Source organism: Thermostichus sp. MS-CIW-37 (assembly GCF_054060065.1).
The window spans coordinates 1-101,085 of the sequence record NZ_JBSSCV010000010.1 but is presented as its reverse complement, the minus strand read 5'-3'; the positions used below and the strand labels follow the sequence as shown (position 1 = coordinate 101,085).

Here is a 101,085-nt window from a genome sequence, read left to right as displayed (position 1 = left end):
TGGCTTGCCAACTGCAGGGCTACCGTTCGCGCCAGCGGGCCGGAGGCCTTAAGCCCGCCCTGTACTGCGAAGCAGTCAGGGTCGGGTAGTTTACACCTTTCCCATGACCCCAGAACAAGAGGAGTGGCTGATTCGCAACCTTCAGCAACAACAAGAACAAATCCAAGAAATGCGGGCCGAGCAGCAGCGGTCGGCTGAGCGCTTTGAGGCTCAGATGGTTGAGATGCGGCAGGGCTTTGCAGCCCAAATCTCCGAGATCCGGGCTGAGCAGCAGCGGTCTGCCGAGCGCTTTGAGGCCCAGATGGCCGAAATGCGAGCCGAGCAGCAGCGGTCGGCTGAGCGCTTTGAGGCTCAGATGGTTGAGATGCGGCAGGGCTTTGCAGCCCAAATCTCCGAGATCCGGGCTGAACAGCAACGATCTGCCGAGCGCTTTGAGGCTCAGATGGCTGAAATGCGGGCCGAGCAGCAGCGGTCGGCTGAGCGCTTTGAGGCCCAGATGGCCGAAATGCGGGCCGAGCGGCAGGCTATGGAAGCCCAACTCCAGACCGAAATCCAGGAGATCAGGGCGTTGATCCAACAGAACCAGGAGCGGATTCGACAGAACGAAGAGCGGGGAGACGAGCTGGAGGTGGCCATACAGGAGTGCCGCCGAGATATGCAGGCTGGGTTTGCCGAACTGAGGGAAGTGCAAGCCATGATGATGGAGCAATTTCGGGAGCGCGATGGCCGCCTGATCGAGGCTCAACTCAGCTTTATTCGGGAGATGCGGGAAATGCAACGGGAAGTGGCGGAGCTGCGACTGGATTTTCTCAATCACATGCGCCAATACCACCCACCTGTCGAACGTTAAATGGCTACGGCAGCACCTGGGCGGTCACCTCAGCTTGCGGTCGTAGGGGTAGCGGGGGATGGCTCTGTGGCTTCCTGGGGGATCCCCCCCCTTTCCCAAGCCAGGGTTTTGGCAGGAGCCCCTCATCTGCTCCGGCACTTTGCCGATCATCCGGCCCGCAAGATCCCGCTCACCGGGCCGGTGGAAAGTTGGATCCCGCTTTTGCAGCAGGAGATGGCTCAGGGATCCCTAGTTTTGTTGGCCAGCGGGGATCCGCTTTTTTTCGGGATCGGGCGGCTGTTGACGGAGTATTTCCCAGCGGAGCGGTTGGCCTTCTATCCGCAGGTGAGCTCGGTGCAGCTGGCCCTGAACCGCCTGCAGATCCCCTGGCAGGAGGCGACCATCCTCAGCCTGCACGGGCGGGGAGTGGAGCGGTTGGAAGCCGTTCTCAAGCAGGGATCCCCTGTGATCGTGGTGCTCACCGATCCGGAGCATACACCGACCGTCTTGGCCCAGTTCATTGCCGACCTGCGGCTGCCGGTGCGTTACCAAGCCTGGGTCTGTAGTCAACTGGGATCCCCTCAAGAGCAGATCGTGCCCCTCCAGGAAGGTCAGAATTCATCCTTCTCCAACCCCAACGTGGTGGTGCTGCGACGGGTAGAACCGGAGCCAGATCCCCATCGCTGGCCTTTGGTCGGGATCCCGGACGACCAGTTCTACACCTTTCCCGACCAGCCCGGCTTGATCACCAAGCAGCCCATCCGCCTGCTCACCTTAGGATCCCTGCAGCTCCCCCAAGAGGGCGTGGTGTGGGATATCGGTGCCGGCACCGGCTCGGTGGCCATCGAAATAGCCCGCCTCTCTTCTCGGCTCCAGGTCTATGCTGTCGAGCGCAACGCCATGGGCATCTGTCTGATTCGGCGCAACCGGCAACGCTTTGGCCCAGAGAACCTGCAGGTGATCCCGGGGGCAGCCCCCCAAGTGTTGGCCAACTTGCCCGACCCAGATCGGGTGGTGCTGGGCGGCGGCGGCAAAGGGATCCGCGACCTGCTGCCGGTGGTGGAAGCCCGCCTGCGGCCTGGAGGGATCTTAGTGGCCAACTTCGCTACCCTAGAAACCTGCAGTGAAGCCCTGCAATGGCTGCGTTCTCGGGGCTGGCAAGTTCGAGTAGATCACGTTCAGATCTCCCGCTCTGCCGTCCTGGCCGAGGGCACCCGCTTTGCCCCCCTGAACCCGGTTTACCTGCTGCAAGGGATCCCTTCAAATTGGAAAGCCCAGTAAGCCCCCCGTTGCTCTGCTTTCCCTTCTCCCTGTGGGGGAGGGAAAGTTATCCCTCGTCCTCCTCATCGGCGGTGAACCCTGGTCGGTACAGGTAGGCGGAGGAGGGACGGTTGGTCTTCTTGATTTGGTCTTTGATGGATTCCAGGTCGATGTAGCGATCCGCCAAGTTGATCAGTTGATCGCTGGTCATGGAACGCAGGCTAACCACCTCCACTCGCGCCCCTTGGTAGCTGACGGCATTGACCGCGTAGGCCAAGTCCCCATCACCGCTCACCAGCACAGCCGTCTCATACCAGCGCACCAGCGACAGCATATCCACGGCAATTTCCACATCCAGGTTGGCTCTCTTGGATCCATCGGGCAACTGGGTTAGCTCTTTGGTAACCACGCGGTAGCCATTGCGGCGCATCCAGAGCAAAAACCCCTGCTGCTTTTCGTTGTTGCGATCGACGCCGGTGTAGAAAAAAGAGCGCAAAAGGGGCGACCGACCACTCAGCGTCTTCAGCAGGCGGGTGTAGTCGATCTCAATGCCCAGTTGCAGAGCGGCATAGAACAGATTGGATCCGTCGATGAATATGGCCACACGCCCACGGTTGTCCTGCAAGGGATCCGCAGGCTGAAAGCCGGGATCAGGATCAAGACGCAGCATTCGGGTTTTCTTCTCCAAGTTTTGACAAAAGGGCAGAAAAAAGAGGTGTTAAATGGGTTTAATCGCCAATACAGCTCTTTCCGGCAGCACTGACTACAGCTAATGCAGACGCCTCTCTTGTGCGATAGGGATCTTACTGCTTCCCAGAGTGATCTGCAGAATTCCCATGAAGTCGGAAAAAGCCGTAAAAGGCTGCCCCAAGCCTTGGGACACATGATTCACCCTAGCGCAGGAGAGACGATCCCCGGAGAAGATTTCCAAAATCCTAAAGAAAAAATACCTACGATAAGGAGAGGCTTTGCGGATGGAGTGCAGGGATGGGCCGGTGCCTTACCGCTTTTCGAGCCCCTTGCACAGAGGGGTGCTGCGCAGCCGCTACAAGCGGTTTTTGGCCGATGTGGAGCTGGAAAACGGGCAACAGATCATCGCCCATTGCCCCAACACAGGGCCGATGAGTGGGGTCTGTCAGGTGGGGGCACCTGTGTACCTCTCCCATCACCCAGAGCCGAAACGGAAACTGGCCTACACCTGGGAGATGATCCAGGTGGATGGAGTATGGGTGGGGATCAACACCAGCTTGCCCAATCGCCTGGTGGAATGGGGGCTGGAGCGAGGGTGGTTTCCCCAGTTGGCAGGATTTTCCCGCCGGCAACGGGAGGTGACCTGCGGCAAGAGCAAAATCGACTTTCTGCTGACAGGAGACGCTGGCTCGGCCTATCTGGAGGTGAAGAACACCACCTGGGCCAAGGGATCCCGTGCGCTGTTTCCCGATACGGTGACCACTCGCGGCCAAAAACACCTGGAAGATTTGATCGCGGTGCGCCAACAGGGGCAGCGGGCTCTGCTGATGTACTGGATCAATCGCGCCGATTGCACCGAGTTTGCCCCCGGCGAAGAACGGGATCCCCGCTATGCCCGTCTGTTTCGTGAGGCCCTGCAGGTCGGGGTAGAGATGTTGCCCTATCGGGTCGAGGTTTCGCCGGCAGGGATCCGCCCCTTGGGTTTGGCCAAAATCGTTGTCTAGGCACCCCAAAAGAAGGGGCAAGCTCTCTGGAAACGGCTGGGGATCGCCTATAATTCTGCTTTCTCCAGATTCTTCCATTTTCCAGGCATTTGAGGACCATGAGCGAACCTTCCTCCCGTCCTCATCACATTGTTCTCACCTCCCATCCCTCCCCTCATGGGACGCAAGCCCAGCCGATCCGCTGGGGAGCCTTGGATCCACTGCAGCGGGGGCCGGTGGTGGGTAGCCTGACCAATCTTGCCCATCGCAATGTCATCGGCACCCATGCGGGAGCCTACGCTGTCTATCGGGCATTGGCTGTGGCCAGTGGCTCTTTGCAGGCGGATCACCGCGCCGATTTAACCCATACTGCCCCGGTGGTGTCGATTGGCCCTCACCCAAGCTGGGGAGATCCAGACCGGATTGTGTCTTTGGATCCCTGGGGAGCAGTTGTGGGAGAAGTCTTTGCCCCCCTCTATGCCCAGGGCTACGACATTCGTCCCACCATTGCCATTACCCAGGCCCACATCCACATGCCCGAACTGCAGGAGGCGGTCAACAAAGGGCGGTTGCGGGTGGATGGCCGGATCCTCAAAGACAATGGCAGCCTGGTGGTCACCAAAGCCGCAATCGAGCCGGTCTGGTACCTGCCGGGGATCGCCAAACGATTGCAGGTGAGCGAAAGCCTGCTGCGCCGCACCCTCTTCGAGCAGACGGGAGGCATGTTTCCAGAATTGGTGACTCGCCCAGACCTATCGGTGTTTTTGCCGCCCATCGGTGGCCAGACGGTGTACATCATCGGGCAAGTGGCCGCCATCACCGACCCGGCTTTGCCCCTGGCGGTGCGGGTTCACGACGAATGCAATGGTTCCGATGTGTTTGGCTCGGATATTTGCACCTGCCGCCCCTACCTGGTGCATGGCATTGAGGAATGCGTTAAGACGGCCCAGGCCGGTGGAGCTGGGGTGATTGTGTACCTGCGCAAAGAAGGCCGCGCCTTGGGGGAGGTGACCAAATTTTTGGTCTACAACGCCCGCAAGCGCCAGGAAGGAGGGGATCGGGCTGATGCCTACTTCACCCGTACCGAGTGTGTGGCAGGGGTGCAAGACATCCGGTTTCAGGAGTTGATGCCGGATGTGCTCCATTGGCTGGGCATAACCCGAATCGATCGCCTGATTTCCATGAGCGACCTCAAGTATCGAGCCATCACCAACTCCGGCATTGAGGTTCTGCAGCGGGTGCCCATCCCAGAAGAGCTGATCCCGGCGGATGCCCGTGTGGAGATCGAGGCCAAAAAAGCTGCCGGCTACTACACCGAGGGGAAGGTGCTGGATGCGGAGCGGCTGGCCCAAATCCGAGGAAGAGCCTTGGTGGAGTGAGCGGGATCCCTCATGCAAGTGGCCACCTGGAATGTCAACTCCATTCGCACCCGGCTGCCTCAGGTTTTGGCTTGGCTGGACAGCCAGGGATCCCTGGATGTGCTCTGCCTGCAGGAGACTAAGGTGGTGGATGAAGACTTTCCCCGGGCGGCCTTTCAGGAGCGGGGCTTTCATGTGGAGGTCTACGGGCAAAAGTCCTACAACGGTGTGGCTCTGATCAGCCGGGATCCCCCGGAAAAAGTGGAACGGGGGTTTGGTGCGCTGTTGCCTGCGGCGGCAGATTTGGACGAGCAAAAGCGGCTGATGAGCGCCATCTACCGCGGGATCCGTATTCTCAACCTTTATGTGCCCAACGGTGCTGAGGTGGGATCGGAAAAATATGCCTACAAATTGCGCTGGCTAGCCACGCTGAAGGATTACCTCGCCGTTGCCCTGAGCCAAGGGGATCCCATCCTGCTCTGCGGGGACTTTAACATTGCCCTGGAAGATCGGGATATTTATGATCCCCGAAAAGTGGGAGAAATCATGGCTTCCGAACCGGAGCGACAAGCCCTGCGGGAGATCCTGGCTTTAGGGTTTGAAGATGCGTTTCGCAGGTTCACCCCCGATCCCGGCCATTTTAGCTGGTGGGACTATCGCTCGGGGGGGTTTCAAAGGAATCGCGGCTGGCGCATTGATCATCATTATCTGTCTCGTGAGCTACAGGAGAAAGCCACCGCTTGCTGGATCGATGTTGAGCCACGGCGGGCCGAAAAACCTAGCGATCATGCCCCTGTCATTGTTGCCCTGGATATTTAAGCGCCTTGTTATAGTCATTTCAAGCTAGGTTGAGACACTCCCCAAACGCTCCCTGCCACTGCCTTCACCCCTTCTCTCAGAGGAAGAGGGGAGCCAGGCGGAAATGTTTCATTCCTGTTTAAATGACCATAACAGCTCATACCAACCAGCCATCCAATTAAAATGGAGCGGCCTCTTCGAGAATTTTCAGCAGGTGTTGCCGCTGTTCTGAGCTGAGGACCTGTCGCATTTCCAGAACTGCCTCAAAACGTTTGGCATTTACTTCTTGGCTTAGCTGTTGTACCCGCTGAAATTGAGCTGCCACTTCTGAAGTAGGTGTTGACGGATGGTGGCACGGGCGTGAAACAGCCGGGACTTCACCGTTCCCACCGGGATCCCTAAAATCTCAGCGATTTCTTTCTGGGGCAGATCTTCTAGGTCGTGCAGAATCAGAACCATTCTGTGTTCAGAGCTAAGCTGAGCCATGCTTTGCTGTAGAGCCTGTTGGTAGTGCAAGTGCATCAGGTCGGGGCCAGGGTGAGCGATATCCGATCTAAGAGCCGGGTTTTGGATTTGGGAGTGTTGCCGGGCGCAGCGCCGTCGCTGATCTGAGGCCACATTCCAACAGATGCGATACAGCCAAGTGGAAAACTGGGCCGAGCCGCGAAACCGAGGCAACCCTTTCCAGGCACGAATAAACACTTCCTGTACCAGGTCATCCAAAAGATCGGCTCCACACAAGGGATAGAGGATATTCCGTACCGACTGCTGGTATTTGCGGTAGAGTTGGCGAAAGCTCTGGCTGTCGCCGTTGAGGCAGCGCTGGATCAGCTCCCAATCGGATGTATCCTTTGCCGCCTGCACGAGAGGACGCTCCCTTGTTCTCAACCTTGCTTTGTCTGACTCCCAATGCCCCCAAAAGGTTCAAAGGATCCCTGTCTACGATGGCCCTCCACTTCCCGCCAAGATACCGGCATCTTCTGATTGCCGTTTTCCCTCAAAGGATACCCGCCGGCAGGTGTAGACAAGCCAATCCCTCTTGCCTGTTCGCACTTTCTCAATCCCAATTCTGTTGAATTCTATTGGCTCGTCGACCTACAATTCCAATAACACCAAAAAGAGGGAATGAAAAGCTGATCTTCATGCCTGCCTGGCCATGACCAAAACAACTCAGATAACCGATAAACCCGATCTGTTTGGATTCCTCTATCGTCACCCGACGCTCACCCTTGCCATTCTGTTGGGGCCACCTCTCATTTGGTTGCTGGTCTTTTACTTGGGGCCGCTGCTGGCGCTGCTGCTGCAAAGTTTTTATCATCTGGATCCCTTTACCGGCCTGATCCTGAGAAAGTTGACTTTGGCCACCTATCGAGAGCTGCTCACTCCGGCCAATGTGGATATCTTTGTCCGCAGCTTGACTATGGCTTTGGCAGTCACTTTGGCTGCCATTGTGTTGGCTTTTCCTCTGGCTTATACCATGGTCAGACTGGCCTCTCCTCGCTGGAAGGGCTTTTTGTATTTGTTGGTGCTCCTACCGCTTTGGTCTAGTTATTTGATTCGGGTTTATGCCTGGAAGTTGATCTTGGCTAAAGAAGGGATCCTCACCTACCTACTCGCCCATGTGGGCCTACAGGGATGGGTGGAAAAGATTTTGCAGTTGCCCGGGATCGGTGGGCCATCGCTGGCCGTATCCAACTTGGGTATTTTCTTGGTGTTTCTCTATGTTTGGCTGCCCTACATGATTCTGCCGATTCAGGCGGCTTTGGAGCGAGTGCCCGATAGCTTAATTGAGGCTTCTGCAGATTTGGGGGCTCAGGGTTGGCAAACATTCCGCCATGTTATTCTCCCCCTCGCGTTGCCAGGGATCCTGGCCGGGTCGGTCTTCACCTTTTCCTTAACGCTAGGAGATTTTGTGGTGCCTTATTCTCTGGGCAATTCCAGCTATTTCATCGGGCAGGCAGTTCTCGCCTTTCAGGGCACCTCTGGCAACATTCCCTTGGCGGCAGCCTTCACGGTTGTGCCGATGGGGATCATGACCGTCTATCTGCTAGTGGCCAAGCGGCTGGGGGCTTTTGAATCGGTGAGCTGACCCAATGTGAGGATTTTTCCGGGACATGAGGAGCCAACTGAGCTAGGCTGGTAACTGTTAACGAATGTATCGGGCTGTCCCTATGGTGCTCTTTGGCTTTGGCAAACTTGGCAAGAAACTGTCCCTGCCCAAACCGGAAGAAGCCTTGCCGGGCCGGGCCGAGCCGATGGTGATCGTGAATCGGCATTTTGTCAACGGCAATCCGCTGCAGCCGCCTTTTCCCGAGGGCATGGAGCTGGCCATGTTCGGCATGGGCTGCTTCTGGGGGGCAGAGCGCAAGTTTTGGCAGGTGCCAGGGGTGTTCAGCACAGCGGTGGGCTATGCCGGCGGGTTTACCCCCAACCCCACCTACGAAGAGGTCTGTACTGGCCTGACCGGCCACAACGAAGTGGTGCGGGTGGTTTACGACCCGGCTCAGGTCAGCTATGCCCAACTGCTGAAGGTGTTTTGGGAAAATCACGACCCTACCCAGGGGATGCGCCAGGGCAATGACGTGGGCACCCAATACCGCTCCGGCATCTATGTGTATTCTCCGGCGCAGCGGGAGCTGGCGGAAAAAACCCGCGATCTCTATCAGCAGGCCCTGACCGCCCACGGCTACGGCCAGATCACCACCGAGATCTTAGACGCGCCTGAGTTTTACTACGCCGAAGACTACCACCAGCAATATCTGGCCAAGAATCCGCGCGGCTACTGCGGCCTGGGGGGCACTAAGGTTTGTCTGCCGGAGATCCTCACCGAGCCTGCCTAGCCCCAACCCAACCGTCAAAAGACTCGGCGGGAATGGGATCCCCGCTCAAGGAACTCCCTAGCCACTAGGGTTACCACCGCCAGCAAGGAGAGCACCACCGCCGCCGCATAGGCTGAGGCAGTGGCGTAACTGCGATAGGCATCTTCCACGAACAGGGGCAGGGTTTGGGTGCGCCCGATGATGTTGCCGGAGACCACGGCCACAGCGCCGAACTCCCCCATGGCGCGGGCATTGGTCAAGATGACGCCGTACAAAAGGCCCCAGCGGATGTTGGGCAGGGTGATTCTCCAAAAGATCTGCCAGGGGGTTGCCCCCAGCGTTTTGGCGGCTTCTTCCTGGTCGGTGCCTGCCTCCTCCAACACCGGCAACACTTCCCGCGCCACAAAAGGAAGGGTGATGAAAGCCGTTGCCAACACAATGCCCGGAAATGCAAAGATAACCCTCCAGGATCCCAGCCAACCCTGACGCCCGAAGATGAGCACCAGCATTAGGCCAGCCACCACCGGGGAAATGGAAAAGGGCAGATCGATCAGGCTCAGCAGCAGCGCCCGCCCCGGAAAACGCCGATGAGCAATGGCCAAGGCGGCACAGAGGCCGAAAAAGGTATTGAGGGGCACAACGACCAGCGCCGTCAGCACCGTCAACCGCAGGGCACTGAGCAACTCCCGCTCCGTCAGGCGATGGAGAAAGGCTGGGATCCCTTCTCGAAACGCCTGATAGAAGATGTTCACCACCGGGATCCCGAGCAGCAGCGCGATGTAGAGCCCGACGATCCCGATCAACAGGCCCGACAGCCATGTTGAGGGCTTCGGTTTGACACCTGCTACCTCGTCAGGTTTCATGGCGGCTTCCCCAGGCTTGCAGAAGATTAATTACCACCAGCGACAGGAAAGAGATCCCCAACATCACCGTTCCGATCACCGTTGCCCCGGCATAGTCGTGTTGTTCCAGCCGCTGAATCACCAGCACCGCCGCGATCAAATCCCGAAAGGGAATGCTGGAAGCAATGATCACCACAGAGCCGTATTCCCCAACGGCGCGGGAAAACCCCAGGGCCACCCCGGTGAGCACTGCCGGCAGAATCTGGGGCAGCACCACCCGTCGGAAGGTCTGAAAGCGGGAAGCCCCCAAACTCCAGGCTGCCTCTTCTACATCTTTCTCCAGCTCCTGCAACACCGGCTGCACCGTCCGCACCACAAAAGGAAAAGAAATAAACAGCATCGCCACACCCACCCCCAAGCGGGTAAAGGAGATGCGGATCCCAAAGGGGGCCAAAAGGGATCCCACCCAGCCGTTGCTGCTGTAAACCGTCGCCAAGGTGAGGCCGGCTACCGCAGTCGGCAGAGCAAAGGGCAGATCGATCAACCCCTCTAGGAGCTTTTTGCCGGGGAAGGCGTAGCGCACCAACACCCAAGCGGTCAAAGTGCCCATCACGCCGTTGATCAGAGCCGCCAGCAACGCGGTTACAAAAGTAACTTCATAGGCGGAGAGAGCCACGGGATCCGTCGCGATCCGCCAAAACTCTGCCCAGCCCACAGTGCTGGACTTGGCGATCAAGGCAGCCAGCGGCAGAACCAACATCAAGAAGAGATAGCCCAGGGTCAGCCGCCACGGCCAAGACAGTTGAGACAAAACCTGCAGCAACGCTTCTCAAGCTCCCACCGGCATTGCGGTCATTTCGGTTTTTTTGTCGTTTTTTTTGACGGGAAAGGCTTTCACCACCTTGGGGCGCACATAGACCTGCTGCCCCACCTGCAGGGGTTGGTTGGCATATTGCTCGCGGCTGAGATGGGCCCACAGGGATCCGCCGTCGCTCAGAACCAGCTCTGCCTGAATCTCCCGCCCCAGGTGAATGATCTCTTTCACCCAAGCAGAGACGCCGCTGCTACTGGGGTTAACTTCAATCTGCACATCGTGGGGGCGCAAAAAAAGCTGATGCGGGCCGGTCTGCACCTCGGGAAGCTGGCAGGAGAGTTGGGAACGGGGAGAAAGCTCGTTGACTGGGCCGACAAAGCTCATCACGAAGGGTGTAGCTGGATGGTCATAGATTTCTGCCGGGGATCCCACCTGTTCGATCCGCCCCTGGTTCATCACCACGATCTGATCCGCCACCTCCATGGCTTCCTCTTGATCATGGGTTACAAATACCGTTGTCACATGCACCTCATCGTGCAGGCGCCGCAACCACTTGCGCAGCTCTTTGCGGACTTTGGCATCCAGGGCCCCAAAGGGCTCATCCAACAGCAACACCTGCGGCTCCACCGCCAAAGCGCGGGCTAGGGCCACCCGCTGCCGCTGCCCCCCAGAGAGTTGAGAGGGGTAGCGATCCCCGAACCCCGATAGCTGCACCAGCTCCAACAGCTCATCCACTCGCGCCCGGATCTCGGCCCGTGAAGCCTTGCGGATCTCCAAGCCAAAGGCGATGTTCTGCCGCACCGTCATGTGCTTGAACAGGGCATAGTGCTGAAAGACAAAACCAATGTTGCGCTCTTGAACGCTGGCATGGGTAGCATCCCGCCCGGTGAGGAAAATCCGCCCCGTATCCGGCTTTTCTAGGCCGGCAATGAGACGCAGCAGGGTGGATTTGCCAGAACCCGACGGCCCCAACAAGGCCACCAGGGATCCCGTAGGAATGGTGAGATCGGTGGGGTGAAGGGCCTGAAACTCGCCAAAACGCTTCGATACCCCTTCGATGGTGATACCCATAGGTTCTGCCTAGCTAGTGGTTTGCCTGAGAAGTTGCTGGATCGGTTGCCGGCTGAGTCTTCTTGAGAGGGTGAGGGCAGTTAAACTCGCGGCTAATCTACGGTAAACCTGTCAACAAACCGTTGATACAGCTCCCAGGATAACTTGAACGGGGATCCAAAACAAGGGAGACTCCCTACCCAAATCCGTTGGAGTGCTTCGCGTGTAGCAGGGGTGGTGCGTCAATCGGCAGAGCCAGGGATCCCTGCCCATTCCGGCTGAACGGGCCGCTGCCAGCGTTCCCACCACGCCGAGGAAGATTCTGCCGGGCTGCTGTCATGGCTACTGTTGGCAGGGCTTTCTGGGGATAGGGGTTGGGCCTGCTGCGTTAGCCAACTGAGGGGGGCAGGGATCAGGCAACTGGGGTGGAGAGGGCGCAGATCGCGGTAGTGGCTGCTGCGAATGGCCAGGATCTCCTGCTGAATGATGTCTGGGGGTTCTCCCAATTCCAGCAACACATGGCTGCACAGACCCAAGCTGGCCTCGAATTCGGGATGGACAACTTCTCTGGCCCCCAACTGATAGAGCTGTTCGATGTCTTCCTTGTCGGTAGCTCGCACCACCACATCCAATCGCGGCGCCAACTCCAGAGCTCGTTTTAGGCAGAGGCGGATGCTCATGCGATCCGGCAGGGCAATGACCAGAGCGCGGGCCTGGGGCAGGCAAGCTTTCTCCAGCACCAAGGCGCTGGCGGCATTCCCATACAAGTAAGGGATCCCACGGGAACGCAGGTGTTGGATCACCCGTTCTGACTGATCGATAACCAAGAGGGGGTGACGACGGGCTTCCAGAATGCGCACAATATCTTGCCCCACCTGCCCATAGCCGCACACCACCACATGCCCCTGTTGAGGAGCCTCAGGGGCCAGAGCACGAGGCCGCTCGCCCAATTCCAACCAACGGGCCAAGAAGGGGATCCCGTGTAGCCCGGAAAACAGTCGAGGAGCGCCCCTCAGCAGAAAGGGGGTGAGCAGAAGGGTAACGGCTGTAGTGCTGACAATCAACAAATAGATCTGTCGCGACACCAACCCCAACGCCTGCCCCTCGCTGGCCAGCACAAAGGAAAATTCGCCGATTTGCGATAAGCCCAGCCCCACCACCACCGCTGCCGGCAGAGCGTAGCCAAACAGCCGCGCCAAAGGAGCCACGATGCAAAACTTGCCCACCATCACCAGCCCCACCAGCCCCAGGATCAGCAACAGATGGCCGAGGATAAAGCTGGGATCGATGAGCATGCCGATGGCCGCAAAAAAGAGAGCGGCAAACACATCCCGCAAAGGCTCCACATAGTCCAGGGTTTGGTCGGCGTATTCCACCTCCGAGATCATCAGCCCGGCAATGAAGGCCCCAATCTCGCTGGAAATGCCCAGCCGCTCCGTCAACAGGGCAATCCCCACGCAGAGGCTGATCACCCCCAGCAGAAACACCTCTTTGCTCTCCTGCTGAGCCAGCAGACGCAGGAAACCGGGAACCAGCCAAATCCCGCCTACCACCGCCCCCAGCCCCACCAAGCCGATTTCTGCCAAGGCCCTGGCCAGGGATCCCGCCAGCTCCGGCAAGGGACAATCCAAAGCCGGCAACACCGCCAGCATCAGCCCCACTGCCAAGTCCTGCACAATCAGGATCCCCAACATGGCTTGGGCTTGGGGAGTGTCCATCTGGTTGGTCTCGGTGAGGCTTTTGAGCACCACCGCCGTGGAAGACAAGGAGAGTACGGCCCCTAAAAAGATCCCTTGCACCGGCGTCAACCAGCCGCTGACCACTGCCAGCACCGCCGTGATCAAAATCGTCAGGCTGATTTGCAAAATGCCGCCGCCAACGGCGATCCCCCGCACTTTGCGCAATTCTTTCAGGGAAAACTCCACCCCCAAGGTGAACAGCAAAAAGGTCACCCCAAATTGAGCCAGGGTTTCCACCTGAACCAACTCTTTGATCCACCCCAGCCCGGTGGGCCCCACTAAGATCCCGGCTAATAAGTAGCCCAGCAACACCGGCTGCCTCAGCAGTGAGGCCAAAAATCCACCCGCTGCCGCTGCCGCCAATACCGTCACAATGTCCAAAATCAGACGAAAGTCTTCCTGCACAGGGCACTCACCGAGGAATGTGAACTTTTGTAGCCAATCCTGAGGATTCTTCCACGATAATGCTTCCTCTGGCATCTCGGACAGAGCGAAGAACTCGGCTTCAAGCTCTGCACCCTGCTGCCCCCGAGGATCCCGGCTGGCCCAGCCCGGATTCAGATCCAGCCTGGATTCAGAGGAAGCTGGACGGAAACTCAGTGGAAATTTTTGTTAAAAGTTGCTGACAACACCCCAAAACCGTAGCTTATAATACAGAATGTAGATAGAAATCGTTCATCCTCTCGCGTGCTGGGCGGCTCATCATGGGTAGAGCGACATCGCAGCCAGAGGACGGAAGTAGGGAGAGATCCCGAAGGAACGCGCCTCAACTCTTCTGGTAACCGTGGGGCTTCTCTTGGGAGAAGGCGAACGGATGAAAACTCAACTCATTGGAGGCGAAGATCATGGCACTCTTTTACCGTGGCGTCGATTACACCCCCTCTTCTGCAACAGCGGCGGTTTCTCCCGGCAAAGTGGGGGGTCGTTACCGGGGGCTGGACTGGCGGTTCCGCCATCTGACCAAGCCGGTGGTTTTGCCCACCAACCTTGACCTGCTCTATCGAGGTGTGGCTTATCATCCCAAGGCGGTCGAAGGATCGGCTCAACCCGTTCAGACGGCAGAGGCATCTGCCCCGGTGGCTGCTGCTGGCCGTTCTCACCTCTTGGACGACCTGTCTCGCCGCTTGATGATGAGCCATCAACGTTTGATTCGGATTCGTCAGCAATCCATGCTGATCCGCGGTACAGAGCAGATTGGCCTGCATGTCAACGTGCGCAACTTCTGGAACCGCATCCAAGGAAAAGTGCATCCCACCTTCCGGCTCAACTACGACCGTAGCCGTGTCAGCATGAGCTGATCTGCCCGTAACTGTTGATGCTCTGGCATGAGCTCAGCGAGAAGGGATCCCTGCTGGGGATCCCCTTTTGGTTTCTGGGTTGAGCTTCCTCAGGTCGATGGACGGCACAAGACGCTTCAACGCTGGCACGAGGTGCTGTTGACCAAAAGTAGCTAAGTTGCCCAAGGGATCCACAATTGAGGGGTGCTATTTCCTCGGAAAAAAACGGGATCCCTGATGGGATCCCAAAAGGGCGAGTCGATGCCGCCAAAGTAAAACAGGGTAAAGCGCACCCCAAAGCGCTTTAGCTCATCGGCCATGCACTTGGTAAAGCCGACCACGCCAAATTTGGCAGCACAGTAAGCCGAGGCCATGGCCATGGGGTGGCGACCCAGAATGCCGGGGAAGTTGAGGATGTGGCCGGATTTTTGCTCCCGCATGGCGTTGGCCGCCAGTTGGCTGGTGTAGAAGCTGCCCTTGAGGTTGACCGCCAGCATCCGCTCCAGCTCAACAGGGGTAATGTGCTGGGCAGGCTTGAGGATCCCGGCTCCGGCCAAGTTGATCACCACGTCGATCCGCCCGTGCCTTTGGAGGGTCTGGTTGACCAGGGCCTCCGCCTGAGCGTAATCCGTCACATCGGCAGGGATCCCCAGCCCGGAGGCAGCCCCCAGGGACATCGCTTTCTCCGCCAGCGTGCGCAAGGGATCCTCTCGCCGCGCCGCCAGCACTAGATGGGCTCCGGCCTGGGCCAAGAGAGGCACAAGGGCACTGCCAATTCCCCCTGTGGCCCCTGTCACGAGAACAACTGCCTGGGACAACGGAGACACTTCACGTTTCTTAAACTCTTTCCCCCATCATACCTGGGGATCAGCCTTGCTTGAGTGCCGAAGACGAGGGAGCCTAAACCCGACGCAACCGCAGTCGCTGCACCCATTCTTCCCCAAAGCGCAGCCAGTCTGCCATTTTTTCTGGAGTCACCGGTGGTGGGTAATCCCGCCAAATGACAAGCTGCGGCCCGAATCCCTCCGCATAACAAGGAGGATGCTGCTCCAAGAAGTTGAGGAAACTGGGGTGGAAGCGCAGGCGAATCTTAGCCTCATCTTCTCCGCGCAAAAGGTAGCGGCGAGAAAAGTCGGGATGGTTCTCGAAATTGATATCCTGCATGCCAAAAGCTTTAGCAACGTCGTGGAACAAGGGAACTTCTGGGTGCAGCCGAAAATGAGGTAGCCGTAGGTCTTCGCAATAGGCCCAGAAAACAGAAAAGTAATACCCTCTCTCTCTTCTTCTTCTTCTGGAAGCCTTCCAGCTGTAGTCAAAGATGGCGATTTCGGTTCCATCGTTCAGTCGTTTGAACATCGAGTTGTAGAAACGAGCGCCGCTTCGTTGGAATAGCTCAAAGCCAGCCTGAAGCAAGCGGGAGCGGATCCCTTCGGGTAGCTCTGCTGAAAACGACATGCCCAGGCTCCTGGCCACCTGCTCCAAAGCTTCCCGACGCTTCTTCTCTAGATAGTCACCTAGATAGACGACAAGCGCCAGAAGGCCTAAGAGAATAAGGACCCAAATAATAAGCGATCCCATCCAAACCCCCCCTGAGTTTGTAAACTCAGCACCCCCATCCAGAGTACCATAGCAGGCACAAAAAAGGGATCCCTCCAGCAAGAAGGGATCCCGTTTAAAAGCCTTGGTCGAGAACTAATGCTTTAGATGAAAACCTCGATTAGGCGTCGAAATAGAGGGCGAACTCGTAGGGGTGAGGCCGCAGATTCATGGGGTTGATCTCGTTGTCGATCTTGTACTCGATGTAGGTCTGGATCAGATCTTCGGTGAAGACGCCTCCCTCCAGCAAGAAGGCATGATCCTTCTGCAGGTTTTCCAGGGCATCCAGCAGGGATCCAGGCGTGGAAGGGATCTTGGCCAGCTCTTCCGGCTCCAGATCGTAGATATCTTTGTCCAAGGGCTCGCCGGGGTGGATCTTATTCTTGATCCCGTCCAGACCTGCCATCAACATGGCCGAGAAGGCGATGTAGGGATTGCAGGTGGCATCCGGGCAGCGGAACTCCAGACGCTTGGCTTTGGGATTGTTGCCGGTCACGGGAATGCGAATGGCGGCGGAACGGTTGCCCTGGGAGTAAGCCAGGTTCACCGGCGCCTCGAAGCCGGGCACCAAGCGCTTGTAGGAGTTGGTGGTGGGGTTGGTGAAGGCCAGGATCGCCGGGGCATGCTTGAGCAGACCACCGATGTAGTAGAGAGCCGTCTCGCTCAGGTTGGCATAGGTGCCTTCGCTATAGAACAAAGGCTGGCCATCCTTCCAGAGGGACTGGTGGGTGTGCATGCCGGTGCCGTTGTCGTTAAACAGGGGCTTGGGCATGAAGGTGACGGTTTTGCCGTGCTTGCGGGCCACATTCCGGATCACGTATTTGTAAACCATCATGTAGTCGGCAGCCGTGATCAGATCGGCGAAGCGATAGCCCAGCTCCCCTTGCCCGCCGGTAGCCACCTCGTGGTGATGCTTCTCGATAGGCACCCCCAGCTTGCCCATGGTCAGCAGCATCTCGGTACGGATGTTTTGATGGGCATCGGTGGGCGGGGCCGGGAAATAGCCCTCTTTGTAGCGAGGCTTGTAGCCCAGGTTGCCGCCTTTCTCCTCGCGGCCCGAGTTCCAGCGACCTTCGATGGAATCCACGAAGTAGTAGGCCGAGTTTTGGGTTTGGTCGAAACGAACATCCTCAAAGATGAAAAACTCTGCCTCCGGCCCGAAGTAGGCGGTATCGGCAATGCCCGTCGATTGCAGATAGGCAACGGCACGGGCGGCAAGGCTGCGGGGACAACGGCTATAAGGCTGGCCGGTGCGCGGCTCAACAATGCTGCAAGTTATGCTGAGGGTGGGCACCTCCAGAAAGGGATCGATCCAAGCCGTCTTGGGATCCGGCACCATGTACATGTCCGACTCGTTGATCGCTTTCCAGCCCCGGATACTGGATCCGTCAAAGGGAAGCCCCTCGGTGAAGGTTTCTTCCTTGATCATCGAGGTGTGGAAGGAAACATGCTGCCAGGTGCCAAAGATATCCACAAACTTGAGATCCACTATCTGGACGTTGTTGTCCTGGATCATCTGAAGCACTTCTTGGGGCGTGGATGCCATTACTCTCTCCTGATTGGGTTGCGGTTAAGACTGGGGGAACTGTGGCTGAAACAAATGGGATCCCAGCAGGTGATCCCCACGCTTCGACCCAGACAGGCCAAAAACGCTCACTCATCCTAGAAAGGCCAACACGGGCATTTTGTAGTTTCTGATACAAAATTGCTTTGAGCCTGGCCTTCTGACCCACTTGCTGGCTATCTCGGACACCGCTTTTTCGCTCATCGGAGTCGCTCCCCTTTCCCTGTTGGTTTTGGTCAATCCAGATGGGGTGTTGGGGATCCAGAACTTGAGCAATGGCCGCCACCCTGCCAACCTCTGGGCAGAAATAACCGGATGGGGCGGGCAAAACCCTGCCCCGGTTGCCTGAGGCGAGCGAAAATTAGGATCAGCAGGCCCCCAGCTCGCCCGGTTTGCCAAAGGGTGTTAAGCTAAAGCGTAGTCGTTATGAGTTTGGCTTTTAGTCCTGTTGCAGAAGGAGAGACATCGGATGGCAGAGCAAAATCGGGTTGAGAATGTGGTGATCATCGGCTCCGGCCCTGCTGGGTTTACAGCAGCCATTTACGCTGGGCGTGCCAACCTGAAGCCGGTCGTGTTCGAGGGGTTCCAGGCGGGCGGGATCCCTGGCGGGCAACTGATGACCACCACCGAGGTGGAGAACTTTCCGGGCTTTCCCGAGGGCATCACCGGCCCCCAACTGATGAAGAACATGCGGGCTCAAGCGCAGCGGTGGGGGGCAGAACTTTACACCGAAGATGTCACCTTTGTGGATTTAAGCCAGCGGCCCTTTGTCGTCCGTTCTGACGAGCGGGAATTGCGCACCCACAGCCTGATCATCGCCACCGGGGCCACAGCCAAGCGCCTACACCTGCCGGGGGAGGAGACCTACTGGAACCGGGGCATGTCAGCTTGTGCTGTCTGCGATGGGGCTATGCCCATGTTCAGAGGGGTGGAATTGGTGGTGATCGGCGGCGGCGATACTGCCTGTGAGGAGGCCACCTACCTGACCAAGTTTGGATCCCATGTGCATATGCTGGTGCGCAGCGACAAAATGCGGGCCAGCAAGGCCATGCAGGATCGTGTTCTCAACAATCCCAAGATTACCGTGCACTGGCACAGCGAAGCGGTGGAAGTGGTGGGGGATGGTCTGCGTCTGACCGGGGTGAAAGTGCGCCACAACCAAACCGGCGAAATACGCGAGATGTCAGTGGGTGGCCTATTTTATGCCATTGGCCACAAGCCCAACACCGACTTGTTCAAAGGACAACTGGAACTGGATGAAGTCGGCTACATCGTCACCCGCCCGGGATCCGTGGCCACCAGTGTGGAGGGGGTGTTTGCCGCCGGCGACGTGCAGGATCACGAGTTTCGTCAGGCCATCACCGCCGCCGGTACCGGCTGTATGGCAGCGATGTTGGCGGAGCGTTGGCTCTCCGAACACGGCTTGGCCCAAGAGTACCATGTCCTTGCCCAGAGTCCTCCTGAACCCAGCCCTGCCGCTGCTTCTGAGGCAGAGTCTGCTGGGGATCCTGCTGTTGAGGAGGCCAGCTTTGAGGAGAATGGACAGGATGACTTAGACTTCAGCAAGACTTGCCATGAGGGGAGCTATGCCCTGCGGCGACTCTACCACGAAAGCGATCGCCTGCTCATGGTCAAGTACACTGCCCCCACCTGTGCCCCTTGTCATGCCCTCAAGCCGATCTTGAACAAAATCATCGACGAGTTCTCGGACAAGCTGCACGTGGTGGAGATCGATATTGAGAAAGATCCGGAGATTGCAGAGGCAGGGGGGGTGGCGGGCACCCCGACGGTGCAATTTTTCAAAAACAAGACGCTGGTGGCCCAGTTGGTGGGCGTTAAGCCCAAGTCCCAATATCGAGAGGTGATCCAGGCCAATTTGTGTGAGGAAAAATCCCCCTAAGGATGTTTTCCTCTCCAACCTCTGGCCCCTCTCCCCAAGGGAGAAGGGAGCTGGGCGCAGAAAACGGTTTCCCAACCGAGGCTCAGCTAGTCCGAAAAGGCACCGTGGTAGGCGGCCTGCATGGCTGCCAAAGACACCACCAGTAAGGGATCCTCTTCTGCCGTCCTTAAGAGCAGGGGATCCGCAGGGGATCCCACCTCTCCCAAAAGCTGCCACTGGCCGGCAAGCTGCGCTTCTAAGTAGGCTTCCCAAGCAGAGCGCTGGGCCGGATCCACAGAAACCAGGATGCGGCTGGATCCCTCGCCAAACAGGGCCTGATCCCAGCGCAAGGATCCAGGAGCCAGGGAGAGGGTTGCGCCGCGGCCTCCGCTCAAGCAGGCTTCTGCCAAAGCCACAGCCAATCCCCCCTCGCTGCAGTCGTGGGCAGAGCGCACCCAGCCCTGGCGGATTCCATGGCGACAGGCAGCTTGCACCCGCTTTTCCAATTCCAGATCCACTGGCGCGGGCCGGCCCGTAACTTGCTGGTGGATGACCGCCAAATACTCGCTGCCCCCCAAGCTAACGGGGGCCTGGGATCCCAGCAGGTAAATGAGATCCCCTGCCTGCTGCCACCCTTGGCCACAGATAAATTGCAAATCGGGAACCAGACCCACCATGCCAATGACAGGGGTGGGGTAAATGGCTTGGGACCCAGTGGGGGTAAGGGTTTCGTTGTAGAGGGAAACGTTCCCCCCCGTTACCGGTGTACCTAGGGCCCGACAGGCCTCCCCAATCCCCTGACAGGCCAGGGCCAACTGCCAGTACACCACCGGGTTTTCCGGGTTGCCGAAATTGAGGTTATCGGTCACGGCCAAGGGATCCGCCCCCACACAGGAAAGATTGCGGGCCGCTTCTGCCACGGCTGCCTTGGCCCCCTCGTAGGGATCCAAATACACCCAGCGGCCATTGCCGTCGAGGGTGGCAGCCACCGCCTTGCGAGAGGGCAGGAGAGCGGGCACTTCTCCTACGCCAAACTTTTGAGAGCGAATGCGAAGGACGGCCGCATCCCCCTGCCCCGGCCAGAGGACGGTGTTGTTTTGCACCTGGTGGTCGTATTGGCGATAGATCCAGGCTTTGCTTGCCAGGGTGGGGCTGGCCAAAAGCTGCAGCAGCACCTCTTTCCATGCCAGCGTTGCCTGAGCAAGGTGGATCCCCTGGCAATCACAAGGGGGTAGAGTGGCGGGATCCCATTGCCACGCTGCCTGCACGTAGGCTGGCGGCTCTGGCAACACCGGACGGACATAGACGGGGGTGTCTTCGGCCAAAGCCCGCACCGGCACCTGCACCACGCAGGATCCCTGGTGCCAGATCTCCACCAGCGGCTCGGCAATGACTTCCCCGGCCACACTAGCTTGCAAACCCCAGCGGTGGAAGATCTCCATCACCTCCGCCTCGCGGCCTTTTTGCACCACCAGCAGCATCCGCTCCTGGGATTCCGAGAGCAGGTATTCCCAGGCAGCCATGCCGCTTTCCCGCGCCGGCACTCGGTCGAGGTCAAAGCGGATCCCCACCCCTCCCTTGGCGGCCATCTCCGCGGTGGAGCAGGTGATCCCGGCTGCCCCCATATCCTGGGCAGCCACCACAGCTCCTGTGGCAAAGGCCTCCAGACAGGCCTCGATGAGACATTTGCCCAGGAAGGGATCCCCCACCTGCACCGCCGGCAGATCCCGTTGGGAGTGCTCCCCAAGTGAGGACTCCGTCCCGCTGACGCGAACGGCGCTGGCAAAGCTGGCCCCGCGGATCCCATCCCGCCCTGTAGTGGAGCCTACATACAAAACGGGATTTCCCACCCCTTGGGCTGCAGATTTGACAACCGTAGGGGTCTCCAGCAGCCCCAAGGCCATCACGTTCACCAGAGGATTGCCCGTGTAGCAGGGATCCACGGCCACCTCGCCGCCTACGGTGGGCACCCCAACACAGTTGCCGTAGTGGGCAATGCCCTCCACCACCCTGGCCATCAAGCGGCGGTTGCGGGGATCGGTCAGCGGCCCAAAGCGCAGCGAGTTGAGGAGGGCAATGGGACGGGCGCCCAGGGTAAAGATATCCCGCAGGATCCCTCCCACACCTGTGGCCGCCCCCTGAAAGGGCTCCACCGCTGAAGGATGGTTGTGGGACTCGATCTTAAAAGCCAGCCAATCCCCCTCCCCCAAATCCACCACCCCGGCATTTTCCCCCGGCCCCACCACCACCCGCTCGCCCGTGGTGGGAAAGTTTTTCAGCAGAGGGCGGGAGTTTTTGTAGCAGCAGTGCTCTGACCACATCACCCCAAACATGGCCAGCTCGTTGGGGTTGGGATCCCGGCCCAGCTGCTGCTGGATCTTCTGGTATTCGTCTGGGGAAAGGCCGTGGGCCTTTAAGTCTTCGAGGGTATACATCGCCTATAGCCATTAGGTCAGCAGCCCAGGGCCCAGGAAACGGGCCTGCCGCTCTTCCAGTATGCGGCTTAAGGGGGGCCACCGCTTCAAGTCGGGGTCAAGGGCCAGGAGCTGTTCTGCCGCTTGGCGGGCCAGGTGCAGCACCTCTTGATCGTCCATGAGGCTGGCCAGGGCAAAATCCGGCAGCCCCGACTGGCGGGTACCCATCACTTCCCCCGGCCCCCGGAAGCGCAGATCCATCTCGGCAATGAAAAACCCGTCGTGGGATTGCTCCAGCACCTTCAGCCGCCGCAGAGCATCTTCTCCTTTGGATCCCGTCATCAAGATGCAATAGGCTTGGTCGGATCCCCGTCCTACCCGCCCCCGCAGTTGGTGCAGTTGGGAGAGCCCAAAGCGCTCCGCATGCTCCACCAGCATCACCGAGGCATTGGGCACATCTACCCCCACCTCCACCACCGTGGTAGAGACCAGAATATCCAGCTCCCGCCGGCGAAAGGCCGCAATGACAGCTTCCTTCTCGCTACTGGTCAAGCGCCCGTGCAGCAGGCCCACCCGAAATTGGGGGAAGACCTTTTCCTGCAGACGCTGGTGTTCCTCAATGGCGGATTTCAGATCCAGCTTCTCCGACTCTTCAATCAACGGCAGCACCACGTAGGCCTGCCGCCCTTGGGCAATTTCCCGCTCGATAAGCCGCATCACCTGCAGGCGATCCCCTGGCCGGGCCACCAGGGTGTGCACGGGCTTGCGCCCCGGCGGCAGCTCGTCAATTTGGGTAACATCCAGATCCCCATGCAGGGCCAGGGTGAGGGTGCGGGGGATGGGGGTGGCGGTCATAGTGAGAACATCGGGGTGATCCCCTTTCTGTTGCAGAGCGGCCCGCTGCTCCACGCCAAAGCGGTGCTGCTCGTCGATGACCACCAAGCCCAGGTTGCGAAACTGCACTGCCGGCTGGATGAGAGCATGGGTGCCCACCACCAAGGGCAATTCCCCAGTCTGCAACTGCCGCAAGATCTCCCGGCGTTTGGCGGGAGGGGTGGAGCCGGTCAACAGTTCGACGGGCACCTGTAGCTGGCTTAGCCATTCCACCAACTTGCGGTAGTGTTGCTCGGCCAAGACCTCGGTGGGAGCCATCAGGGCCGTTTGCCAGCCGGATTGAATGGCTGCCAGCAAAGCCGCCACCGCCACCACGGTTTTGCCGGATCCCACATCCCCTTGGAGCAGGCGGTTCATGGGCAAGGGATCCCGCAGATCCGCTAGGATCTCGTCGATGGCCCGCTGCTGGGCAGCGGTAAGCTGAAAGGGCAGGATTTGGTAGAAGCGATCCAACAGCTCCCCTCTAGCCGGCTGGTAACGAGGTATGGCCTGAGCTTGGGCACGATAGCGGTGTCGCCGCTGCAATAGGCTTAGTTGTAGGTAGAAAAACTCATCGAACACCAGCCGCCGCCGGGCCTGGGCCAGCAGCTCTCGGGTCTCAGGAAAGTGGATCTGCTGCAGGGCAACAGGCAAGTCCAAAAGCTGCAACTGCCGCTTGAGATCCGCCGGCAAGGGATCCTCCACCAAGGCCGCCGCCGGCAAAGCCAGTTGCACCGCCTTGCGCACCAGATCGGCGGGGATCCCTTCCGAGAGAGGGTAGACGGGCAGGATCTTGCCAACCCCAGAACTGTCCTGCAGGCTGCCCTCGCTGGCCAGTACTTCAATTTGGGGGTTGTCCAACGTCAGGCCCAGCCTACCCTTTTTCACCAAGCCACTGGCAGCCACCACCGCTCCCTTGGGGTATTGCCGCTCCAGGGAAGCTTGCCAACTGCGCTGGGCAAACTGCCGCCCGCTGTAGAAGCGGCTGAGGGTAATTACACCACTTTTGTCGGCAATCTTTAGGTTGAAGATGGTCAGCGAGGGATTCTTAGGGCTGGTAAAGCAACTGCAACTTTTCACCGTCCCTACAAGGGTAACGGTCTCCCCCACCTTGGCTTGGCGGATGAGCACCCGCCGGGAATAGTCCAGGTAGTCGCGGGGGAAGTAGTAGAGGGCATCCCGCACGCTGTGTAGGCCCAGTTGTGCCAGTTTCTCCGCTGACTTGGGACCAATGCCTTTGAGAAACTGCAGCGGCTGCTCCAGGCTGAGGCCGGCGGGGAGAGGCGGGGAAATGGGGCTCTGGGAACCCCACCGCTGTTGCGACGAGGCCGCCAGCGGGCTAGGTGGGTGGGAACGAGGGCTCCGCCCCGTTGGTGCGAACGGTTGGGGCTGCTCTTGCTGACGTCGGACTCGCTCCAGCCAGCGGCGAGTTTCGGCCACCAGGTGCTGGCGTTCGGGCAGCTCCAGCTCGGAATACAGGGTATAGCGGGATCCCAGTTCTTTCCATCGCCGCCGGTCATCTCCATTCAGCACCCAGTCAGAGGGGGGATCCTGTCCAAACACGCTCCCCACAAACTGAGAGAAGGTCTGCTCTCGCCCCTGGAGATTGGTAAACCCCAACTCTGCTTCCAGAGAAAGGGCGCGCTGGAGCCGCTGTAGATCCACCTGCGTCAAGTTGCTTGGCTGCCGGGAATACTCCTTATCAATTCAACTTTAGCCAACAACGGCAGTACAGCCGAACAAGCACAACAGCGCAAGCCACACTCTCCATGTCTTGATAGAGAAAAAAGCCTGCCTTGTTACTCCGCAACGCTGTCGCGACGGGGCAGGCCAAAGGGATCCCTGGGGATGAGGGGGCTTCAGCTACGGGCCAAGGCGGATCCCAAAAGCAGAGCCATCACTGCCGGCACCAAGGCAATCGCCAGGATGGTGAAAACTTGCGCGTCCGTCATAGCCAACTCCCTAACAGTGGAATTGCACAAAAGTCAGCCCCCTCACTCTACCGTAGCTTGAGGGGTAGCCCTGACATCGAGAAGAAAAGCTCAACATTCTTTACAAAGCAGCCCCTGTCCATCTCGGTTGACCCCAAGTATAAAAGCCGGGGCCTGCACTGCTGGTTTGCGGGTCATGCTACGATGTTGCTTCGCAACGCTGTTGCGACGGCGAAGCAGTCCTTGCCCATTTCTCCTGCGAAGTTCGGTCTTGGCGTCATCATGGTAGCTGCTCCCCAGAGTCTGACCACCCTACGGGATAACCTGGCCATCTTGGCGGAAACGGATCCCTTGGTTTACCGCCTGATCCAGCAAGAGCTCAACCGACAGCGGGATCACCTGGAGATGATCGCCAGCGAGAACTTCACCTCTCCTGCTGTCTTGGCCGCCCAAGGCTCGGTGCTCACCAACAAGTATGCGGAAGGGTTGCCCGGCAAGCGCTACTACGGCGGCTGCGAGTTTATCGACGAGATTGAGCAGTTGGCCATCGACCGCGCCAAGCAACTGTTTGGGGCGGCTCACGCCAACGTGCAACCCCACTCCGGGGCGCAGGCCAATTTTGCTGTTTTCTTGGCCCTGCTGCAGCCGGGGGACACGATCATGGGCATGGATTTGTCTCATGGCGGCCACCTCACCCACGGCTCGCCGGTGAATGTCTCCGGCAAATGGTTCCAGGTGGTGCATTACGGGGTGGATCCCCAAACGGAGCGGATCGATTTCGATCAAGTGCGGGATCTGGCTTTGCAGCATCGGCCTAAGCTGATCATCTGCGGCTACTCCGCCTACCCGCGGGCAATCGACTTTGCTGCTTTCCGCACCATTGCCGATGAGGTGGGAGCTTATCTGCTGGCCGACATTGCCCATATTGCCGGCCTGGTGGCCACCGGACACCACCCCAACCCGGTGCCCCTCTGCGATGTGGTGACCACCACCACCCACAAGACGTTGCGCGGGCCGCGTGGAGGGCTCATTCTCACCCGCGACCCAGAGCTGGGCAAAAAGCTGGATAAGGCGGTGTTCCCCGGCAGTCAAGGGGGGCCGCTGGAGCATGTCATTGCCGGCAAGGCGGTGGCCTTTGGGGAAGCCCTGCAGCCCGGCTTCGCCCAGTACTCGGCGCAGGTGATCGCCAATGCTCAGGCCCTGGCGGGATCCCTGCAGCGGCGGGGCATTCGGCTGGTTTCCGGGGGCACAGACAACCACCTGATGCTGCTGGATCTGCGCTCGGTTTCGGCGGTGCTGGAAAAAGTGGGGGCGGCGGATCCGGTGATGACAGGCAAACGGGCGGATCGGCTAATGGACGAGATCCATATCACCGCCAACAAAAACACCATTCCCTTCGACCCACAGCCGCCTTTCGTGGCCAGCGGACTGCGCCTGGGATCCCCGGCCTTGACCACCCGCGGCCTGGGGCCGGTAGAATTTGAAGAAATTGGGGAGATCATCGCCGATTGTCTGTTTCAGCCTGAGGAGCCTGCTGTGTTGGAAGAGTGTCGCCAGCGGGTAGCCCGGCTCTGTCGCCGTTTCCCCCTCTACCCCCATCTGGGCTAACCGTCTGCGTAGCGGGACAGAGTCCTCGATACATCTCTGCGGCTTGCCATGCCCTACTTGGTCGCGTTCCTTGCTGCTGCCTGTGTGGTTCTGTGGGCAACCCCAATGGTGAAGGCAGTCGGGATCCGCAGTGGCCAGTTGGATTTTCCCGATGAGCGCAAGATCCACCGGCAGCCGATGGTACGCCTGGGGGGGGTTTCCATCTTTTTTGGGAACTTGGTGGCCCTGCTGTTGCTCTGGGGAGCCGGAGCTTTTGGGGGCTTGCGCACCGAGCAGGAGTACGAGATTTGGGGGGTGACAATTGGCGGGGTTTTGTTTTTCTCAATCGGCTTGGCGGACGACCTGTTTCACCTGTCGCCCTTTTCCCGCTTGTTGATGCAATTCGGCGTGGCTGCTGCCGCCTGGGGGGTGGGGGTGCGCATTGAGTTCGTCAACCTGCCCGGGAGAGGGATCTGGCCCTTTCCGGTGTGGTTGAGCCTGCTGATTACCTTGCTCTGGCTGGTGGGGATGGCCAACGCCATCAACTTTATGGATGGGCTGGATGGGCTGGCGGCAGGGGTGTCGGGAATCGCGGCGGTGGTGATGCTGATCGTAACCCTGCTGCTGGATCGACCGGCGGCGGCCATGCTGGCGGCGGCCTTGGCGGGGGCTTGCCTGGGGTTTTTGCGCTACAACTTCAACCCGGCGCAGATCTTCATGGGGGATGGAGGGGCCTATTTTTTGGGCTTTACCCTGGCTGGGATTGGGGTGATCGGGGTGGCCAAGGGGGTGACCACGCTGGCAGTAGCCCTGCCTTTCTTTATCCTGGCGGTGCCGATCCTGGATATGTCCACCGTGATCCTCAAACGGCTGGCCAGGGGGAAGTCGCCTTTCCATCCCGACAAAGGCCACCTGCACCACCGTCTGCTCAAAGCTGGCCTATCCCAGCGGCATTCGGTGCTGCTGATCTATGCCATGACCCTTTGGGGGGGATCCCTGGCTTTGGCTTTGGCGGGCTTGCCGGCAGGAGGCACCTACCTGGGGGGAGCCTCGCTGGTGCTGGGGGGGGTGGCCTGGGGGGCTTGGCAACGGCATCGCCAACGGCGACGAGCTTTGCCCTCGGAGGACAGGCCCGAACAGGGATATGTTGCTTCGCGCCATCACGACCAGGAATGTCAAGAAGATTGAGCCGGGCTTGTTCTCCATCGCTCGCCTGCCTAGACTGGAGCTGTTTTAGCGTTTTAGCTCTGTGTTGCCCCATGCGCCCCACACCTGAGTTGGCGGCTCTCCTGCGCCGCACCGCGGATCGTATCCAATCCCAACACTGGGGCTTCTGGGACTGGGAGTATTGTTGGCGGGACAGCACCCGCTGCAATTGCGGCCTGCTGGTGCGAGAAGCCCTGGGATGGAACCGGCACCAATTGAGCCTGCGCATTCACCGCGGCACCTGGCGCTCCATTGCCCAAACCGCCTACCGAACTGCTGCCCTGGCCCTGCGGGATCCCTGGCAACCGGAAGGGCGCTGCGAGTCCACGGGCCTACGGCTGGGGTACGTGTTTGAGAAAATGGCAGAGCTGGGGTTTGACCAACCGGAAGACTTTGCCGCCCTGGAAGAGCTGAGCCACCCCGTCATCCTGGCCCGCCTGGCAGAAAAAGGTGTGGAGCCGGTACAGCGCGACCAGGCGATCCATGTGGCGCTCTACATGCGGGAACTGGCGGACTGGATTGACGAACAACTGCAGGCCCAGGCTCAGATCAGCCGCTTGAGCCAACCTTTGCCCAAAGCAACAGGGATCCCCGTCCACCAGTCGGTGCACCTTACTTGAGGAACTCAGTTGCCTTCCTCTACCATCACCACATGGGCAGGGATCCCAGGGGGAAGAGCCTTGCAGCCGGACAAAAAGGCCAGCTCGATTAAGAAGGCAAATCCCCCCACTTCAGCACCGCTCTGGGCCACCAATTGGGCGGTGGCGGCGGCTGTGCCCCCGGTGGCAATGACATCATCCACGATCAACACCCGCTCTCCGGGGCGCAGGGCGTGGGCGTGGAGTTGGAGCTGGTCTTGGCCGTATTCCAGGCTGTAGGTCTGGCTGAGCACCGGCGGCGGCAGCTTGCCCGGCTTGCGAACCGGGACAAATCCCAAGCCCAGGTGTTGTGCCAAAGCAGCCCCCAAAATGAACCCCCGCGACTCGATGCCGACCACATAATCTAGGGATCCCATGCCGGTGGTGCCGGCGGCCAACTGTTCAATAGCCGCCCGGAAGCCTGCCGGATCCTGTAGCAGGGGGGTCATATCCCGAAAGAGGATGCCGGGTCTGGGAAAATCGGGCACCAAGCGAATGAGGGCTCGCAGATCCATCCTGTTTTCCTCGCTGGCCAGTGGCTTGCTGTTCGCGCTATTCGGACGGAGTCCTCAAAGGGCACTCCAAGCAACCCATCATACTCGGTTAGCTTGTGGGCAGATGGGATCCCTTTTGGTCAGTCTGGCAACGGGGAAGATTTTCTATAATTGGCAAGGCTGGGGGCCGCGGCTCACCTAGTCGCCCATCTGTAAAATCGGAGATCTCTCATGCGCTACTACATGGCCATCGACTCCAATCCCCTGGCAAGTTTGCCGCTGGCTCTGTTTGGGGTGAGTAGCGAGTCGGCCTATGTCGATCTGCTGCAAGACAAGCTCATTGTGCGGGCGGGCAGCCTGTTCAACGAGACGTTCTCCCTGAGCGAGTTGGGACAAGGGGAGCGCTTCCCCTGGCCTTGGTACTACGGACTGGGCGTGCGCACCGATTTTCAGGGGATCGTTGGCCCGGTAACCAGTGCCCAAGGGGTGATCGCCATTCCACTGGTGCAGGAGAAGCCTCTCTTTATTCCCTTGCTGGGGCCGGTAGGGCTGCAACTGCCCTGCAAAAAGCTGGTCTTCAGCCTCAAAGATCCAGATACCTTCCTGGCCAACTTCAACCAGGGTCGCCCAGAGGTCAACGCCGGCCCGAAGAATGTGGTGATTGATTGACGCTCCTCCCGCTAACGCAAGGCAAGTAGCAGGAGATTCCCCCTTCACCGAGTCTTGACCCGATGCCGTGAAGACATCACGCGAAGCACTGCGACGGATCTGGGTAGAACCGCAGGGATCCCTACAGGTTGCCAACGCAGCTCAGGGTGTGGAGAAGACCCAGGGTACCAGCTCCCACCGTCGTCGAAGGACAGGATCCCCAAAATGCGCGACGGTGAGTTTATTCTGGTCGTTACGCTGGACGCCAAAGGGATCCCTGATGAGTTCAACCCCGCTGCAGCGCACCCCCTTGTTCCCCCTTCATCAAGCTTTGGGGGCGCGATTTGTCCCTTTTGCCGGCTGGGAAATGCCGGTGCAGTATCGGGGAGTGATAGCAGAACATCGATCAGTACGGGAGAGGGTGGGGATATTCGACATTTCCCACATGGGCAAGTTCACCCTCTGGGGGACGGATCTGGGATCCCACCTCAGCCGTCTGGTTCCCAGCGATCTGAGCGCTGTTCCTGTGGGATCCGGTCGGTACACCGTCCTGCTCAATCCACTGGGGGGCATTTTGGATGATGTCATCTTCTACCGGCATCCACCGGAGGGTGAGCTGGAGCACTGGAGCGTGATCGTCAATGCAGCCACCCGGCAGAAAGATTGGGATTGGCTCAACCACCACTTCCAAGGGATCCCCGGAGTTAACCTGCAGGATCACTCCGATGCTCAGGTTCTGTTGGCGGTGCAGGGGCCGGCAGCCGAGGAGGTTCTCCAGCCCTTTTTAGAGGGATCCCTGAAGGCTTTGCGCCGGTTTCAGCACGGTCGGTTTGCCACAGCAGCGGGAACCTCGGGAGAGACTATCTTTGTGGCCCGCACCGGCTACACCGGAGAAGATGGCTTTGAAGTTATGCTCAGCCCCGAAGATGGCATCCGCCTTTGGGAGCAACTGATTCAGGCCGGCGTGCAACCCTGTGGGCTGGGCTGCCGCGATACCCTACGTCTGGAGGCCGCGCTCCATCTCTACGGGCAGGACATGGACGAGAGCACCACTCCCTTGGAAGCCGGCTTGGGCTGGTTGGTGAACAACCCAGAAGACTATATCGGCAAGCCCGCCATCGAAAGCCAACGGGAGCAAGGGATCCCTCGCCAACTGGTGGGGTTTCGCATGTTGGAAAGTGTTCCGCACCCCTATCGCGGACGGGCCATTCCCCGCAGCGGCTATGCCATCTACGCTCCCAACTCCCCTGAGCCGATCGGACAGGTGACCAGCGGCACCCATTCTCCCAGCTTGGGCTATGGCATTGGCTTGGGCTATGTCGCTCCGGCTTGGGCCAAGGTGGGATCCCGGCTGGAAATTGAAATTCGGGGGCAGCGCCAGCCTGCCGAAGTAGTGAAAAAACCTTTCTATCGTGCTCCGCACCGCTGACGGGAACAGGCGCAGGCTCCGGTTAACCCAGGGGGTTGAGCCGTTTGCCGGTCTTGGGAGTGGAGTATTCCTGCTGCAGCCGCCGCAACTTCCGCAAGGCCCGCCGCTCAATTTGTCGGACTCGCTCTCGCGAAAGGCCGATGTGCTCCCCAATTTCCCGCAGCGTTAGGCCCCTCGATCCATCCAGCCCATAGCGAGCCACGATCACCTGTCGTTCTCGTTCGCTCAGTTGGCCCACCAGAGCGCGGACTTCCTCTCGATGGGCAACCTGGGTTAGGTGTTCGACAGGGTCGTTGTCTTCATCTGGGATAAAGTGCTGCAGTTCGGTGCCATCTTCATCCCCTACCCCCACATTCAAAGACCGCATCTCTGCCATGTGGCGGGTGATCAGCTCACGGTAGTTATCGCCGATATCCAGAGAATCAAAAACTTCTTCCGCTTGGGGACGGGATCCCCTTTCGGCAGATAACTCGCGGTAGCGCCGCTTCACCTGGGAGACTTTTTCGTACATGTGGGCCGGCAGACGGATCATCCGCCCCTTGTTCTGGATGCCCCGGTTCACACTTTGCCGGATCCACCAAGTGGCATAGGTGGAGAACTTGTAACCACGGGTGGGATCGAACTTTTCCACGGCGCGGGTGAGGCCGATCGTGCCTTCCTGAATCAAATCCAGAAACGGCAAGCCGCGATTGCGATAGCGCTTAGCAATCGACACCACCAAGCGAAGGTTACACTCCACCATTCGTTTCTTGGCTGCTTCCCCCTGCCGCAGGATCTGCTGCAGCTCTGCCAAGGGGATCCCCAACCGCCGGCTCCAATCTTCCACCGACTCGTGGGGCTGCCGCTGTTCTAGGAGCGCCACCATCCGCTGCACCTGGTGAGCCAAACGGAGTTCTTCTTCAGCGGTGAGCAACGAGTAGCGCCCAATCGTCTTCAAGAAACGCCCCACCGCATCTTGCAAGTCAAGACTTTCCGACATATCAAACCCCACACCATAAATTCATGTCCTGTCAGAATCGCCACTTCTCCTGTTGTTGCATCAAGCCGTCTTCCTGTGTGAAGCTGGCCTTTCTGCAAACAGCACCTTATTCATACCAGCACAAAAGCCCTTTCGTAAAGGCTTTAACTCTAAAAACTTGAGCCAGAATCGAGTGCTTGACTCACTAAATTTATTGAGTCTGGCTCACTAGACTCTATTAGGAGCGTCTAGCTGCCCATTTTGTTGATTAAAAACTCTACTAAAAGGGTTGCCGAGAAATTAACCATTTCATAAGCCTGGATTTAAGGCTTAGGAAAGTTACGAAAGATTGTTCTAAACAATCAACAAGTTTTTGATGCCAAATCAGACTGCTCATAAGCTAAGAAAGCAAATTTTTTCACTCATTTTGTTAGAACTAGAAATGGATATTTCTGTTTGCAGAACTATCGGAAGGGCTTGCTCGGCAGGGAATAGAAAGGTTCATCAGCAGGTTTTTGGAATGCCTTGAGGTGAATTTGGCACGTCATCGCCGACAACCTCAGCCGGAAACAGATGAGGACGGATCCCTGTGGGACGGGTTTTTGCTTCTGCCTCTAAACCTAGTGGAAGTTATCGCCAATACTCGACTTTGGACACTAGATGCAGATCTAAGATTTCTGTATCACCGAACACGCTAGGCGCGGATCCCCGGCATCGGTGCTCTGCACCGCCATCGCCAACGCCGCAGCGCGCACCCACATAACAAGGCAGGTCAGGTCAACCCTGCTCTGAGCAGTCCAGCCGCCATCCAGGCCCAGGTGTGCTGCACTCTTAAGGGAAAAAATGGGAACTCCGTTCCGCTCGCGCGACCCGCTGCGGGATGGTTGACCAAAAAACTGGGTTTAAAGCCCCGCCCTAAGGCCTACGGCCCGCTGACGCGACTAGGGCGGCTTTGTGCTACGCTGCCTGCGACAGCAGGGTAGTCAGCCGCTTTAAAAGCCCAACAGTCTCACGACCGGATACAGCCTCGATAGGTTTTGTGGTTGTTGTTTGCAACGGTGCCTAGGGGCATAAGGACTCTGTCCCGCTGGCGCGAGAGGGAACCGCCCCGCATTCGCATCAGCGGCGCGGAGCGCTTGGGGGAACGCCTGGGGAGAAAGGCCTACGGCCCGCTGCCGCGATGAGCACCGCTGCTTTGGAGGGGCAACCCAAGGCGGTAAGTGCTGCCGCAGAACCAGGAACCAGAATCTCCCGCCTTTAGGCAGGGGGTTATGTCAAATTTCTTCCATAACTGCAAGGGGGATTTATAGTGAGGATCCCAATCTCCATCCGTCAAAGGATTGGATCTGCCATGTCTCACTTCACCACCCTGCAAGTGCAAATCAAAGACGCCGATCTCCTGGAAGAGACCCTGAAGGAATTGGGCTACGCCGTGCAGCGGGATACCAGCCTGCGGGGCTATCTCTGGAACCGCACCCGTGCCGACTTGGTGATCCGGCAAAAGAATGGCTTCGACATCGGGTTTCGCCGCAACGGGGATCACTACGAGCTGGTGGCCGATCTGTGGGGGGCGGGCATCGATCCCAAGACCTTTCTGGAGCCGATCTTGCAGCGCTATGCCCACAAAAGTTTGCTGCGCTCAGCCCGTGAGCAGGGCTATGCCATCGAGGCCGAAGAAGTGCTGGAGGATGGCACCATCCGCGTGGTGGTGGGGCGTTGGGTATAGCTAGGCCCATCGGCATCCGCCCATGGTAGGTAAGCCTCAGCCGGCTGTCAGGACTGACCAGGGATCCCGGCCCCAACCTTGGGATCTGGTGTTGGGGGGGCAAGCGGCAACCGGGAGCGCCCCGGCCCATGCCTTAGTGCTGGGAGGTCTCGAGGGGGCGCGGCGACGACTCGCCCATAGCGATGAAGCCGTGCGCTTAGCCACGCTATCCCAGTTGCTGCAGTACGGGTCGGCGGGCCTGGCCGAACTCATTGCAGCCCTCGCTGGCAACAGCTCTTGGGCGGTGCGGCTGGAAGCTTGGCGGCTGTTGTCTCAGCTAGGCCAGCCGGAGGCAGAACAGGCCTGTTGCACCTACAGCCCCTTTCGCCCGGTGGGGGGAGCGCAAGGGGTGATCGTGGCCTATCGGCGTGGGGAGCGGAACTTTGCCTACGCCGACCTGGAGGGAGTGGATCTGCAAGAGGCGCGGCTAGGGGGCGTTAACCTCTACGAAGCCAATTTGAGAAAGGCCAACCTGCGCCTTTGCAACTTCAACGGCGCCCACCTGCGCCGGGCGGATCTGCGCCAGGCCAATTTGCAAGAGGCCAAGCTAAGCGGCGCCGTCCTCGAAGGAGCCGATCTGCGGGGATCCGACCTCAGAGGGGCCAAGGTCAGCGGCACCAGCCTGCGGGGATCCCAGCTTTCGGAAGAGACCCACCTGGAAGAACGGGTGCGCCACATTTGGCAGTTGCAAAACTGGGGGGGACAGGGGCAAGATTTCTCCGGCCAAGACCTGAGCAAAGCCGATCTGCGAGAACTGGTGCTCTGTCAGATCCGGCTGAGGGGAGCGGATCTGAACCGGGCCGATCTGCGCGGATCCAACCTGGAGGGAGCGGACTTGGGGGGAGCCAACCTACAGCGGGCGGACTTGCGGGGGGCCAACTTGCAAAATGCCGACCTGGAAGGGGCCAATCTCAGCGGCGCCGAGCTGCGTCAGGCCCAGTTTCAGGGGGCTAACCTGCGGCGGGCCGATGTCAGCGGGGCCAACCTAACCCAAGCCAACCTGGAAGGAGCTCAGATCGAAGGGTTAAAGCACAGCGGATCCCGGATTGCCGGCCTGATCTTTCCCGACGGCACCCCGATCAAGCCCTGGTGGTGGTAACAGGTGCCTACCGCTCACCCAATGAGCCAAATCCAAAGGAATCCCAAGATCCCCCGGCAATTGGGCAAACCCGGATCACCATAGGAGTAGAGATACCTATGGGGTACAGCTATGGTTCTGGCAGAACAGCTCTCGACAAAACCGCTCACCGCCGACGAGCTTCGCAAAATGGATGCCTACTGGCGGGCCGCCAACTATCTGTCGGTCGGGCAAATCTATTTGATGGACAACCCGCTGCTGCGAGAACCCCTAAAACTGGAACATGTGAAGCCACGCCTGCTGGGGCACTGGGGCACCACACCCGGGTTGAACTTCATCTACGTGCATCTCAACCGCATCATCAAACGGGAAAACCTCAACATCCTCTACATCACCGGCCCCGGCCACGGTGGCCCTGCTCTGGTGGCCAACACCTACTTGGAAGGCACCTACAGCGAGGTGTATCCCAACATCGGCCAAGACGCCGAAGGCATGCGCAAGCTCTTCAAGCAATTCTCCTTCCCCGGCGGCGTGCCCAGCCACGTGGCTCCGGAAACCCCTGGCTCCATCCACGAGGGGGGAGAACTGGGCTATGCCCTGGCCCACGCCTTTGGGGCTGCCTTTGATAACCCCGATCTGCTGGTGGCCTGTGTGGTGGGGGATGGAGAAGCGGAAACCGGCCCCTTGGCCGCTTCCTGGCATTCCAACAAGTTCCTCAACCCCATCCACGACGGAGCAGTGCTGCCGATTCTGCACCTGAACGGCTACAAGATCGCCAATCCCACCGTTTTGGCCCGCCTCAGCCGTGACGAGCTGCAAAATCTGTTTGTGGGCTACGGCTACAAACCCTACTTTGTGGAAGGCTGCGAGCCGGCAGAGATGCACCAGTTGATGGCCGCCACTTTGGACACGGTGATCCACGAGATCCAAGAAATCCAGCAGCATGCCCGCAGCAAAGGGGATCCCACTCGTCCCCAATGGCCGATGATCATCCTGCGCACCCCCAAAGGCTGGACCGGCCCCAAAGAGGTGGACGGCAAAAAGGTGGAAGATTTCTGGCGCTCCCACCAAGTGCCCCTGGCGGATCTGGCCAAAAAACCGGAGCACCTCAAGGCTCTGGAGGACTGGATGCGCAGCTACAAGCCGGAAGAACTCTTCGATGAAAATGGCCGTCTGCTGCCGGAGCTGCAAGAGCTGGCTCCCAAAGGGGAAAAACGCATGGGCGCTTTGCCCCACGCCAACGGCGGCCTGCTGACGCGGGAGCTGAAAATGCCGGATTTCCGTCGCTACGCCGTGCCTGTCCCCCGCCCCGGCACCACCGAAGCCGAAGCCACCCGAGTTCTGGGGCAATTTCTGCGGGATGTGATGAAGCTCAACCCCCACAACTTCCGCCTCTTTGGCCCCGATGAAACCGCTTCCAACCGCTTGGATGCTGTGTTTGAGGCCAGCGACCGCACCTGGGTAGCTCCCATCTACGATTGCGACGAGCACCTCTCCCCAGATGGACGGGTGATGGAGATCCTCAGCGAGCACGTCTGTCAGGGCTGGCTAGAAGGCTACCTGTTGACCGGGCGACACGGGTTCTTTTCCTGTTACGAAGCCTTCATCCACCTGGTGGACTCGATGTTCAACCAACACGCCAAGTGGCTGAAAACCACCCGGCACATTCCTTGGCGGCGGCCCATCCCTTCCCTCAACTACCTGCTGACTTCCCATGTGTGGCGGCAGGATCACAACGGCTTCAGCCACCAGGATCCCGGCTTTTTGGATCACGTGGTCAACAAAAAGGCCGAAATCATCCGCGTCTACCTGCCCCCGGATACCAATACTTTGCTCTCGGTGGCCGACCACTGTCTGCGCAGTCGCCACTACGTGAACGTGATCGTGGCAGGCAAACAGCCGGCCCTGCAGTACCTGGATATGGATGCGGCCATCAAGCACTGCACCCAGGGCTTGGGCATCTGGGAATGGGCCAGCAACGATCAGGGTTCAGAGCCGGATGTGGTGATGGCCTGCTGCGGCGATGTGCCGACGATGGAAACCCTGGCGGCGGTGGACTTCCTACGGCAGCACCTGCCGGACATCAAGATCCGGGTGGTGAATGTGGTGAACTTGATGAAGCTGCAGCCGCCCAGCGAACACCCCCACGGCATCAGCGATGTGGATTACGCCAGCATCTTCACGCCGGACAAGCCCATCGTGTTTGCCTTCCACGGCTATCCCTGGCTGATTCACCGCCTCACCTACCGTCGCCCCAACCACCACAACTTGCACGTGCGCGGCTACAAGGAGGAGGGCACCACCACCACCCCCTTCGACATGTGTGTCCTCAACGAGGTGGATCGCTTCAGCTTGGCCGATGATGTGTTGGATCGGGTGGAGCGCTTCAAGTACGAGCGGGCCCACATCAAGCAGATCATCCAAGACAAGCTGGTGGAGCACAAACACTACATCCGCGAGCATGGAGAAGATCTGCCGGAGGTGCGCAACTGGAAGTGGCCCTACTGAAGGGATCCCCACCAACTATGGCCATTTCAATTCAAACTGGGACACCGCACCCCCACCGAAAACGTTGGTTCCGTCATCGCGTCGTCCCGCAGTCGCGTCGTCGCGTCAGCGTTGCGGAGCAATAATGCATAGAGCTATGGGGCTTTTCTCCGTAGCCTAGGCATCTCACCATAACCTGAAATCACCATAGCTTTCGCCTCTGAGCTCTGGCAGGATAGAGTTTTCTTGGGCTCTGCCTGCCGGAGTTTTCTGAAGTCTAGAGGTTGAGGGTGTGAGGGGTTCAGAAAGGGTGGATGCGGATACACTTCCCGATCTGGAGGTGGAAGAGACGGAGTGGGGAGGGATGGCGCTCTCGCTGGGGCTGGGTTTGGCCCTCTCGACCCTTGTGATCGGGATCCGCCCCCAGGTGTTTGTTCCTTTTGGATTGAGCGTGTTGGGTTCGGCCCTGCTGGGATCCCTGCTCATCCCCGGATTGCGGCGCTGGAAGGCGGGGCAAGTGATCCGCCAGGAGGGGCCCCAATCCCACCAGAAAAAAGCAGGCACACCCACCATGGGCGGGATCAGCTTTTTGCCCGTGGGGCTGCTGGTGGCGGGGATCTGGAGCGGCTGGGATCCCCATTGGCTGGCCGTCGCGCTGCTCACGCTGGCCTACAGCTTTGTCGGCTGGCTGGACGATTGGCTGGTGATCCGACAGCAATCCAACAAGGGGTTGTCTCCCCAACACAAGCTGTTGCTCCAGGTGGGAGTTGCCCTTGGGTTTTGTGTCTACCTGGCCTGGCAGGGGATCCCGACCAGTCTGACCTTGCCGGGGATAGGCACCCTCTCTCTGGGCTGGCTGTTCTGGCCCTTGGCCCTGTTTGTGTTGGTGGGCACCAATAATGCCGTAAACCTCACCGATGGTATGGACGGCTTGGCGGCAGGGGTGGTGGCCATCCTGCTGATTGGGCTGGGGCTCCTTCACAGGGATCCGGAGCTATCGGTGTTGGCCTTCGCCTTGAGCGGTGCTTGCTTGGGGTTTCTGGTTCACAACCACCACCGGGCGCGGCTGTTCATGGGTGATACCGGATCCCTGGGGTTGGGGGGCGCTCTGGCCGGGTTGGCGCTGCTGGGGGATCAGCTCTGGGCCTTGGCCCTGATGGGGGGAGTGCTGGTGGCAGAGGCGCTGTCGGTGATGCTGCAGGTGGGCTATTTCAAATACACCAAACGCAAAACCGGCACAGGCCAACGGCTGCTGCGCATGTCGCCCTTGCACCACCATCTGGAGCTGGGGGGCTGGTCAGAGGTGCAGGTGGTGGGATTCTTCTACGGGGTAACGGCGCTGCTAGTGGGGCTGGGCTGGGCCTGGTGGCACTGGGCGGGAATTTGAGTTGGCGAGCTGGGGATGCACGGTGATTCCAATGGGGGCCTGACCTCGAAGGGGTCATTCCAAAGCCGACGGAAAGTTGGCCCCGCAGATTTGATCTCCCTCCAGGCATTGTGAGCGTGGTGAACATTCTGCCCAGAGGCAGATCCTCTACAGTCTTGGCACACCGTTCTTAAGAAGCAAGGGTTGCACTATGGATCTAGGCCGCCGTACTGTTCACGCCCTATCTCACCTGCCCCGCCTCTTCAAGCGTAAGCGCGGGATCCCTTTGATGTCGTTGGTATTGGGCATGGCGCTGGCACTGACGACCCTGCTGGGGATGGGATCCCAGGCCCAGAGCCGGTTGGTGGATGTGAAACTTCAACTGAGACCCGTTCAGGAAGGGATCCCGGCTGGATCCCTTCTGTTGTGAGGAAAACGCAAAGATTACTGACCGATGTTTGTTCCCTGTCAAATTTCCAACTGAATCTTTTACATTCACCGTTGCAGATCGGGGATCGCTGTAACGTATGGATATGAACTTAAGTTAACAGTGCGTTCCCCTGTAACCCAGTTGGGGGCCTCTAAAAGGAGTACGATCCTATGCTGCCGAGTGGCTCCAAAAATTCCGATAGGCCAGCGGCACAGTCAGAGCCCAGCGATTCGGTCTCCGACCCGCCGACGCAAACGGCTCCTTGTCCAGTAGGTGCTGCCGATCTTTCCCCGGCACGGCCAAAGGCAACTGCTCCCTACGTGGTGTTGCACGGCCATTTTTATCAGCCGCCTCGGGAGGATCCCTGCCTCAACCGCATTCAGCGACAGCCGAGCGCCAGCCCCTTTCACGACTGGAACGAACGCATTTTGGCGGAATGTTACCGCCCCAACGCCTTTGCCCGCGTTCTGGATGACCAGGGAAGGGTGGTGCGTATTGTCAACAACTATGAATTCCTGAGTTTTAACTTCGGCCCCACTCTCCTCTCTTGGTTAGAGGAGCATGACATTGAAGTTTACCAACGCATTTTGGCCGGCGACCGTCTCAGCGCCGAGCGGCTTGAGGGTCATGGCAATGCCATTGCCCAAGTGTACAACCACGTCATCCTGCCCCTGGCCAACGAGCGAGACAAGTACACCCAGATCCGCTGGGGAATTGCCGATTTCCAACACCGCTTCGGGCGCCATCCCCAGGGCATGTGGCTGGCCGAAACCGCTATCGATGCAGCAACGGTCACAGCCTTGGTTGAGTGTGGGATCCGCTTCGTCATTTTGGCCCCCAGCCAAGCGCAGCGCATTCGCCCCTTGGGACAAACCGAGTGGATCGATGTCAGCCAAGGCCAGATCGATCCCCGCCGGCCCTACCGCTGCTTTACCCCCGACCGGGAGGGGTACTTGGATATTTTCTTTTTCGATGGCCCCATTTCCCGTGACTTGGGCTTTGGGGATATCGTTTACAGTACTTATTCGCTGGCGGAGCGGATCCGTTCCGCTCTGCGCTCGGACAAAGAGGGGGAAGCCTATCTGGTCAACTGTGCCACCGATGGCGAGACTTTTGGCCACCACAAGCGGGGTGTAGAACGCACACTGGCCTATGCCTTTTGCGAGGAATTTCCCCGCCGGGGCTGGCAGGTGGGCAACTACAGCCATTTTCTCAGCCAACATCCCCCCACTTGGGAGGTGCAACTGAAACCGGTCACCGCCTGGAGCTGCGCCCACGGGGTAGGACGGTGGTCGCGAGACTGTGGCTGCGGAGCGGTGGGGGGATGGCACCAACGCTGGCGGCAACCGCTGCGGGAGGCCCTCAACTGGCTGCGGGATCAGCTGGCCGAGATCTACGAGACAGAAGCCAGAGCCTACCTGCGGGATCCCTGGCTGGCGCGGGATCGTTACATCGAGGTGATTTTGGATCGGGAGCGCTGTGATGCCTTTTTGCAGGAGCACCAAAGCCACCGCCTCACCGCCGAAGATCGGGTGCAAGTGCTGCGCCTGTTGGAGATGCAGCGCTACAGCCAGTTGATGTTCACCAGTTGTGGCTGGTTTTTCGAGGAGCTATCCCGTCCTGAAGGGGTGCAGATCCTGCGTTACGCGGCACGGGCTATCCAGTTGGCAGCAGCAGTGGCGGATGTCAACCTAGAAGAGGAGTTTTTGCAGCGCCTGAGCAAGGCCCCCAGCAACCTCGACCTCTACAGAGACGGCAAGGGGGTCTATTGCGCCTTGGTGCGCCCCAGCTTGATCAGCCCGCAACGGCTGGTGGCTCAGCACGCCATGTTTTCCCTGTTTAACGGGATCCCCCGTTCCCAAGGATATGTGCTGGATCAAGTGGATCAAGAGCGCCTGACGATAGGCGGGTCGACACTGGCTATCGGGCGGGTGAAGCTCACTTTTCCCACCACCCGCGAAGAGCACGATCTAATCTACGCCGTGCTCCACCTCGGCGGCTGGGACTTTCAATGTGGCGTCAAGCCGTTTGCTGGGCGGCGCATCTACGAGCAGATAAAAGCGCGGCTGCTGGCCGGATCCCACAGTCGGATACAGATGATCCTGACCCTGCAAGACCTATTTGGGCCGGAAACCTTCGACTTGAACGCCCTCGACGACGAAGATCGGCAGCAGATGATGCGCTGGCTCACTCAAGATACCCTAGACCGCCTGGCCCAGCTCTACCGCCAAACCTACCTGGACAATTACGGGGTCTTGATGGCCTTTCGGGCCGACGGCCTGCCGATCCCGGAAGAGTTGTTGGCTGCCGCTCAGATCACCCTCAACCAACGCCTGTTGACCAGTTTGCGGGCGATGGAAATGGAAGAGGGCAAGCGGGATCACCTGCTGGAATTGCGGGCAATTGTGCGCGAGGCCGAGCAGTTGGGGTGTCAGTTGCGGCGGGAAGAGGCAGCCCGGGTTCTGGATCGGCTCCTACAGCGGGGGATGTGGCACCTTGCCCACGCTTTTGAGCCGGAGACCTTCGGCGAACAGCTCTACAACCTGGAAGAATGGCTGCAATTGGCTGCAGACCTGCGCCTGCCCATCAACTTGGATCGCCTGCAAGAGCTCTATCTGACAGCGCTGGAGCGTCAAATTGGCCCGCGTTGCCCAGCTTGGCCCCAAGAAGACTGCCGAGACATTTCTGCCGAAAACCTGCACCGCCTCTTACAGGTTGGGCAGCGAATTCGGGTCAACGTCAATGCCTGGCTGCGTCACCTACACCCCCAAAATTAAACCCCCAAGATTAAGTTGAGAGCCCAGTGAACTTTAAAGCCATCGGGATGACAGGATTCGAACCTGCGACCCCTTCGTCCCGAACGAAGTGCGCTACCAAGCTGCGCTACATCCCGACTGACAGGCCCCTTTAACCGCCCGCTGAAGCTCAACAAGTATAGCACGCCGGCTACGGACAATGAGGACAAGGGATCCCCGGCAGAGAAGGGGATCCGATCTGCGCTAAGCTGCAAAAAATCCCCCCTCTCGTCAGCCCAAGTATGAGTCAGTCTAAGGGTTTCCGCAAATCCAAGCCTGAGAAAAAACCGGCCAGCTCCAACACTGCCAAGCGTAAGGAAGCCGCCCAACGGTACGACGAGCTGAAAGCCAAGGGGATGCCGGAGTTCAACATCTTTGCCCGCCGTCGCCAGCCCGCGCCTGGCCAGCCCAACCCTTGGCTGCCGGTGGGATCCCTGGCAGTGGGACGTTCCAGCGCCATTCACCAGGCCATTTTCCAAAACGAGGAAGAACTCAAAAAAGCAGCCGTCAGGCTGTTTCCCCGTCTCGGCAAAGTGAAAGACGAGCTGGAGTTTGGGTTTCGCCTCAAGGACAAGGACTTTCAGGACGAGCCGATCCAGGTGGCGATCCGTCCCCAGCCTTCACCCCTTCAAGTCTGGATGGCCAAAATCCGAGGTTGGTTGGGCCTCTCCGGCAAAGGAACCTCTAAAAAAGGCTAGACTGCCGCAAAGGCTCTGGGCAGCCAGCTCAAAATCAGAGGGTTGACCACCTCTGGGCGCTCGTCGTGGGGGCAATGGCCTGTATTGGGAATGGGCAAGAACTGGTAGTCGATCCCTTTCACGTGGTTTTGAAAGCCGCGACCCCGTTGAATGGGCGTCCAGGGATCCCCCTCTCCCCAGAGCACCAACAGCGGGCAGCGCACCTGAGGCAATAGGGCTTCAGGAGTTGGGCCAGGGGGAGCAGTAAGAATCGAGGCAAACACCTGCTGAGCGCCCACATCACAGGAAGGGGCATAGAGAATCTCCACCAGCTCATCGGTAATGGCGGCGGGGTTACGGTACACCTGCTTGAGAGTTGCGCGGATACGCTGCCGCTGCCGCACCCGATCGAACAAAAACGGCCCCGTCACCGGAGAAGCCGCCAGAGCGGTGAAAACACCCATGAAAAGGCGAAACATCGGGTTGAGCTCATGGGAGCGATGGTTCAACCCCCCGGCGCAGTTGAGCAACACTGCTCCTGCCGTTAACTGGGGATGCCGGGCGGCCATGATCAAGCTGAGCAAGGCACCAATGGAATTGCCGATAAACACAGCAGGCTGCTGAATGTGCTGCTGCCAAAAATCCACCAGCAACTCCGCCCAGAGATCCAAGGTGTAGGGGAGAGCAGGCTTGGCCGAGCCGCCAAACCCCAGCAAATCCAGGGCATAGACCCGGTATCCTGCCGCAGCCAGCACGGGGATGTTGTGCCGCCAATGGCCGATGGAAGCCCCAAATCCATGCACCAAGACCAGCGGGGATCCGGATCCCTGCACCACATAGCGAATGGCATGTCCGCGCCAGCTCCAGACTTGGGGAGCAAAAGGAGCAATGGCCTCAGCCGCAGAACCGGCAGAAGAAGCAGTCAGCACAGCCTGAAAACAGACCCAGTTAAAGATGTAGGTAGAAACTCAGAGCCATCCCTGTTCATCATAGCTTCGGAATGCCTTTGTCTGATACATTTACGCTGAACACTGCTGAGCATTACTGCTCAACGGTGAAGCGATAGCATTCTGTCCGTTTCCGTTGTCGCTACGCGACGCTAACGCGACCGCGTTAGCGGGACGGAGTCCGAACAGAAAGGCGGTATCCCGCAAAGCCCTGAGCATAACACCCAGAGCGCCTTGCCAATCTCGTGGTAGCCTATGGCTGCACTTGGGGCATGTGAACACCTTTGCGCCACCCAACTTAGTGTGGATGTGCCCGCACTTGGTACAGGTTTTGCTGGTGTACGCTTCCGATACTTCCACGACAACCACGTTTTTCTTTTTGGCTTGAAATTTCAGGAACTGCTTGAACCGATAGTGCGCCCAGGTGAGCATCGCCCTCGCCGTCTTGCTACCAAACTTCCTCCCTGCCTTGGCAACCATCTTGGCTGACTCAAAAGTGGGGAGGAATATCAATCGGTAGTTATCCGTTAGGAACGCCGCTACCTTGCGATGGCACTCGTCCACCAAGTTCCTGATTCTCTCCCGCAGACGAAACGCCGCTTGCCGCATTCGCCTACGCTTGGGTCTCGGTGCTTTACTCAGCCTGGACTGCAGATCGTCTAGGTGGTAGCACAGCCGAGTGATTCTGCCGAAGTCCCCTTTGGCAATATCTACAAAACCTCCCGTCTCTACTGCCCTGCCTGCTGCTGCAGTTGCGGGTTCAGGTGCCGCCGAGGTGGGGTTGGGCCGGTCAACATGGGACGAAAGCATGCTGGACTTCTTGGGATCCCCGCCCTTGGCTGGATGGCATAGCACCCGGGGATCAGCTTTCGACCTCATTTCGACCTCATTATTTTGTAGATTTTGTAGCTCGGCTGGGTTGAGCAGAAAGAGCGCTGGGAAGCGCAACCCGTCCAAGGAGGTCGGAGCCGGAAGCCAGTTGGACAGGTTAAGGTGAAGAGACTGTTAAGATTCTTATGGTTTTGCTGTTGCCAAGGCAACACCGCACCAACTAACATCTCGCTACACTGCGACGGCTCATGATTCATCCTCTGCTGCAACGGCTGCACCAATCCACCCTGACCCCGCTGCGGGATATCCACTGGACGCCGGAATTGTTCGGAATCCTCTTGGTGTACTTTGTGCAGGGGGCGGTGGGGCTGGCACGGCTGGCCACCAGCTTTTACCTGAAGGATAGCTTGGGCCTCAGCCCGTCTCAGGTGGCGGCGTTGATGGGCGTTGCCATGAGCCCCTGGATCCTCAAGCCCCTCTACGGCCTGCTGTCGGATACCGTACCAGTGGCGGGCTATCGGCGTCGTCCCTACCTCTTGTTGTCAGGGCTTCTGGGGTGTGGGGCTTGGCTGGGGATGGCCCTGTGGGCACCGACGGCTGGTCTGGCCACCCTGTGGATGGTTTTGGGATCCCTGGCGGTGGCGGTAGGGGATGTAATCGTAGATTCGCTGGTGGTGGAGCGGGTACACGGCAGTGACTGGGCGGGGACGGGCACGCTGCAATCTTTGACTTGGGGGGCAACGGCCTTGGGATCCCTGCTCACCGCCTATTTGGGAGGAGCGCTCTTAGCCCATTATCCGCCGCAGGTGGTGTTTGGCCTGACAGCCTTTTTGCCGTTGTTCATCGCTCTGGCAGCTTGGGTTATTGCCGATCAACCGGTGGCGTTGTCCCAGGGCTGGGATCCCTTGCAACAACAGGTGGGGCAGGTGTGGCGGGCGCTGCGGCAACCCAGCATTTTGCTGCCGGTGCTGTTTGTGTTTGTTTGGCAGGCCACTCCCAGCGCCGATGCGGCTCTTTTTTACTTTGTCACCAACGATCTCGGCTTTGGGCCGGAATTTTTGGGTCAGGTGCGCTTGGTTACCAGCATCGCCAGTTTGCTGGGGGTAGGGATCTTCCAGGTGTATCTGCGGCGGATCCCACTGCGGCCCCTGTTCGGCTGGATGACCGTGATCTCGGCAGGGTTGGGCCTGACCAGCCTCATCTTGGTCTATCACCTCAACCGGGATTGGGGTATCGACGATCATTGGTTTAGCTTGGGGGACAGCCTGGTGCTGACGGTGGCAGGACAGATTGCCTTTATGCCGGTGTTGGTCTTGGCCGCCCGCCTCTGCCCCCCTGGGATCGAGGCCACCCTCTTTGCCCTGCTGATGTCGGCCTTTAATTTGGCGGGGTTTCTCTCCCAAGAGCTGGGATCCCTGCTGATGCATGGGCTGGGGGTAACGGAGACCGATTTCAGCCGGCTGGGGCTGCTGCTGATCCTGACCAACCTTTCCACCCTCTTGCCCCTGCCGTTTTTGGGCTGGCTGCCGGAAGAGAGCATGACCCTTGGCGGAGCAGAACTGGAGGCGGAAGCCCATGCCTCTCTGGAATCCTTTTTGCGGGATGTGCGGGCAGAAGAGGCGGAGACAGCCTTGGCGATGGAAGGGGTTTCTCTGGCCGAAACCGACCCGACCTAAAGACTCTGTCTGGCTTTGGGAAAGGCATACAGCCTCGGTATCCAGCCGCTAAGATGGAGGGATGAGCTGGGTAGCCCCCACAACTCACCCGGATCTTTCACTTCAGGAGGGGACCGTGCTTCATCGTAGGATCTATCAACTCAGCCGCGAAGGCAAGGATGTGTGGATCTATCTGCGCGATCAGGGACGCTGGCTGGAACGAGCCAAGATCCTCGATATCGAAGGGGACACCATCCTGGTTCGCTACGAGACAGAAGACGAGGAGGAGATCTGCTCCTGGGAGGAGATGATTCGCCTGGAAAGCATTGGAGCTGTTGCTCAGCGCCTTTCCACCATTCCCAAGGGGATGCTCAGCACGTCAGATTTGCTCACCTCAGAAGACTGCCCTCCGGCTGAATTGCTGCATCCGCCACTGTTGCCTACCGAAGGAGAGGATCATCCCAGCAGCGAGCGCCCCGTGGAGGATTACTACCTGGATCGGGAGGCTCCTGCCGAGCTGCCGGTGCGCTCGAGTGGGGAAGATCTCAAACGGGCGGATCGTGCCCGGCACGATGCTGAAGGCACGGATTGAGTTCTCCGTTTGCCAGAGCGGCGCAGAAGAGCGCTTGACATCCTCAGGTTCAGACGCCAGCTCAGAAGCCTAGAGGTGGATGGCCCGGCCACGGCCAGAAAAGTTCTCTAGAGTTCACCTTGGCAGATGAAGGGGATCCCAAGGACGGGATCTACTTTGCCAGGCCCTCAGTTGTGCAGGGTCGGATGGTCAGTGGGCCGTAGAACTCCTCTTGGCACAGCTCCACCTGAGAGCGGGCAGCCATTAGCAGCAATGACCAGAAGACTTGAATGGGGTGAATGGTCCCGCTGCTGCCGTTTTGATAGCTTTTTTGGCAAAAGTGTTGCTGGAGATCGACAAAGCTGATCTGGGTCAGACCCTGCTGCCAAAGCTGAGCCAGCAGAGATTCCAGCTCGGCGGTGGTTTCCAAAAGGTTTTCCGGGTGGGCTAGCTGAGTGATGGCCGACAGCGCTTGCTGGCGAGAAATCCGTTGGGTCAGCGGCTTTGGGGCAGCTTCGGGCTGGTGTTCCAGCAAGGTTTCCAGCTCTTGCAGGTGGGCGATGAGTTCTTTGAGGGTGACAGGCCGGGTACGTTGGAGACGTGGCGCTGCCCTGGGTTGCAACACGCGATCCAAGTGCGCCAAAGACCAGCTTGGCCAGGGATCCACTTCTACCTCCACCGGGCTGGGCTCACTTTCTTCTGCTTCTGGTTCTGCCAAAGCCATCGCCTTAAGATAGACCAACATGGCAGCGTGGAGCAGGGCTTGTCCCGACTCAGACAGGTCATGGCTGCTGCTGGTGGGAGCCATACGGGCCAGAAAGCGATCGATAACCTCGATGACCTGCACATCCCAGGGATCGATCTCGCCTCGTTCTGCCAAATCAATGAGCAGAGCAATTGCCTCTTCGGTCGGTGAGTAGGCCATAGCACCCCACAGCTCCCTGACCCTTACTGTAGCCCTCAGGCCGGATCCCGGCTATCTCTAGCCATCTCCCATGCCGATCCGAATCCTCTGGCTCAATCGCTGACGTGGTAATATAGAGATCCTGCTCTAGTCGATAGCTGCTAGAGTGGTATCTGCGGGCGGTTAGCACAGTGGTAGCGCACTTCCTTCACACGGAAGGGGTCACAAGTTCGAATCTTGTACCGCCCATACCCGCAAACCTGCTCCTGCAGCGAGCTTCAACAGTCCAAGTCCTTCTCCTGGAGGACAGATACAGGCGGCTAGAAACGACTTTTTCCGCCCCGGGGTCTCCCTGAAGCGCGCCTTAGGGAGAGGGCCAATGGCTATTGAGAACAACAACGGGCAAATCCACCTGGCCTTCCAGCATCTTGGCTGCCGGGCCGGTGGAGAAGGGAGAGAATGGTAGCCTAGTAAGGGATAGGGTTGAGGCCATGCAAGGAGTCCGTCCTGCTGACGTGCTTAGAAACATCCGCTCCATACTCCTGGGCTTGTGGATCTTGAGCCTGCTCGTTCTCCTCATCCAAAACTGGGGATCCCCGGCAAGAGTTGTGGTGGGTGGGCAATCGGGATCCCCGCTTCCTCTATCGTTGGTGCTATTGGCCTCTTATGGGGCAGGGATGGGGCTGGGATTTTTGTATGTAGGCTCCTGGCGATTGCACGACCGGGTGTTCCAGCGACAGGCAATCCGTAAGTTAACTCAGTTGAGCGACCGAGTTCGCTTTTTGGAAGCCCAGCTGATTCCCCCCGACCACTATTTGCCCCAAGATCTGCCGGAGTACGAGCCGGATCCCCAAGCAGGCCGCTATTCCTATTCCAATATCCCGCCGGAACGCATTCGCGATCCCGCTCCTGAGGACGACGATGCGGCAGCAGCTCCCAACTGGCGGATTGTCCAGCGGCCCTACGCCGACGAGGAGGAGGAAGGATGGGATTCCTAAACTGGTGGAAATCGTCTGCCGCTCCTGCGTCTGAGCCCGACCCCCGCCCTGAACCGCGGGGACAGAACAACTATCTGCTCATCGTCCTAGACAGTTGCCGCTTCGACAGCCTGCTGGCGGCCAACCCCAAGCACTTGCTGAAGTTGGGCCCTCTGGAAAAGCGCTGGAGCTACGCTTCCTGGACGGCCCCTGCCCATTACAACCTGCTCATGGGCCTGCTGCCCCACACCAGCCCCATCCACGTTTTTGCGTCCGAGCACTACAAGCAAGATTATCTGCGCTACAACGAGCGGCTCGGCACCCGGCAACCCATTGAGTTCAAGCATCTGCTGCCTCATCTCTATTTGCCGACGCTGCTGAAGCATCAACTGGGCTACACCACCCACGCCATGGTCTCTTTGCCGGTGCTCAACCCCAGCACGCTGCTGAATCGGGATTTCGATTCCTACCGCCTCATGCCCCAGCACAACGATATGGCGGCCATGGTGGAACAGTTGCGCTTCGAGCCGGATCGCCCCAGCTTTTACCTGTTAAACGTGGGCGAAACTCACTATCCCTACGCGCTGCCCGATGAGGATCCCAGCTTGTGGCCCCGCATCTCGGGGGTGAATGGGGTGTTGAAGCGGCTGGATGAAGGAGAAGAGGACGGGATCCCCTTTTTCGATTCGGCCCAGTTGGAAGAGCTACGGCAGCGACAGATCCAGGCGGTGCGCTACCTGGATGGGATCTTTGAACAGCTGTTCGACCTGGTTCCCAAAAACACCTACATCACGGTTACAGCCGATCACGGCGAACTGTTTGGGGAGGGAGGCTACTTCGGCCACGGCCCTATCCACCACGAAAAAGTGCTGGAGGTGCCTTTTATCGAGGGCAAGATTCGCTAGGATGAGGCCCTCACCCCCAGCCCCTCTCCCTGAGGACAAGGGTGGCCATCGATAGCCCAGCAACTGGGCTTACCAGGATTGAGCCTCTGTTTGCCTGCCGGTTAACGCGATCGCCTGAATCGCATGGGCAGAGCCTCTTCCCTTTTGGAGCAGCTAGATCTGCTGGGTCTCCGGCTTGGGCAGGGTAGGATCCCGGCGGGGTTCGCCGTTGGCGCTACTCGGACGGAGCCCTTGCGGGGATCCTTTTACACCGGAACCCAACCCATCTTCGGCGGCCAGGTCGGCAGAGCGGGCGATCTCGTAAAGGCTTTTCACCACACTGCTGAGGGGAATGGCGACGATCACGCCCAGGATGCCCCCCAGTTGCGCCCCCACCAACAGGGCAATCAAGATCCACACTGGATTTAGCCCGATCAGCTCTCCCATCAGGCGGGGGGCGATGACCCGATCCTTCACCTGCTGCACGATCAGGGAAACCAGCACCACTTTAAGGCTGAGCCAAATGTCCTGAAAGGCCAGCAACACCGCCGCCGCCCCAATGCCAATCACCCCCCCCACCAGGGGGATGACCTCCAGCAGGCCGATCAGCAGGCCAAACAGGAGCCCGAAAGGTACCCGCAAAAACCCAAAAACCGGCACCAGCATCAGGGCCATGATGAACCCCAACACCAACTGGCTGATGAGGAAGTTCTGAAAGCTGAGGGCTAGGGCTTCGCCAATGCGCGGCCCCCAAGGTTTGGGGAAGAGGCTGAGCAACCCCTGCCAGAACTGGCCCCCGTAGAGCAGCATGTAGAGGGCCAACACCAGCACCAGCACCAAGTCGATCACCTGGTTGAACGTACCCAGAAGGAGATCCAGGGATTGGCCGGCAATTTTCTCGGCGCTGGCCTGCAGGCGGTTGAGAAGGGTATTGACCAGCTCCGTCTGGCCAAGGTTGATGTTGCGCTCGGCGGCCCAAAGGCTAATCTGGTCGAGCCAATTTTGTAAGGTGTCCACCCACTCTGGGATCCGCGCCCCCAGCTGCACCACTTGCTTGGCCAAGACCGGCACCACGGCGATCCCCACCAAGACCAGCAGCACCACCGAGAGAGCAAAAACCAGGGTGACCGCCAAACCCCGACTGACCCGATAGCGCCGCAGCACCTGCACCGGGTAGTTGAGCAAAAAGGCCAGCACCGCCGCTGTCAGGATGGTGGTGAGCAAATGCCCAAACAGCCGACCCACCTGTATGGCCAGCCAGCCGCTGATGACGATCAAGATCCAGGTGAGCAGCAACCGCTGCAAGGGTGAGAAGCGATTCATGCCGGAGCCATCCCCAAGGGATCCCAAAGCGCTTAAAAACCCAGGATGCTATACCCACTATCCACGTAGATCACCTGGCCGGTAATGCCGCTGGCCAGGTCGCTGGCCAGAAAAGCCGCCACATTGCCCACCTCTATTTGAGTGACATTGCGCCGTAGGGGAGCTTTCTCCTCCACAGCATGCAGCATGGCATGAAAATCGGAAATGGCCGATGAGGCCAAGGTGCGGATTGGGCCGGCAGAAATGGCGTTCACCCGGATCCCGGCAGGGCCCAGCTCGGCAGCCAGGTAGCGGACACAGGTTTCCAGGCCCGCTTTGGTGACGGCAGCCATGTTGTAGTTGGGCACCACTCGCACTCCTCCCAAGTAGGTCAAGGTGAGGACACTGCTGCCGGATCTCAGTAGGGGCTTGGCAGCCCGGCAGAGGGCAATCAGGGAGTAGGTGCTCACATCCATAGCCAGGGCAAACCCCTCCCGCGAGATATCGCTGAAGTTGCCGCTCAGCTCCTCTTTTTTGACATAGGCCAGGCAGTGAACCAGAATATCGACCTGACCCCATTTTTCGGTTACCCCCTGAAACAGATCGCTGATCTGCTGATCGCTTTGCACGTCGCAGGGGAGGAGAAAATCTGGCTGCAAGGGATCCGTGAGTTGCTGAACTTTGGTTTTGAAGCGATCCCGCTCGTCCGGCAGATAGGTAACCCCTAGGCTGGCCCCCGCTTTGTGCAGTTGCTGAGCAATGCCCCAGGCAATGGAGCGCTCGTTGGCAATGCCGGTTACCAAGGCTTTCTTTCCCGTCAGCTGTAGCATGGCAAAAAAAGTAGGGGTGTATTCCTTTCTATCCTCCCACAGGTGGGAGCTGGGGCTGGGAGAAGGGATCCCAGGCACTCCTGAACTCCCGTTAAAAAGGCCCGGCTTCCACAATGAAAGTCCTTTTGGTTGAAAAGGAATATTGTCTGCTGGATCTCCGCAGCCCTGTTACCCGTGCCGAAATCATCGAGCACCCGTGGTCGTTGGAAGATACCTCCCTCAACCGGGCTGATAGGTGGAAGCAACGTGCAGTTCCTTGAGCTGCTTCGCCTCAACGCTGGAAGGAGCGCCGGTGAGCAAACATCGCGCCTGCTGGGTTTTGGGAAAGGCGATGACATCCCGGATGGAATCTTCCCCGGCCAGCAACATCACCAGCCGATCCAGGCCGTAGGCAATGCCGCCGTGGGGCGGGGTGCCATACTCAAAGGCTTCCAACAAAAAGCCAAACTTGTCCCGCGCCTGTTCGGGGGTGAGGCCAATCGCTTGAAAAACCTGCTCCTGAATTTCCCGCTGGTAAATCCGCAGGGATCCCCCTCCTACTTCCACGCCGTTCCACACCAGGTCATAAGCCTGGGCCCGCGCCGTTTTCAGGTCGGCCAAGTCATCGGGGTGGGGGGCGGTAAAGGGGTGGTGCAGGGCTTCCAGGCGATTTTCTTCGGCGTTGAACTCAAACATGGGAAAGTCGGTGATCCAGAGGAGATTCAAGGCGTTCTCTGGGATCAAACCCAGCTCCTGGCCCAGGTGCAGCCGCAGCCGGCCCAAAGACTCGTTCACCACTGCCGCCGGCCCTGCCCCAAACAGCAACAGATCCCCTGGCTTGGCCTGGGTGAGATCCAGCAACCGCTTCTCCTGCTCGGGGCTCAAGCTCTCTTTCAGGGCGCCGATGGTATCGAGGCTGTCGGGCCGCACCCGGATAAAGGCCAAGCCGCCCGCCCCATACTGGGTGACCAGCTTGAACAGATCCCCGCCTGGTTTGATGCGGGTGTTGGAGATCTTTTCATCGCCGCCGGGCACTGGCAGGATTTTGATCAAACCGCCCTCAGCCAGCACTTTGGCGAAGACTTTGAATCGGGATCCCTGAAACACCTCCGAAACATCCACCAACTCCATCCCAAAGCGGGTGTCAGGCTTGTCGGAGCCGTAGCGGGCCATGGCCTCGGCATAGGTCAGGCGCGGGAAGGGACGGGGCAGGTGGATCCCTTTGACAGTTTTGAAGATATGGCAGATCAGTCGCTCGTTGAGCTCCAGGATCCCTTCTTGATCCATGAAGCTCATCTCCATGTCCAACTGGGTGAACTCCGGCTGCCGATCTGCCCGCAGATCCTCATCCCGAAAGCAGCGGGCGATCTGGTAGTAGCGATCCACGCCAGCCACCATCAGCAGCTGCTTAAAGAGCTGGGGCGACTGCGGCAGGGCAAACCACTCGCCGGGGTTGACGCGGCTGGGCACCAGGTAGTCTCTGGCCCCTTCTGGGGTGGAGCGGGTGAGAATGGGAGTTTCCACCTCGACAAAGCCCTCCTCGTCTTCTAGGAAACGGCGGATGGCCTGGATGACCCGGTGGCGCAGTTGCAGGTTACGGGACATGCGCTCCCGCCGCAAATCCAGGTAGCGATAGCGCAGGCGGATCTCTTCTCGCACTTCCTCTGCTTCTTCTCCCGAGACGCTGAAGGGGAGCTGCTTGCCGACTGGACTGAGCACTTCCAACTGTTCGGCGTAGATCTCGACCTCGCCGGTGGCCAGGCGAGGGTTGAAGGAGTCGGGGGGCCGTTGCTGGACAGTTCCCGTTACCCGCACCACATATTCGTTGCGCACTTCCCCCGCCAGTGGATATGACTGCGGAGTTTTCTGCGGATCCGCCACCAGTTGCACAATGCCAGAGCGATCCCGCAAATCCAGAAAGATCACCCCCCCGTGGTCGCGGCGGCGGTCGATCCAGCCGTAGAGGGTGACGGTCTGGCCAATGTGGGCCGGGCGGACTTCGCCACAGTAGAGGGTGCGGGCCGGGCGATGGATGACAGCAGGCATGGAAGAGGTGAGAGAACAAGGGTCTGAGCCCCTATCATACAAAACTCAGACCTCCTGCCTCGACTCAGCTTCTCAAGAGCATTCAGGGGATCCGCCCAGGGCTACCACAATCGTGCAGGTGTTGTGGCGCATCATGGCAACGTAAGTTTCGGCGCCGCTGCCTGGCTCCCCCAAAGAGTCCGAGTACAGTTTCTGTTCGGCTACCTTGACCCCGGCTTCGGTGGCCACCGTTTGGAGGAGAGCGGGGTTGAGGGTGGTCTCAGCAAAGATAGCCGGCACCCGCAGAGCGCGGATCTCCTCCACTAAGCGGGCCACTGTCTGGGCGCTGGGCTGTTCTTCGGTGCTGATCCCCAGCAGGGATCCCCCCATTTTCAGGCCGTAGGCTTGGGTGTAGTAGGCAAAGGCATCGTGAGTGGTCACCAAAACCCGGTTGGGAGGGGGGATGGTCTGAATTTGCTCCCCAATCCAGGCATGAAGCTCCTCCAGCTCTGCTCGATAGGCAGCAGCATTGGTTTGGAAGAAGGTCGCCTCGCCAGGCACCTGTTCCGCCAGCTCTTGGGCGATGCGCTCCACCATGCGGATGACGTTTTCCACATTGCCCCACACGTGGGGGTCGGGAGTGGGGATCCCATCCTCCTCATTGGTGACGATGGGATCGAGGATCTCGGCCAAGGCAACCCGCCGCGCCTGTTGGGCTGTGGCCTCGATGAGGCGCATCAACCCCGGCTCCAGGTTGTAGCCGTTGTAAAACACCAAGTCTGCCCGCTCTAGGGCCATCCCATCCGCCGGTGCCGGCTCGTAGATGTGGGGATCCATTCCCGGCTGCAGCAGGCTGGTGAGCTGGATGCGATCTTGGCCCACCTGCTCTACCCAATCGGCGATCAACGTAGTGGTAGCCACAACGCGGGGACGCGCCCATCCCGAACCGGCCAAGGCCAGAAAACTGCCGTTCCCGTCAGCGAGACAGAGTCCTATTGCCAAGCCGAAGGCCGCTACCCAACGGCGCCGCCCCCAAAGGAAGACAAGACTTTTGATCATCGTTTCATGGTTTAGATGTCCCTTTAGGGTACACTGGACTTACCGAAAATGAAAACAAAATGAAAAAGCAACTTCCTCCTCTCCCTCTTGGTCCGGCCAGGGGATCCCTGGTGGTGCGGGATCTGACGGTGCGTTACGGCAGCCTGCAGGTGCTGCAAGGGATCCAAGCTGAAATCGCGCCGGGCCGCCTCACGGGCATCCTTGGGCCCAACGGAGCCGGCAAAAGTACGTTTCTCAGAGCGCTGCTGGGGTTGGTGCCGCTGGAACGGGGGGAAGTGCGCTACGGTGGGCAAGCGCTGTGGGGAGAGCAAGTGGCCTATGTACCCCAGCGCTCGGCCATCGACTGGTCGTTTCCCGCCACGGTGTGGGATGTGGTGTTGATGGGGCAGGTGAGAGCTGCTGGCTGGTTTCGCCGCATCGGGAAAAAGGGGCAGCAGCGGGCTGCTCAAGCCCTGGAGCGGGTGGGGATGGGGGCCTACCGGGATCGCCCCATTGGAAAGCTGTCGGGGGGACAACAGCAGCGGGTGTTCCTGGCGCGGGCCTTGGCGCAAGAAGCGGAGATCTACGCCCTTGACGAACCCTTTGCCGGGATCGACCAGCCCAGCGAAGCTATTTTGTTCCAGGTGTTGCGGGAGCTGGCAGATGCCGGCCACATCGTGATGGTGGTGCACCACGATTTGGGGCAGGCCCGGGCCTACTTCGACGAAGTGCTCCTCCTCAACCGTGTCTTAATTGCCCAGGGATCCCCGCGGGAGGTGTTGCAGCCAGCGGTGTTGCAGCGGGCCTATGGCCGAGCCCTGCTGCTGGACTCAGCTGCCTAGGGAGAGTTTGAGGTCAACAACGTTATGGAATGGCTCTGGCACAGCCTGGCGGATCCCTTGAGTTTTGCCTTCATGCAGCGGGCTCTGCTGGTGGCGGTGGCCGTAGGCATGCTCTGTGCGGTGGTGGGCAGCTATCTGCTGGTGCAAAGCTTGGCCCTGCTGGGGGATGCCATCAGCCATTCGCTGCTGCCGGGCCTGGCCATTGCCTACATGCTGGGCCTCAACCTGTTTGTGGGAGCCTTTGTGGCCGGTCTCCTCAGCGCCCTCTTAATTCAATGGATCCGCTCCGCCAGCCCCCTCAAGCCGGATGCAGCCATGGGGATCGTCTTTTCGGCCTTTTTTGCCTTGGGGATCCTGTTGATCACTTTGATCCAACGGCGGGCTCGCATCGATCTCAACCACTTCCTCTTCGGCAACCTCCTGGGGGTGAATGCTGTCGATGTGCTGACAGTGGTGGGCATCACCCTTTTGGTGTTGGGGTTAGTGGCCCTCTTCTTCAAGGAATTGACCTTTTACAGCTTCGATCCCTTGGGGGCCAAAGCAGCCGGCCTGCCCACCGAGCGGCTGGGGTGGGGGCTGATGGTGCTCACTTCCCTGACGTTGGTGGCCAGCATGAAGGCAGTGGGCGTGCTCTTAGTGTTGGCCATGCTGATCACGCCAGCGGCAACCGCCTATCTGGTGGTGCCTCGATTGCACCAGGTGATGCTGTTGGGATCCCTATTTGGGGTGAGCGCCAGCCTGCTGGGGATGTACGCCAGCTACTACCTCAATGTGGCCTCCGGCCCGGCCATCGTCCTGGTGGCCTCCGCCTGGTTTAGCCTGGCCTTTCTGGGCAGAGTGTTCTCAGGAACGCGCTAGAAACCAGGGATCGCAGGTCGGGATCCCTGGCTCAAACCTCATCTGAGAAAGGGTAGATGCATGTTAACTCAAAAGCGGGAAGAGCGGCCATCCCGACTGCCGCCTGCACCGGCCTGCCGAGGCAACGCCTTGTTGACCCTCAAATCCCGGCCCATCCAAGTAGCGCCATCCAGCTCGTCGATGGCCTTTTGCTCATCGGCTTCGTTTTCCAGTTCCACAAAGGCAAAACCTCGCTTACGGCCAGTCTCCCGATCCACCGGCAGCTTAATTTGCTTAACGGTGCCGTATTCGGCGAACACAAGTCGCAGGTCTTCTTCGCTGGCCTTGAAGGACAAATTACCTACAAAAATGGTCATGGTGTAGCAAACTCCGAACCTTACCCTTTAGCGTTCAGTTCGGAGGCTCACCTGGTTAAACCATTCGCTCAATCCGAACCTCATGCCAACCACATCTTAGTCTTCCCAATGGCATTTGCAAAGCCATCCTTCCAGCTTTTTGTCCGAGAATTGGGAGAAGCTTTTGTAGCAAGATGGAAACTCAGGATCCTAACCTTCATGGGCGATTACTTTGGCCCAACGGTTGGCGTTTGGGAGTGCCGGGAGAGCGGGGATAAGGAGGCGGCGTGGGGGCTACTTTCTCCAGCAGTAGGCAGTGGCGCACCCCACGGCTGTGGGGTGTGGTGAAGGCTTCTACATGGATCAGTTTTCCGCCCAGGATCTTGAGGGCCTGCTCCAAAGTTTGGGCTTCTGCCTCGGTCCAATGGCCGCGATAGAGGATGGCGCGTCCCCCCACCTTGAGCAGTGGCAGGCAATACTCGGCGCAGGTCTCCGCCGAGGCCAGGGCCCTGGCCAGAGCAATATCATAGCTGCCCCGTTCCTGCGGGTCTTGCCCCCAAATTTCGGCCCGCTGAGCCACCGCCCGCGCTTGGGTGAGAGAGAGCCTTTGCAAGGTGTCCTGCACAAAGGCAATCTTGCGTTGGGTGCTGTCCAGCAAGGTAAAGCTGGCCTGAGGCAGGGCAATTTGGGCCGGGATCCCTGGAAACCCTGCCCCAGTGCCGATGTCGATCCCCCGCCAGGGCTGAGCTTGGATTGCCTCCCAGGATCCCAGCAGGCGCAGGCCCCGCAGCGAATCCCACAGGTGTTTCTCCCAAAAGTCGATGGGATCGGTGATGCGGGTCAGGTTCTGGGTTCGGTTTCCGGCCATCACCAAGGGATAGAGCTGTTGCAGTTGTTGCTGCTGCTGTTCAGAAGGCTGCCAACCCAGCTCCGCCAGCCAGCTTTCCCACAGCGTCTTGAGCTGTGGGGGCTCAGAGGAAGAAGCGTCAGCCTTCTTCATCCCAGGGATCCCAGTTTCAATCCAGCGGGGATGGCTCTGTCGGCCCAGCCTTTCAGCTCTTGGGTCAAGCCCTGCAAAGAACGGTCGGTGCCCAGCAGCTCTTGGTTTAAGCAAACCAACTCCTGCAAATCCAGCTCCTGACAGCTGGCCCAATCTTCCGCCAGCAAGTTAATCGGCTGCGGCTGAGCCTGAAGCAACTGATGAGAGGCCAACTCCAGCTCTACATTCAAAAGCACCTGCTCCAACCGCTCTACCCGCTCCTGCATTTGCGCCAGCAGGGCTGCCAACTGCTGACAGCAATGGTGAACCCGCTGAGCATAGACCTTGAGGGGCAGGGTCAGCGGCAGCAACGACTCAGACAACAGTTGAATTAGGTGCTGGGCCTCCAGTTCTTCCAGTTGCAGGTCTTGCCAAATGGCGTGGTAAAGATGGAGCGAAAGACGACAGGTTTCCAGGCGCTGGTAGCAGGGCTGTAATACAGAACCGCGCAGCTCCTGCAGATAGTCGGCCCACAGTTGCCCAGCCTCTACTACCCAACCTGTCTGGAAAAAACTCCACCCCTGGGCCAACAGCCAACTGATCAACAGGCCCGCCAACAATTGGTTTTTTTGTCGCAACAGGAAAGGCGAAAGGTGCTCTCCCCAAACGGCTAACCCCAGCCAGATCAGGGCAGCCAAAGTCAAATGGGGCAAGCTGATCATCTCGGCCAACAGCTGGGCAGACCAGCGCTGGCGCAGCATCCAGATCACCCCGGCGCCCAAGCTGTACAGCCCTCCCCCCAACAGCGGGATCAACACCAGCCACAGGGGTTGTCCCCTCCACAGGTGCGATAGTGACCCATCTTCGCCCAGCGCATCCCAACTGAGCAAGTACAAAGCCAGCAGAGCCAAAACCACGACCCAGCCCTGCTGTCGCTTGAGACGGCGGGCTAGAAGACGACGGCGGCGGCGCAGATAGGTTTGAAAGGACTCGGCAACAATCGACATAAAAAAATGGCACTGCGGATCCCTACCAATACCCCCACCGGCCTGGAGCGCTCCTTCACGATCATAAGTCTTAACTTTGCTAGGTCATCTGGCTTCTGTATTGCGTTGTTGGCGGGAGTCATGCCCAGCCGGTGGCCAGCTTTTTCAGGGGCTCATCAGGCGGTTTTTCGGCGAGACTCCTCCGAGAAGCGCTGTTTTCTCGGCAAGCCTGACAGAGGCTTTTTAGAGCAGGCAGCCGCGTGCAAGCTCTCCACCCCTGTTACCATGGAAGAGCCCTTAATGTTTCTTTCGTATCCATCGTATCCATAGCCAAGCTAGTCTCTTGGACCGGCTTTTTTATTGTGCACTGTGCCAGGTTTTGTGATCCCTTCTGCATCTCCTCCCAGTTCCGGCCTTTCCCCCCTCGAAGTGCAGCGCCAGATGATCGTCATTCTCGATTTTGGATCCCAGTACTCTGAGCTGATTGCCCGCCGCATTCGCGAAACCCACGTCTATTCGGAAATCCTTTCCTATCGCACCACTGCTGAGCAACTGCGGCAACTGCAACCGCAGGGCATTATCCTCTCCGGGGGCCCCAACTCGGTGTATGAGCCAGCCGCTCCGGTGTGTGACCCCGAGATTTGGAACCTAGGGATCCCGGTTCTGGGGGTGTGCTACGGCATGCAACTCATGGTGCAGCAGTTGGGGGGCAAGGTGGAAGCAGCCCAGAAGGGGGAATATGGCCGTGCCGCTCTGCACATTTTGGATCCCACCGACCTGCTCACCAACCTGCCGGAAAACAGCATCATGTGGATGAGCCACGGGGATTCGGTTACCGAACTGCCGCCGGGCTTTCACACCTTGGCCTCTACCGACAACACCCCCTGTGCCGCCATTGCCGATCCAAGGCGTCGTCTCTACGGGGTGCAATTTCATCCGGAGGTGGCCCACTCAGAGGCTGGCGCCTTTCTCATCCGCAACTTTGTCTATCACATCTGCGGTTGCGAGCCCACCTGGACAACGGCAGCTTTTCTGGAGGAAGCCATTCGAGAGGTACGTGCCCGTGTGGGCAATAAGAAGGTGCTGTTGGCCCTCTCGGGGGGGGTAGACAGCTCTACTTTGGCTTTTCTGCTGCACAAGGCCATCGGCGACCAGCTCACCTGCGTGTTCATCGACCAAGGGTTTATGCGCAAGGAAGAGCCCCAGCGGCTGCTGCGCCTTTTCCAAGAGCAATTTCACATTCCCGTCCACTACGTGGATGGCCAGGAGCGGTTTCTCCGGCAGTTGCAGGGGGTTACCGATCCCGAAGAAAAACGCAAACGAATTGGGGCAGAGTTTATTCGCGTGTTTGAGGAAGAATCCCAGCGGCTGGGTCCTTTTGAGTACTTAGCCCAAGGCACTCTCTACCCAGACGTGATCGAGTCTGCCAATACCCATGTGGATCCGGTTACTGGAGAACGCATTGCCGTCAAGATCAAAAGCCATCACAATGTCGGCGGCCTGCCCGAAAATCTGCGCTTTAAGCTGGTAGAGCCTTTGCGCAAGCTCTTCAAAGACGAGGTGCGGCAACTGGCCCGCTCTTTGGGTCTGCCGGAAGAGATTGTGGGCCGCCATCCTTTTCCGGGGCCGGGGCTGGCCATCCGCATTGTAGGCGAGGTTACCAAAGAACGGCTGGAAACCCTGCGAGAAGCGGACATGATCGTGCGGCAGGAGATCAACCGCTCCGGCTACTATCCCAAACTTTGGCAAGCCTTTGCCGTGCTGCTGCCAGAGGTGCGGTCGGTGGGGGTGATGGGGGATAAGCGCACCTATGCCTGCCCGGTGGTGGTGCGGCTGGTTACCAGCGAAGACGGTATGACCGCCGATTGGGCGCGAGTTCCCTACGACCTCTTGGCCACCATCTCCAACCGCATCGTCAACGAGGTGCCCGGCATCAACCGCGTGGTTTACGACATCACCTCCAAGCCCCCTGGCACCATCGAGTGGGAGTAGGCGGGATCCCTTGCGTCTGGCCTCGATTCCCGGCTGGATCGATGGCTACCTATGGCCAGCTTCCGGCAGGGAATAGGAAGGGCTTGAGCCAAAAGGCTGAGCGGCTTGGACTTCCATTCGGGCCAAAGTCGTAGCGGCATCCGCCAGTTGCAGAGCAAGGTTGGCACGGCTAATCGGATCCCGGGCATTCCAGAGATCCTGTCCCAAACAGAACACCCGATAGCGAAAGGCTTTGATCGAGCGCGATGGGATGACCTTGACAGTCATAGCTACAACCTCTTCTCCACAGAGACGTGAATAGTCAGCAGAACCCGCTCGGGCTCAAGGTAAACAAATGTTACCAAAACAACCTCGTCCTCAGAGGTAATGCTTACCGGGCAGGTGGCTTTCGGGGGTTCCACCCGTTCATGCCGTACCCCCACAGTGTATTCTCCAATTGGCAGGTCATCAAATCCAGCGTCCGCATAGATCAACTCAATGGTTTCTTCTGCAATCAACTGCCCCTCTCGCTCCAGGAAACTGAGAAAAGGGATCCCATCGATGGAGGTGAGCGCGTTGTTGGCCTGATTGCGGATCATCACAAAGATGTCGGACATGGAGAGTGGGCCATCACCTCAGGGCTTCATGATCGAGGCTGCTGGAACATTGCCCGACTGTTTTGAGCCTGGACTGCCGCCAATCCCTGATTCAGCGACCAAACCCTCGACCCCGCGTGGCCGGACGGGCAATACAGGCCTGGAGTTTTTCCCGCAACCGGGCTGTATCGAGCCGCTGACCGATGAGCACCAACTGGTTTTTGGGCTGGCGAGGCCACTCATCGCTGCTGAGGGTATAGCGCCGACCGCTGAGGTGAAAGATATGTCGCTCTGGGCTTTCCTCGAACCACAACACCCCTTTGGCACGAAAGACTGCATCGGGCAACTCGTTGAGAAAATTTTGGAAAGCATCCAAAGAGAAGGGCTGATCGCTCTCAAAGGCTAGGGAGTTAAAGCCGTCAGCCTCGATGTGGCTGTGATGGGAGTGGTGGTGGTCATGATCGTGCTCATGGTCATGGTGGTCGTGACTGTCGTGATCATGGGCTTCTTCTTGGGGCAAGGAACTGGCCTGAAACAAATCGGTATCCAAGATTAGCTCCAGGGGAACTGCGCTGTTGACGGTGCGCAAAATGCGGGCATCTTCTTTGATCTCGCGGATGCGTTTTTCCAGACGCTCGATCTCGGCTTCCTCGACCAAATCGATTTTGTTGAGGAGAATCACATCTCCATAGGCAATTTGGCTATAGGCCACGTCGCTGTTGAACAGATCGGGGGCAAAGTTGGTGGCATCTACCAGGGTGATAATCGAGTCTAGCCGCGTCAGATCTCGCAATTCTGGCCCCAAAAAGGTGAGGGCCACCGGCAAGGGATCGGCCAATCCCGTAGTCTCCACCACCAGGTAGTCGATCTTGTCGGAACGTTCCATCAACCGCAACACGCTTTCGGCGATGTCGTCCCGGATGGTGCAGCAGATGCAGCCGTTGTTCAGCTCCACCAAGTCTTCTTCGCTGGAGACGATCAGCTCCGCATCGATGCTGATCTCGCCGAACTCGTTGACCAGCACCGCTGTGCGCATCCCTTTCTGGTTGTTGAGGATGTGGTTGAGAAGGGTGGTTTTCCCACTGCCCAAAAAACCTGTGATGATGGTGACAGGTAAGCCTCGCTTAGGCACTTCGATGGTTGCGGTCATAGAGTGGCAGCGATCCGATATAGAGGGAACTCTTCCACTTTATCCTCTTGTCCTCATTGCCCTAGCTGTCTGAAGCCGATTAAACCCTTCAGATGCGATCAGTAGAGCCTTTGCGCCTCGGCATTGGCGGCAGCCTTGGCTGTCTGAACTGGATGGTCTCTCTCTTTCCGGCTTAATCCTCCAGGGTCAGATCGCTTCCTCTAATCCCCTGGCCCTGAAAGTAGGGTTATTTCGATTCAAACTGGGACAATGCACCCAACACCTAAAACGTTGAACGCAGGGGGCCAGAGAGCTGTTCTCAGTGGCCCACGGGTCTCACCCTAACCTGAAGTGACTATCGATAACATCCCTAGGTAGACTATAGTGCTGACCCACCCCAGCTTGGCCTGTCGGGATGCCTACCTGTTCTGGGTTACTTCCACCTGGTTGCCCGGCTCTAGGCTGACGCGGAACTGTTGTGCGCCTGTTGGCAAGGGATCCGGTGTCAGATCGGGCAGGTTGGCAAAGGGGGTTTCGGCGCGACGCTCCCGGGCCAGCGCATCCTCCGGCTCGGCGGCCAGGGGGGATCCCGTCCTATCCACCGTTACCCGGTAGACCAAGCTCTCTGGCCAATCGGGGGGAGACTGCCACTGCTCTGCCAAAATGTCTCGCAGACGGGAAAGGGGATCCGCCCCTGCTGCCTCTCTTCCCGCTGTTGGGTCAGATTCTTGGAGGGATGTAGCCAAAGGCTGCGATTGACCCGTCAAGGCAGGGATGGTGAGCTGCTCTTGCGGGGAAGGGGAAGCTGTGGGATCCCTGGGGGTGCGGCTGGCCCAGATCCCAACACCGGCCACAACTGCGATCCCGCCCACCAGCAGGGCAGCGATCCCGGTGGGCTGTCGATACCAAGCCCGCGTCACCGGAGTTCCCAGATTGGCCAGTTGGGGAATGTCATCCGCCACCTGGGAGAGGTTCTCCAGCAGGTCGTACAACTGCGTCATCGACAAATCCACCTGCGCGATGCGATCTTCCCCTTGGCGCACCGTGAGACGATGAAAAATAAAATCAAGCGGACGGATGGCCACGGTACCGCTGAAGGTTCCCTTGGGTTCCCCACTCAAGTGGGATCCCACGTAGCGGTCGATTACGGTGATCAAATCGTTGAGCCAAACGTTATCGCCGTGTAAAGTTTTGACTGTCTCCCCCTGGCGGATTTCCAACTGACACTCGAAGCTGCGCTGGATGGCTTGCAGCGGCGGCGTTGCAGAGGAGTCTGAAGAATTGGAATCGGCAGGGGCTTCTCCCCGTACAGTCAGCGTAGAAGTGGGCTGTTGATAGGTGTGGCTAACCAGGGTAAGGTTGGGCATGGCAACTGCGGGCGAACAACACGGGTAGAGGGCTACAGAGGCGATAATTGACAAAACTGCCTCAAGAAGAGGGTGAGGCATCGGGGCCGGAGCTGTGGGCCACCCCCTCTTCCTCCAGATCGCTGCCGGCAGGCAAATCCATCTCAGGACGGCTGAGCAAGGCTTTCCACAGGCGCTGAGCACCCTTCGGGCTGCTGTAGAACATCAGCTCAATCAAGATGCGCAGGGCCAGCTCGGTGAGGCTATTCTCATCGCGCACATCCCCATCCACCATGCGGCTGCGGTAGTGGGAGAGAAATTCATCCAAGTAATCCCCCACCAGCGGCTGACGGAAGGGGCTGAGCTCTTGATCGACAGCGGCTTCCAGTTGCTCCAAGGTGCTGCGGATACGGGCTTGTTGCTGAGCAGCCAGATAGGCAATCACCATCACCAGGGCACGGGCCTCTTCGATATCCACCTTTTTGCGCCCACCGCTGCTGCGGCGCAAGGGGTTAGCGTTGCGCAGTCGCCAGAGAGTCACCCGATCGCCAATCTGCTCTTCCAAGTTGAGGGCTTTGGCTGCGGACAGAACCGCTTCGGAACTTTCTCCGCTCAGGGACTCCAGCCCCAGCAGTAGCAAGTCCAACTGGGCTTTGATGGTACCGGTGGCTGTACTCAGGCCAGCGGGCCGACTGTCTAACTGAATGTGCTTGTGTTCCACCGTCACGCTGTCAATGGGAGCTTTGGGTTTTGACGAAACTCTATGATCTCTTGTCCGAGCCAAACCTGCAACCTACCCCCCCGCGCTTGCAGGAAAAAAAGACTTTCTGGCCTTTGCTCTGGGCAAGGGCTTGGCTAACGGGATCCGACAGCCAGGGACTTATGTCTTTGTCGATCTGGAGAATCCTGTTGGCCAGCCCTATCTGGATGCCGAGGTGATTGCGGCGCTGGAATCGATTGCCGAAACCTTGAAGCTCTTTGGCAGCTACCCTGTGCATGACCCCTGCAAACAAGGTGCCCTATCCCAAACAGCAGGATCCCTGTCCTCTGAGGGGAAAGCGCGTCCAACGTAGAATCGAAATGACCAAGGACTGCTGTCTTGAGCGCTCAGGCAGACCAGGATCACTTCACAGGGCTCGGTAGCTTTGCCAAGCTTGCCAAAAAATGTAGAGAGAAAGGATGGTCAGAAAGCCCCGAAACAGCAGTCCGACGGTTTCATCGGGCAATTTGGGCAGGGTGCGTGTGCTGATCTGTACACCGATTAACCCCCCTGTCCCCAAGATCAAACCAGGGATCCAGAGCACATTTTGGTGGATAGTGCCGTCCCCCAACCCCAGGCCATTCCAGATCCAATCGCTGAGGCCCGCATGGCTGGCGGTGGCAGCAACTGCTGTGATTACAATGGCCCCCAGACTGGTCTGAATCGCCACTTTGATCGTCTCTTTCAGCAGCAGGATCTGCATTGGCACCAGGATCACCCCACCGCCGATGCCAAACAGCCCGGCCAACAAACCGGCAGCGCCACCGGTCAGGGCGCGGGCTAACCAGGGAGACATCTGTCCTGAGGACTCCGTCCCGCTGAGGTGCTCGGCATCGCTGACGTCAGCCCCCAATTCTTGGGCCTGGATAACCACCTTTTTGTTGAGTTGCACCAGGTAAGTGTTGGCCAGCAGCAACACTCCAAACGCTGCCAACAGCAGATAGCTGGGAAGGCGACTGGCGATAATTGCTCCTACTTGAGCCGTAAGCAACGCTGGGATCCCCAGCAGGATCACCCGTTTCAGATCCAGCATGCCCATCCGCCAGTTTTGGATGCTGCCCGCAATCGAGGTCATAACGATGGAAAGGTTGCTGGTGGCTGCAGCTTGAACCGGTGGGATCCCCAAGCTGACCTGTAAGGGCACCAGGATCGTTCCACCGCCAATGCCCAGCACCCCGGCTAGGATCCCTGCCACCAGGCCGCCAATTGCCAAGGCCAACTCCATCCCCTACCACTCCCCACCGCTGCTCTATCTTGCTGGCCAAAAAGCCGCCATCATCGTAACATTCTCCAGTCCTGGCAAGACTAGCAGGGATACATCGGTCGAGAAGCCTTGGGTGTGGGGTTGAAAAGAGGCGCATCATAATAATGTTGGACAGTAAATATTGGACAGTCGTACCGCCTTGGTGCAGATCGCGCCAGCATGTCAACTTCATCCATAGGCAAGGAAGCCTTCATGGTTGCCATCCATCCGGCAAATGATCTGGGTGCTCTGAAAAATCCGGGTTCCACGGCAAGAGGATCCCAGCCTGCTTGGTGGCCTCCATCTGGGCGGCAACAGGGAACTGTGGCCCCTCTGCAACCTCTGGGGCTGGTTGCTTTGGAAGGTTTGGCCACCTGGGGAGATCGCCTGTTGGGCTTGGATCGGGTGAGGGGCTATTTGGTGGAAATTCAAGAGCACAACACCCTGCTGCTCAATCCCCATCATGTCCATTCTTTCCAAGGCGCTTACGGTTTGTGGGTAGAGTCAGAAGGGGATCAAGCGTGGATTTGGCTCAGTCGGGAGCAAGAGGGGCAAATCTTGCGCATTCCCATGTCCGCTCTGCAGCAACCGGGATCCCTGGAAGCCTTTCCAGTGTGTAGGTGCCCCTACCCTATCGAAGGGATCGCCCTCTGGAGCGATCCCCACACGGGAAACCGCTACCTCTATGCCACCTGCTACAAACGGGAAAAAATCCTGCAACTGGATCCCAGCCGTGGTCTCATCGTGCAGGAGATGCCTGCCCCTGGGGTTGGCCGAGAACAGATTGCGGTGCAGGGAGACTACCTCTGGGTGAGCGATCGGGTGGAAGAGACGATCTACGTGCTGGAGCGCCAGACCGGGCGAGAACTGGCCCGCATCCTCACCCCTTCTCCTGGGCCAACAGGCTTGGCCCATTGGCGGGGGCAACTCTGGGTGGCCTATGCCCACGAAGAAGCCTACATCCACGACAACCCCAATGCTCCAGATCCCTTGTCGGTGGCCCTGCGCGATAAAACCTGGGTGGCCCCCCTACGCCTGCGGCCTTTGGATCCCCCTAGCTCCCCCGACCCCTCTGGCGGCAGTGGAACCGAGGCCGAGGATTCCCCCATTGCCTGCCCGGTAGTTTTTCAGCCCCAGTGTCTGGGGGAACGCGCCACCTACACCCTCTCCCACGGCTATCGGGTGGAGCTGACCTATGTGGAAGAAATTGCCCAAGAAGAGCCGCGCTTCCTGCCCGATTTGGTCTGGCGAATTGCCTTGCCCTGCAACAGCCTTCGCCAACGGGTGCGCAGCCTGCACTGGGTAGGTCTGCCGTTTGAAGTGGAAGAGCAATCTGGCCAACAGGTGGCAGTGTTTTCGCTGGGATCCCTGGGGGCCCATGAGGTGCGCTTGTTTGGCTGGCGGGCGGTGTTGGATCTCTACAGCATCAAGTACTGCATCGATCCGCTGGATGTAGAAGATGCCGTCGTGCCCCCAGACCTACGGGATCGCTACTTGGTGGACGATGACTACCTGGCCATGGACACCTCGATTGTCCGAGAGGCAGCGCGGCGGGCCGTCGGCAGCGAGACCAACTTGCTGCGCAAAATGCTCAATATCCGGGCCTATGTTTACGACAAGCTCTCCTACCGGGTCACCTCTCGCATCGATCCGCCGGATGAGGTTTTGCGGCGTGGCTCCGGTTCTTGTGGTGAATATGTGGGGGTGCTGTTGGCTTTGGCCCGCCTCAATGGGATCCCTTGCCGCACGGTGGGGCGCTACAAATGTCCTCCCCATCCAGAACTGAAAGGGATCCCGCTGTTTCCCCAGTACAACCACGTGTGGATTGAGTTTTATCTGCCCGGCTGGGGTTGGGTGCCGATGGAGTCGAACCCCGACGATCGGGGGGAGCGCCCCTATTCGCAGCGCTACTTCATGGGCTTGCCCTGGACCCATGCCGAGATCGCCAAAGGGATCCCTTTCGAGACGATCAACACCGACCAAGCCTCAATTGGGGAGCTGGCCATTAACCATGTGCAGTTTCGCATCTTAGAAGAAATTTGAAAGGCGAATAGAGTGAGAAAACGGGCCTGAGATTGGCCAACATTGCTCCGGGAGTGATTTTTGCCGAAGATAACAATGTGGCTCCTGATGTGGTGTGGGTAAGCCGCTCTCGACTGAGAACAGCGTTAGCTTATGGGGGTGTGGGGGTAGCTAAGCCCCGCACTGTACCCGTAGGGTCAGTGCCGGGATACAGATACCCCCACATGGTGTATGATGGGAGCAGTTGCACAAAACGGCTTTTGCCGGAATCTGGTGCAACTACGCGGTGGGACATCCCGTGTCTGCTCGCTGAGGGTTCTTGCGAAAGCTCCCCGATGAAGCGAGAAGCCCACGCTGTACCCGTAGGGTCAGCGATGGGAGTATGTCACGGGCGGATGGCAAACTCCACAGTGCCCCAGAATCGGCGGTAGGAGTGCTGAGCCCTGGAGCTCGCAATATTGGCCAGGATAAGCAAACTAAGCTCAAGCTTTACAGTCGGCTTGGGCTACAGGAGTATTGAGTGGTGGACTGGCAACAGCAACAAATAGAGCTGCACTCCGCGGGCGCGAATGTCGCTTTTTCTTCCCCAGCCTGATGCTGGAATGGCTATGGGCCAACAACAGGGCTCTGCCCCCATCTGGGGCTTGCGTTAGAGATTAGGATAGGAGACTACGGCGGGGCTTGGCTTCGCTCCAGGCACATCCATCCAAAGCAATCCGCTCTACCTCCGAGGCCAGCCTCAATGCTTTCAGGGCCTGTTCCCCACCCACAGAAGGTTGGTTGCCCCCCCGCACGCAATTGATGAAGTGCTCCAGTTCGGCATGCAGCTTGTCGATATTGTCGGTGTGGACTTTCTCAATCAAACAATCCCGCTGGTAGGGCATTTGGCCGTAGTCGCTGGTGCTGCCGACGGATCCCTGGCGGTACACCGAGATCTCATTGTGTAGAAAATCTGCTTCTACCAAGGCATTCTTGCAGTGGACGGCAATTTTGCGCACCTTGCGGTGGGTGACCTTGCTGGCAGTGAGGGTGGCGATGGCACCGTTGGCAAAAGTGAGAGTAGCCGTGACGTAGTCCAGGTAGCCCAGCTTGGAGATGCGGTTGCCGCTGGCGGTAATCTGGGTCACGGGAGATGGGATCAGCTCCAGCAACAGATCGATGTCGTGGATCATCAAGTCGAATACCACTGACACATCGCTGGCGCGGTCGGAATAGGGGCTGAGACGGTGAGCCTCGAAAGCCAGAGGTTCTTCACTTTGCAAGACTTGGCCCAGCTTTTGGAAAACAGGGCTGAAGCGCTCGATGTGCCCCACCTGCAAAATACAATTGCAATCGGCAGCTCGGTTCACCAGCGATTCTGCTTCGCTGATGCTGGCAGCGATGGGCTTTTCGATCAGCACATGTACCCCGGCCTCCAGGCAGGCCATACCCACCTCGTGGTGCAGAACCGTCGGCACGGCAATGGCCACGGCAGCTACATGGGGCAGCAGATCGCGGTAGTCCTCATAAAAATGAACGCGGTGGCGGCTGGCCACATCCAATCCCCGTTCCACGTTGATATCCGCTACCCCCACGACCCGCACATCCTTCATCAGGCTGAAAACGCGGGTGTGGTGCTGGCCCATGTTGCCTACCCCGATCACCCCAACCGGGACAGCTTGCTCTGAATAAGCCAGTGGACGGCGGGGAGAGTTGGCAGAACTCGGGCAGGATCGGGCCATGACGTTTCCACTACCTCCACCACAAGGGTTTCGCGAACCTCGCTCCATCTTTCGGTAACGGAGCGCCGCATTTCACGAAACAAACTTCACAAAGCTTACCATGCCTCCCTTAGATCCAGTTCAAGCCGGGGATGGGCGGCAGGTGCAGCGGGGGCTGTTGGCAGGATTGGGGGCTGAAACAGAACAGCGGCACCGGGCTAGAGCGAAACCACATGCGGGCGTAGAATCCGCTTGGACTGAGGGGCAGGCCAAGCCAAACGGGGAAAAAGAAGACAAAGGACGCCAAAACCAAGGCCACCGCCGTGATGCTCGCCCCGCGCCAAAAGCGGCGATAGCTCTGCCAGCCCAGCAGCACCAACCAAGCCAGGGCTAGGGTGCTAAACGCCAGAGCGCTCATGTAGTGGTAGATAAAAACGCAGCGGCTGACCCTAAACCAAGGCAGGTAATTGGCCGCATAGCCAATCAAAATGAAGGCTTCGAGACCGTGAAAGTGGCGGATCCCTCGCCAGACAAGCACCAAGATGGATCCCGTGCCCAGCCACCACAGCCAAGGATTGCCCACGCCATGAACAGCTTGCCAGAGGTTGCCCTGACTGCTGAAGTAGTAGGCCACGGGGCGGCCCAGGATCGGCCAGGACCAAGCTCCTGCCGAGGCCAAGGGCGTAGTCAGCCAAGGACGCAAAGCCGGGAACCAAGCCACCAGGGATCGCAAGCTGGTGGAGCAGTAGGGGTGAACAGGCGTCTCTTCGTCCACCACCAGGTGGGCTGCCATGTGGCCGCCGTAGATGGATTGGTTGATGAGCACCAGGGAGCGGAAATAATTCTGGATGCCCGTCCAGCTCCAATCCAGAGTTAGTCCCTGTTGGGGATTCAGCTGCAGGTGCGGGATCCACTGAATGGCATAAAAGGCCAGCGGAGCGAGGACGAAGCAAAACACATAGTGCCACCAGCGCAGATGACGAATCTGGATCAAAATGCCCAACCGTGGGATCCACTGCGGGCGCAGCCAGACCACCCCCCAGACGAGGATCCCCAACAGAGCAAACATGAAGGCAAACCAGAGGCCATTCCACTTCACCGAAGCTGCCGCCCCCAACAGGATCCCGGAGCAAGCAAAGTGAGCAGCCCGTCGCCAACCTTGGTTTTCTAGACCTCTCAGCAACAGAATGGTCGCTGCCAGCCCAAAGGCTACCAGATACACGTTGATCAGGCCAAAGCGGGATTCCACCAGAAACACCCCATCGGTCAGCAGCAAAACCCCGCTCAACAGAGCAAAGCCCACGTGGTAGGTGAGGCGGTAGGCTAAACCGGTCAGCAACAGGGGGATCAGGGATCCGCAAAAAGCAGTGGCGAAGCGGAATCCCCACTCGTTGCGGCCAAACACCTGAATGCTAAGGGCAATGAAGTACTTGCCCAAGGGGGGATGCACATCGTAAAAAGGCTTGCCATCCAGGTAGTTTTGGGCAAACTCCGGGAAGTACACCTCATCGAACACAGGTGTCGGGAACTCGTCCAGCCGCCACAGGCGCAACCCCAGACCCACCAGAAAGATCCCCAGCGCTCCCCATACCAGCCACTGTCGGGATCCCACAGCACTGTGCGGGGATCCGAGGATGGGCACAGCTAGCAGCAAGCTGCCCTGAGACCGCTCCGGCCCGGGGTCAATGGGGGTTGGCTCTCCAGTCATGGATAGGGCACTCTCAACACTCCGGCGAGGATCCCTAGGGATCCCCAGTGTTACTTTAGCCGACCGTGAAAGTCTAAGCGATTCCAAAGCAAACCACTGCTAGACTGTAGAATTGAATACAAAGTTGGCCAACTTCTGGCCAGTACCCTGTCTGCGCTGGCGCTCCTGAGAGCGGGCGTTTGACGTTCGGTCATCTCAGTGGGGAGGAGACACCGTGGCGACTGGTGGATATGCGTTGGTGGACAGCCTGCACCGGCATGGGGTGCAACACATCTTTGGCTATCCGGGGGGAGCCATCCTCCCCATCTACGACGAGCTGTACAAAGCCGAGTCTCAGGGGCTGCTCAAACATTACCTGGTACGCCACGAACAAGCGGCTGCCCACGCCGCCGACGGATATGCTCGCGCCACTGGCAAGGTGGGGGTGTGTTTTGCTACCTCTGGCCCAGGGGCGACCAACCTAGTGACGGGCATCGCCAACGCCATGATGGACTCTGTACCCATGGTGGTCATCACTGGGCAGGTACCTCGCCATCTGATTGGCACCGACGGCTTCCAGGAGACGGACATCTTTGGCATCACCCTGCCCATTGTGAAGCACTCCTACGTGGTACGGGATCCGCGCCAAATGTCTCGGATCGTGGCAGAGGCTTTTCACATTGCCGGAACAGGTCGGCCCGGGCCGGTGCTGATCGACATCCCCAAAGATGTGGGCCTAGAAGAGTTTGACTATCAACCCGTCAGCGAGATCAACATCCCCGGCTACAAGCCCACCGTGCGTGGCAACCCACGGCAAATCCACACAGCGGCCAAGCTGATCCTGCAGGCCAAGCGGCCCTTGCTGTATGTGGGAGGTGGGGCGATCATCTCCGGTGCCCACGCCGAAATTGCCGAGCTGGCCCACACCTATCGGATCCCGGTGACCACCACCCTCATGGGCAAAGGGGCTTTCGATGAGAACGATCCCCTGTCGGTGGGGATGCTGGGCATGCACGGCACGGCCTATGCCAACTTCGCCGTCACCGAGTGCGACCTGCTCATTGCGGTGGGGGCCCGCTTTGACGATCGCGTGACCGGCAAGCTAGATGAATTTGCCAAGCACGCCAAAGTCATTCACATCGACATCGACCCAGCCGAGGTGGGCAAAAACCGTGCGCCCGATGTGCCGATTGTAGGGGATGTGCGCACTGTTCTGGTGGAGATGCTGGCTCAACTGAGCAAAATGCCTTCTACTCCAGGCCTAACTCAGGCCTGGCTGGATCGGATCGAGCGCTGGAAGCGGGACTATCCCCTGCAGGTGCCCAGCTACGAAGGCGTGATTGCCCCCCAACAGGTGATCGATGCCTTTCGTCGTCATGCTCCCCACGCCTACTACACCACCGATGTTGGCCAGCATCAGATGTGGGCGGCGCAGTTTCTGCGCAACGGGCCGCGCCAATGGATCTCCAGTTCTGGGCTGGGTACTATGGGCTACGGGTTCCCGGCGGCGATGGGGGTCAAGGTGGCCCTGCCGGATCAAGAGGTGATCTGCATCAGTGGCGACGCCAGCTTCCAGATGAACATGCAAGAGCTGGGCACAGTGGCTCAGTACGGCATTGCCACCAAAGTGGCCATCATCAACAACGGCTGGCAGGGCATGGTGCGGCAGTGGCAGCAGGCCTTCCACGGCGAGCGCTACTCCCACTCGGATATGTCTCCCGGAATGCCGGATTTTGTCAAGCTAGCCGAGGCTTTTGGGGTGAAAGGGATCCGCGTCGATCACCCCGATCAACTGGAAGATGCCATCCAGGAGATCCTCAAGCACGAGGGGCCGGTAGTGGCCGACTTTGTGGTCAAGCGGGATGAAAACTGCTACCCGATGGTGCCTGCCGGCAAAGCTAACTATCAGATGATCGGGCTGCCGGAGAAGCGGCAACTGGAACAAGCCGCCGAGCTGATCTACTGCCCCAATTGCGGCACCAAAAACCCCACCCTGCACAAGTTTTGCGCCGAGTGCGGCACCAAGCTCTAGAATCGGTGGCCTGGCCATCCGGCTAGGAAAGGTGGGATCCCAAGCTCTCTCTGCCGACTCCTGACCCTCACCCCCAGCCCTTCTCCCAAAGGGAGAGGAGAGTTGGGATCAACACTGCTTAGAGGGGTCGGTAAACCCGGTAGTTGATATTGGGGAAGATGTTGTCCATATATTCCACCTTGGCCAGCCACTGCTCCTCTTCAGGGGTGGCTTTTTCTCGCCGAAACTGACCCTCTTTGATCTTCTCGTAGAGGTGGTTGAAGCGCAGCAGATGGGACTTGGTGCGGCGCACTGCATAGGGAACCATCGTCCCTGTGCGCATGATAAAAGCCCAGTCAGACGATTGAGCCAGTAGCAATTCTCGCGCCGCCTGGTTCAAGGCCCGCCATTCTAGGTCATCGGCAGGCTCGCGACGGCTCAGCTCGATCATCCGCTCGGTGGCCTTGTGCAAATGGGGATAAATCCAAGCGTTGCTGGGGTTGAGCCAGTACTCGTGGAAGCCGCGCGCCCCCCAACTGGACTGGGCAGGTTTGCACACCTGCTGGGTGGGGTTCTCTTTCAGGTACTCGGCCAGGTGGGTCATGCGGTAGGTGGACTGGTCGAAGTAGCTCTTGCGGATGAGAAAATCCAAAAACCAAGGGCCCTCGTACCACCAGTGGCCAAACAACTCGGCATCGTAGGGGGCCACCACCAGCGGCGGACGTCCCATCACGCTGTAGAGATGTTCAATCTGCCGCTGCCGGTTGAACATGAAGTTGCCCGCATGTTCTGCCGCTTTTTCCCGCGCCCAGTAGGGGTCGTAAAGCTGCTTTTGCCCCAAATCCAGATTGCGCCCGGTAATGCGGTGGTATTTGATGCCAGTATTTTTTCGTTGGCCGTTGGGCATGATGTAGGGCTTGATGTACTCGTAGTCGGCTTCATACCCCAGGTCTTTGTAGAACTCGCGGTAAACCGGATCCCCGGGGTAGCCCACTTCCGCCGACCACACCTGCTGCGAGGATTCGTGATCCCGCCCGAAAACGGCAACGCCAGTCTCGGTAAAAATGGGGGCGTACATGCCGTAGCGGGGCCGTGGCTTGGCATAGAGAAGACCATGGGCGTCGGTGATCATGTAGCGCAGGCCGGCATCGGCAATCATCCGCTCCAGCCCTTGGTAGTAGGCGCATTCCGGCAGCCAGATCCCCCGCGGCCATTGGCCAAAGTGCTCGTTGTAGTGCTCACAAGCTACAATCAACTGCGCCCAGACTGCCTGCGGGTACATCTGCATCAAGGGCAGGTAGCCGTGGGTAGCCCCACAGGTGATGATCTCCAGGTTGCCGCTGTCTTGAAACTGCTTAAAAGCTCGCACCAGATCCCGGTCGTAGCGCTCCCAGAGATCCCGCACCATGGCAAACTGCTTGATGTAGTGCTCCGCCAGGTAGCGAATGTGGCCGTTGGTGGTGTTTTTGTCGTACTCCAGCTGGGCCAGCTCTTCCAATTTGGTTAGATAGTGGTCGTAGCGCTCCTGCAGCAAGGGATCCCGCAGCATCGACACCAAGGGCGGCGTCAGGGACATGGTGAAGCGAAAGTCGATGCCATCTCGCTGTAGCCCCTCGAACATGTGCAGCAGCGGCACATAGGTCTCCGTGATGGCTTCGTAGAGCCATTCTTCCTCCAGCACAAAGTCTTGCTCAGGGTGGCGCACAAACGGCAGGTGCGCGTGGAGTACCAAGGCGAGATAACCCATAGCGGCCAGGGATCCTTAGGTGGGAAAAAATAACGGGGCGAGCCCACCTTCTTCAGCAGCAAATCTGTAGAGAAGGTTAAGCCCAAGATTGTTACCTATCGTCCAGCATTTCGTCCTTGGGGTCAAGAGCTGGGATCGCTGGGGATCGCTGTTGGGCTCAGCGGTGACGAATGAAGTCGTAGATCTCCAGATACTCCTTGCCAGGATAGTTCCAGGAGTAGTCGTAGCTCATGCCTTGAATCTGCAGTTGACGGAACTGGTCAGGAGCGGTGTACCAAAGGTCGATGGCCCGATCCAGAGCCGACTCCAAAGCAGCTGGATCTGTGTGATAAAAGACGTAACCATTGCGTTGTTCGGGCAATTTGTGGGGATCGTAGTCGCGGTCGAAGACGGTATCCACCAGGCCACCCACTCCTCTCACCACCGGAACTGTGCCATACTTCAAGCCAATCATCTGAGTGAGTCCACAGGGTTCGTAGTGGCTGGGCACTACGATGATGTCTGCCCCCGCATAGATAAGGTGGGAAAGTTCTTCGTTAAAGCCCAACTCAATGTGAACATCGGGGTTGTTGTTGAGGTAGCTTTTCTCGTGGGCAAACCAAGCGCCGATCCCTAGCTCCGTAGCGGATCCCAGGAGAACAAATTGGGCATTTTTGAACAGGGAGCGGTAGATGGCATGATGCACCAAATGCACGCCCTTTTGCTCGTCCAATCGCCCGATATAGGCCACGATAGGCTTGTCAACATCCTGCAGTAGCAGCCGATCCCGCAGAGCTTTTTTGTTTTTAGCTTTATTTTCCAGCGTTTGAGCAGTGTAGCGCACGGGGATAAAGCGGTCGATCTCCGGGTTCCAGATGTCGTAATCGATGCCGTTCAAAACGCCGCGAAACTTATGCCGGTGCAGGTAGAGGGTATGGCCCAGTCCATAGCCGTAGTCGCCAAATTGCACCTCCAGCGCGTGATTGGGAGAAACCGTAGTAACGAAGTTGGAAAAGACAATTCCCCCCTTCATAAAGTTGAGAGAAAAGGGGTTGAAGTTATCGCGCAAACGGTCGTAGTGGAAGTAATAGGGTTCGCGGTTGAGGCCGGTAGCCCAAAGAATCTCTGGGCCACCAAAGCCTTGGTGTTTGAAGTTGTGAATGGTGTAGCACACCCGCTGATTTGCCATGCCGTGGTACTTGTAAATCTCGAACAGCAGCACCGGCACCAACCCTGTCTGCCAGTCGTGGCAGTGGATCACATCCGGGCGTTTGTTGCTTTGTAGGAGAAACTCCAAAGCCGCCTTGCTGAAAAAAGCAAAACGCATGTTGTCATCCGGGCAGCCGTAATAACACCCGCGATTAAAGAAGTTGTCTCCTGAGTGAGGCTCAATGAAAAAGCAAAGGCGGCCATGCACCCAGCCGCAGTACACCGAACAGTGGATGGCCCCCCCGTACCAGGGCACCCAGAGATCGCGATAGGCATCGTGCAAGCCCCAGATCTGGTCGTAGCGCATGGTGTCATACTTGGGCAAAACCAGCTCGACACAGTGCCCCCGCACTTCCAGCTCCCGGCTGAGGCCGTACACCACATCCCCCAGTCCCCCCGCCTTGATGACCGGGGCACATTCAGACGCAATCTGCACGATGTACATTTCGAGATCTCCTGTAGCAGAGCCTTACCTTTCTTCACAAAACGATAATCGTTTTTGGCCCCGACAGAACATCCCTCGCAGCGGCAAGGGATCCCCACAATTAGGGATCCTCACTTTAGATAACCTCTGGGCAGACTGGGTTCAGGCTCAAGCGGCGCCATTTGCTCAGGAACCTGATCTACGGGAGCAGCTCTCTACGGAATTAGGGTCATTTGATTCAAACTAGGGCCCTGCACCCCCACTCAAAACGTTGGTCGCGTCAGCGTTGCGGAGCGATAATGCACAAGGCCAGAAGGCTTTTCTCAATAGCCCAGGCGTCTTACCCTAACCTGAAACGGCTATGAACGGTTGACCCCGGCATATGGGCACCGTTCTTCGATCCGAGTGTGCAGCTCATCTTCCGAGAAAGCAGCAACCGAAGTACCCTGTTTAGGATCTAGGCATGCCAGAGGCATGCCAGAGAACGGGGCCGGATGGATCCCGGCTTTGCCAAACCAGAACGTTTTTCACATGGGATCCATGAGCACCGTTCCTCAGGCAGGGATCCTTCAAGGTCACGCGAACTCAATACCACTGCTGAGCGTAAAGGCGCTGCACCAAATAAAACACGAATAGGTTGACATCCACGCGCCGCTCGTCGATCATAAAAGACTCGATGGTGCTGGCCGGGGATCCTTCGGTGGTACAGCGGAAGAACTTGCGGCCATTCAAGGATCCCTCAGCAAACAGCACGCTAAATTGCTTCTTGCCTCCTGCAAACGCGCCGACCAGCGTCTTGCCTTCCAGGCGCAGCTCCAGATCGCTGACTCCGCGCTTTTGAAAAGCCGCAATGGCTGCCGGGATCACCTCTTCCGTGATCTGTTGCTCGAAGGGCTTTTCTTCCTTAGCAACTTTTTTCGCAGCGGCTTTGGGGGAATCCTCAGCAGCAGGCTTGGCAGCTTCAGCGGGTTTCTCGGCAGCAGCGGCCTCGGGGGTGGGTTCTCCAGACATGGGGAAACGCTCCGACAATCAGATGGGTAAAAGCCTTAGATGCAGAACAATCAAAAACTCTGTCCAGAACCGGCAAAGAGCTAGCCCTTGGGGATGTATTGGCCGACAATTTCTTCAGCAGGGATCTGGGGAAAGCCCATGCTGAAGTTGGGGGCACGCCCCTGCAGGTTATAGGCGATCTCCCCTTGCTTGAGCAGGGAGCGGATGAAATGTTCCAGGTCAGACCCAATGCGGCGGATATTGTACTCGGTCAAGTCTCGCCCCCGGTATTCTTCCACCAACTCTTCGAAACGGGCATAGACCTTTTGCAGGGCAGCATCAGTCCAGACCAGCTCGTTGTCCGGATCCACATCGAGGGTAAACAGGTCGTCGCGGGGCACGAAGTTGTTGTCTGCAGTAACTTCACCGGCAAAAATGTGGACGTGGCGAGTGGTGCATTTCAGCATTGCGATGGCTCCGCTCCGGATCTAACCTGCTAAACAGCGTATCATTACCTAGCGCTTGTGGGGGATCCGCTATTTGCCCTCGGCTTACTTCGGCCCAAGCTTTTCCTATGCCCGCTGCTATTCCCCTACTGGAGCGCCTGCACATTGAGGTGAGCAAGTTCCCACAGCGGCCTATCGCGACAGCGTTGCGGTTCCCCTGCCCATAGCAACAACGTGACTTTCTTGTAGGGGGCTCACGCATTGGGAGGAAGTTCCAAGGCCAGCGGCCCTAGCAAGCCCTTGCGATAGTCGTTGAGAATTTGCCGTGCTGCCCGTTGAGGATCCCCTTGATACCGCCGCTCGGCCAACTCCTGCACTGCGGCACCACCGGGAGGGATCGGATCCGGCCAACCGTAGCGCTTTTGCAAGAGAGATCCGGCTTGGGGCTGCACCCTCAGCACTTGATCCAAAAAGTGGGCCGCCACCCGTTCGGGATCGTAGGCCGCTTCGCCGATGTCATCGCAGATGGCCAATAGAGAGGCCGCCTGTTGATCCGGCAGAGAGGGCGGTATGATGCCCGGCGAGTCCAACAGATCCAACTCTCCCCCCAGCCGCACCCACCGCAGTTGCCGCGTCACCCCAGGACGTGCTGCGCTCTCGGCTGCCCGCCGCCCCAACAGTCGATTCAGCAAAGCAGATTTGCCCACATTGGGAAAGCCCACCACCACCGCCCGAACGGCCCGCGGTCGCATTCCCCGCTGTTGACGCCGCATATTGACCGATTGCCCCAGTTGCAAGACCGCCTGCTTGAGGCGATTCACCCCTTCTCCTGAGCGGCCATTGGTGGGATAGACAGGGATCCCTTGCCGTAAAAAATACTCCTGCCAAGCTTTCAGATCCCCAGCCTCAATGCAGTCCGCCCTGTTCAGAGCCAGGAGGCGAGGTTTTTCCCCCAGCCACCGGCCCAGCTCAGGATGACGACTGGCCAACGGGATCCGCGCATCCAACACCTCGATGACCGCATCCACCCGCTGCAACTCTTCCCGCAACTGGCCAATTGCCTTGGCAATATGGCCGGGATACCACTGGATGGCCGGAGAACTCATGCCGCCAGAACCCTAGAAGTGGACAGCAGAAATCAACAGTGGGATCCAATCTAGCCCGATTCCCCAAAAGAGGCTCAACCTGCCCACCGAGGTAGCCAATAATACAATGTGGACGCGGCTGGGATCTTTATTTCATGGACAAGCTAATGTTAAGGCGTGTAACAGAGGGAAGGTTATGGTCAAGCGCGTGCGGTTGGATCCCATTGCCCAAGTGTCTGAAATCGCCACCAACAGCAATTTGCTCTCGGTACTGTTGCAGGAAGAGCTGAATGTGTTGAAAGAGTGCGGCGGGCGCGGCCTCTGTGCCACCTGCCATGTGTACGTTAAGGAAGGGATGGAGTCTTTGTCTCCGGTGAGCAAGCGGGAGCAGCGCACCCTGGAGGCGATCACCACCTGCAAGCCCAACTCCCGCCTGGCCTGCCAAGCGCGCGTGCTGGGGGAAGGGGTGGTGGTGGAATTGCCTGCCGGGATGTACATCAATGCTTTTCAGGATATCGAGGCGTTGATCGGTCGGCGGGCCGAACAGCCGCTTTTGCACCCTGTAACCGGCGCCATTTTGGTGCAGGAGGGTAAGCTGATCACCCGCTCGGTGCTGGAATCGGTGAAAGGGCTGGATCTGGATATCCAAGAAGCGTTGGCTCGGAGCAGCCAGGAGTTTTGAAATTGTGATCGCGACAGCGGGCCGGAGTCCTTATCCCATCCTTTAGGCCAGTTTGAGCCACTTGGCCACCCCATCTATACAGAGAGCATTCTTGGGCCTTGGGCACTCCATCATGACAAGGCATTTTCCTTCCTAATGATGAGCTGATGATGAGATGAGTACCCCTATGCCCCCTGTGTTTCTTGGGATCGATCTGGGCACTTCTGGGATGCGGGTGGTGGCCCTCTCAGAACAAGGAGAGGTGGTGGCCAAAAGCGAGCGCCGGTGGGATCCCCCAGAGACCAATCCAGGCCGCTGGTTGCGAACCCTGAAAGCCCTTCTGGGACAACTAACCGCGCAACTGGGGGATCGGTATTCCATTGCCGCTCTGAGTGCGTGCAGCACTTCCGGCACCATTCTGCCGGTGGATGGTCGGGGCATGCCGTTGGAACAGGCGTGGCTGTATTCCGACCCGCGGGGCCAGGCTCAGGCCAAGCAATTGGGGATCCCTGCCAGTTGGGGCCTCAGCCGTTGGCTGTGGTGGGCGGAAGCCCATCCTGATCAGTATCGAGACAGCTACCTGGCCCATCCGGCGGACTTTTTGCTGAGCCAACTGGGGGGGCGCAAGCTGGTTACCGATCACACCCACGCCCTCAAAAGTGGCTTTGACCTGGAGACCTACACCTGGCCTCAGGAGTGGTTGGCGCGGCAGGGCCTTGATCCTAAGCATTTCCCCGAGGTGGTGTCGCCGGGAACGGGTTTGGGAACGGTGCGAGCAGACTGGGGATTGGGGCCGGAAGTGCTGATCGCGGCAGGGATCACGGATGGCTGTGCCGGGCAATTGGCAGCAGGGGCCACCCGCTTAGGTCAGGTTTCCACCAGCTTGGGCACAACCCTCATTTTCAAGGCCAACAGTCCGGATCCCATACAAACCCCAAGCATCTATTCCCATTTGCACCCGGACTGTGCTCCACACCACTGTCGCGAACGAACGGTTTGGTGGCCGGGAGCGGCTTCCTTTTGTGGAGGCGGAGTTTTGCCCCATTACTTCCCTGGCGGCAACTTGCAAGTGCTGGATCAGCAAGCCCAGGCTTATCTGCCCACTGGGCTGGTCAGCTATCCCCTTTGTCAGCCGGGAGAACGTTTTCCCATTGTCGATCCCCGGTTTGCCGGGTTCTTGCCGGAGGCAGAAGAGGGATCCCCCCGTTTTTATGCTGCGTTGTTAGAGGGGGTAGCCATGGTCGAGCGGCTGGGGCTGGAAACGTTGGCGGCTCAAGGGATCCCGGTGTCAGAACAGAGTCCGATGTTCACCACCGGCGGAGGCAGCAAAAGCCCTCTTTGGTTGCGCCTGCGCGCCAGTATCCTTGCCCGTCCCTTGGCCGTGGTGAAACACCCAGAGCCGGCTGTGGGGGCAGCCATCTTGGCTGCTTCTGCCTATTGGTGCTGCTCTGTCCAACAGGCTGCCGATCGATTGGTGCAGGTGGAACGCTATGTTCAACCAGATCCAGAATGGGCGAAGTCTTACGCAGAGATCTACTCAGCCTTTCACAGCCGCCTGAGCAACCTGCTTTGACATGCTCCCTGCCCCACCAGCTTGCTTCCCCGTAGCGCTGGGGTTCTTGCTACGGTCATTTCAACAGTCATTTCGATCCAAACTAGGACACTACGCCCACCTAAAACATGGGCTGCGTCGTCGCATCGTCGCATCAGCGTTGCGGAGCAATCATGCACGAGGTCAGGAAGCTTTTCTCCGTAGCTCGGGCGTCTCACCCTAAGCTGAAAGACTATAGATCAAGGCACTTCTCAACTGCTCCGCGGTGCCGTCCAAACGCTTCACGCCGCTTCCGCGACCATCCCTAGGAAAGGGAGAGAGGAGCCAGGAAGCCATGCAGCGGAACAGTCTCATTCCTCCTTGAATGACTGTAGGTTTTTCCCTCTGAGACAGCGATGATGATCTCCCCAGTTGTTCGGGCTGCACTCTGCTCTTGCAAACGACTGATATTCATAGTTCATAGGGGATGTTGCATCAGCCAGAAGCCGGCGAAGGACTGGGCCTTGAAATCGGTTTGAATGGCGAGAAAGTGGATCCCTTGGGCCTGCTGCTGGCGCTGGGCAAAGACTTCTGCCTCTGTTCGCAGTTTTTCATCTCTCAGTTGCGCAAATAGGTAGCAATCGTTGAGGCCTGCCTCGAACAGGAGCCGTCCGTCTGCCACACTCAAGTAAGCGGGCTCCATACCGCTCATCCAGGCCGCCATCGGTAAAGCCCGCTGGGAGGCGATCACCAAGCCGGGAATGAGGGTGCTCCGTACCGCTGGCGCGAATGGGTCGGGCGTCAAAGTGTCCCAGGCAACCGGAAAAAGCTCGCCAAATTCCATTGGCCAAGCGTCGGCTTCCCGCAGATCCTCAGCTCGCAAGGTAACGAAAGCCCAGCGTTCTCCCTGCAACTTGTCCGGCAGACGGATAGGATCCGGCGGATCGGGATCCACAGGAGGTTCGGGGCTGTAGGTGAACTGAGTCTCTTGGGGGTAAACCCGCTCTGCCCGTTCTCGCATCCAGGCTTTGAGGGTGTAAACGCGACGACTGGGCAGCATCGGGATCCCAACCGCATCGCAGGCCCGTTGCAGGATGGAACTCATGCGGGCTCGAAACACACGAATGGCCGAGGGAGGCTGTGGGGCAGCTTCCAGGTAGCTCCGCAACTGTCGTGCCACCCAGGTGCTGTTCACCTCTTGGTTGCTGCAATACTGCGCTTGGCGAAACTGGCCGGTGGGATCGCACACCAACAGCTCCCAAACCCGTCGGTTCTGCTCATCCCGCAGGGGGACGGCGTTGAAATCCATCTGCCAGATAGGGCAGCGCGCAGGGCCAGAACGCAGGGGTTGAGTGGCCAAAGGATCCCTCCTATCGCGCTACGTGCCACTTGAGCGGGCCGGGGATCGTTCGCGTGAGCGGTGGGAAGCACTGTCCCCGACCAAGGCCAACTCCCGCTCCCCAAAAATGGCGGAAGCGTGGCGGTAGTACTTAAACTCCAGCAGGTTGTAGAAGGGATCCTGCAAAAAGAAGGTGCCGTGTTCCAAAGGGGTGTCAACAAAGCGCCAACGCGGCTCCTGATAAAAGGGCAAGGCTCGCTCCAGGGCACGGTCGGCCAGCGCCTGCCAATCCGCTTGGGTGGGGAAGATCAGGCCAAAATGGCGGGGGTAGATGCCCCGCTGGGGCGTCAGCTCTTCGTGGGTGAGGTGGGCCACCAGTTGATGGCCATACAGGTTAAAGATGACGGCAGCAGGGGTTTCTCGACCGATTTCACAGCCCAAGCCATCGCCGTAGTAGGCTTTGGCCAAGGCAATATCGGCAACCGGAAAGGCCAGATGAAAGCGGATGGGTTCCATAACGTCGCTCCTAAAAAGCCACCAAAAGTGCCCCACCAGCCAACATCAGAGCTAGCACCCCGAGCTGTGGGGCTTTTCCCCGGCTAATGGGATCCCCGCTCTTTTCAAGGTAGGCGATCTTAGAGCTGCTGCAAGGTGGGATCCCTTCCCGAGCCCGAGATAGACTATACGCCTTTGCGCAGGAGTGCCAACTGCTCGGATGCTATAACACTAGCTAGTGTGTTACCCGCGTGGCCGAGTCTGCAACAGACAACTCGGTGTGTTGAGAGCGTTGAAGACGCAAGAGGGCGATCTTGGCCATGACCAGCATCTGGATTGAGCAGCGCCGCCGCGAGGATGAATCTCGCAACTTTTTTTGGATGGTGGCGCTATCGCTGCTGCTGCATGTGCTGGTGCTGCTGGGATTGCTCCACTTGGGGCGGCTTTGGCTCATTCGCGAGCCGGAACAGGAGGCCATCGAGTTTATCCTTCTGGATCCAGAAGATCTACAGCCCCCAGAGGAAGCGGAGCTGGTTTCAGAAGTCGATTCCCGCGATGGGGGTGAGCGGGTAGAAGCTCCTCCTTCTCAAGGCAGTCCACCCCAATCCCAGGCCGCCCCTCCCCAGGAGGCCCCTGCTCCTCCTCCGCCAAGACCCCAACCACCGCCACCACAGCAGCCTGCCCCTGTTCCACCACCACCTGCCCCGGCTGCAGTTGCTCTGGCAACCCCAACTCCAACCCCTCCACCCACGCCCACACCTACCCCAACCCCCGCTCCCCCTCAGCCCACCGCGACCCCGACTGCGGCACCGCCACCTTCCACGCCTGCCCCCAGACCTACTCCAACCCAGACTCCACCGCCCGTGGCGGCTGCTCCCTCCCCAAGGCCCACTCCCCCGCCGACTGCGGAGCCCTTGCCCGTGCAGCCAAGCGAGCGGGTTTCGGATCCCAGCCAATTGGCTCCCGTTCCGCCCGCTCCGCAACCGGTGACAGAGGTTCTTCCCGCCCAGCGGCCCTCTGACTCTTCCCAGTTGGGGCCTCCGGTCAGTGCCTCTGCTCCCAGCAATGGAGCCGGGATCCAGGGCAGTGGAGCTAGTGGATTGGCCAACCCCACCCAATCCGCTCCCAATCCCCCCAGTGTGGCAGCGCGGGCCGATGTGGATTGGGGCCCCTGGCTGGCCGCTTTGCAGCGGAAAGTGGAGCAAAATTGGATCCCTGGACAGACCGGCACCTCGCGTCGCACGGTGGTGATTTTTACGGTGGGTCGAGCTGGCGATCTGCAGAGCATTCGCCTGGGGCGCACGTCTGGCAGCCAACAAACCGATGATGCGGCGCTGACGGCTATCCAGAGGGCAGCCCCCTTCCTGCCCCTGCCTGAGGCTTATGAGGGCAACTCGGTGACGATTAATTTCACCTTTGATATCAACGTGCTGGGCCAGTTGACTGTAGGGGGATCCGCCAACTGAGGAGGGGATCCCTGCGAAACCCAAAAGACGGCGGCCTGGCAAGAGCCTACAGGGATCCCACAGGAGTTGGGGTGGCGGGCCCAGAGGCAACGCGGCTTATGCGACGCAAGCCCGGCAAGCCGGCATCCACCACCACCACACTGCCATCCGCTAAGACTACCAAGCCGGCAGGCTGCTCAAACCGGGCTGCCGAGGTGGGGCCATCCTGCCAACCGCGCTGATTCTGTCCGGCCAAGGTGGAAACTTGTCCCCCAGGCTGAAGACGACGAATGCGATGGTTATCTCGGTCGGCCACCCAGAGGTTGCCTGCCGCATCGAAGGCCAGCCCCCCCAGGGTTTGAAAACGGGCCTCTGCCAGGGGGCCATCCCGATAGCCTGGCTCTGCCCCGGAGAGGGTGGTCACTCGTCCGCCAGCAGAGAGCCGGCGCAGGCGATGTCCATCGGCAATCCAGAGGTTCCCCTCCTTATCCACCGCCAGAGCCGTGGGCTGCAGGAGCTGGGCCTGTTCTGCTGGGCCATCGACGGATCCCGGCTGGCCGGTGCCGGCAACCGTGGTCACTTCACCTGCAGGGGTGATGCGGCGGATGCGGCGATTGGCGCGGTCGGCAACGTAGAGGCTGCCATCTGAACCCAAAGCCAGCCCAGATGGCTCCCGGAACTGAGCTCGGTCAAGCCCCCCATCTCGGTATCCGGCTATACAAGTGCCGGCAAAGGTGCTCACCTGTCGTTGCAGGTTGATATAGCGCAGGCAATGGTTGCCGCTGTCGGCCACCCACAATCCCCCCTTGGGATCCCAGAGCAGCCCCTGTGGGGAGTCAAACTGAGCTTGATTGGCTGCTCCGTTGCGGCGGCCTGCTTGGCCTGTGCCGGCCCAAACTTCCAATTCCCCCTCTGGAGACAGCCGGAAGATGCGGTGCTGGGCTCTATCGGCTAAATAGAAGGCTCCTTCAGGATCCACAGCAATGCCGCTGATTTGCTGCAGGTAGATCCTGGACTCGGTGCCGGTGTTATCAGGGGCGTTGCCGACAGGATCTGCCGCGGGCGAGGTGCGGCCATCCAGCAAAGTTTCCACCACCCAGGCCGATGCTGCCGGAGCAGCGGGGGTGGGAGAGGGGCTGGGGGAAGGAGTAGCGGCAGGCCAATCGTAGACCAGAGTGCCCAACCCTTGCCCGGAAGCATCCGCAACAGCAACCCAAACTGAGCCGGAAAGAGAAGAAGGCGGCATCACCACCAAACGGTCACCGCTGCGGGAGCGAATTTCCCCCCTCAGGATGCGCTCGGGATTGGCTGCTGCAGCAAAGAGAACTGTTTCCACCCGCTCCAAATTTTCCCCTGAGAGCAGCAACGGCTGGCCAAGGGTGGGCGCTGCCGAGCTGGTGTGCAGCAGCGGTACCCCCACCTCAGAGAGCACCAACATCGAAAGGCGGCGCTGGCGCTCTGTGTCTTGGGGAGGACGATTGACACTGCCAGAACTCCCAGAGCGGGCAGAAAGGGTCAGGGATCCCTTCCCCTGCGCCAGAGTGGTGGATCTCCGATAGGCGATGGCGCTGAGCTCCGCTTCCCCGGCGGGAGGATTGGTGAAGGTGAAAGTGGCCGGTTGCCCCGGGCGCAGAGGGGCAGTGGCGGTTTGGCGATAGGTGCCCAGGGTAATGCTCAGGTCGATCCCTTCCACCCCCGGCCAGGTGGGAGTGCGAGCCAGCCAGCGATCCACCTCTGAGGCCGGTAGCTGGGCCACCAGATCGGATCCCTGTTCCTGGAGCAGCAGAACGATGCGGTTGCTAGGCACCGACAAGCCGGACTGGCGGGCTTGCTCGAAAGTCAGAGAAAGCGGGGAGGGAGGGAGAGGAGTTGGAGTTAAAACCGGCTGTAGGGCCGCAGGGGGAACAACGCTGGGAGACAGACTAGAAGAAGAAAGCTCGCCACAGCCCGAGAGAGCCAGCACCAAGGCACTCAGCGCAGGCCAAGGTAGCGGTGTCAGGGAAGCCCGTCGTGGCATGATGCAGCTCATCCCCTCCCACAAACTGGGAAATGGCGGAAACCCAAACCCCCACGCTTACCTTCATCAGCGTACAAACCGGCGAGAATTGCCCAGCACCCTCTCTGCCGCAGGAGCCACCTCGACCAATGCCTTGGCCCCTGAACCGCATTCCTATTCATGACCAACCATCCTCACCCGCAGGTGAGTCGCACTCCTCACTCCATCTATCCTTACTCAAATCCCCACCGAAAGACCAGATAGCAGTTTCAGCGGCCAGGAAATCATCCAGGCCATAGCGGTAGCGCTGTAAGTCGATGCTGCCCGCGTTCGCCCGGTTCGGCTATAGAGTGGGGACAGGCCACTCTCGCGGATGAATCAAGTAGACGGTACCCCCGGAGTGCTCCAGCCACAACGACTCTAGCTGTTCGCGGCGGTAGGTACGGCGAACCTCTTCGTTGGTTTTGGCCGCCGGATCGTGGACGATGGGATCCCCGTGGCTAAACTGCTCCGCACCGCTGCCGCGAGCAAATCCCACCAGCACCGCCAAATGACCCTTGCTTTTGGGGATCGGCGCCCCTTCCAGTTCTCCCTCGCCCCAGGCATAGCTGAGGACCACCGGAACCCCTGCCGCGATCCAGGCTTCTGCTTGGGCCAAGCTCTCCAGCCGCGCCACCACGCCGGACAAACCCTGCTCGGCAGCATGGGCGACGTTGAAAGCCCAGTTGCCATGGCCCTGGTAAACCCGGTCATACACACCGGCCACTACTGCGCGCACCAACACCTCACAGGGGCGGGGATCCCGCTTCCAGTAGGCCATCACCATCGCCAAAGAGGTGGGGCTACACCAGACCTCTCCCCCATCGGGGTACACCATCTGGGAGCACAAAGGCAGATCCAAGATTTTGCCCCAGCGGCTGGGATCCCCAGGGGATAGGCGGCTGGGCCTGACCGGCTCGTTGGAAATGGCAACTGCCACCTGATCCACAACGGCAGAACGGCCTGGCTCTTGCGTGAACAGGCGCACCCTGACCTGGAAGGCTTCTGCTCCGTTGAGGGTATCCTTGAGCACCAGCAAGTCCGTGTACAGGTTGCCATCCTCATCCCCTTGTCCTTGCACTGAGTGGCTGGCCAGAGTCAAGGGATCCGCAGCCCATACCCCGCCGTGATACCACTTTGTCCAGCGGTCTGAAAGCTTGGCCCGAATCCACAGTTCCAACCAGGTGCCGGGGGGCGTGGTGGCATTCCAGGAAGCGATTGCCCCGACCATAGGGAAGCTGGTGGGGACTGCTGGGCTGGTGGCTTCTCCCACCCAGTAGGGGCCAAGGGGATAGAAAGGGCGCCCCCGTTCGCGTAAGCGGTGCGGAGCATTATCGCGTAAGCGGGACGGAGTCCTTAGCGCCACCTCAGGCTCTTCAAGGCTGACTTCTTGCCGCAAACCCTCTGGATCCAAGACCAATTGCCCTTGGGCGTTCAGGCGGATCCCTTGGGTTGACCAGTGCTGAAACCCCTGAGCTTCTCCCGCCCGCCAGCGCTGAAACCCGGTGCGATAGGTGAAGTGGGTCTGGGCTTGCATCGTCAAGAGCATGACTCTAGTCAATAATAAGCTCAACTATACTGAAAATAATGTATAATATGTTCAGTACGGATTACTACCAGTTGATCTTTCTGTTTACTTTCGAGTCTGCCAACATGGTAGCCAAAGCAAAGCAGAAAATTGGTAGTAAGACGACACGGAAACTGCGCTTTGGGTATTCTACTCAAAGCTTTGCGGGATACCGCCATTCTGTTTGGACTCCGTCCCGCTAACGCGAATGGAAACAAACAGAATGCTATCGCTGCATAGTTGAACAGTGATGTTCAGCAGTGTTCAGCGTAAATGTATCAGTCCTGGAAAAGTTGGAACAGGCTGGGCCAACGTGGGCAACCCCAGCAAGAGCAGCACAACCCCGCTGACCAGCCCAGGCAGCCCCTGCCGTTCGCGCAAGCGGGACGGAGTCCTTTAGCCACTGCCTTCTGCGAGCATTGTCCGCCTGCCCCCACTAATAGCGCGACACCGCCGGATGTCCACCAATGTACCAGCGCCAGGGGATCTCGGCTCCTTGGGTGATGCCGATGCGGGTGGTTTGGACGATGGACAACTGCGTTTGCCAAGAGGGGGATCCCTCCAGCCAAATGCCTTCCTGGCCGGCTTCCGCCCGCTCTAGCCGCCAGCCGTTGTGGGATCCGTCGATGCGCAGTGCTTGACAGAGCAGGCCCGGCCCCGCCGCCGCCCGTGCTGGCTGATTCTGTTTGTTGGCCGGGATCCAGTCTGGCAGGCGATCCAACTGAGCTGCCCGGATCAGAACCGCCGCCGGGATCCCTTCTGGCTCGGTAACGATATTTAGACAGTGGTAGAGGCCGTAGATGCGATAGATGTAGAGATGCCCTGGCGGGCCAAACATGACCTGGTTGCGTTGGGTCTTGCGGCGGTAGGCATGGCAGGCCGGATCCCCAGCCGTGTAGGCCTCCGTCTCTACGATCTGGGCCCGCACCTGCAGCCCATCGGCAAATTGCCGCACCAGAACCATGCCCAGCAAGGCAGGTGCCACCAGCGGGGCCGGCTGGCTCAACCACTCCACAGCGTCCACGGCAGGCTTGGCAGCCCTCAGCCCCCAGCAACGGCAGGGACGATGCTCACCTCATCCCCATCTTGCAGAGGGGTGTCACATCCCTTGAGGAAGCGAATGTCTTCGCTGTTCACATAAAAGTTGACGAAGCGGCGCAATTCCCCCTTCTCATCGCACAGCCGCGCCTTAATCCCCGGACAGCGTTGTTCCAAAGCATCCAACAATTCGCGGATGGTGGATCCCTCGCAATTCACCACCCCCTGATCCTGGGTGAGCGCCCGCAGCGTGTTGGGAATCAGCACCTTGACTGCCATAGCCCAATGCCTCGTCCATTAACCAACATCAAAAAACTAGGGTAGCAGCACCCCATCGATGCCGTGAATCACGCCGTTGGAAACTGGAATATCCGCCAGGTTCACGTTAGCCCCGTTGACCCGGATGCTGCCATCGGATCCCACCTGCACCTGCAGCGGCAGCCCTGCCAAGGTGGTCAGAGTGGTCGATTGGCCGGGCCGCAGGTCAAACGAGGTAATCCGCCCCGGCACCACATGATACGTGAGAATGCGGGTGAGCTGAGCCCGGTTGGCCGGCTGCAACAGCGTCTCCACCGTGCCCGGCGGCAGTTGCCCAAAGGCCACATCGGAAGGGGCAAAGACCGTGAACGGCCCCGGCCCTGCCAAAGCCGTATTTAGCCCCGCCGCCCGTAAAGCCGCTGCCAGCGTCGAGTAGCTGCTGGGCAAAGTTTCCAGCTCAACGGCAATGGTGTTCAGCCCTTGTGGCCGGGCCACGGGAGCAAAGACAAGCGGGGCCACTACAGCCGCCACCGGGATCCAACGGCGAACAAGGCGCTGAACAGAAGGAAAGATAGGCATCGTGCAAAGCTCCTGAGCCAATAGGTCTACGCCAGGGATCTTAACAGTTCTTCATTAAGATTCTGTTAAGAGGCAATGGAGAGGGTCTTCCCTGCAAACCGAGTTCATACTGATGCCTCCTGCCAGTCCAGCCGCTCCAGGGTGCGGGCCCGCTCCAAAGCCTGTTCAAAGCTCTCCAGCCTGGGCGAGATCACCAGCGGATGGCCTACGTGGGCTTGAACCGCCTCCTGGGTCTTCAGACCGTTGCCGGTAATGTAGGCTACTGTAACCGCCTCCGGATCGATTTGACCGGATTCTGCCAGGTGTTTGAGCACGGCAATGGTGGTGCCGCCGGCAGTCTCGGTGAAGATGCCTTCGGTCTCGGCCAGGAGCTTAATGCCGGCGATGATCTCGGGATCCGTGGCCGTTGCGATCTGCCCACCGGTTCTGCGGGCAATGTCCAGGGCGTAGATCCCGTCGGCAGGGTTGCCGATGGCGATGGACTTGGCGATGGTATTGGGCTTAACCGGAGTGACAAAATCCCGTCCCTCGCGGAAGGCTTGGGCAATGGGCGAACATCCCTGCGCCTGGGCGCCGTGGAAGGTGACCGGCTTATCCGCCACCAGCCCCACCTTCACAAACTCCTGGAAGCCTTTATAAACCTTGGTGTACAGGGATCCCGAGGCCAGCGGGATCACTACCTGATCCGGCAGTTGCCAGCCCAGTTGCTCCACCACCTCGTAGGCCAGGGTTTTGGAGCCTTCCGAGTAGTAGGGGCGCAGGTTGATATTGACGAAGCCCCAGCCGTAGCGATCCGCCACCTCGGCGCAGAGGCGATTCACCTGGTCGTAGTTGCCCTCTACAGCCATAACGGTGGGGTTGTAAATCAGGGATCCCAGCACCTTGCCCGCTTCTAAGTCCGCCGGGATGAAGATGGTGCAGTCCAGGCCGGCATGGGCGGCAATGGCAGCCGTGGAGTTGGCCAAGTTGCCCGTGCTGGCGCAGGAAACGGTGGTAAAACCCAGCTCCTTGGCACGGGTCAGCGCCACCGACACCACCCGATCCTTGAAGCTGAGGGTGGGCATGTTGACGGCATCGTTCTTGATGTAAAGATTTTTCAATCCCAGCCGCCGACCCAGCCGCTCCGCTTTGATCAGAGGGGTCAGGCCCGTGCCCACATCAATGGGCTTCTCAGAAGTCACCGGCAGAAAAGGCCGATAGCGCCAGATGGAATGCGGCCCGGCCTGGATGCTCTGACGGCTAACCGTGCGCTTCAGCCAGTCGTAGTCATAAGCCACTTCCAGGGGGCCGAAACACAGCTCACAAACATGCTTGGCGACCGGCTCATACTCGGCGCCACACTCCCGACAGCGCAAACGGCTGAAGCCCACCTTGGAGCTGTGCAAGGCAGAGGCCAACGGGGAATCGGCAGGGCTGAGCGGGTGTTGCGAAAGGGTTTGGGACATGGGCAGCCTCAAGGTGAAGGAAAGGGTGGGCGCTGGATTGAACTTACCTATCGTTGGGGGGAATCTTATCACCCGCAATCTGCCGCGTCAACTAAACCCGACTAAAATAGTCTGGATTAGATCCGGTTGAGGATAATGGAATCGGTGCTTGGCTCTCTCAGGCGGGCTGTCTGGTGTTTGTATGAGCCGCAACATCCCTTGGGCGACTCTGCCCTTTCCTCTGGGATCCCCTGCTATCGGCAGCCTTGGGGGAGCTGATCCCAGCGCCCTGAGGTCTCTTCAACTCTTCAATCAGGTGACTTAGGCTGGGAACTGAGCCTCTACCCAACTTTATTTCCCAGGGCAACAGAAAACTTTCCCTACTGCTCTGCCTGCCTCAGGCCGGTCGCAAATAACCCTATCCGTTGCCGCCATCGCTAAGCTGGATAAGCGAGCTGAAATAACCTGAAAATTAAAAGACCGGGGATCCCGGCTATTCATTTTGGAATTGCCACCCTATGCTCAGAGTTGGACGGGACAGCATTGATTTTCTCGATCACTACGATGTGGTGGTGGTTGGCGGGGGGCACTCCGGCTGTGAGGCAGCATTGGCGGCAGCGCGGCTGGGCTGTAACACCCTCATGCTGACGTTGAATCTGGACAAGATCGCCTGGCAACCCTGTAACCCTGCCGTCGGCGGCCCGGCCAAATCGCAGCTGGTGCACGAAATCGATGCTCTCGGCGGCGAGATGGGCAAAGTTACCGACCGCACCTATTTGCAAAAGCGGGTGCTCAACCGTTCGCGGGGGCCGGCGGTGTGGGCGCTGCGGGCGCAAACCGACAAAAGGGAATATGCGCGGGTGATGCGCTCGGTGGTGGAAAACCAGCCTAACCTGACGATTCGCGAGGGCACTGTCACCGATTTGGTGTTGGGGCGCAACGACGAGGTGGTGGGCGTGGTCACCCATTTCGGCACCATCTTCGGCTGTCGGGCGGTGATCCTGACCACCGGTACGTTTTTGGGGGGGCGCATCTGGATTGGTCGCCACTGGCAAGCTGCCGGACGGGCAGGGGAATTTGCCGTGGAAGGGCTGACCGACACCCTGCGCCAACTGGGCTTGGAGACGGGCCGGCTGAAAACCGGCACCCCTGCCCGCGTGGATCGGCGCAGCGTGGATTTTTCGGTCATGGAGCGGCAACCGGGGGATCCCGATGTGCGCTGGTTTAGCTTCGACCCCGAGGTGTGGGTGCCAAGGGAGCAGATGGATTGCTACTTGACCCGCACCACCCCAGAGACCCACCGCATCATCCGGGAAAATCTCCACGAAACCCCTGTCTATGGCGGTTGGGTGGAGGCCAAAGGGCCCCGCTACTGCCCCAGCATCGAAGACAAGATTGTCCGCTTTGCCGACAAGGAAAGCCACCAGATTTTTATTGAGCCGGAAGGGCGGGATCTGCCGGAGCTCTACATCCAGGGGTTCTCCACGGGGATGCCTGAGAAAATCCAGATCCAGATGTTGCGCTCCTTGCCTGGCCTGGAGCGGTGCGTCATGCTGCGGCCTGCCTATGCGGTGGAATACGACTATCTGCCGGCCACCCAGCTCTACCCCACTCTGATGACCAAAAAGGTGCAGGGGTTGTTTTGCGCCGGCCAGATCAACGGCACCACCGGCTACGAAGAGGCGGCAGCTCAGGGGCTCATAGCCGGGATCAACGCCGCCCGCCTGGTTCAAGGCAAGCCCCTGGTCACCCTGCCGCGGGAGTCCAGCTACATCGGCACCCTCATCGACGATCTCTGCACCAAAGAACTGCGGGAGCCCTACCGCATGCTCACCAGCCGCTCCGAATACCGCCTCATCCTGCGCTCCGACAATGCCGACCAACGGCTCACCCCCCTGGGGCGAGAATGGGGCTTGATCGATGACCGGCGCTGGGCCCTGTTCCAAGCCAAGCAAGCGCGCATTGCCGCAGAAATCGAGCGCCTGGAAACGCAGCGGGTGAAGGCCCACGACCTGGCCGGCATCCAACTAAGCCAACTGACGGGGCAGGGGATCAAGGGATCCGCCACCCTGGCCGAGATCTTGCGCCGCAACCAGATTCACTACTCCGATCTCCTGGAACTGGGGCTGGGGGATGCGGAGCTGGATCCCTTTGAGCAGGAGGCGGCAGAGATTGCCGTCAAATACAGCGGCTACATCCAGCGGCAGCAGAGCCAAATTGAGCAGGTGAGCAAGCAGTACCACCGCCCTCTGCCCCCCGATCTGGACTACCACTCCATCCCCACCCTCTCCAAAGAGTCGCGGGATAAGCTCTCGGCGGTGCGCCCGCTAACCGTGGGCCAGGCGGCCCGCATCGGCGGTGTCAACCCCGCCGACATCAATGCCCTGCTGATCTACCTGGAAGTGAGGCAACGTCAGAGGACGGCTGCGGCAGATCCCGTCTGTTCTTCTGTATGAGCTCCGCCCCCACCCAGGTAGAGGGAAGGGATCCCTTCTAGGGGCATGCGCGAGGCTACCCCCAGCTCCAGCGGCGAGACCTCCCCTCTCAGCCAATGGCAGAGACCAGCCGCCCCGATCATGGCCGCATTGTCGGTACAAAGGGCAATCGGCGGGATCACCACCCGCAACCCCCTTTGCCGGGCTGCTTCTGTGAGGCGGGCCCTCAGCTCCCGATTGGCAGCTACCCCTCCCGTCAGCAGCAGTGTCGAGAGGCCCAGCGCTTCGGCACAGGCCACCGCTTTTTGGGCAAGTGCACCGGTCAGGCAGGCTTGAAAGCTGGCGGCAATATCGGCAATGGGCAACTCCTGGCCCTCTTGCCGCAACTGCTGTACTAGGCGCAACACTGCCGTTTTTAGGCCACTGAAGCTGCTGTCGTAGGGATGATCCACTTTGCCCTCTGGCAGCGGGAACCGCTCTGGATCCCCCTGCTGGGCCCAACGGTCGATCTGCGGCCCCCCCGGGTAGCCCAGCCCCAACAGCCGCGCCACCTTATCAAATGCCTCGCCGGCAGCATCGTCGCGGGTGCGGCCCACCGTCTGGTAGTCCCCGTAGTCCTTCATCCAAATCAGGCTGGTATGGCCTCCCGATACCAAAAGGCATAGGCAGGGGGGGCGCAGATCGGGCTCGGCCAAAAAGCCGCTGAAGAGATGGCCCTCCAGATGGTGCACCCCGATCAGGGGCTTGTCGTAAAGCAAAGCCAGGGTCTTGGCCCCCATCAGCCCCACCAGCAGGGATCCCACCAGGCCCGGCGCACAGGTTACGGCAATGGCATCTACCTCGGCCACCTCCAATCCTGCCTGTTGCAGAGCCCTCTCCAGCACAAAGGGCAAGGTTTCCACATGCTGACGAGAGGCCACCTCCGGCACCACCCCCCCGTAAGCAGCATGAAGGTCGATTTGGCTGGCCACCACGGAGCTGAGCTGCCGTGGGGCAAACCCCGGCCAGGCTGCATCCGCCGCCACCACAGCCACAGCCGTTTCGTCACAACTGGTTTCGATGGCAAGGACGCGGGGCATGGGAGAGCAAGCTGGGGAAAGGAATAGGAAAGCCTTGGGATCCTTAAATTAAGAATTGTGTGAGCTAAAACTCAGGATCCGTCGGGGCGAGGCGCTCAGGAGTATGATACTAACCGTTTAGTGCCTGTTGCTGCACTTAGCATCCCTTAGCATTTGGACAGATCCTAGACCCCTACCTCAAGGACACATCCTGCTATGCGAACCTTTTTAAGCCTTCTTTTGGCCCTTTGCATCGCGCTTGGCCTCGCCCAATCTGTGCAGGCAGAGCCCTTGATCGGTCTGAAACCTTGCAGCGAAGTTCCCGCTTTTCAGGCTCTGATGAACGAACGCCTGAGCAGCCTAGAGGAGAAGATCCTCAACGCCAGCCCTGCTATGGCTCCCGTCTACCAGCAAAAGCTGGCCCAAACCAGCAAGCGCTTTGAGCGCTACAGCAAGCTGCTCTGCGGCGAAGAGGGCCTGCCCCACCTGGTTACAGATGGTCGGTTGAACCATGCGGGCGAGTTTCTCATCCCCGGCCTGCTTTTCCTCTATATCGCCGGTTGGCTGGGCTGGGCCGGGCGTTCTTACCTCATCGCGGTTCGGGATGAGGATAGCCCCGAGATGAAAGAAAGCCTGATCGATGTACCGCTGGCGCTGCGGTGTTTCCTCACGGCTTTGGCTTGGCCTGCTGCTGCTTTCAAGGAGATTGCCAGTGGCGAAATTCGAGAGCCGGAAGCGGCTGTGCCCATCTCGCCCCGCTGAGGAGCTGAGCCCGGCTTTCTAACTCGATCTGTTCAATCTTTGAGAGGCATCTATGGCTGACTTCACCAAGTTTCTCACCACTGCTCCGGTGGCGTTTATCCTGTTTTCCAGCTTCGTTTTTGCCCTGTTCATCGAGATCAATCGCTTCTTCCCCGACATTTTGACGTTCTGAGTGTAGGCCAGGGATCCCCAGTGCAACCATGCCCGACGGGATCCCTGCTTTTTTGAGCTTTTTTCCATCCTCTCTTGAACCAGACACAGAGTTGCTGAAATGGTCGAACCCAATGCCGAGCCTGCTCCGTTGAATAGGTTGAATATGGATGAGGGATGTGTCACCGTCCCTGAGGGAGATCCGCAAATTGGCGATCTCTGGACACCGATCAACCACACACCTGTTGTCCGGCTGTTGATCGACTGGCTGCCCATCAACCGACCGGGATTGAGTTCCATTTGGCGGGGCTTGGAAATCGGTATGGCCCACGGCTATTGGCTGGTCGGCCCCTTTGCCAAGCTGGGGCCGCTGCGCAACGAGCCCATCGGTCTGCTGAGCGGCTTTTTGGGAGCCTGTGGCCTGATCCTGATCCTGACGGCGGCCCTTTCTCTCTACGGCTCTGTCACCTCGCAGCGCAACACAGGGCCGGTAAAGGGATCCCAATCTTGGAGCGAATTGGCTGCCGGCTTCTTGGTAGGGGGCATGGGGGGGGCGATCGTCGCCTACCTGCTTTTGCTGAATGCAGATCTCCTTGTCCCCGCATCTTAACTGGAGCTATTGGCCATCCGTTGGATCATCCACAACGTCTTTAATCGCTTCTCGAGCATCCTCGACTCCAGGGTGGGTGGCTGCCTTTGTTTGCTCGGCCTTACCTTCCAGCCTTTCACGCTGATCGCTGGCCAGCTCACCCACAATTTCCTGGATTTTGCTCTCCAGATTCTTGGCAGTGGCTCCAACTTGCTTTTCAAGGCTCATAACATCGGCCCCTTCACCGGCTTTGCCCTGTCTACTCGATAGCACCTTTTCTCTTTGGGCCTCGTGATCCAAATCACCTGCAAGGCAGCAAAGAGGGTGGGTCGGGCTGGCAGACCAGAGGAAGCTTGTCTTAGCATGGACTGAATTCTGCAATGAGCCGATAACAGCGGTTCTAGAGATTTTTCTGCCTATCTTTCGTGAGCTGCTGTGAACGATCTGCTGTCCGAACCCACTTCTGAAAGGCTCTCCTTGGCCGAGATTCGCCGCCTATCGCCCGCAGCCTTGGCCTACCTGGGAGACGCCATTTACGAACTGCACGTGCGGCGGCAACGGCTATTTCCTCCGGATCGACTGGAGCGCTATCATCAGCAGGTGGTGAGGCGGGTACGCGGCTCGGCTCAGGCCAAGTTGCTGTTGGCCCTGTTGCCCCATCTCAGCCCCGAGGAGCAGGAAATTGTCCGCTGGGGTCGCAATGGCTGCGGTCGCCCACCCCGACATCTGCCTCTGGCCGACTACCAAAACGCCAGCGGCCTGGAAACGGTTCTGGGCTATCTCTACCTGGCCAATCCCGAACGGCTGCGCCATATCCTCGCCCTCACTGATGTTTTGGCTGAGACCCTGGGCGAGTGGGAAGGTTAGGATAGTCTTTCCGTCTTTCCATCTTCCACGCCCATGCCCAAGACTTCTCAGCGCAAACCTGCTTCACGGCTGTCTCGCTCGGGCAAACTGCAGCCGCGAAGGGCAGGGCAATCCGTTAGCAAGCGGGTACAGCGGCCCAAACGCCGAGACGGGGATCCCAAGCTTGCCCTCCGAGAGGCTCCAGTGAAGCCCATCCGTCGCGACGCGCAACGGCAGTGGCCCCAAGGCAAGATGGCTCCTCAACCAGTAGGCGAGCTGGATCCCGGCCTCTCCACTGGCGAGACAGGGATCTTGCCAGGGGAAGTTCAGCCTCAGGCCGACGGGAATCCGGAGACCGAGCTGGAGCAAGAGATCATCTACGGTCGCCAGACGGTACTGGCCGCCCTGAGAAGTCAAGCCACCCTCAACCGGGTTTGGATCCTGCCGAGGTTGCGCTACAGCCCCCAATTTTTGTCTCTGTTGGAAGAAGCCAAAGCGCGGGGCACTGTTATCGACGAAGTCTCTCCAAAGCGGCTGAACGCCCTCACGGCTGGCGCCAACCACCAGGGTATCGCTGCCCAAGCCACGCCTTATCAGTACATGGATCTGGAGGATTTGGTGGAAAGAAGCCGGCAGGCCAGCCCCAATCCGGTGCTGGTAGTCCTAGACGGGATCCAGGATCCCCATAACTTGGGAGCCATTGCCCGTAGTGTGGAGGCTTTTGGCATGCAGGGGATGGTGATCCCCCAGCGGCGGGCAGCAGGGGTAACCTCGACGGTGATGAAGGTAGCGGCGGGAGCCCTCTCCACCTTGCCGGTGGCGCGGGTGGTGAATTTGAATCGGGCTTTGGAATACCTCAAAGAGCAGGGGTTTTGGGTTTATGGCACCACCAGCCGAGGGGCTGACCCCATCTATAGCGCCGATTTTCAGCGGCCCATTGCTTTGGTAGTGGGATCCGAGGGGGAAGGGATTAGCCTGCTCACACAACGCCATTGTGACCAACTGCTGTCCATTCCCTTGGCAGGCCGCACTGAAAGCTTGAATGCTTCTGTGGCCACCGGCATTGCCCTCTACGAAATCCACCGGCAGCGCTCTCCCCACCACCTCAAACGTGCCGAGATTGATACATTCCTCAACAAATCGTCAATAAAAGCAGTAGAATCTAGGGGATTGCAGAAAATATCCAATGATCGTTAGCACTTGTTAATGGGGGATGGATCCCGTGAGCAACCCTTTGGTCAGTCTGTTGGATAAGCTGCGCGGCCTGTCGGTCTGGATCGAGATCACCACCGAGGACTGCACCTACTACTACGGCCCCTTCTCCGATGAAGCTGAGGCGGAGCGGCTCAAAGGCCACTACATCGCCGACCTGCAAAAGGAAGGAGCCAAAAAGATCCAGGCTCTGGTGAAGAAAATGCGCCAGCCACAGTCTCTGACGGTGACCCGTACTCCGTCGGGAGCCCGTTCCTGATGTCTGCTACGGCTTATCAAGTAACCCTTCATCACCGCGGCCAAACCTACCGCTTCCCTGCCTCTGCGGATCAGACGGTTTTACAAGCTGCTCTTGAACACGGGATAGAGCTACCTTCCTCTTGTCAGGCGGGGGTTTGCACCACCTGTGCGGGGCGGCTGAAGTCGGGATCTGTGACTCAGACAGAGGCAATGGGGATTGGGCCAGAACTGCAGGCCCAAGGGTTTGTGCTGCTGTGTGTAGCCTATGCTACCTCCGATTTGGAGGTGGAGACCGATCAAGAGGAAGAGGTTTACCGTTTGCAGTTTGGCTCCTAACCGTGCCGGATTTCTGTTCAGGTCTACTTGTTAGTAGGTGTTGTAGTCATTTCGATTCAAACTAGGACACTGTACCCACAACTAAAACCTTGGTCGCGTCTTCGCGTCAGCGTTGCGGAGCAATAGCGTTGCGGAGCAATAATGCAGGGGCCCAAAAGGTTTTTCTCAGTAGCCCGGCTGTCTCAGCCTAATCTGAAAATACTACATTAGTTTATATTGTTGGATTCTTAGTGTTAGAAGTTATCGAAAGTAAGTCTGTTTCCTTGGCGAGATCAGTTCTCGACTCCTGTGAAGTTGCATTTGTTGCACCTATCTCTGCCGTTGAGCTCGCCTCTCTCTGCCCCGCAACTGGAGCAATCCCTCTGTCAGCAAGTTGACCGGGAGCTGGGCCAGCCGGCTCGGCTTCTGCGCTGGAGCTTGACGGCGGTGGAGGGGGATAGAGCCTGGGTTGAGGTGGTCGCCACCACTGATGAGGGCTACTCGGATTTAGACTAGGACAACTCACTCTTAGTCAGCTTCTTGACAGACGTCTGCAAGAGTTTTCCCAATACCCCAGTGGTCTCAGACCAATCGAGAACCAACAGTTTCATTGCTACGTTAAAGAGATGGTTCATATTGATTGATGGAAATGGCTATCGGTACCCTTGCCCATTTTTGTCGTTTGGCCAATGTCTGTCTCTGCATCTGAACCAACTCCGGCTCCACTGCTGGCCGAGCAGCACCCCCCTGTCGCCCTCACCATCGCTGGATCCGACAGTGGTGGGGGAGCAGGGATCCAAGCGGATCTGCGCACCTTTGCTTTCCAACGGGTACACGGTACCTCTGCCCTGACCTGCGTGACCGCCCAGAATACCCTTGGGGTGAGCCGGGTGGATGCGCTGCCCCCCGAAGCCGTAGCCGCCCAAATCGAGGCTGTGGTGCAGGACATCGGGGTGCAAGGGATCAAGACGGGCATGTTGCTGAATGCCGAGATCGTGCTGGAGGTAGCCCGTCAGGTGGAGCGCTGGACGTTGCGGCCTCTGGTGGTGGATCCGGTGATGGTGTCCCGCACGGGAGCGAAGTTGTTGGCAGATGAGGCCATTCAGGCCATCCGCGAGCGGCTGATCCCCTTGGCCCAGGTGCTGACCCCCAACCGCTATGAGGCGCAAATTTTAACGGGGCTGCAGCTGCAGTCCCTGGCAGATATGCAAACGGCGGCCCAGCAGATTCGCACCCTGGGCTGTGGAGCGGTGTTGGTCAAAGGCGGAGGCATGCCGGGGGAACTGCAGGGGGTGGATGTGTGGTTCGATGGCGAGCGACTGGAAGTGCTGAAAACAGAGCGGATCCCCACCCGCCACACCCACGGCACCGGCTGTACCCTCTCGGCGGCCATTGCAGCACAGATGGCCTGGGGCAGGGATCCCTTGGCGGCCACAGTGGCGGCCAAAGCCTATGTAACGGAGGCGCTGCGACATCCTTTGGCCATCGGGTCAGGTCAGGGGCCAGTGGGGCACTTCTACCCGCTTCTGTCCGGGATTGGCAAACCTGTGCCATAAGAGAGAAGTCCCTCTCTCTGGCTGCTATGGCTAGCCCGTCGAATCTTTCTCAGAAGGGATCCCTGCCCAAATGGCGGTTTTGGCTACCCCTACTGCTGCAGCTGGGTATCGTTCTGCTGATACCGGCTCGGCAAGCGCTGACTCTTGCTGTCGGAACCACGATCTACCTGCAAACGGCCCCTGTGGATCCCTATGACCTTTTGCGGGGCCGGTATGTGGCCTTGGGCTACGTCGTCGGTCGGCGCTCCACCCTAGAGCAACTGCCGGGTTGGTTACCTGATTTGGAGACGCCAGGGATCCTTTATCTGCGCTTAGCTCCCCCCGCAGGGGATCCCACTCAACCTTGGCGAGCAATCGGTGTCAGCCGGGAGATGCCCAAAGATTTGCAGCCTGAAGAGAAAGTACTGCGAGGCTGGTTTGACGGGCAGCAGCTCAAGTTGGGAACCGAAGAATTTTTTATTCCCGAAGCGATTGGAGATGCCTTGGAAGAGGATATTCGGCGTTACCCTGAAGCCACGCGGGCAGAAGTGAAAGTGGATCCCTGGGGCAAGGCAGCATTGGTCGGCCTCTGGGTAGGGGAGCATCGGTACTAAGTGCTCATTCTGCCCGGCTTTAACGCTTTAACAATTAATCACCATATTGTAAACTACCCGACCCTGACTGCTTCGCAGTACAGGGCGGGCTTAAGGCCTCCGGCCCGCTGACGCGAACGGTAGCCCTGCAGTTGGCAAGCCAACCACGAGCCTCTAGGCTGGTTTACAGCAGCCCCCAAAAGCGCAATCACATTCGCACCATTCAAATCCGCATCCCCTTCCCATCCACAGTGTCCACACTTAAACTTCTTTCCACTGCGGTAGGATTGCGCAGGGTCGGGATGAATGTGCAAACACCGATGGCAGGTCTGCGACGTGTAGGCAGGCGGAACAAGAACCAGAGCAACCCCCGCACGCAGAGCCTTGTACTCCAAAAATTGACGGAGTTGATAAAA

Annotated in this window: 92 protein-coding genes, 2 tRNA genes, 2 pseudogenes and 1 riboswitch; of the genes and pseudogenes, 47 read left to right on the top strand and 49 right to left on the bottom strand. The window is 59.0% G+C overall.

Going from position 1 to position 101,085, the window contains the following annotated elements; translation table 11 throughout:
• The first annotated feature begins 103 nt into the window (after positions 1-103).
• Together ACVWYZ_RS06570 and cbiE are read left to right on the top strand one after the other, a co-directional pair.
• The gene (locus tag ACVWYZ_RS06570) at positions 104-850 is read left to right on the top strand and encodes a hypothetical protein (RefSeq protein ID WP_457466564.1); all 747 of its coding nucleotides are present in this window, start codon (positions 104-106) and stop codon (positions 848-850) included.
• On the top strand, positions 851-2,110 hold the full coding sequence (gene cbiE / locus ACVWYZ_RS06565) for a precorrin-6y C5,15-methyltransferase (decarboxylating) subunit CbiE (protein WP_457466563.1): 1,260 nt from the start codon (positions 851-853) through the stop codon (positions 2,108-2,110).
• A 46-nt stretch (positions 2,111-2,156) separates the two neighbouring features.
• Here cbiE and ACVWYZ_RS06560 read toward each other — a convergent pair whose 3' ends face one another.
• Positions 2,157-2,759 (bottom strand): LabA-like NYN domain-containing protein, encoded by a 603-nt coding sequence (locus ACVWYZ_RS06560; protein WP_414332504.1) that lies wholly within the window; start codon positions 2,757-2,759, stop codon positions 2,157-2,159.
• Positions 2,760-3,063: 304 nt separating this feature from the next.
• On the opposite strand from ACVWYZ_RS06560, the gene sfsA reads away from it, so the two are divergent.
• From sfsA to xth, 3 genes are all read left to right on the top strand, one after another.
• Complete coding sequence (sfsA, locus tag ACVWYZ_RS06555) at positions 3,064-3,783, top strand: DNA/RNA nuclease SfsA (RefSeq protein ID WP_457466562.1); 720 nt, start codon at positions 3,064-3,066, stop codon at positions 3,781-3,783.
• 98 nt (positions 3,784-3,881) lie between these two features.
• Entirely contained in the window at positions 3,882-5,141 is a 1,260-nt protein-coding gene (locus ACVWYZ_RS06550) for a GTP cyclohydrolase II (protein WP_457466561.1), read from the top strand.
• Positions 5,142-5,153: 12 nt separating this feature from the next.
• Positions 5,154-5,939: an exodeoxyribonuclease III gene (xth, locus tag ACVWYZ_RS06545; protein ID WP_457466560.1), complete on the top strand. Its 786-nt coding sequence runs from the start codon at positions 5,154-5,156 to the stop codon at positions 5,937-5,939.
• A 270-nt stretch (positions 5,940-6,209) separates the two neighbouring features.
• Here xth and ACVWYZ_RS06540 read toward each other — a convergent pair whose 3' ends face one another.
• Positions 6,210-6,782, bottom strand: a complete 573-nt coding sequence (locus tag ACVWYZ_RS06540; protein ID WP_457466559.1) for a sigma-70 family RNA polymerase sigma factor — start codon at positions 6,780-6,782, stop codon at positions 6,210-6,212.
• A gap of 292 nt (positions 6,783-7,074) precedes the next feature.
• On the opposite strand from ACVWYZ_RS06540, the gene ACVWYZ_RS06535 reads away from it, so the two are divergent.
• Entirely contained in the window at positions 7,075-8,007 is a 933-nt protein-coding gene (locus ACVWYZ_RS06535; RefSeq protein WP_457466558.1) for an ABC transporter permease, read from the top strand.
• 82 nt (positions 8,008-8,089) lie between these two features.
• Entirely contained in the window at positions 8,090-8,758 is a 669-nt protein-coding gene (gene msrA / locus ACVWYZ_RS06530; protein ID WP_457466568.1) for a peptide-methionine (S)-S-oxide reductase MsrA, read from the top strand.
• A gap of 14 nt (positions 8,759-8,772) precedes the next feature.
• On the opposite strand, the gene cysW is transcribed toward msrA, so the two are convergent.
• From cysW to ACVWYZ_RS06510, 4 genes are all read right to left on the bottom strand, one after another.
• A complete protein-coding gene (cysW, locus tag ACVWYZ_RS06525) occupies positions 8,773-9,600 on the bottom strand; it encodes a sulfate ABC transporter permease subunit CysW (protein ID WP_457466557.1) in 828 nt (275 codons plus the stop codon).
• Positions 9,590-10,402, bottom strand: a complete 813-nt coding sequence (gene cysT / locus ACVWYZ_RS06520; protein ID WP_457466556.1) for a sulfate ABC transporter permease subunit CysT — start codon at positions 10,400-10,402, stop codon at positions 9,590-9,592. Before cysT ends, cysW begins: the two co-directional genes overlap by 11 nt.
• 6 nt (positions 10,403-10,408) lie before the next feature.
• Positions 10,409-11,464 carry a sulfate/molybdate ABC transporter ATP-binding protein gene (locus ACVWYZ_RS06515; RefSeq protein WP_457466555.1) on the bottom strand — a complete coding sequence of 352 codons (1,056 nt, stop codon included), beginning with the start codon at positions 11,462-11,464 and terminating at the stop codon, positions 10,409-10,411.
• Positions 11,465-11,685: 221 nt separating this feature from the next.
• On the bottom strand, positions 11,686-13,587 hold the full coding sequence (locus tag ACVWYZ_RS06510; protein ID WP_457466554.1) for a cation:proton antiporter: 1,902 nt from the start codon (positions 13,585-13,587) through the stop codon (positions 11,686-11,688).
• 265 nt (positions 13,588-13,852) lie between these two features.
• A riboswitch (Glutamine riboswitch) is annotated at positions 13,853-13,948 on the top strand.
• A gap of 79 nt (positions 13,949-14,027) precedes the next feature.
• On the opposite strand from ACVWYZ_RS06510, the gene ACVWYZ_RS06505 reads away from it, so the two are divergent.
• The gene (locus ACVWYZ_RS06505; RefSeq protein WP_457466553.1) at positions 14,028-14,480 is read left to right on the top strand and encodes a DUF4278 domain-containing protein; all 453 of its coding nucleotides are present in this window, start codon (positions 14,028-14,030) and stop codon (positions 14,478-14,480) included.
• Positions 14,481-14,632: 152 nt separating this feature from the next.
• Here the strand turns inward: ACVWYZ_RS06505 and ACVWYZ_RS06500 are convergent, their stop codons facing one another.
• The 3 genes from ACVWYZ_RS06500 to glnA all read right to left on the bottom strand — a co-directional run bounded on the left by ACVWYZ_RS06500 (position 14,633) and on the right by glnA (position 17,601).
• Positions 14,633-15,277: an SDR family oxidoreductase gene (locus ACVWYZ_RS06500; protein WP_457466567.1), complete on the bottom strand. Its 645-nt coding sequence runs from the start codon at positions 15,275-15,277 to the stop codon at positions 14,633-14,635.
• Positions 15,278-15,359: 82 nt separating this feature from the next.
• Positions 15,360-15,914 carry a hypothetical protein gene (locus ACVWYZ_RS06495; RefSeq protein WP_457466552.1) on the bottom strand — a complete coding sequence of 185 codons (555 nt, stop codon included), beginning with the start codon at positions 15,912-15,914 and terminating at the stop codon, positions 15,360-15,362.
• 262 nt (positions 15,915-16,176) lie between these two features.
• The gene (gene glnA, locus ACVWYZ_RS06490; protein WP_414382284.1) at positions 16,177-17,601 is read right to left on the bottom strand and encodes a type I glutamate--ammonia ligase; all 1,425 of its coding nucleotides are present in this window, start codon (positions 17,599-17,601) and stop codon (positions 16,177-16,179) included.
• 187 nt (positions 17,602-17,788) lie between these two features.
• On the opposite strand from glnA, the gene ACVWYZ_RS06485 reads away from it, so the two are divergent.
• Positions 17,789-17,968: a hypothetical protein gene (locus ACVWYZ_RS06485; protein ID WP_414356529.1), complete on the top strand. Its 180-nt coding sequence runs from the start codon at positions 17,789-17,791 to the stop codon at positions 17,966-17,968.
• 120 nt (positions 17,969-18,088) lie between these two features.
• Positions 18,089-19,519, top strand: coding sequence for a thioredoxin-disulfide reductase (trxB, locus tag ACVWYZ_RS06480; RefSeq protein WP_457466551.1), 1,431 nt, complete (start codon positions 18,089-18,091; stop codon positions 19,517-19,519).
• Positions 19,520-19,605: 86 nt separating this feature from the next.
• On the opposite strand, the gene purL is transcribed toward trxB, so the two are convergent.
• From purL to psaM, 3 genes are all read right to left on the bottom strand, one after another.
• Positions 19,606-21,933 (bottom strand): phosphoribosylformylglycinamidine synthase subunit PurL, encoded by a 2,328-nt coding sequence (gene purL / locus ACVWYZ_RS06475; protein WP_457466550.1) that lies wholly within the window; start codon positions 21,931-21,933, stop codon positions 19,606-19,608.
• 12 nt (positions 21,934-21,945) lie between these two features.
• Positions 21,946-24,450: an ATP-dependent DNA helicase RecG gene (gene recG / locus ACVWYZ_RS06470; protein ID WP_457466566.1), complete on the bottom strand. Its 2,505-nt coding sequence runs from the start codon at positions 24,448-24,450 to the stop codon at positions 21,946-21,948.
• Positions 24,451-24,644: 194 nt separating this feature from the next.
• Complete coding sequence (gene psaM, locus ACVWYZ_RS06465; RefSeq protein WP_011434349.1) at positions 24,645-24,737, bottom strand: photosystem I reaction center subunit XII; 93 nt, start codon at positions 24,735-24,737, stop codon at positions 24,645-24,647.
• Positions 24,738-24,998: 261 nt separating this feature from the next.
• Between psaM and glyA the strand changes: the two genes are divergently transcribed.
• The 3 genes from glyA to ACVWYZ_RS06450 all read left to right on the top strand — a co-directional run bounded on the left by glyA (position 24,999) and on the right by ACVWYZ_RS06450 (position 28,129).
• The gene (glyA, locus tag ACVWYZ_RS06460; protein WP_414356572.1) at positions 24,999-26,324 is read left to right on the top strand and encodes a serine hydroxymethyltransferase; all 1,326 of its coding nucleotides are present in this window, start codon (positions 24,999-25,001) and stop codon (positions 26,322-26,324) included.
• A 48-nt stretch (positions 26,325-26,372) separates the two neighbouring features.
• Entirely contained in the window at positions 26,373-27,491 is a 1,119-nt protein-coding gene (locus ACVWYZ_RS06455) for a glycosyltransferase family 4 protein (protein WP_414356525.1), read from the top strand.
• Positions 27,492-27,562: 71 nt separating this feature from the next.
• Positions 27,563-28,129: a hypothetical protein gene (locus ACVWYZ_RS06450; protein ID WP_457466549.1), complete on the top strand. Its 567-nt coding sequence runs from the start codon at positions 27,563-27,565 to the stop codon at positions 28,127-28,129.
• Positions 28,130-28,134: 5 nt separating this feature from the next.
• Here ACVWYZ_RS06450 and ACVWYZ_RS06445 read toward each other — a convergent pair whose 3' ends face one another.
• A complete protein-coding gene (locus ACVWYZ_RS06445; RefSeq protein ID WP_011434353.1) occupies positions 28,135-28,662 on the bottom strand; it encodes an adenine phosphoribosyltransferase in 528 nt (175 codons plus the stop codon).
• 210 nt (positions 28,663-28,872) lie between these two features.
• Between ACVWYZ_RS06445 and ACVWYZ_RS06440 the strand changes: the two genes are divergently transcribed.
• Complete coding sequence (locus ACVWYZ_RS06440) at positions 28,873-29,310, top strand: hypothetical protein (protein ID WP_414356521.1); 438 nt, start codon at positions 28,873-28,875, stop codon at positions 29,308-29,310.
• 259 nt (positions 29,311-29,569) lie between these two features.
• A complete protein-coding gene (gene gcvT, locus ACVWYZ_RS06435) occupies positions 29,570-30,718 on the top strand; it encodes a glycine cleavage system aminomethyltransferase GcvT (protein ID WP_457466548.1) in 1,149 nt (382 codons plus the stop codon).
• A gap of 22 nt (positions 30,719-30,740) precedes the next feature.
• Here the strand turns inward: gcvT and ACVWYZ_RS06430 are convergent, their stop codons facing one another.
• Complete coding sequence (locus ACVWYZ_RS06430; RefSeq protein ID WP_414375392.1) at positions 30,741-31,697, bottom strand: sigma-70 family RNA polymerase sigma factor; 957 nt, start codon at positions 31,695-31,697, stop codon at positions 30,741-30,743.
• Positions 31,698-33,027: 1,330 nt separating this feature from the next.
• Here ACVWYZ_RS06430 and ACVWYZ_RS06425 point away from each other — a divergent pair.
• From ACVWYZ_RS06425 to ACVWYZ_RS06400, 6 genes are all read left to right on the top strand, one after another.
• Complete coding sequence (locus tag ACVWYZ_RS06425; RefSeq protein ID WP_414357757.1) at positions 33,028-33,402, top strand: DUF1257 domain-containing protein; 375 nt, start codon at positions 33,028-33,030, stop codon at positions 33,400-33,402.
• A gap of 22 nt (positions 33,403-33,424) precedes the next feature.
• Positions 33,425-34,540, top strand: a complete 1,116-nt coding sequence (locus tag ACVWYZ_RS06420) for a pentapeptide repeat-containing protein (protein ID WP_457466547.1) — start codon at positions 33,425-33,427, stop codon at positions 34,538-34,540.
• A gap of 111 nt (positions 34,541-34,651) precedes the next feature.
• A complete protein-coding gene (locus ACVWYZ_RS06415; RefSeq protein ID WP_414357755.1) occupies positions 34,652-37,027 on the top strand; it encodes a phosphoketolase family protein in 2,376 nt (791 codons plus the stop codon).
• Between the two features lie 343 nt (positions 37,028-37,370).
• A complete protein-coding gene (gene mraY / locus ACVWYZ_RS06410) occupies positions 37,371-38,393 on the top strand; it encodes a phospho-N-acetylmuramoyl-pentapeptide-transferase (RefSeq protein ID WP_457466565.1) in 1,023 nt (340 codons plus the stop codon).
• A gap of 190 nt (positions 38,394-38,583) precedes the next feature.
• Entirely contained in the window at positions 38,584-38,802 is a 219-nt protein-coding gene (locus ACVWYZ_RS06405; RefSeq protein ID WP_457466546.1) for a hypothetical protein, read from the top strand.
• A 170-nt stretch (positions 38,803-38,972) separates the two neighbouring features.
• Positions 38,973-41,579: a DUF3536 domain-containing protein gene (locus ACVWYZ_RS06400; protein WP_457466545.1), complete on the top strand. Its 2,607-nt coding sequence runs from the start codon at positions 38,973-38,975 to the stop codon at positions 41,577-41,579.
• A 42-nt stretch (positions 41,580-41,621) separates the two neighbouring features.
• On the opposite strand, the gene ACVWYZ_RS06395 is transcribed toward ACVWYZ_RS06400, so the two are convergent.
• Positions 41,622-41,695 (bottom strand) — tRNA-Pro (locus ACVWYZ_RS06395).
• Between the two features lie 144 nt (positions 41,696-41,839).
• Between ACVWYZ_RS06395 and ACVWYZ_RS06390 the strand changes: the two genes are divergently transcribed.
• A complete protein-coding gene (locus ACVWYZ_RS06390; protein ID WP_457466544.1) occupies positions 41,840-42,295 on the top strand; it encodes an HHL1-like protein in 456 nt (151 codons plus the stop codon).
• On the opposite strand, the gene ACVWYZ_RS06385 is transcribed toward ACVWYZ_RS06390, so the two are convergent.
• Together ACVWYZ_RS06385 and ACVWYZ_RS06380 are read right to left on the bottom strand one after the other, a co-directional pair.
• The gene (locus ACVWYZ_RS06385) at positions 42,292-43,203 is read right to left on the bottom strand and encodes an alpha/beta fold hydrolase (protein WP_457466543.1); all 912 of its coding nucleotides are present in this window, start codon (positions 43,201-43,203) and stop codon (positions 42,292-42,294) included. The genes ACVWYZ_RS06390 and ACVWYZ_RS06385 overlap by 4 nt on opposite strands.
• Positions 43,204-43,293: 90 nt before the next feature.
• Positions 43,294-43,944: pseudogene (locus tag ACVWYZ_RS06380) on the bottom strand (zinc ribbon domain-containing protein); the annotation flags it as partial.
• A 356-nt stretch (positions 43,945-44,300) separates the two neighbouring features.
• Here ACVWYZ_RS06380 and ACVWYZ_RS06375 point away from each other — a divergent pair.
• Both ACVWYZ_RS06375 and ACVWYZ_RS06370 read left to right on the top strand, forming a co-directional pair.
• The gene (locus ACVWYZ_RS06375) at positions 44,301-45,728 is read left to right on the top strand and encodes a folate/biopterin family MFS transporter (RefSeq protein ID WP_457466542.1); all 1,428 of its coding nucleotides are present in this window, start codon (positions 44,301-44,303) and stop codon (positions 45,726-45,728) included.
• A 115-nt stretch (positions 45,729-45,843) separates the two neighbouring features.
• Entirely contained in the window at positions 45,844-46,299 is a 456-nt protein-coding gene (locus tag ACVWYZ_RS06370) for a DUF6679 family protein (RefSeq protein WP_457466541.1), read from the top strand.
• 151 nt (positions 46,300-46,450) lie between these two features.
• On the opposite strand, the gene ACVWYZ_RS06365 is transcribed toward ACVWYZ_RS06370, so the two are convergent.
• Complete coding sequence (locus ACVWYZ_RS06365) at positions 46,451-47,203, bottom strand: segregation/condensation protein A (protein ID WP_457466540.1); 753 nt, start codon at positions 47,201-47,203, stop codon at positions 46,451-46,453.
• Between the two features lie 156 nt (positions 47,204-47,359).
• Between ACVWYZ_RS06365 and ACVWYZ_RS06360 the strand changes: the two genes are divergently transcribed.
• The 3 genes from ACVWYZ_RS06360 to ACVWYZ_RS06350 all read left to right on the top strand — a co-directional run bounded on the left by ACVWYZ_RS06360 (position 47,360) and on the right by ACVWYZ_RS06350 (position 49,064).
• A tRNA-Val gene (locus tag ACVWYZ_RS06360) sits at positions 47,360-47,431 on the top strand.
• Between the two features lie 242 nt (positions 47,432-47,673).
• Positions 47,674-48,180, top strand: coding sequence for a hypothetical protein (locus ACVWYZ_RS06355; RefSeq protein WP_457466539.1), 507 nt, complete (start codon positions 47,674-47,676; stop codon positions 48,178-48,180).
• Entirely contained in the window at positions 48,168-49,064 is an 897-nt protein-coding gene (locus ACVWYZ_RS06350) for a sulfatase-like hydrolase/transferase (protein ID WP_457466538.1), read from the top strand. Before ACVWYZ_RS06355 ends, ACVWYZ_RS06350 begins: the two co-directional genes overlap by 13 nt.
• 153 nt (positions 49,065-49,217) lie before the next feature.
• On the opposite strand, the gene ACVWYZ_RS06345 is transcribed toward ACVWYZ_RS06350, so the two are convergent.
• The 4 genes from ACVWYZ_RS06345 to ACVWYZ_RS06330 form a co-directional block, all read right to left on the bottom strand.
• The gene (locus tag ACVWYZ_RS06345) at positions 49,218-50,366 is read right to left on the bottom strand and encodes an AI-2E family transporter (RefSeq protein WP_414341734.1); all 1,149 of its coding nucleotides are present in this window, start codon (positions 50,364-50,366) and stop codon (positions 49,218-49,220) included.
• Between the two features lie 32 nt (positions 50,367-50,398).
• Positions 50,399-51,175: an enoyl-ACP reductase FabI gene (gene fabI / locus ACVWYZ_RS06340; RefSeq protein WP_011432788.1), complete on the bottom strand. Its 777-nt coding sequence runs from the start codon at positions 51,173-51,175 to the stop codon at positions 50,399-50,401.
• Positions 51,176-51,394: 219 nt separating this feature from the next.
• Positions 51,395-53,200 carry an aspartate--tRNA ligase gene (aspS, locus tag ACVWYZ_RS06335; protein ID WP_457466537.1) on the bottom strand — a complete coding sequence of 602 codons (1,806 nt, stop codon included), beginning with the start codon at positions 53,198-53,200 and terminating at the stop codon, positions 51,395-51,397.
• 72 nt (positions 53,201-53,272) lie between these two features.
• A complete protein-coding gene (locus ACVWYZ_RS06330) occupies positions 53,273-54,238 on the bottom strand; it encodes a metal ABC transporter solute-binding protein, Zn/Mn family (protein ID WP_457466536.1) in 966 nt (321 codons plus the stop codon).
• A 59-nt stretch (positions 54,239-54,297) separates the two neighbouring features.
• Between ACVWYZ_RS06330 and ACVWYZ_RS06325 the strand changes: the two genes are divergently transcribed.
• The gene (locus ACVWYZ_RS06325; protein ID WP_414329141.1) at positions 54,298-55,059 is read left to right on the top strand and encodes a metal ABC transporter ATP-binding protein; all 762 of its coding nucleotides are present in this window, start codon (positions 54,298-54,300) and stop codon (positions 55,057-55,059) included.
• A gap of 24 nt (positions 55,060-55,083) precedes the next feature.
• On the top strand, positions 55,084-55,917 hold the full coding sequence (locus tag ACVWYZ_RS06320; RefSeq protein WP_457466535.1) for a metal ABC transporter permease: 834 nt from the start codon (positions 55,084-55,086) through the stop codon (positions 55,915-55,917).
• Positions 55,918-55,985: 68 nt separating this feature from the next.
• On the opposite strand, the gene ACVWYZ_RS06315 is transcribed toward ACVWYZ_RS06320, so the two are convergent.
• The 3 genes from ACVWYZ_RS06315 to ACVWYZ_RS06305 all read right to left on the bottom strand — a co-directional run bounded on the left by ACVWYZ_RS06315 (position 55,986) and on the right by ACVWYZ_RS06305 (position 58,238).
• Positions 55,986-56,273 carry an RNA recognition motif domain-containing protein gene (locus ACVWYZ_RS06315; RefSeq protein WP_414329140.1) on the bottom strand — a complete coding sequence of 96 codons (288 nt, stop codon included), beginning with the start codon at positions 56,271-56,273 and terminating at the stop codon, positions 55,986-55,988.
• 196 nt (positions 56,274-56,469) lie between these two features.
• Positions 56,470-57,252 (bottom strand): 16S rRNA (guanine(527)-N(7))-methyltransferase RsmG, encoded by a 783-nt coding sequence (gene rsmG / locus ACVWYZ_RS06310; RefSeq protein WP_457466534.1) that lies wholly within the window; start codon positions 57,250-57,252, stop codon positions 56,470-56,472.
• Positions 57,249-58,238: a hypothetical protein gene (locus tag ACVWYZ_RS06305; RefSeq protein WP_414341740.1), complete on the bottom strand. Its 990-nt coding sequence runs from the start codon at positions 58,236-58,238 to the stop codon at positions 57,249-57,251. The genes rsmG and ACVWYZ_RS06305 overlap by 4 nt, the downstream gene beginning before the upstream one ends.
• 420 nt (positions 58,239-58,658) lie before the next feature.
• Between ACVWYZ_RS06305 and guaA the strand changes: the two genes are divergently transcribed.
• Positions 58,659-60,209: a glutamine-hydrolyzing GMP synthase gene (guaA, locus tag ACVWYZ_RS06300; protein WP_414331898.1), complete on the top strand. Its 1,551-nt coding sequence runs from the start codon at positions 58,659-58,661 to the stop codon at positions 60,207-60,209.
• 45 nt (positions 60,210-60,254) lie between these two features.
• On the opposite strand, the gene ACVWYZ_RS06295 is transcribed toward guaA, so the two are convergent.
• The 5 genes from ACVWYZ_RS06295 to ACVWYZ_RS06275 form a co-directional block, all read right to left on the bottom strand.
• Positions 60,255-60,476 (bottom strand): hypothetical protein, encoded by a 222-nt coding sequence (locus ACVWYZ_RS06295; RefSeq protein WP_457466533.1) that lies wholly within the window; start codon positions 60,474-60,476, stop codon positions 60,255-60,257.
• Between the two features lie 2 nt (positions 60,477-60,478).
• Positions 60,479-60,805 (bottom strand): hypothetical protein, encoded by a 327-nt coding sequence (locus ACVWYZ_RS06290; RefSeq protein ID WP_414329244.1) that lies wholly within the window; start codon positions 60,803-60,805, stop codon positions 60,479-60,481.
• Positions 60,806-60,896: 91 nt separating this feature from the next.
• On the bottom strand, positions 60,897-61,934 hold the full coding sequence (locus ACVWYZ_RS06285) for a CobW family GTP-binding protein (protein ID WP_457405402.1): 1,038 nt from the start codon (positions 61,932-61,934) through the stop codon (positions 60,897-60,899).
• Between the two features lie 398 nt (positions 61,935-62,332).
• The gene (locus ACVWYZ_RS06280; protein ID WP_457466532.1) at positions 62,333-63,280 is read right to left on the bottom strand and encodes a DUF4335 domain-containing protein; all 948 of its coding nucleotides are present in this window, start codon (positions 63,278-63,280) and stop codon (positions 62,333-62,335) included.
• Positions 63,281-63,341: 61 nt separating this feature from the next.
• On the bottom strand, positions 63,342-63,986 hold the full coding sequence (locus tag ACVWYZ_RS06275; RefSeq protein WP_414408213.1) for a DUF3038 domain-containing protein: 645 nt from the start codon (positions 63,984-63,986) through the stop codon (positions 63,342-63,344).
• Positions 63,987-64,110: 124 nt separating this feature from the next.
• Here ACVWYZ_RS06275 and ACVWYZ_RS06270 point away from each other — a divergent pair, with 124 nt between their 5' ends.
• Positions 64,111-64,332, top strand: coding sequence for a hypothetical protein (locus ACVWYZ_RS06270; protein ID WP_457466531.1), 222 nt, complete (start codon positions 64,111-64,113; stop codon positions 64,330-64,332).
• 54 nt (positions 64,333-64,386) lie between these two features.
• Here the strand turns inward: ACVWYZ_RS06270 and ACVWYZ_RS06265 are convergent, their stop codons facing one another.
• Entirely contained in the window at positions 64,387-65,244 is an 858-nt protein-coding gene (locus ACVWYZ_RS06265) for a sulfite exporter TauE/SafE family protein (RefSeq protein ID WP_457466530.1), read from the bottom strand.
• Positions 65,245-65,475: 231 nt separating this feature from the next.
• Here ACVWYZ_RS06265 and ACVWYZ_RS06260 point away from each other — a divergent pair, with 231 nt between their 5' ends.
• On the top strand, positions 65,476-67,305 hold the full coding sequence (locus ACVWYZ_RS06260) for a transglutaminase domain-containing protein (protein WP_457466529.1): 1,830 nt from the start codon (positions 65,476-65,478) through the stop codon (positions 67,303-67,305).
• Positions 67,306-67,940: 635 nt separating this feature from the next.
• On the opposite strand, the gene ACVWYZ_RS06255 is transcribed toward ACVWYZ_RS06260, so the two are convergent.
• Together ACVWYZ_RS06255 and ACVWYZ_RS06250 are read right to left on the bottom strand one after the other, a co-directional pair.
• A complete protein-coding gene (locus ACVWYZ_RS06255; RefSeq protein WP_011432295.1) occupies positions 67,941-69,005 on the bottom strand; it encodes a Gfo/Idh/MocA family protein in 1,065 nt (354 codons plus the stop codon).
• Positions 69,006-69,114: 109 nt separating this feature from the next.
• The gene (locus tag ACVWYZ_RS06250; RefSeq protein WP_457466528.1) at positions 69,115-70,692 is read right to left on the bottom strand and encodes a phospholipid carrier-dependent glycosyltransferase; all 1,578 of its coding nucleotides are present in this window, start codon (positions 70,690-70,692) and stop codon (positions 69,115-69,117) included.
• Positions 70,693-70,903: 211 nt separating this feature from the next.
• Here ACVWYZ_RS06250 and ilvB point away from each other — a divergent pair.
• Positions 70,904-72,703 (top strand): annotated as a pseudogene (gene ilvB / locus ACVWYZ_RS06245) (biosynthetic-type acetolactate synthase large subunit); the annotation flags it as partial.
• A gap of 118 nt (positions 72,704-72,821) precedes the next feature.
• Here ilvB and ACVWYZ_RS06240 read toward each other — a convergent pair.
• The 5 genes from ACVWYZ_RS06240 to ylqF form a co-directional block, all read right to left on the bottom strand.
• A complete protein-coding gene (locus ACVWYZ_RS06240) occupies positions 72,822-74,429 on the bottom strand; it encodes a glycoside hydrolase family 57 protein (RefSeq protein ID WP_457466527.1) in 1,608 nt (535 codons plus the stop codon).
• Positions 74,430-74,586: 157 nt separating this feature from the next.
• Positions 74,587-76,062 (bottom strand): glycogen synthase GlgA, encoded by a 1,476-nt coding sequence (glgA, locus tag ACVWYZ_RS06235; RefSeq protein WP_457466526.1) that lies wholly within the window; start codon positions 76,060-76,062, stop codon positions 74,587-74,589.
• A 564-nt stretch (positions 76,063-76,626) separates the two neighbouring features.
• A complete protein-coding gene (locus tag ACVWYZ_RS06230) occupies positions 76,627-77,052 on the bottom strand; it encodes a DUF2996 domain-containing protein (protein ID WP_011432290.1) in 426 nt (141 codons plus the stop codon).
• An 80-nt stretch (positions 77,053-77,132) separates the two neighbouring features.
• Positions 77,133-77,498 (bottom strand): NAD(P)H-quinone oxidoreductase subunit M, encoded by a 366-nt coding sequence (locus ACVWYZ_RS06225; RefSeq protein ID WP_011432289.1) that lies wholly within the window; start codon positions 77,496-77,498, stop codon positions 77,133-77,135.
• Positions 77,499-77,731: 233 nt separating this feature from the next.
• A complete protein-coding gene (gene ylqF / locus ACVWYZ_RS06220) occupies positions 77,732-78,583 on the bottom strand; it encodes a ribosome biogenesis GTPase YlqF (RefSeq protein WP_457466525.1) in 852 nt (283 codons plus the stop codon).
• Positions 78,584-78,758: 175 nt separating this feature from the next.
• Between ylqF and ACVWYZ_RS06215 the strand changes: the two genes are divergently transcribed.
• Positions 78,759-79,244: a 2Fe-2S iron-sulfur cluster-binding protein gene (locus ACVWYZ_RS06215; RefSeq protein ID WP_414358164.1), complete on the top strand. Its 486-nt coding sequence runs from the start codon at positions 78,759-78,761 to the stop codon at positions 79,242-79,244.
• 166 nt (positions 79,245-79,410) lie between these two features.
• On the top strand, positions 79,411-80,796 hold the full coding sequence (locus tag ACVWYZ_RS06210; protein ID WP_414358166.1) for an FGGY-family carbohydrate kinase: 1,386 nt from the start codon (positions 79,411-79,413) through the stop codon (positions 80,794-80,796).
• Positions 80,797-81,232: 436 nt separating this feature from the next.
• Here the strand turns inward: ACVWYZ_RS06210 and ACVWYZ_RS06205 are convergent, their stop codons facing one another.
• Together ACVWYZ_RS06205 and ACVWYZ_RS06200 are read right to left on the bottom strand one after the other, a co-directional pair.
• Positions 81,233-82,114: a Tab2 family RNA-binding protein gene (locus ACVWYZ_RS06205; RefSeq protein WP_414358169.1), complete on the bottom strand. Its 882-nt coding sequence runs from the start codon at positions 82,112-82,114 to the stop codon at positions 81,233-81,235.
• Between the two features lie 18 nt (positions 82,115-82,132).
• Positions 82,133-82,609 (bottom strand): VOC family protein, encoded by a 477-nt coding sequence (locus ACVWYZ_RS06200; RefSeq protein ID WP_457466524.1) that lies wholly within the window; start codon positions 82,607-82,609, stop codon positions 82,133-82,135.
• 299 nt (positions 82,610-82,908) lie between these two features.
• Here ACVWYZ_RS06200 and ACVWYZ_RS06195 point away from each other — a divergent pair, with 299 nt between their 5' ends.
• Complete coding sequence (locus tag ACVWYZ_RS06195; RefSeq protein WP_457466523.1) at positions 82,909-84,054, top strand: energy transducer TonB; 1,146 nt, start codon at positions 82,909-82,911, stop codon at positions 84,052-84,054.
• Positions 84,055-84,100: 46 nt separating this feature from the next.
• Here the strand turns inward: ACVWYZ_RS06195 and ACVWYZ_RS06190 are convergent, their stop codons facing one another.
• From ACVWYZ_RS06190 to thrC, 6 genes are all read right to left on the bottom strand, one after another.
• Positions 84,101-86,050 (bottom strand): NHL repeat-containing protein, encoded by a 1,950-nt coding sequence (locus ACVWYZ_RS06190; RefSeq protein WP_457466522.1) that lies wholly within the window; start codon positions 86,048-86,050, stop codon positions 84,101-84,103.
• A gap of 322 nt (positions 86,051-86,372) precedes the next feature.
• Positions 86,373-87,629, bottom strand: a complete 1,257-nt coding sequence (locus ACVWYZ_RS06185; protein ID WP_457466521.1) for a C39 family peptidase — start codon at positions 87,627-87,629, stop codon at positions 86,373-86,375.
• A gap of 442 nt (positions 87,630-88,071) precedes the next feature.
• Positions 88,072-88,650 (bottom strand): DNA-3-methyladenine glycosylase, encoded by a 579-nt coding sequence (locus tag ACVWYZ_RS06180; RefSeq protein ID WP_011434357.1) that lies wholly within the window; start codon positions 88,648-88,650, stop codon positions 88,072-88,074.
• 26 nt (positions 88,651-88,676) lie between these two features.
• Positions 88,677-88,952: a ubiquitin-like small modifier protein 1 gene (locus tag ACVWYZ_RS06175; protein WP_011434358.1), complete on the bottom strand. Its 276-nt coding sequence runs from the start codon at positions 88,950-88,952 to the stop codon at positions 88,677-88,679.
• 36 nt (positions 88,953-88,988) lie between these two features.
• Complete coding sequence (locus ACVWYZ_RS06170) at positions 88,989-89,510, bottom strand: fasciclin domain-containing protein (RefSeq protein ID WP_457466520.1); 522 nt, start codon at positions 89,508-89,510, stop codon at positions 88,989-88,991.
• Between the two features lie 104 nt (positions 89,511-89,614).
• Positions 89,615-90,955 (bottom strand): threonine synthase, encoded by a 1,341-nt coding sequence (gene thrC, locus ACVWYZ_RS06165; RefSeq protein ID WP_457466519.1) that lies wholly within the window; start codon positions 90,953-90,955, stop codon positions 89,615-89,617.
• A gap of 497 nt (positions 90,956-91,452) precedes the next feature.
• On the opposite strand from thrC, the gene mnmG reads away from it, so the two are divergent.
• Positions 91,453-93,390, top strand: coding sequence for a tRNA uridine-5-carboxymethylaminomethyl(34) synthesis enzyme MnmG (gene mnmG, locus ACVWYZ_RS06160; protein WP_457466518.1), 1,938 nt, complete (start codon positions 91,453-91,455; stop codon positions 93,388-93,390).
• Here mnmG and tsaD read toward each other — a convergent pair.
• Positions 93,348-94,448 (bottom strand): tRNA (adenosine(37)-N6)-threonylcarbamoyltransferase complex transferase subunit TsaD, encoded by a 1,101-nt coding sequence (gene tsaD, locus ACVWYZ_RS06155; RefSeq protein WP_457466517.1) that lies wholly within the window; start codon positions 94,446-94,448, stop codon positions 93,348-93,350. The genes mnmG and tsaD overlap by 43 nt on opposite strands.
• A 195-nt stretch (positions 94,449-94,643) precedes the next feature.
• On the opposite strand from tsaD, the gene ACVWYZ_RS06150 reads away from it, so the two are divergent.
• The 3 genes from ACVWYZ_RS06150 (at position 94,644) to ACVWYZ_RS06140 (ending at position 95,949) form a co-directional block, all read left to right on the top strand.
• Positions 94,644-95,189, top strand: a complete 546-nt coding sequence (locus ACVWYZ_RS06150) for a Photosystem I reaction center subunit III (RefSeq protein WP_414342216.1) — start codon at positions 94,644-94,646, stop codon at positions 95,187-95,189.
• Positions 95,190-95,241: 52 nt separating this feature from the next.
• Positions 95,242-95,361, top strand: coding sequence for a photosystem I reaction center subunit IX (locus ACVWYZ_RS06145; RefSeq protein ID WP_011434365.1), 120 nt, complete (start codon positions 95,242-95,244; stop codon positions 95,359-95,361).
• A 99-nt stretch (positions 95,362-95,460) separates the two neighbouring features.
• Positions 95,461-95,949, top strand: a complete 489-nt coding sequence (locus ACVWYZ_RS06140; RefSeq protein ID WP_457466516.1) for a photosystem I reaction center protein subunit XI — start codon at positions 95,461-95,463, stop codon at positions 95,947-95,949.
• Between the two features lie 6 nt (positions 95,950-95,955).
• Here ACVWYZ_RS06140 and ACVWYZ_RS06135 read toward each other — a convergent pair whose 3' ends face one another.
• Complete coding sequence (locus ACVWYZ_RS06135) at positions 95,956-96,228, bottom strand: hypothetical protein (RefSeq protein ID WP_414388293.1); 273 nt, start codon at positions 96,226-96,228, stop codon at positions 95,956-95,958.
• Between the two features lie 135 nt (positions 96,229-96,363).
• Here ACVWYZ_RS06135 and ACVWYZ_RS06130 point away from each other — a divergent pair, with 135 nt between their 5' ends.
• From ACVWYZ_RS06130 to ACVWYZ_RS06100, 7 genes are all read left to right on the top strand, one after another.
• Entirely contained in the window at positions 96,364-96,795 is a 432-nt protein-coding gene (locus tag ACVWYZ_RS06130) for a ribonuclease III domain-containing protein (RefSeq protein ID WP_414427940.1), read from the top strand.
• Between the two features lie 33 nt (positions 96,796-96,828).
• Positions 96,829-97,971 carry a 23S rRNA (guanosine(2251)-2'-O)-methyltransferase RlmB gene (rlmB, locus tag ACVWYZ_RS06125; RefSeq protein WP_457466515.1) on the top strand — a complete coding sequence of 381 codons (1,143 nt, stop codon included), beginning with the start codon at positions 96,829-96,831 and terminating at the stop codon, positions 97,969-97,971.
• A 16-nt stretch (positions 97,972-97,987) separates the two neighbouring features.
• A complete protein-coding gene (locus ACVWYZ_RS06120) occupies positions 97,988-98,245 on the top strand; it encodes a DUF1816 domain-containing protein (protein ID WP_011434370.1) in 258 nt (85 codons plus the stop codon).
• Positions 98,245-98,562, top strand: a complete 318-nt coding sequence (locus ACVWYZ_RS06115) for a 2Fe-2S iron-sulfur cluster-binding protein (RefSeq protein ID WP_011434371.1) — start codon at positions 98,245-98,247, stop codon at positions 98,560-98,562. Before ACVWYZ_RS06120 ends, ACVWYZ_RS06115 begins: the two co-directional genes overlap by 1 nt.
• A gap of 288 nt (positions 98,563-98,850) precedes the next feature.
• Complete coding sequence (locus ACVWYZ_RS06110; protein WP_414332282.1) at positions 98,851-99,057, top strand: hypothetical protein; 207 nt, start codon at positions 98,851-98,853, stop codon at positions 99,055-99,057.
• Between the two features lie 173 nt (positions 99,058-99,230).
• The gene (gene thiD, locus ACVWYZ_RS06105; protein ID WP_457411268.1) at positions 99,231-100,097 is read left to right on the top strand and encodes a bifunctional hydroxymethylpyrimidine kinase/phosphomethylpyrimidine kinase; all 867 of its coding nucleotides are present in this window, start codon (positions 99,231-99,233) and stop codon (positions 100,095-100,097) included.
• Between the two features lie 26 nt (positions 100,098-100,123).
• Positions 100,124-100,690, top strand: a complete 567-nt coding sequence (locus ACVWYZ_RS06100) for a GDYXXLXY domain-containing protein (RefSeq protein ID WP_457466514.1) — start codon at positions 100,124-100,126, stop codon at positions 100,688-100,690.
• 53 nt (positions 100,691-100,743) lie between these two features.
• Here the strand turns inward: ACVWYZ_RS06100 and ACVWYZ_RS06095 are convergent.
• Positions 100,744-101,085: zinc ribbon domain-containing protein (locus tag ACVWYZ_RS06095; RefSeq protein WP_457466513.1), on the bottom strand; the 342-nt coding region annotated here is incomplete at its 5' end.

Bases quoted from the DNA above. Each gene is read 5' to 3' on its own strand.
- ACVWYZ_RS06570 (WP_457466564.1), top strand. From the start codon at position 104: ATGACCCCAGAACAAGAGGAGTGGCTGATTCGCAACCTTCAGCAACAA.
- cbiE (WP_457466563.1), top strand. From the start codon at position 851: ATGGCTACGGCAGCACCTGGGCGGTCACCTCAGCTTGCGGTCGTAGGG.
- ACVWYZ_RS06560 (WP_414332504.1), bottom strand. From the start codon at position 2,759: ATGCTGCGTCTTGATCCTGATCCCGGCTTTCAGCCTGCGGATCCCTTG.
- sfsA (WP_457466562.1), top strand. From the start codon at position 3,064: ATGGAGTGCAGGGATGGGCCGGTGCCTTACCGCTTTTCGAGCCCCTTG.
- ACVWYZ_RS06550 (WP_457466561.1), top strand. From the start codon at position 3,882: ATGAGCGAACCTTCCTCCCGTCCTCATCACATTGTTCTCACCTCCCAT.
- xth (WP_457466560.1), top strand. From the start codon at position 5,154: ATGCAAGTGGCCACCTGGAATGTCAACTCCATTCGCACCCGGCTGCCT.
- ACVWYZ_RS06535 (WP_457466558.1), top strand. From the start codon at position 7,075: ATGACCAAAACAACTCAGATAACCGATAAACCCGATCTGTTTGGATTC.
- msrA (WP_457466568.1), top strand. From the start codon at position 8,090: ATGGTGCTCTTTGGCTTTGGCAAACTTGGCAAGAAACTGTCCCTGCCC.
- cysW (WP_457466557.1), bottom strand. From the start codon at position 9,600: ATGAAACCTGACGAGGTAGCAGGTGTCAAACCGAAGCCCTCAACATGG.
- ACVWYZ_RS06515 (WP_457466555.1), bottom strand. From the start codon at position 11,464: ATGGGTATCACCATCGAAGGGGTATCGAAGCGTTTTGGCGAGTTTCAG.
- ACVWYZ_RS06505 (WP_457466553.1), top strand. From the start codon at position 14,028: ATGGCACTCTTTTACCGTGGCGTCGATTACACCCCCTCTTCTGCAACA.
- ACVWYZ_RS06495 (WP_457466552.1), bottom strand. From the start codon at position 15,914: ATGTCGTTTTCAGCAGAGCTACCCGAAGGGATCCGCTCCCGCTTGCTT.
- glnA (WP_414382284.1), bottom strand. From the start codon at position 17,601: ATGGCATCCACGCCCCAAGAAGTGCTTCAGATGATCCAGGACAACAAC.
- trxB (WP_457466551.1), top strand. From the start codon at position 18,089: ATGGCAGAGCAAAATCGGGTTGAGAATGTGGTGATCATCGGCTCCGGC.
- purL (WP_457466550.1), bottom strand. From the start codon at position 21,933: ATGTATACCCTCGAAGACTTAAAGGCCCACGGCCTTTCCCCAGACGAA.
- psaM (WP_011434349.1), bottom strand. From the start codon at position 24,737: ATGACGGACGCGCAAGTTTTCACCATCCTGGCGATTGCCTTGGTGCCG.
- glyA (WP_414356572.1), top strand. From the start codon at position 24,999: ATGGTAGCTGCTCCCCAGAGTCTGACCACCCTACGGGATAACCTGGCC.
- ACVWYZ_RS06455 (WP_414356525.1), top strand. From the start codon at position 26,373: ATGCCCTACTTGGTCGCGTTCCTTGCTGCTGCCTGTGTGGTTCTGTGG.
- ACVWYZ_RS06450 (WP_457466549.1), top strand. From the start codon at position 27,563: ATGCGCCCCACACCTGAGTTGGCGGCTCTCCTGCGCCGCACCGCGGAT.
- ACVWYZ_RS06445 (WP_011434353.1), bottom strand. From the start codon at position 28,662: ATGGATCTGCGAGCCCTCATTCGCTTGGTGCCCGATTTTCCCAGACCC.
- ACVWYZ_RS06440 (WP_414356521.1), top strand. From the start codon at position 28,873: ATGCGCTACTACATGGCCATCGACTCCAATCCCCTGGCAAGTTTGCCG.
- gcvT (WP_457466548.1), top strand. From the start codon at position 29,570: ATGAGTTCAACCCCGCTGCAGCGCACCCCCTTGTTCCCCCTTCATCAA.
- ACVWYZ_RS06430 (WP_414375392.1), bottom strand. From the start codon at position 31,697: ATGTCGGAAAGTCTTGACTTGCAAGATGCGGTGGGGCGTTTCTTGAAG.
- ACVWYZ_RS06425 (WP_414357757.1), top strand. From the start codon at position 33,028: ATGTCTCACTTCACCACCCTGCAAGTGCAAATCAAAGACGCCGATCTC.
- ACVWYZ_RS06420 (WP_457466547.1), top strand. From the start codon at position 33,425: ATGGTAGGTAAGCCTCAGCCGGCTGTCAGGACTGACCAGGGATCCCGG.
- ACVWYZ_RS06415 (WP_414357755.1), top strand. From the start codon at position 34,652: ATGGTTCTGGCAGAACAGCTCTCGACAAAACCGCTCACCGCCGACGAG.
- mraY (WP_457466565.1), top strand. From the start codon at position 37,371: ATGGCGCTCTCGCTGGGGCTGGGTTTGGCCCTCTCGACCCTTGTGATC.
- ACVWYZ_RS06405 (WP_457466546.1), top strand. From the start codon at position 38,584: ATGGATCTAGGCCGCCGTACTGTTCACGCCCTATCTCACCTGCCCCGC.
- ACVWYZ_RS06400 (WP_457466545.1), top strand. From the start codon at position 38,973: ATGCTGCCGAGTGGCTCCAAAAATTCCGATAGGCCAGCGGCACAGTCA.
- ACVWYZ_RS06390 (WP_457466544.1), top strand. From the start codon at position 41,840: ATGAGTCAGTCTAAGGGTTTCCGCAAATCCAAGCCTGAGAAAAAACCG.
- ACVWYZ_RS06375 (WP_457466542.1), top strand. From the start codon at position 44,301: ATGATTCATCCTCTGCTGCAACGGCTGCACCAATCCACCCTGACCCCG.
- ACVWYZ_RS06365 (WP_457466540.1), bottom strand. From the start codon at position 47,203: ATGGCCTACTCACCGACCGAAGAGGCAATTGCTCTGCTCATTGATTTG.
- ACVWYZ_RS06355 (WP_457466539.1), top strand. From the start codon at position 47,674: ATGCAAGGAGTCCGTCCTGCTGACGTGCTTAGAAACATCCGCTCCATA.
- ACVWYZ_RS06350 (WP_457466538.1), top strand. From the start codon at position 48,168: ATGGGATTCCTAAACTGGTGGAAATCGTCTGCCGCTCCTGCGTCTGAG.
- ACVWYZ_RS06345 (WP_414341734.1), bottom strand. From the start codon at position 50,366: ATGAATCGCTTCTCACCCTTGCAGCGGTTGCTGCTCACCTGGATCTTG.
- fabI (WP_011432788.1), bottom strand. From the start codon at position 51,175: ATGCTACAGCTGACGGGAAAGAAAGCCTTGGTAACCGGCATTGCCAAC.
- aspS (WP_457466537.1), bottom strand. From the start codon at position 53,200: ATGCCTGCTGTCATCCATCGCCCGGCCCGCACCCTCTACTGTGGCGAA.
- ACVWYZ_RS06330 (WP_457466536.1), bottom strand. From the start codon at position 54,238: ATGATCAAAAGTCTTGTCTTCCTTTGGGGGCGGCGCCGTTGGGTAGCG.
- ACVWYZ_RS06325 (WP_414329141.1), top strand. From the start codon at position 54,298: ATGAAAAAGCAACTTCCTCCTCTCCCTCTTGGTCCGGCCAGGGGATCC.
- ACVWYZ_RS06320 (WP_457466535.1), top strand. From the start codon at position 55,084: ATGGAATGGCTCTGGCACAGCCTGGCGGATCCCTTGAGTTTTGCCTTC.
- ACVWYZ_RS06315 (WP_414329140.1), bottom strand. From the start codon at position 56,273: ATGACCATTTTTGTAGGTAATTTGTCCTTCAAGGCCAGCGAAGAAGAC.
- rsmG (WP_457466534.1), bottom strand. From the start codon at position 57,252: ATGAAGAAGGCTGACGCTTCTTCCTCTGAGCCCCCACAGCTCAAGACG.
- ACVWYZ_RS06305 (WP_414341740.1), bottom strand. From the start codon at position 58,238: ATGTCGATTGTTGCCGAGTCCTTTCAAACCTATCTGCGCCGCCGCCGT.
- guaA (WP_414331898.1), top strand. From the start codon at position 58,659: ATGATCGTCATTCTCGATTTTGGATCCCAGTACTCTGAGCTGATTGCC.
- ACVWYZ_RS06295 (WP_457466533.1), bottom strand. From the start codon at position 60,476: ATGACTGTCAAGGTCATCCCATCGCGCTCGATCAAAGCCTTTCGCTAT.
- ACVWYZ_RS06290 (WP_414329244.1), bottom strand. From the start codon at position 60,805: ATGTCCGACATCTTTGTGATGATCCGCAATCAGGCCAACAACGCGCTC.
- ACVWYZ_RS06285 (WP_457405402.1), bottom strand. From the start codon at position 61,934: ATGACCGCAACCATCGAAGTGCCTAAGCGAGGCTTACCTGTCACCATC.
- ACVWYZ_RS06280 (WP_457466532.1), bottom strand. From the start codon at position 63,280: ATGCCCAACCTTACCCTGGTTAGCCACACCTATCAACAGCCCACTTCT.
- ACVWYZ_RS06265 (WP_457466530.1), bottom strand. From the start codon at position 65,244: ATGGAGTTGGCCTTGGCAATTGGCGGCCTGGTGGCAGGGATCCTAGCC.
- ACVWYZ_RS06260 (WP_457466529.1), top strand. From the start codon at position 65,476: ATGGTTGCCATCCATCCGGCAAATGATCTGGGTGCTCTGAAAAATCCG.
- ACVWYZ_RS06255 (WP_011432295.1), bottom strand. From the start codon at position 69,005: ATGGCCCGATCCTGCCCGAGTTCTGCCAACTCTCCCCGCCGTCCACTG.
- ACVWYZ_RS06250 (WP_457466528.1), bottom strand. From the start codon at position 70,692: ATGACTGGAGAGCCAACCCCCATTGACCCCGGGCCGGAGCGGTCTCAG.
- ACVWYZ_RS06240 (WP_457466527.1), bottom strand. From the start codon at position 74,429: ATGGGTTATCTCGCCTTGGTACTCCACGCGCACCTGCCGTTTGTGCGC.
- glgA (WP_457466526.1), bottom strand. From the start codon at position 76,062: ATGTACATCGTGCAGATTGCGTCTGAATGTGCCCCGGTCATCAAGGCG.
- ACVWYZ_RS06230 (WP_011432290.1), bottom strand. From the start codon at position 77,052: ATGTCTGGAGAACCCACCCCCGAGGCCGCTGCTGCCGAGAAACCCGCT.
- ACVWYZ_RS06225 (WP_011432289.1), bottom strand. From the start codon at position 77,498: ATGCTGAAATGCACCACTCGCCACGTCCACATTTTTGCCGGTGAAGTT.
- ylqF (WP_457466525.1), bottom strand. From the start codon at position 78,583: ATGAGTTCTCCGGCCATCCAGTGGTATCCCGGCCATATTGCCAAGGCA.
- ACVWYZ_RS06215 (WP_414358164.1), top strand. From the start codon at position 78,759: ATGGTCAAGCGCGTGCGGTTGGATCCCATTGCCCAAGTGTCTGAAATC.
- ACVWYZ_RS06210 (WP_414358166.1), top strand. From the start codon at position 79,411: ATGCCCCCTGTGTTTCTTGGGATCGATCTGGGCACTTCTGGGATGCGG.
- ACVWYZ_RS06200 (WP_457466524.1), bottom strand. From the start codon at position 82,609: ATGGAACCCATCCGCTTTCATCTGGCCTTTCCGGTTGCCGATATTGCC.
- ACVWYZ_RS06195 (WP_457466523.1), top strand. From the start codon at position 82,909: ATGACCAGCATCTGGATTGAGCAGCGCCGCCGCGAGGATGAATCTCGC.
- ACVWYZ_RS06190 (WP_457466522.1), bottom strand. From the start codon at position 86,050: ATGCCACGACGGGCTTCCCTGACACCGCTACCTTGGCCTGCGCTGAGT.
- ACVWYZ_RS06175 (WP_011434358.1), bottom strand. From the start codon at position 88,952: ATGGCAGTCAAGGTGCTGATTCCCAACACGCTGCGGGCGCTCACCCAG.
- ACVWYZ_RS06170 (WP_457466520.1), bottom strand. From the start codon at position 89,510: ATGCCTATCTTTCCTTCTGTTCAGCGCCTTGTTCGCCGTTGGATCCCG.
- thrC (WP_457466519.1), bottom strand. From the start codon at position 90,955: ATGTCCCAAACCCTTTCGCAACACCCGCTCAGCCCTGCCGATTCCCCG.
- mnmG (WP_457466518.1), top strand. From the start codon at position 91,453: ATGCTCAGAGTTGGACGGGACAGCATTGATTTTCTCGATCACTACGAT.
- tsaD (WP_457466517.1), bottom strand. From the start codon at position 94,448: ATGCCCCGCGTCCTTGCCATCGAAACCAGTTGTGACGAAACGGCTGTG.
- ACVWYZ_RS06150 (WP_414342216.1), top strand. From the start codon at position 94,644: ATGCGAACCTTTTTAAGCCTTCTTTTGGCCCTTTGCATCGCGCTTGGC.
- ACVWYZ_RS06145 (WP_011434365.1), top strand. From the start codon at position 95,242: ATGGCTGACTTCACCAAGTTTCTCACCACTGCTCCGGTGGCGTTTATC.
- ACVWYZ_RS06140 (WP_457466516.1), top strand. From the start codon at position 95,461: ATGGTCGAACCCAATGCCGAGCCTGCTCCGTTGAATAGGTTGAATATG.
- rlmB (WP_457466515.1), top strand. From the start codon at position 96,829: ATGCCCAAGACTTCTCAGCGCAAACCTGCTTCACGGCTGTCTCGCTCG.
- ACVWYZ_RS06120 (WP_011434370.1), top strand. From the start codon at position 97,988: ATGGATCCCGTGAGCAACCCTTTGGTCAGTCTGTTGGATAAGCTGCGC.
- ACVWYZ_RS06115 (WP_011434371.1), top strand. From the start codon at position 98,245: ATGTCTGCTACGGCTTATCAAGTAACCCTTCATCACCGCGGCCAAACC.
- thiD (WP_457411268.1), top strand. From the start codon at position 99,231: ATGTCTGTCTCTGCATCTGAACCAACTCCGGCTCCACTGCTGGCCGAG.
- ACVWYZ_RS06100 (WP_457466514.1), top strand. From the start codon at position 100,124: ATGGCTAGCCCGTCGAATCTTTCTCAGAAGGGATCCCTGCCCAAATGG.